The 95,729-nt window shown below is 39.2% G+C and carries 84 protein-coding genes, 1 tRNA gene, 1 pseudogene and 1 riboswitch (1 of these 87 only partly in view); of the genes and pseudogenes, 56 read left to right on the top strand and 30 right to left on the bottom strand.

Features of this window, described 5'->3' with window-relative positions; genetic code table 11:
* Positions 1 to 389, top strand: the 3' end of a protein-coding gene (locus CBW18_RS05445; protein WP_088300306.1) for a YihY/virulence factor BrkB family protein. 634 nt of this gene lie to the left of the window's left edge; the window shows 389 of its 1,023 coding nt (coding positions 635–1,023); its start codon lies beyond the left edge, outside the window; it ends in the stop codon at positions 387 to 389.
* A 36-nt stretch (positions 390 to 425) separates the two neighbouring features.
* Here the strand turns inward: CBW18_RS05445 and CBW18_RS05450 are convergent, their stop codons facing one another.
* Together CBW18_RS05450 and CBW18_RS05455 are read right to left on the bottom strand one after the other, a co-directional pair.
* Positions 426 to 2,420 (bottom strand): ATP-binding protein, encoded by a 1,995-nt coding sequence (locus CBW18_RS05450; RefSeq protein WP_088300307.1) that lies wholly within the window; start codon positions 2,418 to 2,420, stop codon positions 426 to 428.
* A gap of 39 nt (positions 2,421 to 2,459) precedes the next feature.
* Positions 2,460 to 4,328, bottom strand: a complete 1,869-nt coding sequence (locus tag CBW18_RS05455) for a DNA topoisomerase IV subunit B (protein ID WP_088300308.1) — start codon at positions 4,326 to 4,328, stop codon at positions 2,460 to 2,462.
* A gap of 381 nt (positions 4,329 to 4,709) precedes the next feature.
* Here CBW18_RS05455 and CBW18_RS05460 point away from each other — a divergent pair, with 381 nt between their 5' ends.
* Positions 4,710 to 6,068, top strand: a complete 1,359-nt coding sequence (locus CBW18_RS05460; RefSeq protein ID WP_088300309.1) for an APC family permease — start codon at positions 4,710 to 4,712, stop codon at positions 6,066 to 6,068.
* Positions 6,069 to 6,178: 110 nt separating this feature from the next.
* Entirely contained in the window at positions 6,179 to 7,513 is a 1,335-nt protein-coding gene (locus CBW18_RS05465; RefSeq protein WP_088300389.1) for an MFS transporter, read from the top strand.
* Between the two features lie 73 nt (positions 7,514 to 7,586).
* Here the strand turns inward: CBW18_RS05465 and CBW18_RS05470 are convergent, their stop codons facing one another.
* A complete protein-coding gene (locus CBW18_RS05470; protein ID WP_088300310.1) occupies positions 7,587 to 9,302 on the bottom strand; it encodes a RagB/SusD family nutrient uptake outer membrane protein in 1,716 nt (571 codons plus the stop codon).
* Positions 9,303 to 9,317: 15 nt separating this feature from the next.
* Complete coding sequence (locus CBW18_RS05475; RefSeq protein WP_088300311.1) at positions 9,318 to 12,548, bottom strand: TonB-dependent receptor; 3,231 nt, start codon at positions 12,546 to 12,548, stop codon at positions 9,318 to 9,320.
* A gap of 541 nt (positions 12,549 to 13,089) precedes the next feature.
* Here CBW18_RS05475 and CBW18_RS05480 point away from each other — a divergent pair.
* Entirely contained in the window at positions 13,090 to 14,391 is a 1,302-nt protein-coding gene (locus tag CBW18_RS05480; RefSeq protein ID WP_088300312.1) for a DEAD/DEAH box helicase, read from the top strand.
* 190 nt (positions 14,392 to 14,581) lie between these two features.
* On the opposite strand, the gene leuS is transcribed toward CBW18_RS05480, so the two are convergent.
* Positions 14,582 to 17,407 carry a leucine--tRNA ligase gene (leuS, locus tag CBW18_RS05485; protein WP_088300313.1) on the bottom strand — a complete coding sequence of 942 codons (2,826 nt, stop codon included), beginning with the start codon at positions 17,405 to 17,407 and terminating at the stop codon, positions 14,582 to 14,584.
* 176 nt (positions 17,408 to 17,583) lie between these two features.
* Positions 17,584 to 17,988, bottom strand: coding sequence for a lipocalin family protein (locus CBW18_RS05490; RefSeq protein ID WP_088300314.1), 405 nt, complete (start codon positions 17,986 to 17,988; stop codon positions 17,584 to 17,586).
* Positions 17,989 to 18,190: 202 nt separating this feature from the next.
* Here CBW18_RS05490 and CBW18_RS05495 point away from each other — a divergent pair, with 202 nt between their 5' ends.
* The 12 genes from CBW18_RS05495 to CBW18_RS05550 all read left to right on the top strand — a co-directional run bounded on the left by CBW18_RS05495 (position 18,191) and on the right by CBW18_RS05550 (position 28,369).
* Positions 18,191 to 19,069: an ABC transporter permease gene (locus CBW18_RS05495; RefSeq protein WP_088300315.1), complete on the top strand. Its 879-nt coding sequence runs from the start codon at positions 18,191 to 18,193 to the stop codon at positions 19,067 to 19,069.
* Positions 19,069 to 19,299 carry a DUF3098 domain-containing protein gene (locus CBW18_RS05500; protein ID WP_088300316.1) on the top strand — a complete coding sequence of 77 codons (231 nt, stop codon included), beginning with the start codon at positions 19,069 to 19,071 and terminating at the stop codon, positions 19,297 to 19,299. Before CBW18_RS05495 ends, CBW18_RS05500 begins: the two co-directional genes overlap by 1 nt.
* A 35-nt stretch (positions 19,300 to 19,334) precedes the next feature.
* Positions 19,335 to 19,538 (top strand): DUF2281 domain-containing protein, encoded by a 204-nt coding sequence (locus tag CBW18_RS05505; RefSeq protein ID WP_088300317.1) that lies wholly within the window; start codon positions 19,335 to 19,337, stop codon positions 19,536 to 19,538.
* Positions 19,539 to 19,546: 8 nt separating this feature from the next.
* Complete coding sequence (locus tag CBW18_RS05510; protein ID WP_172406450.1) at positions 19,547 to 19,924, top strand: type II toxin-antitoxin system VapC family toxin; 378 nt, start codon at positions 19,547 to 19,549, stop codon at positions 19,922 to 19,924.
* Positions 19,925 to 19,940: 16 nt separating this feature from the next.
* On the top strand, positions 19,941 to 20,735 hold the full coding sequence (locus CBW18_RS05515) for an undecaprenyl-diphosphate phosphatase (RefSeq protein ID WP_088300319.1): 795 nt from the start codon (positions 19,941 to 19,943) through the stop codon (positions 20,733 to 20,735).
* A gap of 26 nt (positions 20,736 to 20,761) precedes the next feature.
* A complete protein-coding gene (gene truB / locus CBW18_RS05520) occupies positions 20,762 to 21,487 on the top strand; it encodes a tRNA pseudouridine(55) synthase TruB (RefSeq protein ID WP_088300320.1) in 726 nt (241 codons plus the stop codon).
* 3 nt (positions 21,488 to 21,490) lie between these two features.
* Positions 21,491 to 22,351, top strand: coding sequence for a YitT family protein (locus CBW18_RS05525; protein WP_088300321.1), 861 nt, complete (start codon positions 21,491 to 21,493; stop codon positions 22,349 to 22,351).
* A gap of 163 nt (positions 22,352 to 22,514) precedes the next feature.
* Positions 22,515 to 23,513 (top strand): bifunctional riboflavin kinase/FAD synthetase, encoded by a 999-nt coding sequence (locus CBW18_RS05530; RefSeq protein ID WP_088300322.1) that lies wholly within the window; start codon positions 22,515 to 22,517, stop codon positions 23,511 to 23,513.
* 58 nt (positions 23,514 to 23,571) lie between these two features.
* Positions 23,572 to 23,913 carry a hypothetical protein gene (locus tag CBW18_RS05535; RefSeq protein WP_088300323.1) on the top strand — a complete coding sequence of 114 codons (342 nt, stop codon included), beginning with the start codon at positions 23,572 to 23,574 and terminating at the stop codon, positions 23,911 to 23,913.
* Positions 23,914 to 23,995: 82 nt separating this feature from the next.
* Positions 23,996 to 26,209 (top strand): cation:proton antiporter, encoded by a 2,214-nt coding sequence (locus CBW18_RS05540; RefSeq protein WP_088300324.1) that lies wholly within the window; start codon positions 23,996 to 23,998, stop codon positions 26,207 to 26,209.
* Positions 26,210 to 26,299: 90 nt separating this feature from the next.
* Entirely contained in the window at positions 26,300 to 27,334 is a 1,035-nt protein-coding gene (locus CBW18_RS05545) for a DUF2157 domain-containing protein (protein ID WP_088300325.1), read from the top strand.
* A gap of 45 nt (positions 27,335 to 27,379) precedes the next feature.
* Positions 27,380 to 28,369 carry a YhcG family protein gene (locus tag CBW18_RS05550; RefSeq protein WP_088300326.1) on the top strand — a complete coding sequence of 330 codons (990 nt, stop codon included), beginning with the start codon at positions 27,380 to 27,382 and terminating at the stop codon, positions 28,367 to 28,369.
* Between the two features lie 32 nt (positions 28,370 to 28,401).
* On the opposite strand, the gene CBW18_RS05555 is transcribed toward CBW18_RS05550, so the two are convergent.
* Both CBW18_RS05555 and uvrA (CBW18_RS05560) read right to left on the bottom strand, forming a co-directional pair.
* Positions 28,402 to 29,055 (bottom strand): LysE family transporter, encoded by a 654-nt coding sequence (locus CBW18_RS05555; protein WP_088300327.1) that lies wholly within the window; start codon positions 29,053 to 29,055, stop codon positions 28,402 to 28,404.
* 8 nt (positions 29,056 to 29,063) lie between these two features.
* On the bottom strand, positions 29,064 to 31,877 hold the full coding sequence (gene uvrA, locus CBW18_RS05560; RefSeq protein ID WP_088300328.1) for an excinuclease ABC subunit UvrA: 2,814 nt from the start codon (positions 31,875 to 31,877) through the stop codon (positions 29,064 to 29,066).
* Between the two features lie 260 nt (positions 31,878 to 32,137).
* Between uvrA (CBW18_RS05560) and CBW18_RS05565 the strand changes: the two genes are divergently transcribed.
* From CBW18_RS05565 to recA, 4 genes are all read left to right on the top strand, one after another.
* Positions 32,138 to 32,722, top strand: coding sequence for an RNA polymerase sigma factor (locus CBW18_RS05565; protein WP_088300329.1), 585 nt, complete (start codon positions 32,138 to 32,140; stop codon positions 32,720 to 32,722).
* 469 nt (positions 32,723 to 33,191) lie between these two features.
* The gene (locus tag CBW18_RS05575) at positions 33,192 to 34,379 is read left to right on the top strand and encodes an MFS transporter (RefSeq protein ID WP_088300331.1); all 1,188 of its coding nucleotides are present in this window, start codon (positions 33,192 to 33,194) and stop codon (positions 34,377 to 34,379) included.
* Positions 34,380 to 34,439: 60 nt separating this feature from the next.
* On the top strand, positions 34,440 to 35,114 hold the full coding sequence (nth, locus tag CBW18_RS05580) for an endonuclease III (RefSeq protein ID WP_088300332.1): 675 nt from the start codon (positions 34,440 to 34,442) through the stop codon (positions 35,112 to 35,114).
* A gap of 123 nt (positions 35,115 to 35,237) precedes the next feature.
* On the top strand, positions 35,238 to 36,251 hold the full coding sequence (gene recA, locus CBW18_RS05585; protein ID WP_088300333.1) for a recombinase RecA: 1,014 nt from the start codon (positions 35,238 to 35,240) through the stop codon (positions 36,249 to 36,251).
* Between the two features lie 76 nt (positions 36,252 to 36,327).
* Here the strand turns inward: recA and CBW18_RS05590 are convergent, their stop codons facing one another.
* The 3 genes from CBW18_RS05590 to tsaD all read right to left on the bottom strand — a co-directional run bounded on the left by CBW18_RS05590 (position 36,328) and on the right by tsaD (position 40,032).
* Positions 36,328 to 38,682 (bottom strand): TonB-dependent receptor, encoded by a 2,355-nt coding sequence (locus CBW18_RS05590; protein ID WP_088300334.1) that lies wholly within the window; start codon positions 38,680 to 38,682, stop codon positions 36,328 to 36,330.
* A 78-nt stretch (positions 38,683 to 38,760) separates the two neighbouring features.
* A complete protein-coding gene (locus CBW18_RS05595) occupies positions 38,761 to 38,958 on the bottom strand; it encodes a hypothetical protein (RefSeq protein WP_088300335.1) in 198 nt (65 codons plus the stop codon).
* A gap of 72 nt (positions 38,959 to 39,030) precedes the next feature.
* Positions 39,031 to 40,032: a tRNA (adenosine(37)-N6)-threonylcarbamoyltransferase complex transferase subunit TsaD gene (gene tsaD, locus CBW18_RS05600; protein WP_088300336.1), complete on the bottom strand. Its 1,002-nt coding sequence runs from the start codon at positions 40,030 to 40,032 to the stop codon at positions 39,031 to 39,033.
* Between the two features lie 75 nt (positions 40,033 to 40,107).
* On the opposite strand from tsaD, the gene CBW18_RS05605 reads away from it, so the two are divergent.
* Entirely contained in the window at positions 40,108 to 44,538 is a 4,431-nt protein-coding gene (locus tag CBW18_RS05605; RefSeq protein ID WP_088300337.1) for a translocation/assembly module TamB domain-containing protein, read from the top strand.
* Between the two features lie 314 nt (positions 44,539 to 44,852).
* On the opposite strand, the gene CBW18_RS05610 is transcribed toward CBW18_RS05605, so the two are convergent.
* The 3 genes from CBW18_RS05610 to CBW18_RS05620 form a co-directional block, all read right to left on the bottom strand.
* Positions 44,853 to 46,064 carry a bifunctional 3,4-dihydroxy-2-butanone-4-phosphate synthase/GTP cyclohydrolase II gene (locus CBW18_RS05610; RefSeq protein WP_088300338.1) on the bottom strand — a complete coding sequence of 404 codons (1,212 nt, stop codon included), beginning with the start codon at positions 46,062 to 46,064 and terminating at the stop codon, positions 44,853 to 44,855.
* Between the two features lie 140 nt (positions 46,065 to 46,204).
* Positions 46,205 to 47,632: an LptF/LptG family permease gene (locus CBW18_RS05615; protein ID WP_088300339.1), complete on the bottom strand. Its 1,428-nt coding sequence runs from the start codon at positions 47,630 to 47,632 to the stop codon at positions 46,205 to 46,207.
* Positions 47,633 to 47,661: 29 nt separating this feature from the next.
* Positions 47,662 to 48,042, bottom strand: coding sequence for an START-like domain-containing protein (locus CBW18_RS05620; RefSeq protein ID WP_029284154.1), 381 nt, complete (start codon positions 48,040 to 48,042; stop codon positions 47,662 to 47,664).
* Between the two features lie 136 nt (positions 48,043 to 48,178).
* Between CBW18_RS05620 and CBW18_RS05625 the strand changes: the two genes are divergently transcribed.
* A tRNA-Met gene (locus tag CBW18_RS05625) sits at positions 48,179 to 48,252 on the top strand.
* Positions 48,253 to 49,033: 781 nt separating this feature from the next.
* Here the strand turns inward: CBW18_RS05625 and CBW18_RS05630 are convergent.
* Positions 49,034 to 49,270 carry a four-helix bundle copper-binding protein gene (locus CBW18_RS05630; protein ID WP_231459955.1) on the bottom strand — a complete coding sequence of 79 codons (237 nt, stop codon included), beginning with the start codon at positions 49,268 to 49,270 and terminating at the stop codon, positions 49,034 to 49,036.
* Between the two features lie 329 nt (positions 49,271 to 49,599).
* Positions 49,600 to 49,668: riboswitch (Fluoride riboswitch) on the top strand.
* Between the two features lie 42 nt (positions 49,669 to 49,710).
* On the opposite strand from CBW18_RS05630, the gene CBW18_RS05635 reads away from it, so the two are divergent.
* From CBW18_RS05635 to CBW18_RS05650, 4 genes are read left to right on the top strand one after another with little or no spacing between them, the layout of a single operon-like run.
* Positions 49,711 to 50,265 carry a hypothetical protein gene (locus tag CBW18_RS05635; RefSeq protein ID WP_124910972.1) on the top strand — a complete coding sequence of 185 codons (555 nt, stop codon included), beginning with the start codon at positions 49,711 to 49,713 and terminating at the stop codon, positions 50,263 to 50,265.
* Positions 50,266 to 50,269: 4 nt separating this feature from the next.
* A complete protein-coding gene (locus tag CBW18_RS05640) occupies positions 50,270 to 50,683 on the top strand; it encodes an EamA family transporter (protein ID WP_008245453.1) in 414 nt (137 codons plus the stop codon).
* Between the two features lie 58 nt (positions 50,684 to 50,741).
* The gene (gene eno / locus CBW18_RS05645; RefSeq protein ID WP_008245454.1) at positions 50,742 to 52,022 is read left to right on the top strand and encodes a phosphopyruvate hydratase; all 1,281 of its coding nucleotides are present in this window, start codon (positions 50,742 to 50,744) and stop codon (positions 52,020 to 52,022) included.
* Positions 52,023 to 52,040: 18 nt separating this feature from the next.
* Positions 52,041 to 53,333 carry a voltage-gated chloride channel family protein gene (locus tag CBW18_RS05650; protein ID WP_008245455.1) on the top strand — a complete coding sequence of 431 codons (1,293 nt, stop codon included), beginning with the start codon at positions 52,041 to 52,043 and terminating at the stop codon, positions 53,331 to 53,333.
* Between the two features lie 160 nt (positions 53,334 to 53,493).
* On the opposite strand, the gene CBW18_RS05655 is transcribed toward CBW18_RS05650, so the two are convergent.
* The 3 genes from CBW18_RS05655 to CBW18_RS05665 are packed head-to-tail and all read right to left on the bottom strand — an operon-like array spanning position 53,494 to position 55,322.
* Complete coding sequence (locus tag CBW18_RS05655) at positions 53,494 to 53,883, bottom strand: YidH family protein (RefSeq protein ID WP_008245456.1); 390 nt, start codon at positions 53,881 to 53,883, stop codon at positions 53,494 to 53,496.
* Between the two features lie 40 nt (positions 53,884 to 53,923).
* The gene (locus CBW18_RS05660; protein ID WP_056095394.1) at positions 53,924 to 54,430 is read right to left on the bottom strand and encodes a hypothetical protein; all 507 of its coding nucleotides are present in this window, start codon (positions 54,428 to 54,430) and stop codon (positions 53,924 to 53,926) included.
* Positions 54,423 to 55,322, bottom strand: coding sequence for a LysR family transcriptional regulator (locus tag CBW18_RS05665; RefSeq protein WP_056095397.1), 900 nt, complete (start codon positions 55,320 to 55,322; stop codon positions 54,423 to 54,425). Before CBW18_RS05665 ends, CBW18_RS05660 begins: the two co-directional genes overlap by 8 nt.
* A 144-nt stretch (positions 55,323 to 55,466) precedes the next feature.
* On the opposite strand from CBW18_RS05665, the gene CBW18_RS05670 reads away from it, so the two are divergent.
* From CBW18_RS05670 to CBW18_RS05690, 5 genes are all read left to right on the top strand, one after another.
* Entirely contained in the window at positions 55,467 to 56,552 is a 1,086-nt protein-coding gene (locus tag CBW18_RS05670) for a c-type cytochrome (protein ID WP_082491480.1), read from the top strand.
* Positions 56,553 to 56,571: 19 nt separating this feature from the next.
* Entirely contained in the window at positions 56,572 to 57,027 is a 456-nt protein-coding gene (locus CBW18_RS05675; RefSeq protein ID WP_008245470.1) for a DsrE family protein, read from the top strand.
* Positions 57,028 to 57,046: 19 nt separating this feature from the next.
* Positions 57,047 to 57,967, top strand: coding sequence for a substrate-binding domain-containing protein (locus CBW18_RS05680; RefSeq protein ID WP_056870676.1), 921 nt, complete (start codon positions 57,047 to 57,049; stop codon positions 57,965 to 57,967).
* Between the two features lie 11 nt (positions 57,968 to 57,978).
* On the top strand, positions 57,979 to 58,728 hold the full coding sequence (locus tag CBW18_RS05685) for a substrate-binding domain-containing protein (protein WP_008245473.1): 750 nt from the start codon (positions 57,979 to 57,981) through the stop codon (positions 58,726 to 58,728).
* A gap of 117 nt (positions 58,729 to 58,845) precedes the next feature.
* On the top strand, positions 58,846 to 59,832 hold the full coding sequence (locus tag CBW18_RS05690; RefSeq protein ID WP_008245480.1) for a YeiH family protein: 987 nt from the start codon (positions 58,846 to 58,848) through the stop codon (positions 59,830 to 59,832).
* Positions 59,833 to 59,838: 6 nt separating this feature from the next.
* Here CBW18_RS05690 and CBW18_RS05695 read toward each other — a convergent pair whose 3' ends face one another.
* The 4 genes from CBW18_RS05695 to CBW18_RS05710 all read right to left on the bottom strand — a co-directional run bounded on the left by CBW18_RS05695 (position 59,839) and on the right by CBW18_RS05710 (position 64,953).
* On the bottom strand, positions 59,839 to 61,230 hold the full coding sequence (locus CBW18_RS05695; RefSeq protein ID WP_056095402.1) for a beta-propeller fold lactonase family protein: 1,392 nt from the start codon (positions 61,228 to 61,230) through the stop codon (positions 59,839 to 59,841).
* Positions 61,231 to 61,233: 3 nt separating this feature from the next.
* Positions 61,234 to 61,830: a DUF305 domain-containing protein gene (locus CBW18_RS05700; RefSeq protein WP_082489588.1), complete on the bottom strand. Its 597-nt coding sequence runs from the start codon at positions 61,828 to 61,830 to the stop codon at positions 61,234 to 61,236.
* 92 nt (positions 61,831 to 61,922) lie between these two features.
* Positions 61,923 to 63,119 (bottom strand): sulfite oxidase, encoded by a 1,197-nt coding sequence (locus tag CBW18_RS05705; protein ID WP_008245487.1) that lies wholly within the window; start codon positions 63,117 to 63,119, stop codon positions 61,923 to 61,925.
* 295 nt (positions 63,120 to 63,414) lie between these two features.
* Positions 63,415 to 64,953: a SulP family inorganic anion transporter gene (locus CBW18_RS05710; protein ID WP_088300340.1), complete on the bottom strand. Its 1,539-nt coding sequence runs from the start codon at positions 64,951 to 64,953 to the stop codon at positions 63,415 to 63,417.
* A gap of 264 nt (positions 64,954 to 65,217) precedes the next feature.
* On the opposite strand from CBW18_RS05710, the pseudogene nhaA reads away from it, so the two are divergent.
* The 7 genes and pseudogenes from nhaA to CBW18_RS21820 all read left to right on the top strand — a co-directional run bounded on the left by nhaA (position 65,218) and on the right by CBW18_RS21820 (position 70,241).
* Positions 65,218 to 66,397: pseudogene (nhaA, locus tag CBW18_RS05715) on the top strand (Na+/H+ antiporter NhaA).
* 58 nt (positions 66,398 to 66,455) lie between these two features.
* Entirely contained in the window at positions 66,456 to 66,785 is a 330-nt protein-coding gene (locus CBW18_RS05720; protein ID WP_088300341.1) for a helix-turn-helix transcriptional regulator, read from the top strand.
* Between the two features lie 58 nt (positions 66,786 to 66,843).
* Positions 66,844 to 67,314 (top strand): DUF6428 family protein, encoded by a 471-nt coding sequence (locus CBW18_RS05725; RefSeq protein ID WP_088300342.1) that lies wholly within the window; start codon positions 66,844 to 66,846, stop codon positions 67,312 to 67,314.
* A 17-nt stretch (positions 67,315 to 67,331) separates the two neighbouring features.
* Positions 67,332 to 68,417 carry an ACR3 family arsenite efflux transporter gene (arsB, locus tag CBW18_RS05730; protein ID WP_088300343.1) on the top strand — a complete coding sequence of 362 codons (1,086 nt, stop codon included), beginning with the start codon at positions 67,332 to 67,334 and terminating at the stop codon, positions 68,415 to 68,417.
* Complete coding sequence (locus tag CBW18_RS05735) at positions 68,417 to 69,187, top strand: metallophosphoesterase (RefSeq protein WP_088300344.1); 771 nt, start codon at positions 68,417 to 68,419, stop codon at positions 69,185 to 69,187. The genes arsB and CBW18_RS05735 overlap by 1 nt, the downstream gene beginning before the upstream one ends.
* 3 nt (positions 69,188 to 69,190) lie before the next feature.
* Positions 69,191 to 69,928, top strand: coding sequence for a metallophosphoesterase (locus tag CBW18_RS05740; protein WP_088300345.1), 738 nt, complete (start codon positions 69,191 to 69,193; stop codon positions 69,926 to 69,928).
* A gap of 64 nt (positions 69,929 to 69,992) precedes the next feature.
* Positions 69,993 to 70,241 carry an ArsR/SmtB family transcription factor gene (locus CBW18_RS21820; RefSeq protein ID WP_371566363.1) on the top strand — a complete coding sequence of 83 codons (249 nt, stop codon included), beginning with the start codon at positions 69,993 to 69,995 and terminating at the stop codon, positions 70,239 to 70,241.
* Between the two features lie 471 nt (positions 70,242 to 70,712).
* On the opposite strand, the gene CBW18_RS21540 is transcribed toward CBW18_RS21820, so the two are convergent.
* From CBW18_RS21540 to CBW18_RS05765, 3 genes are all read right to left on the bottom strand, one after another.
* A complete protein-coding gene (locus tag CBW18_RS21540; protein WP_187593135.1) occupies positions 70,713 to 70,934 on the bottom strand; it encodes a PTS sugar transporter subunit IIBC in 222 nt (73 codons plus the stop codon).
* Between the two features lie 5 nt (positions 70,935 to 70,939).
* The gene (locus CBW18_RS05760; protein WP_088300348.1) at positions 70,940 to 72,403 is read right to left on the bottom strand and encodes a recombinase family protein; all 1,464 of its coding nucleotides are present in this window, start codon (positions 72,401 to 72,403) and stop codon (positions 70,940 to 70,942) included.
* Positions 72,404 to 73,032: 629 nt separating this feature from the next.
* Entirely contained in the window at positions 73,033 to 73,779 is a 747-nt protein-coding gene (locus CBW18_RS05765) for an SDR family oxidoreductase (RefSeq protein WP_088300349.1), read from the bottom strand.
* Positions 73,780 to 73,884: 105 nt separating this feature from the next.
* Here CBW18_RS05765 and CBW18_RS05770 point away from each other — a divergent pair, with 105 nt between their 5' ends.
* The 5 genes from CBW18_RS05770 to CBW18_RS05790 all read left to right on the top strand — a co-directional run bounded on the left by CBW18_RS05770 (position 73,885) and on the right by CBW18_RS05790 (position 79,491).
* Positions 73,885 to 74,244 carry a helix-turn-helix domain-containing protein gene (locus CBW18_RS05770; protein ID WP_088300350.1) on the top strand — a complete coding sequence of 120 codons (360 nt, stop codon included), beginning with the start codon at positions 73,885 to 73,887 and terminating at the stop codon, positions 74,242 to 74,244.
* Between the two features lie 299 nt (positions 74,245 to 74,543).
* The gene (locus CBW18_RS05775) at positions 74,544 to 74,837 is read left to right on the top strand and encodes a putative quinol monooxygenase (RefSeq protein WP_088300351.1); all 294 of its coding nucleotides are present in this window, start codon (positions 74,544 to 74,546) and stop codon (positions 74,835 to 74,837) included.
* Positions 74,838 to 74,970: 133 nt separating this feature from the next.
* Positions 74,971 to 77,514 (top strand): excinuclease ABC subunit UvrA, encoded by a 2,544-nt coding sequence (gene uvrA / locus CBW18_RS05780; RefSeq protein WP_088300352.1) that lies wholly within the window; start codon positions 74,971 to 74,973, stop codon positions 77,512 to 77,514.
* A gap of 816 nt (positions 77,515 to 78,330) precedes the next feature.
* Positions 78,331 to 78,696 (top strand): hypothetical protein, encoded by a 366-nt coding sequence (locus CBW18_RS05785; RefSeq protein WP_140418633.1) that lies wholly within the window; start codon positions 78,331 to 78,333, stop codon positions 78,694 to 78,696.
* A 534-nt stretch (positions 78,697 to 79,230) separates the two neighbouring features.
* Positions 79,231 to 79,491, top strand: coding sequence for a hypothetical protein (locus CBW18_RS05790; protein WP_088300354.1), 261 nt, complete (start codon positions 79,231 to 79,233; stop codon positions 79,489 to 79,491).
* A 283-nt stretch (positions 79,492 to 79,774) separates the two neighbouring features.
* Here CBW18_RS05790 and CBW18_RS05795 read toward each other — a convergent pair whose 3' ends face one another.
* Positions 79,775 to 80,035 (bottom strand): hypothetical protein, encoded by a 261-nt coding sequence (locus CBW18_RS05795; protein ID WP_088300355.1) that lies wholly within the window; start codon positions 80,033 to 80,035, stop codon positions 79,775 to 79,777.
* A 597-nt stretch (positions 80,036 to 80,632) separates the two neighbouring features.
* On the opposite strand from CBW18_RS05795, the gene CBW18_RS05800 reads away from it, so the two are divergent.
* The 6 genes from CBW18_RS05800 to CBW18_RS05825 all read left to right on the top strand — a co-directional run bounded on the left by CBW18_RS05800 (position 80,633) and on the right by CBW18_RS05825 (position 84,562).
* Positions 80,633 to 80,851, top strand: a complete 219-nt coding sequence (locus CBW18_RS05800) for a hypothetical protein (RefSeq protein WP_140418634.1) — start codon at positions 80,633 to 80,635, stop codon at positions 80,849 to 80,851.
* A 697-nt stretch (positions 80,852 to 81,548) separates the two neighbouring features.
* Positions 81,549 to 82,184: a DUF5343 domain-containing protein gene (locus CBW18_RS05805; RefSeq protein ID WP_088300357.1), complete on the top strand. Its 636-nt coding sequence runs from the start codon at positions 81,549 to 81,551 to the stop codon at positions 82,182 to 82,184.
* On the top strand, positions 82,177 to 82,767 hold the full coding sequence (locus CBW18_RS05810) for a Swt1 family HEPN domain-containing protein (protein ID WP_088300358.1): 591 nt from the start codon (positions 82,177 to 82,179) through the stop codon (positions 82,765 to 82,767). The genes CBW18_RS05805 and CBW18_RS05810 overlap by 8 nt, the downstream gene beginning before the upstream one ends.
* A gap of 69 nt (positions 82,768 to 82,836) precedes the next feature.
* Positions 82,837 to 83,343: an ATP-binding protein gene (locus CBW18_RS05815; protein WP_088300359.1), complete on the top strand. Its 507-nt coding sequence runs from the start codon at positions 82,837 to 82,839 to the stop codon at positions 83,341 to 83,343.
* Complete coding sequence (locus CBW18_RS05820) at positions 83,304 to 84,035, top strand: aminotransferase class I/II-fold pyridoxal phosphate-dependent enzyme (protein ID WP_088300360.1); 732 nt, start codon at positions 83,304 to 83,306, stop codon at positions 84,033 to 84,035. Before CBW18_RS05815 ends, CBW18_RS05820 begins: the two co-directional genes overlap by 40 nt.
* A 26-nt stretch (positions 84,036 to 84,061) precedes the next feature.
* Complete coding sequence (locus CBW18_RS05825) at positions 84,062 to 84,562, top strand: histidine phosphatase family protein (RefSeq protein WP_172406451.1); 501 nt, start codon at positions 84,062 to 84,064, stop codon at positions 84,560 to 84,562.
* A gap of 89 nt (positions 84,563 to 84,651) precedes the next feature.
* Here the strand turns inward: CBW18_RS05825 and CBW18_RS05830 are convergent, their stop codons facing one another.
* The 4 genes from CBW18_RS05830 to CBW18_RS05845 form a co-directional block, all read right to left on the bottom strand.
* Complete coding sequence (locus CBW18_RS05830; protein ID WP_088300362.1) at positions 84,652 to 85,329, bottom strand: M15 family metallopeptidase; 678 nt, start codon at positions 85,327 to 85,329, stop codon at positions 84,652 to 84,654.
* Between the two features lie 95 nt (positions 85,330 to 85,424).
* Positions 85,425 to 86,651: an alanine dehydrogenase gene (locus tag CBW18_RS05835; protein ID WP_088300363.1), complete on the bottom strand. Its 1,227-nt coding sequence runs from the start codon at positions 86,649 to 86,651 to the stop codon at positions 85,425 to 85,427.
* Positions 86,652 to 86,727: 76 nt separating this feature from the next.
* Positions 86,728 to 87,144, bottom strand: coding sequence for a tRNA (adenosine(37)-N6)-threonylcarbamoyltransferase complex ATPase subunit type 1 TsaE (tsaE, locus tag CBW18_RS05840; protein ID WP_172406452.1), 417 nt, complete (start codon positions 87,142 to 87,144; stop codon positions 86,728 to 86,730).
* A gap of 95 nt (positions 87,145 to 87,239) precedes the next feature.
* Positions 87,240 to 88,793, bottom strand: a complete 1,554-nt coding sequence (locus tag CBW18_RS05845; protein ID WP_088300365.1) for a PglZ domain-containing protein — start codon at positions 88,791 to 88,793, stop codon at positions 87,240 to 87,242.
* Positions 88,794 to 88,904: 111 nt separating this feature from the next.
* Here CBW18_RS05845 and CBW18_RS05850 point away from each other — a divergent pair, with 111 nt between their 5' ends.
* The 7 genes from CBW18_RS05850 to efp form a co-directional block, all read left to right on the top strand.
* A complete protein-coding gene (locus CBW18_RS05850; RefSeq protein WP_172406453.1) occupies positions 88,905 to 90,128 on the top strand; it encodes an HD domain-containing protein in 1,224 nt (407 codons plus the stop codon).
* 122 nt (positions 90,129 to 90,250) lie between these two features.
* The gene (gene lpxD / locus CBW18_RS05855) at positions 90,251 to 91,327 is read left to right on the top strand and encodes a UDP-3-O-(3-hydroxymyristoyl)glucosamine N-acyltransferase (RefSeq protein ID WP_088300366.1); all 1,077 of its coding nucleotides are present in this window, start codon (positions 90,251 to 90,253) and stop codon (positions 91,325 to 91,327) included.
* Positions 91,317 to 92,732, top strand: coding sequence for a bifunctional UDP-3-O-[3-hydroxymyristoyl] N-acetylglucosamine deacetylase/3-hydroxyacyl-ACP dehydratase (locus CBW18_RS05860; protein WP_088300367.1), 1,416 nt, complete (start codon positions 91,317 to 91,319; stop codon positions 92,730 to 92,732). The genes lpxD and CBW18_RS05860 overlap by 11 nt, the downstream gene beginning before the upstream one ends.
* The gene (gene lpxA / locus CBW18_RS05865) at positions 92,729 to 93,514 is read left to right on the top strand and encodes an acyl-ACP--UDP-N-acetylglucosamine O-acyltransferase (RefSeq protein ID WP_010599175.1); all 786 of its coding nucleotides are present in this window, start codon (positions 92,729 to 92,731) and stop codon (positions 93,512 to 93,514) included. The genes CBW18_RS05860 and lpxA overlap by 4 nt, the downstream gene beginning before the upstream one ends.
* Before the next feature lie 204 nt (positions 93,515 to 93,718).
* Positions 93,719 to 94,198 carry a GNAT family N-acetyltransferase gene (locus tag CBW18_RS05870; protein ID WP_088300368.1) on the top strand — a complete coding sequence of 160 codons (480 nt, stop codon included), beginning with the start codon at positions 93,719 to 93,721 and terminating at the stop codon, positions 94,196 to 94,198.
* Entirely contained in the window at positions 94,198 to 94,812 is a 615-nt protein-coding gene (locus CBW18_RS05875) for an ABC transporter ATP-binding protein (RefSeq protein ID WP_088300369.1), read from the top strand. The genes CBW18_RS05870 and CBW18_RS05875 overlap by 1 nt, the downstream gene beginning before the upstream one ends.
* 388 nt (positions 94,813 to 95,200) lie before the next feature.
* A partial coding sequence (gene efp / locus CBW18_RS05880; protein WP_088300370.1) for an elongation factor P occupies positions 95,201 to 95,729 on the top strand: 529 nt, incomplete at its 3' end.

The following is a 95,729-nucleotide window of genomic DNA, read 5'->3' on the forward strand; positions in this document are numbered from 1 at the left end:
TCGCAGCAGTAACAGCTGTTTTTACAGTCATCTTTAAAGTGCTGCCCGACGTTGTTATTAAATGGAAATCAGCCATTATTGGTGCTTTATTCACCGCTGTACTTTTTAGTTTAGGTAAGTATTTAATCGGAATTTATATTGAGAAAGGCAATCCGGGTTCTGCATTTGGTGCGGCAAGTTCTATCATTGTAATCCTGCTGTGGATTTATTATACTTCAATAATTCTTTATTTCGGTGCTGAGTTTACACAAGCTTATGCAGAAAAGTACGATGGCGGAATTGCACCAAGTAAATATGCCGTATTTACGAAAATTACCATTGTAGAGAAAAACGTGGACGTTCTTCCTCCTCAACATCCGGAAGAAACCGTTCATGCACCAGTCAACTAACTGAAGCAAATCCTTATTTTAGGAGATCGTTTCCCGCTATCGGATATATTTTAAAATTTTCTCCAGTAGCTCATGTTCCAGGAACGGTTTCAGTACTAATTCATCCATTCCGGAGGCCAGGTATTTCAGCCGGTCTTCTAGTAAAACATTGGCAGTGATCCCCAATATCGGGGTGCTTCGCTTTTTAGCATCGTTTTCATTTCTAATCTTACCAGCAAGTTCTATCCCGCCCATTTTGAGCATTTGTATATCAGTTAAGATAAGATCATATTCATTTTCGCAAAATAATTTATAGGCTTCTTCTCCGTTATATACCGCATCATAAGAAATTTTATATTTTTTGAGAATGGTACCAGCCAGCATAATATTCAACTTGTTATCATCAGCCATTAAAATTCTTTTTCCTTCCAGTAATGTGGCTTTATCATATAATTCTGTGTTTCCCCTTTCTGTAAAAGTATGGTGAGTAATTTGATAAGGTATTTCGAAAGAAAACACAGCGCCCTCCCCTTCCTCACTCCTTACATAAATGGTTCCGCCTTGAAATTCAACTATTTTTTTACAAATGGCCAGGCCCAGGCCTGTACCATGTTGTCTTTCTTTTGTTGAAGTACCATAAACCTGGGCAAATTCTTCGAAAATAATTTCCTGATCAGCAAGCTTAATGCCTATACCTGTATCAATAATATTTACTTTAAGTTTTGCCTGGTTTCTATTAGTTAAAGTGAGCAATGCTTCCAATGTGACGCTTCCACTTGACGTAAATTTGATGGCATTGCCTAACAAATTCATCAGCACCTGCTTTAGCCTCAAAGGATCACCAAGAAAATAGATATCCTCGTTTACAGACATATCCAGATAGAAACCAATTTCCTTTTGTAAAGCCTGAATACGCATGCTTTCAAAAACATTTTTAATGGTAGTATAAGGTAAGAAAGGAACTTGAGCTAAAGTCACCTTACCTGTTTCATATTTTGAAAAATCAAGAATATCATTGACAACATTCAGAAGCATCATGGATGATTCGCTGATGGCGGCAACCTGTTCCTTTTGTACAGGCGTAAAGTCAATCTGAATCAACTGTTCCGAGAATCCGATAATGGAGCTTAGAGGTGTGCGAATTTCATGACTCATGTTTGCCAGGAAGCAGCTTTTGGTGCGCGCATAAGATACCAGTTCATTGCTGTAATCAATTAAAGCTTTTTCATCCTTATAACAATGGTAGATCATGTAAAAGATAAAAGCCAATAAACCAACAGTGAGCGTAAGCAATACTTTGGTAAATTTATCTAAATTAATAACCGCATTCAAGGTGCTTTTATGAGTGATTTGCGATAAGTTGTAATAGTATTCTTTTTCAATGGATTGATATCTTTTTAATCCTTGAATGATGCCAGAAATTAATTGATAATCAATGTTAAACAATTGTTTTTCTTCATTGATAAGATCAAGTCTTAAATAATCATTAATGGCTTTAAGCTGCAACTCATTACGGGCTAAGCGGACAGAATCAGTTGTTTGAACCAGTGCGGATGTAGTAATACCATTCTGGTCTTTAATTTTAAAAAGATTAGTTTCCGGAAGAGATTGCCGTTCAAGTACCTGATCAAGCTTTATTGAAAAACTGATCAGACTGTCACACAAAATTTTCAGCCTGATAAACTCGTTTATAGCCGGTTGGTTTTGACTGATTAAAGCAGGTTGACCTTTAGATATAAAATCATTTTGCTTTTTCCGGCTGATGGCATTAAGAATGAAGGAGATTTCCTTAATCTCCTTCATAAATTCGTGGTGATAACAATGCTTTCTATTCACCATGAACATTCTGCAGTTGTTTTCTGCATGATATAACTTTAAAATACAACTATCAAGTTTAGCGTAATCATATTCTACCTGAGCAATTTTATCAACCGATTGGAGAAGCGGCAGGTTTGAAAAATTCACAAAAATAACGGCTGTTATTCCGAAAATGATCAAAATTGAAGAGACAATGATCAGGTATTTGTTTGCTAAACTTTTAGTGGATTTCAAATGCGTCGATTTAATTTTGTGATTATATCAACGCCGAATTTATGCTACTTCATCAATTATCTTAGGTTCTTCCTCCACCTCGTCTTTCTCCACACGAAGATTTCTGATGATATGTTGTTGCCTATCAGGGGTATTTTTTCCCATATAATATTCTAACAGGCTTTTAATGGTCTGATCTTTTAAAATAACAGGATCAAGCCTGATATCTTTACCAATAAACAAACCAAACTCATCAGGAGAAATCTCTCCCAATCCTTTAAAACGGGTGATTTCGGGCTTGCTACCTAATTTTGCAATAGCATTTCGACGCTCTTCATCACTATAACAATAAATGGTTTCTTTCTTATTTCTAACCCTAAACAAGGGTGTCTGTAATATATAAACATGGCCTGCTTTTACTAAATCAGGAAAAAACTGAAGAAAAAAGGTCATCATGAGTAAACGGATGTGCATGCCGTCCACATCTGCATCAGTCGCAATTACGATATTGTTGTAATGCAAACCATCCAGGCCATCTTCAATATTAAGCGCATGTTGCAGTAAATTAAACTCTTCATTTTCATAAACCACTTTTTTAGTCAGCTCATAGCAGTTAAGTGGTTTACCTTTTAAGCTGAAAACGGCCTGGCAATCCACATCCCTTGATTTTGTAATGGACCCTGATGCAGAATCACCTTCAGTAATAAACAAGGTCGTTTCATAGCGTTTTTCATGTGTACTGTTAAAATGAACCTTACAGTCACGCAGTTTTTTATTGTGTAGCGAAGCTTTTTTAGCCCTGTCGTTTGCTAACTTTTTAATTCCTGCAATGTCTTTACGTTCCCGTTCAGATTGATTAATACGCTTCAAAAGGGCATCTGCCACATCCGGATTTTTGTGCAGATAATCATCCAGTTCTTTTTTAACAAAGTCGTTAATAAATGTAGCTACAGATGGTCCTTCAGGCCCCATATTCTGAGAACCCAGCTTCGTTTTGGTCTGCGATTCGAAAACAGGTTCCTGTACCCGGATGGAAATGGCCGCTATAATAGATGAACGGACATCAGCTGCATCAAATTCCTTCTTGAAAAATTCACGAACGGTTTTTACTACTGCCGCGCGAAAGGCCGCCTGGTGTGTTCCGCCTTGTGTGGTGTGCTGCCCGTTGACAAAAGAATGGTAATCCTCACCATATTGCTGTCCGTGGGTCATGGCAATTTCGATATCATGCCCTACCATATGTATAATCGGATAGCGAATTTCTTCAGGCTTATTGAATTTGGAAAGCAAATCATACAAGCCCCTTTCTGAAAAATATTTCTGATTATTGAAATTGATGGTCAAACCCGTGTTCAGAAACACGTAATTCCATACCATACTTTCTACAAAATCAGGGATATAATGGTAATTTCTGAAAATGGTTTCATCAGGATAAAAGGTAATGGCCGTTCCATTGCGCTGGGTAGTATCAATTACGGGTTGTTCATTTACCATTTCCCCTTTAGAAAACTCTACTTTTTTGGTTTTACCATCACGGTATGATTGTACGGTAAATATGGTAGATAAGGCATTTACAGCCTTGGTACCAACGCCATTTAACCCAACAGATTTCTGAAAGGCATTGCTGTCATATTTCCCCCCCGTATTGATCTTACTTACACAATCAATCACTTTTCCTAATGGGATACCACGACCATAATCACGAACATTTATTTTCTGCTCAGAAACAGTGATTTCAATGGTTTTTCCGGTTCCCATCACAAACTCATCAATAGAATTATCTACAATTTCTTTCAACAAAACATAAATTCCATCATCTTGTGCAGAACCATCACCCAGTTTACCAATGTACATACCGGGCCGTAATCGAATGTGTTCTTTCCAATCTAATGAGCGAATGCTGTCGTCGTTATAAATTACTTCTGCCATAAATTTTTTAATTGTTATCAGGTTGGTTGAACTTTACGATTACACAAAGGAGCCTTACCGAGGGATGTTCGGAACAAGCCTTAACACTCAACATGACAATAAGTTTGGGATGATTTGATATCGCTTAAATGAGCCATCATCTGTGATGACGGTTCAAAAGCCGGATAGCAAAATTATTATACAATAATAGTTTTAATCTTTGAAGCTCGCAAATGAAAATTTCAACAATTGTTTTGGGGATTGAGGAGCACGGAAAATGAGAGATGGAAAAGTGGGAATTGTTGAAATGTTTAATGGTCAAATTACCAGCTGAAAGCGGCCAACCGGAAACTTCTTCCATAATTTCCCTATCTTCGTTCTCTTTTATTTAAACCTGATTTAATGCAACCTAAAAAGCAGCTCTCACTCTTTGATTTATCCATGATCGTAGTGAGTTTGGTGATTGGAATGGGAATTTTTCGTACGCCGGTAAATGTGGCTGCAAAAGCTCAGATACCTGAACTTTTCTATTTGGCATGGTTTATTGGTGGCTTTGTGGCATTTTGCGGGGCACTTACGTATGCAGAAATTGGTTCCAGATACCCTGTAACAGGAGGATACTATAAAATCTTTTCTGCCGCTTATCATCCTTCAATTGCTTTTGCAATCAATTGCATCGTCATCATTTCAAGCGCGGCATCTGTAGCAGCTATTTCTATTATTGGGGCAGAATATTTAGGCAAAATTGTTTTACCAGCCCATATGCAAACTGATGTTTACCGGGTAGCCATTGCCATTACCACCATTTTAGTCTTTTATTTCATCAATTTACTCGGTTTAAAAGCAAGTTCAAAAACGCAAAATATATTAACCATAGTGAAAATCGGCTTGATTTTACTGCTCATCTCGGCGGTATTTTTTGGTTCACAAACCGAAACCATCATGCCTGTATTTAAAACGCATACGGGCACACGACCAGGGTGGACAGATTATGGAAAAGCTTTGGGATTATGTTTAATTGCCGTGTCTTTTTCTTACGCCGGATACGCACAAACCATTAATTTCGGGGGTGAAGTGAAAGAAGCCAAAAAAGTGATTCCACGTTCAATCATCATTGGCCTATCCATTATTGTTGCACTTTACCTGATTATCAACTACGTTTATGTTCGGGTAATCGGTTTCGAAGAACTTAAATCTGCCGAAAGTATCGCAGCCATTTTAGCTTCCAGGATATTTGGACCTGCTGGTTTTAAGATGCTTTCAGTCATTATTTTTGTTTCTGTAATGGGTTATGTAAATGTGAATTTATTGAGCAATCCAAGGGCCATGTTTGCCATGGGTGAAGAAGGGGCACTTCCAAAGATTTTCAGCAAAATGAATCAGAAAACGGAAGTGATTACCATCAGTTTAACCGTTTTCACTTTAATTGCTGTGGTCATTATCTTTTATGCCAAAACTTTCGACAAAATTTTAAACTACACCATTTTTCTGGAAAGCATCAGTATGGCCAGTTCTGCCGCCACCATCTTTATTTTAAGAAAGCGGACAGCACATCTTGATCAGAAAAGCATTTATACCGTCCCTTTATATCCTATATTGCCCATTATATTCATTGCGGCTTATACTTTTGTTGCGTTTAGCATTTATGCAGACGATCCTGGCGCAGCGCTCAATGGTTTATTTATTTTTACAGGTTTTCTGGTTATTTATTTTGCGACCAAATTATTTCAAAAGAAACGTAATTTTTCTAATAAAAACTAATCAAAAGCATATAGTTTTCAACCACTTTCTGCAAATAAAGTTGTTACTTGAAACTAATTAGAAGCGCACAGGTTCGTTACCAAAAGAATAAATCAAATGGAAAAAATTTAATGAATAAAACGCTCACTTTAAAACAAGAAATTACTTATGCAGCAGGCATGATTGGCTGGAGTACAATGACAAATATTATCATTGTAATGCTGCCTTTTTTTTATTTGCCTCCAAATCATTCCGGCTTACCTGCTTTGGTTCCGCAACTTGTTTTTTTAGGCGCGTTCAATATTTTATCCATTATTGCCGCATCTGGAAGATTGGTTGATGCCTTGTTTGATCCCTTCATTGCAGGCAGAAGCGATGCCAGTAAAAATCCGAATGGCCGGAGGATGCCATTTATGAAATGGGCGATTGTACCGGCCATACTGTTTTGCGGATTGGTGTTTTATCCTCTTCAAAAAACAGAGAGCTTACAAAATGCCTGGTGGCTGACCATCACCCTGTGCTTGTTTTTTATATCTGTAACCACTTATATTATCCCCTATAATGCCTTATTGGCAGAAGTAACCAACACCCCGCAGCAAAAAGTTAAATTATCCAGTTATCAGCAGGTTGGATTTGTAATTGGCATTATCTTTTCAGCTTGCACCAATAATTTCGCCGATCTCGTTCAGGACTACTGTACAGTGGCAAACCGGAGTGAAGCCATACAAATCGCCATTTGGGCTTTGTGTTTATTATCAGGCTTGATGATGGTGATGCCCATATTCACCATTAAGGAAAAAGACTTTTCTGTAGCCAGGCCAACACATGTACCCCTATGGCCCGCCATAAAAAACACCTTTAAAAACAAAAACTTTAAGTATTACCTGATTTCAGATTTTGCCTTTTATACCGCGTTAAGTATCATTTCAAGCGGATTATTATTTTTCTGCACCGTTTTACTGGGTTTACCGGAATCAGAGGGCGGGAAATTTATGGGTACCATGGTAATCGCTTCTTTATTATTTTATCCGCTGATTACTTTCGGATCGGCTAAAATTGGCAAGAAGCCTTTTGTATTACTGGGATTCGGCATCCTGTGCCTGATATTTGTAACCATTTATTTCTTGGGCAAACTCCCGTTCGGTCCTTACACACAAATTTATCTTCTGGTACTCTCAGCCTCTTTTCCTTTGGCGGCCCTGGGTATTTTGCCCACAGCGATCTTAGCAGATATAGCTCAAAAGGATACTTTAGAAACCGGTGAAAACCACGAAGGAATGTTTTTTGCAGTGAAATACCTTTTTGTAAAATTAGGGCAGACTTTAGGCATCGCTATTTTTGCCATGCTCACGATTTACGGGAAAGATCCGGGAAATGATTTTGGCCTCCGCCTGAATGGAATTGTAGGATTCGGACTTTGTTTACTGGCACTTTTATTTTTTAGCAGGTTTAAGGAAGAAAAATAAATCCATTAAACGGGCTGGCATAAAAAAAACGCATGAAACAGTTCGCTTCATGCGTTTTTTAAAATTAAGGCTATTAGTACCCTGGACTTTGTTTCAAGGTTCCGTTACTTCTGTCAATCTGATCCTGAGGTAATGGAAAATATTCGTCTCTTGATTCAATCGTTATACCATTCAGATAGTTGAAGTATTTTCCTTCAAAAGTAAAATAACTCTCCAGTGTCTGCTTGGCAATCCCCCAGCGCACCAGGTCAAAAAAGCGGTGTCCTTCCATCGCCAATTCCAGTCTGCGCTCAAAACGAACCGCATTCCTGGCATAAGTAGCATTTGGAAATGATGGATATGGGCTAACTTTGTAAGCTGCCGCCGGCGTACCGTTAATTGTTGTCGGGGTTATTTTAGCTGCCCGAAGTCGAACAGCGTTCACTAATGTTAATGCTGTAGAAAGGTCATTTGTTTCAACAGCACATTCTGCAGCCATTAGATAAACATCACTTAAACGGATAAGATTAACATTCAAACCGGTGACGTTAGTCATACCCGGACCAGTACCCGACGCAATCTGAGAAGACTCAATTGAATTTTTTACCGCTACAAACGGGCCACCATTACTGGCATCCCTGATCCAGCTATCGCCAGCCATAATTCCCCAATCACGATAAGGTACACCGCGGCGTCCGATGGTGGATTCTATTCTTGGATCAAATGCTATTGAACGATCTAACTGATAACTCGCTTTCTCAGCAGCTGATAAATTTAAATCAGAAGTATAAGCATTGGTTCGGTAGCTACCATCTAACAGTGGTAAGCCTGAAGCATCTACTTTAAAGGCATTTGCTAAATCAATAGTTGGCTGAAAAAATCCGCAGCAGTTAATTGGTGTTACCCCTCCATAAGGGAAATTTAACATATCACCCACATTGCCATTATCACCACCTGTTCCGTCTGTACCTACCGAATGCTGTACAGCTACGATAGATTCTGGTCCGTCTTCTTTGGTAATATCAAAATTATCACCATAAGGCATATCTACCAAACTTCCTTTTGCCGTAATGACGGCATTAAGTTGAGCATAAGCTTCAGCATAGCGTTTTTGGTACAATAAAACCTTTCCAAGGTAAGCCTGAGCAGCATATTTATCCATACGACCCTTTTGACCTTTAGGTTTAGTGGTTCCAAGGTTGGCTACTGCAGCCTGAAGATCCTCAATGATATTCGGGTAGATATCCTTGTCGTTGGGAATAATGGCTCCGTTTGAGGCTTCGGTAACATAAGGCACCATTTTAAAAACCCTCACGAGAAAGAAATAATAATGTGCCCTGAGCAGCCTGGCTTCGCCCTGGATTTCTTTCGCCCTGCTATCTGAAAACTTTGTAGCCCCACTTCCAGATTGTAGCGTTGCAAGTACCTTTAAAGTATTGTTACAACGTTGAACACCTTCAAAGCATCTATCGTACAAGTTAGCGAGGTTATCATTTGTGCTGGTAGGCGAGTGTTGCTCTATGGCATTCATATTAGGCTGATCTCCATTACTACTGCCTTTGTGCGCATTATCAGAAGCTACTTCACCAAATAACCATTGGCTCGGTGCTGCACCATAATTACCCCATGTGCCATTAATATTACCATTGAGCAGACCGTATGCACCTACAAGTAAACCCTCTACCCCATCCTGTGTGGTCAATTGCTCTGCTGTAAGCTCAGCCTGCGGGTTTAGCGAAAGAAAGTCCTTTTTGCACGATACGCTACTTAAAATGAATATGGATAAGAAAATATATTTTATATGTTTCATCTTGAAATCTTTTAATTAAAATCCAACATTTATACCTAATAAAAACTGTCGAGGTGATGGATATACCCCCTGATCAACCCCCGGAGCAGTGAAGCCATCCGTAATCTGACTAACTTCCGGATCTACGCCTGTATATTTGGTGATGGTAAATAAGTTACTCGCTGCAACATATACCCTGAATTTGCTGATACCTGCTTTAGATCCAAAAACTTTATCAGTAGGGATGGAATATCCGATCTGAAGATTTTTAAGCCTTAGAAAACTACCATTCTGAATATAGTAACTGGAAGAAGCAAATTCTACATCAGATGCACCTGTATAGGCAGAAGGGATAGTACTGGTAGGGTTGCTTGGACTCCAGGCATTTAGCAAACGGGTACTTTTGGCCCCATCAAATGATGGGAAATCGGTAAAGTAACGGGTAGCTTCGAAGATATCATTACCTTGTACACCATATAAGAATGCTGTAATATCAAAATTATGATAAGAGGCGTTCAGATTAATACCATAAGTAAAATCAGGATTTGGATTTCCAATAATGGTACGGTCTTTCGGGTCAATCACACCATCTCCGTTAATATCCATGTATTTTAAGCCACCTACACGGGCACCAGTATAAGATGGGCTGTTCTGGATATCTGCTGCACTCTGGTAAATTCCATTGGTTTTATATCCATAGAAAGATCCGAATGGGGCACCTTGCTGTAGAACACTGGTTTGCAAACTTCTGTAATTACCATACACCTGGTTGAAAATTCCGGGAGCAAGCTGATCGATTTTATTTACGTTTCTTGAAAAGTTAACACCAATATCAAACTTAAATGGATTATCGGCTTTTCTGCCATAGTGATAGGCTACATTAAATTCGATCCCTTTATTGCTCATGTCACCAATATTCACAAATGGAGAACTTCCGCCTCCAACTGCACTTGAAGGTAAAGGCAGGTTATAAAGCATATCAGTAGTTTTCTTATTGTACCAGTCTACTGATCCATCAAAAGCCCCCTCAAATAAGGTAAAATCTATACCCACATTCAGGGCTTTTAATGATTCCCATTTCACATCGGAATTTAGATAAGCATTTTGCCATACACCAGTGGTGAGCGTATTTCCACCTCCAACGGCATAAGCTGCATTCGTGATCGAACTTTGGTACCTGTTGATATACTGATATGGCGGAATCCGCTGGTTACCCGTTTGACCGTAACCTACACGAAGTTTTAAGTCACTTACCCATTTAACACTCTTCAAAAACTCCTCTTCCGATAATCTCCAGGCTATACTCCCTGCGGGATAAACACCGTATTTGTTTGCCGGACCGAAGTTAGATGATCCATCCCTCCGAACGGTTACGCTGGCCAGGTAGCGGTCATTAAATGAATAATCTACTTTTCCAAATATGGAGAATAGGGAACCGATAGCGCCTGTGCTGGAATTACTGATATTGGAAGATCCGGTGTTGAGGTAATAATAATCCAGATCGCCTAGTAAAAAGAAATCATTTCTTGATCCATTTAATTGTCTGGATCTTGAACGTATGGCTTCAGTACCAACCAATACATTTAATTTATGCTTTTCATTAAAGGTAGCACTATAATTTAAAGTATTAGACCAGGTCCATTCTGTATTATAACCCTGGTATTCGCTTAAATTATTAGAGTTATTTCCTTCCGAGAATTCGAGGTTTGGATAACGCATAGACATCCCGTTATAATTTTCATAACGGATACCGAAATTGGTTCTCAATACCAAACCTTTCAGAATATCGCCTTCGGCAAACATATTACCGAAAAAGAAATTGCTTTTGTTTAAGTTATCCTTTGCCCTGTAAAGAAAAGCAACAGGATTTTCAGCATTTCCGAGCTGACTTCCACGGCTTCCGGCAAAATTTCCGTTAATGTCATAAACCGGAATAATTGTCGGAATCCTGTAGGCCCAGCTTAATGCACTACCCTGATCCTGGTAACCACCTGGCGTATTTGGATTTACACCAAAACCATATCCTTCAGAATAACTGTATTGCGCGTTTTCACCAAAACGAACGTGTTTGTTGAATGCACTAACGGTTGTATTTGATCGAAGGTTATAACGTTTAAAACCTGTATATTCAATTGTTCCCTTCTGATTAAGATAGCCTGCAGACAAGGCATAGGTTGAATTTTCAGAACCGCCTGTTGCGCCCAGCTGATAATTTTGTACCGGAGCCGAACGGGTAATCTCATCAAACCAGTTTGTTCCTTGTTTGTTGGCCTTGGTTATCTGGTAAAAAAGCGAAGGATCCCGGCTGTAATTGTATCTTGACGGATCAGCATCTGCCGAAGTAACATCCTGCCCTAAAACAGATCCTGCGACCAAATATTCTGGTAGTACCGGCGTTGTTCCAGAACCATAATTTCTACCTGCAGCAATTGCTTTCCCGGCATTGGTATAGCTGTCAAATACATATTGCGCATATTGTTGCGGATTCATCATTTCTGGAAAACTGCCTTTCCGGGGTACCTGCGTGCCATAATAAGAATCGACGGTGATTTTTGGTTTGCCGGAGGTTCCTTTCCTGGTAGTGATAATTACAACCCCGTTATTTGCCCTGGAGCCATAAATTGATGCTGATGATGCATCCTTCAGCACCTGCATACTTTCGATATCATTCTGATTAAGCCAGGAGAGTTTACCTTCAAACGGCACACCATCAATAACATATAGCGGCTCATTATTATTAATGGTACTTGTTCCCCTGATTCGGATCTGCGGTGTTGAACCTGGTGCACCATCATTAATAATCTGTACACCAGTAGCCTTTCCCTGCAATGCTTCCACCGCACTTGCTGCAGGCTGAGCTTTTAAAACACCCATATCCACTACGGCTACGGCACCGGTTAAATCTTTTTTACGTTGCGAAGAATAACCGGTTACCACCACCTCGGTTAAATTGTTATTCTCCGCCTGTAGTATTATTGAAATATTGGTCTGGTTGCCAACTGTTACTTCTTTATTTGTAAATCCGATAAATGAAATTACCAATACATCTGATGGCTTTGCACTGATTGAAAATGCGCCATTAGCATCAGTTGTTGTACCTCCTGCCGCATTTTTAAGTTTGATTGTTGCACCTATAATAGGAAGTTGATCATCACTGGCAATAACCTTACCAGTAACTTTAGTTTGGGCAGTTGCGCCAACGGCATACAACAAACCCAAGCACAGAAGAAGGAATCCCCTCCTGAAAAAGGATAGATTTTGTTTCATAATTTATATTTTGGTTAGTATTCGTTTTTAGATCCGACTCACCTACTTATAAAGGAGTTCGAAGCTATTGGCCCTATCATAGATCTGTTAGTAACGGAGAATGGTTGTTCGCCCGATGTGAGGATTTAAAGGTGTTACGAGATAGGTTAAGGAACCAATTTGTGGATAAAGTACAGGTAATGCCATACGTAGAATTTTATTTGGTTAGTTAATAAGTTTATTCGTAGTTTAAATCATACTTTACAAACAAATTGTGTATATTTCTGATTATAAACTGATTACAAATTAATCATAAAATCATTACAAGCCAAATAATATTTTTTTTAATCGGATTAATACAGCCGTTTATAATGGGGAGCATTATTTTCATCCCTGATCTTTTGTAAAAATAATTTTTCTCGTCTCTCCGATTATTTCCCTATCTTTGTTGCCGAAGCAGGAATAAGGGCTTGCCATTCTGAATGGCATATTCTCTCCGCAAGTTAGTCCTTCAACAAATGATTGTTCTAGCTTCTTCAATAAATATTACAAAAATTCATACATGTTATTCAAAGAATTAAACCTCATAGCGCCTATTTTACAGGCACTGGAGAAAGAAGGTTATACACAACCTACCCCTATTCAGGAGCAATCCATCCCAACCATATTAAAAGGAAAAGATTTATTAGGCTGTGCGCAAACCGGAACCGGAAAAACTGCTGCCTTTGCCATCCCGATGTTGCAGCTATTACACGAAAAACACATCAATACCAAGGCAAATAAAAATATTAAGGCCCTGGTTTTAACACCAACCCGCGAGCTTGCTATTCAAATTGAAGAAAGCTTTAAGGCTTATGGCAGTAACCTTAACTTGCGCAGGCTGGTTATTTTTGGTGGCGTAAACCAACACTCACAGGTAGAAGCACTTAGAAAAGGTGTTGATATTTTAGTGGCAACTCCCGGCCGTTTACTGGATTTAATGAACCAGGGATTCATTAGCCTAAGTACCATTGAACTTTTTGTGCTGGATGAAGCCGACCGGATGCTGGATATGGGTTTCATTCACGATGTAAAGAAGGTGGTGGCCAAATTACCGGCAAAACGCCAGACTTTATTTTTCTCGGCCACGATGCCTGATGAAATTCAGAAATTGGCCAATACCATTTTATCCAGTCCGACAAAAGTAGAAGTTACACCAATTTCTTCTACAGCTGAAACCATTGTGCAATCTGTTTATTTTGTGGATAAGCCTGATAAAAAGAAATTATTAATCCATCTGCTGGAAGATAAAAAAATCGAGACCGCTTTAGTGTTTACACGTACCAAGCATGGCGCTGACCGGATTGTGAAAGATTTAGCTCATGCCGGAATCAAAGCAGCCGCCATTCATGGCAATAAATCGCAAAATGCCAGACAAAGGGCTTTAACTGATTTTAAAGATCGGAAAATTCGTGTGTTGGTGGCAACAGATATTGCAGCCCGTGGTATTGATATCGACCAGTTATCTCACGTTTTTAACTATGAGTTACCTAACATACCTGAATCATATGTACACAGAATTGGTCGTACAGGTCGTGCAGGTGCAAATGGTATTGCCATTTCTTTTTGCGATGCAGAAGAAAATGAATATTTGTTAGATATTCAGAAACTAATTAAAATCACACTACCTGTTGTTGACGATCATCCTTATCCGCTTAGCTGGGAAAGCATGCTGGCTAAAAACCAGGTTAAACGTAAACCTCAGGCACAATCCAAAGGTGGTGGTGGCGGTAAAAGAAGCGGTGATGGAAATATGAGTGGCAAACCGCGTAACGCCAGCAATAATAGAAGATCAGGTGGAAATAGAAATAAGGCGAAAGCTTAAACCCTGTCCGTCGTTCTGAACTTGATTCAGTATCCAATATGATTTAGATGCTGAATAACGATTCCCCATAAAATTGGGAATGAGGATAGCCTAAAGAAGCAAATCCCGAATTGATTGCTCAATCCGGGATTTGCTTTTTATTAAAGAATAGAAAGAAAGACCCTATGCCTTAAACTTTCCATCCTCAACCTTAAACAACTACATTAATAATCTTTCCCTTAACAAAAATGATTTTTTTCGGTGTTTTGCCATCCAAAAATTTCTGGAATTGTTCATTCGCAAATAGAATGGCTTCTACTTCTGGTTGTGCCAGGGTTAAACTCAAATTCAGGTTCATTTTCATTTTACCGTTCACTGAAACGGGATAAGCAAACTCATCCTCCACTAGGTGATCCGGATTAAAGGTTGGGAAAGCTGTATAAGATAAACTTCCTGCTTCATTCCCCAACTGTACCCAAAGTTCTTCACAAATGTGCGGTGCATATGGCGATAAGATCACCACCAGATCCTGCAAAACAGCACGTTTGTTACATTTTAAATCGGTCAGCTCATTTACCGCAATCATAAAACTGGATACAGAAGTATTGAAAGAGAAACGCTCAATGTCGTCCTGCACTTTTTTAATGATTTTGTGTAAAGCTTTCAGTTCTGCCTTGGTTGGCTCCGCATCAGAAACCGTAAATTCCCAGGCTTCATTGTGGAATAATCTCCAGAATTTCCGCAGGAACTTAAATACGCCTTCAATCCCATTGGTATTCCAGGGTTTACTTTGCTCCAACGGACCTAAGAACATTTCATACATCCGCAAGGTATCAGCGCCATAACGTTCAATCAAATCATCCGGATTCACCACATTGAATTTTGATTTCGACATTTTTTCGACTTCAACACCGCAAATGTATTTGCCGTTTTCCAGAATGAATTCGGCATTGGCATATTCTTCTCTCCACGACTTAAATTTATTCAAATCTAAGGTATCGTTCTCCACAATGTTAACATCAACATGCAATGCTGAAGTTTTGTATTCCCTCCTTAATCCTGCGGAAACAAAAGTACTAGTTGGCTTTCCATTCTCGTCATTGATGCGGTAAACAAAATTACTCCTACCCTGAATCATCCCCTGGTTAATCAGTTTTTTGAAAGGCTCTTCTTCCTTGGTATAACCTAAATCTTTCAAAAATTTATTCCAGAAACGACTGTATAGTAAGTGGCCCGTTGCATGTTCAGAACCGCCGATGTATAAATCAACAGCCTGCCAGTAGTCAATCGCTTCTTTAGCTGCAAAATCAGTATCATTATTGGCATCCATATAGCGGTACCAGTACCAGCTGCTTCCAGCCCAGCCTGGCATGGTGCTTAGCTCGTAATGATCACCGGCAGAAGGCGTCCAGTTGCTTGCCCTCGCCAAAGGTGGCTCACCCGTTTCAGTAGGCAAATATTTATTAATTTCTGGTAATATGAGGGGTAATTCCTCTTCTTTTATTAAATATGGTAATCCATCCTTAAAATAAACCGGAATCGGCTCACCCCAATAACGCTGACGGCCAAAAATAGCATCACGTTGACGGAAATTTACTTTTGCTTTTCCAACATTTTCTTCTTCTAACCAGTTATTTAAAAGTGGAACCGCTTCTCTATAGGTTAATCCATTGATGAAAGCTGAATTAATATATTTCCCCTCTTTGGTTGGGTCGGCCTGCACATCAATGTCTTTCTGTGCGTCTAAAATTTGAATAACCGGCAGATTAAAATGCGTCGCAAATAACCAGTCACGCTGATCGCCGCTCGGCACACCCATCACCGCGCCTGTTCCATAACCTGCAAGTACATAATCTGCAATGTATAATGGAACACGTTCACCACTCACCGGATTAATGACATAGGTACCGGTAAAAGCACCTGAAACTGTTTTAGTGTCCGCCATGCGGTCTAATTCAGATTTCTTTTTGGTTTGGGCTATATAATTTTCTACTTCAGCTTTTTGCTCAGGTCTAGTTAATTCAGCAACCCATTCGTGTTCAGGCGCTAAAACCAGGTAAGAAACCCCGAAAATGGTATCTACGCGGGTGGTGAAAACCTCAATGTAGTCTGAAGTACGGAGTACAGCATCAGAAGTCTGATTTGTAGATCGTAAATCTTCAATCTTAAATTTAACTGATGCGCCTACACTCTTTCCAATCCAGTTGCGTTGCATTTCCTTCACGGGTTCCGGCCAGTCGATGGTATCTAAACCTTGTAAAAGTCTGTCAGCATAAGCAGTGATTCTCATGCTCCATTGCATCATTTTTTTCTGTTCCACCGGAAAACCGCCACGTTCAGAGAAACCATCTTTAACTTCATCATTGGCCAGAACTGTTCCTAAAGCCGGGCACCAGTTCACTGTACTTTCCCGTAAATAGGTTAAGCGGTATTTCAACAATTCAGTTTGCTTTTCTTCTTCCGTAAAGGTTGCCCAATCACTTGGCAGGAATATTTTTACGTCTTCGTCGCAAGCGGCTTTTACATCAGCCGACCCTGAAGCATTAAATTTCTCAATTAAAGTGGTGATGTCTTCTGCACGATCATTTTCAAGGTTGTACCAGGAATTGAACAATTGCATAAAAATCCACTGTGTCCATTTATAGTATGATGGCTCGCTGGTACGCACTTCTCTGCTCCAGTCAAAAGAAAAACCAATCTGATCTAACTGGCGACGGTAAGTGGCAATGTTTGCCTCAGTGGTAATGGCCGGATGCTGACCAGTTTGTATGGCATACTGTTCTGCAGGCAAACCGAAAGAATCATAGCCCATTGGATGCAAAACATTAAACCCTTTAAGGCGTTTGTATCTTGAAAAAATATCAGATGCAATGTAACCCAGTGGGTGACCAACGTGTAAACCTGCTCCTGATGGATAAGGAAACATATCTAGCACATAATATTTTGGTTTTTCAGAATTGCTTTCGGCTTTAAAGGTTTCATGATCTGCCCAAAATTTCTGCCACTTTTGTTCTATTTCTTTGAATTGGTAATCCATTGCAAGTTTTAAATTTTTAAAGGAGCGAAAATACGGAAATAAAAAGCTTAAAAAAACAGAATAGATGACTATTCAAAATCCTTTAGGTTTTTAAAAACCCATAAGGATTGAAATATAAAAAAGCGCCATTGGCTATCAATAACCAATGGCGCAAGCAAACACTAGGGAATTAGATTTTATCTGGTGAGGTAATATACCTTTACAATGTTGGTTTTATCTATTTTAGCAGTAAACTGAAATTGCGACTGTGTCAGGCTTTTAACGGTTGCATTTGAAACACCTTCGGGAAAAGACATCACGAAATCGTCTCCAAGGGAGGTTGTGTACGTACCTATGGTACGCTGATTATTTAAACTCAATTCCACCTGGTCATCATTATCAGCTTTGAAATCCAGATAATCATTAATGGTATAATTAAATGTTCCGTTAAGAGATGGGTTTGTATTCCCGGAAACTTCGATTTTATTGACGGTCCATTTCCCCATGATCCGGGCTTTTAAAGAAACAGTATCTTTTTTACAGGATAATAATGCTGTTGTTGCAATAAATAATAAGCCAATTACGGTAATTTGTTTTTTCATTCAGAATAGATTTTAGGTTTTTACTAGCATTATAAACGCCTGATCTCCGGATTTCGTACCGGTTTCAAAAATTTGGGTACTGCGCTGCAATATTTTCAAGTGAACTAAATCACGGGCAGGGCCGTTATATTCATTTAGAATAGCTTTATATTGGTGTTTATCAGGTATAATTTATATTTTCGCAAAAACAAAATTGAAATACATGGAAGAATTCGAAGTAAGTGACGCATCTAAGAAAACCAAAACCGTATATATCTCTACCATTATTAGTATTGCGCTGGTTTTATTGATGCTGGGCCTGCTTGGGTTGGTACTTGTACACGCCAAAAACCTGTCCAATTACGTTAAGGAAAATATTGTTTTAAATATTATTGTTGATGAAGGTGCAAAAGAAACGGATGTGCTGGCTTTTCAAAAAGAATTAAATGCCAACCGTGCCGTAAAGCAAACACAATATGTAAATAAAGAACTGGCAGCGAGAAACCTGACCCAGGATTTAGGTGAAGATTTTGTTAATTTTCTAGGCTACAACCCGCTTACTTCTACTTTTGATGTTTATCTGAAAGCGGAATATGCCAATAATAAAAGTATTGAAACTTTAAAAGCCAACATTGCTAAAAACCCTGTTGTGAAAGAAGTGGTATATCAGAGTTCTTTAATTGATATGGTGAATAAAAATATCAATACCATTGGCTTAATTATCCTGGCATTTGCGGCATTGCTTTTAATTATTGCCATTGCACTAATTAACAACACCATACGCTTAGCCATCTACTCACAAAGATTTTTAATTAAAAGTATGCAGCTCGTTGGTGCAACGAAAAATTTTATCCGACGTCCTTTTCTATTATACGCAGCCTTACATGGTTTAATCGCAGCTTTCATCGCGATTATTATCTTACTGGCTACATTAATATATGCACGGAAAGAAGTTCCTGAAATTATTATTTTAAACAACTATAAAGAGTTTGGCTTTGTATTCGTTGGCTTAATTATTATGGGCATTTTTATTACGGGCATTAGCACCTGGTTTGCGGTAAGCAGGTATTTACGTTTAAAATCTTACAATCTTTATAGATAATGGCATTAGAAAAAAAGACAAGTCCGGTAACGAAGGACGTAAAAAGTGAATTGGTTTTTACCAAAAAAAATTATCAGCTATTGTTAATCAGCATGGGTATTGTAGCACTGGGCTTCATATTAATGATGGGCACCACTGGGGATATTTATGATTTTAGAAGGACCTTACTCGCACCCCTCGTTGTGCTTTTTGGCTTTGTCTTCGGCATTTATGCAATTCTTAAAAAATAACTTTGCTTTAAATAAAGTCTTTTTTAACTTATGATATGACGACTACAAATCTGCAAATAGAAATAAATTCTTTGCCCTTGGATCTGAGACAGGAGGTGGCAGATTTTGTAGAATTCTTAAAAACGAAAAAAGCAAATAAACCAAAATTAAAGTCACGAGAATTTGGTTACGCAAAAGGTAAAATCAAGTTAGCTGATGACTTTGATGAACCATTGGAAATGTTTTCAGATTACATTTAATGGCTTTTTTGTTAGATACACATACTTTCTTTTGGTTTGTTGCCGGCGATAATCAATTGTCTGAATTGATAAGAAAAAAAATATTAAACCTTAATGAATCTTGTTTCCTAAGCATTGCATCACTTTGGGAGATTGCCATCAAAAAGCAGATTGGAAAATTAGTATTAAATGTAGGTTTTGATGAATTATTTAGATTTGCAGAAAGAAATCAAATTGAAATCGTTTCAATTAATGAAACCCATCTAACAACTTTACTAACTATTGCCTTGATCACCCATGACCCGTTCGATAGAATTATTGTATCTCAAGCACTATCAGAAGATTTAACTCTCATTTCAAGAGACAAAAAACTCAAAAATTATAAGATAAAATTACTTTGGGACTAACCCACATTTACGTACTATGAACTATTTCCAAGCCATTATCCTTGCCATTATTGAAGGACTGACGGAGTTTTTGCCTGTATCAAGCACCGGTCACATGATTATTGCGTCATCATTTATGGGCATTGCTAGCGACCCCTTCGTAAAGCTCTTTACAATTGCCATTCAACTGGGGGCCATACTCTCCGTGATTGTATTGTATTTCAAAAGGTTTTTCAAATCGATCAACTTTTATATTAAACTTTTGGTAGCTTTTATCCCGGCAGCGGTTTTCGGATTGCTTTTAAGTAAAAAAATTGATGAGCTTTTAGAAAGCCCGATGGCAGTTGGCATCTCTTTACTCGTTGGCGGAGTAATCCTTTTATTTGTAGATAAATGGTTTAATCAACCTACCATTCATGAAGAAGAAGAAATAAATTATTTAACGGCCCTGAAAATTGGTTTTTTTCAATGTATTGCCATGATTCCAGGTGTTTCACGCTCCGGAGCCACGATTGTTGGTGGCATGAGCCAAAAATTAAGCCGAAAATTAGCGGCAGAATTTTCATTCTTTTTAGCCGTGCCAACCATGTTTGCGGCAACAGGCAAAAAACTATTTGATTTTTATAAAGAAGGAAATACCATTACGCATGATCAGGCTAATCTTTTAATTATTGGAAATGTAATCGCTTTCATTGTCGCACTTTTAGCCATTAAAAGCTTTATCGGTTTTTTGAATAAGCATGGCTTCAGGGTATTTGGCTGGTATCGTATTATTGCAGGTTTAATCCTCATTATTCTATTGTACACCGGACATAACTTGCAAGTGATATAATCCGTATCTTTGCGGAAAAAAGATTTGTGAGTACAGAAAATTCTAAGTTTAAAGATTTCAATTTTGCCGAGGGCGAACTGCTTTTAATTAACAAACCTTACAAATGGACTTCATTTGATGTGGTGGGCAAAATCCGTAACGCTCTAAAACCATTAAAACTAAAGGTTGGTCATGCGGGCACATTAGATCCGCTCGCTACCGGCTTATTGATCATTTGTACAGGGAAACTCACCAAGCAAATAGATACTTTTCAGGCAGAAGAAAAGGAGTATACCGGAACCATGATGCTTGGTGCCACTACCCCATCATTTGATATGGAGACAGAAGTTGATCAGACCTTCGACATTTCAACCATCACTCCTGAACAGATATACAATGCTACAGCACCATTTATTGGTGATATTGAGCAATATCCGCCTGCACATTCAGCTGTAAAAATCAACGGCGAACGTTTATATGTCAAAGCCCGTTTGGGTGAGGCCGTAGAATTACGTAAACGTTTCGTAAGTGTCCCGGAATTTGAAATTACCAGAGTTGAACTGCCCGAAATAGACTTCCGCATTGTTTGCAGTAAAGGCACTTATATTCGTTCTTTAGTGTCTGATTTTGGGAAAGCATTAAATAATGGTGCCTATCTATCTAAACTCACCCGAACAAGAAGTGGAAACTTTTTGCTTTCAAATTCGTTTGAGGTTCTGGAGCTCGTTAATTATATTCGTAGCAGGAAAGAGGAAACTAAAATCCAGGAGTAAAAAATGAACCGAATAAAAAACAAGAATGCCCGGTTTGCAAAAGAAATTCTCTTAATTGTGGCGGGCGTTACTTCAGCTTGTTTTGGTTTAAAGAGTTTCCTGATGCCCAGTCATTTCATTGATGGTGGCGTGACGGGTATATCCCTGCTTTTAAGCACATTAACCGGATGGAACCTCTCCTACCTGATCGTCATTATCAATATACCTTTCGTTATCCTCGGTTTCAGGCAAATTGGAAAGGGCTTTGCCATTAAAACGGCAATAGCCATAGCAGCCTTATCCATGGCCTTAATTTTTTTGCCGTTTCAACCCATTACCCATGACAAACTCCTTATCGCCTTCTTCGGTGGTTTGTTTTTGGGAGGAGGAATTGGCATGGCCATGCGCGGCGGTTGTGTGATTGATGGAACAGAAGTACTGGCACTTTATATCAGTAAAAACAGTATCCTTACAGTGGGCAATATTATCCTGATATTAAACATCATCATCTTTGCCTTTGCAGCATACTTTTTAAATATCGAAACGGCACTTTACGCCATATTAACCTACCTCTCAGCCTCGTATACCATAGATTTTATTATCAACGGTATAGAGCAATACACCGGCGTAACCGTTATTTCAGAACATCAGGAAGAAATAAAAGATTATATTATTACAGAGATGAAACGTGGTGTAACCATTTATAAAGGAGAGGGTGGTTATGGAGAAAGAAAAGATATTGACATCCTTTTTACAGTAGTCACCAAGTTAGAAATGAGCAAATTGCAAACAGCCATCAGAAACATAGATGCTGATGCATTTGTGATACAACAACAAATTGCAGACTTAAAGGGTGGTGTTGTAAAACGCCATGCTTTGCATTAATAAATATAATTATAGAAATTTGGGCGTGCCCCCAAGCTATGCAAGGGGTCGGGCTGTACGCAATATACTTTTCGTTTTTATGTACTGATATTATCCGTTAGAACGAAAAGGTATACCGCTTCCATCCCTCACGCAAACCCCATAGTTTAAAAAGATTATCCCATTGAAAATATACCATAACCTATCCGAATTTACCAGGCTTAGCAACGCAATCGTAACCATAGGTACTTTTGATGGTGTTCATTACGGACACCAGAAAATCATCAAACAGTTAGTTGCAAAAGCAAAAGCAGATCATGGTGAAAGTGTTATTTTAACTTTCTTCCCTCATCCACGGCTGATCATTGATCCTGAAAATCAGGACCTTAAAATGATCAATACCATCAACGAAAAAGCTGAAATCTTAAAAAGCCTTGGTGTTGATCATTTAATCATCACCCCCTTTACCCGCGATTTTTCAAACCAGCTTCCGGATGATTATATCAAGAATACATTGGTTAATAACATCGGGACCAAACATATCATTATTGGATACGACCATCGTTTTGGAAAAGACCGTACCGGAAACCTTGCTGATTTAAAGGCAGCAGGTATTCATTTTGGTTTTACCGTTGAAGAAATTATGGAGCAGGATATCCACGATGTTGCGGTGAGTTCAACTAAAATCCGGCAGGCACTTCTAGCTGGTGATGTCGGCCTTGCATCAGATTATTTAGGCTATGCCTTTTCTATTTTCGGGCGCGTAATTAAGGGTGATAAAATCGGCAGAACCATTGGTTTCCCAACGGCCAACATTTTTGTAGAAGAAACCTATAAACTGATTCCAGGCGATGGCATTTATGCGGTAACGGTTGAAATGAATGTCAGGAGTCAGAAGTCAGAAGTCGAGAGTCAGAAGTCGGGAGTTAATGCCTCAGCTCCTCAACCCTCAACCTTTAAAGGTATGGCTTATATCGGTCAAAGGCCAACCATCAATGGCATGACGAGAAACATTGAAGTAAATATCTTCGATTTTAATCAGGAAATTTATGGGCAAGATATCAAAATGAATTTCTTAAAATTTCTACGCCATGATGTAAAATTCACTGGTTTAGAAGCTTTAAAAGTTCAACTTCAAAAAGATAAAGAAGATACACTGGCTTTCTTTTCATCTCTTAAATAGTTAATCTTAATCGAAATTTAACTTTCAAAAAAGCCTCATTTTCGCTATATTAGCAGCAATGAGGCTTTTTTATATCCTATTTTTTTTTAGTACGCTGGTGAGTTTCGCAAACTTTGCTGCTCCAAAAAAAGATAATGCCTTAAAAATTCAATTGGTGCAGTGCGCTCCTACCTTAAAAAAAAGCATTTTTAAATTACACTTTGGTAATAATCAGGAAAGTCTTCAAAAAGACCTGATCGATCATACCTTAGCTAAAATCCGTTTAGATCTACTTATTGTTGTACTGATTGCTTTGCCTTTCTTTTTCTATTTGAAGATAGATGAGTTGGTATTAAGTCGACCTAGATATAAATATTGGTTTCTACTTAAAATGCTTTACCCGAAACACGTTTTCTGGTAATTTACAAAGCCCACCACCATCAGGTGGAATACAACAACCGGTTTAGCCGGAAATCATTTTACCATTATACCGATTACCACCAATGCACTTACCAGATTTAATTGCCGATTTAGGATTAATCCTCGCCGCAGCGGGAATTACCACACTCATATTTAAAAAAATTAAACAGCCACTTGTTTTAGGTTATATTTTAGCAGGCTTATTGGTTGGCCCGCATTTAGATTTTTTTCCCTCCGTTACCGACACCAAAAATATTAATATCTGGGGCGAAATTGGTGTGATCTTCCTCCTATTCAGTTTAGGATTGGAATTTAGTTTTAAAAAACTGGTTAAGGTTGGCGGTTCCGCTTCGGTGACGGCCATTGTCGAAGTTGTTTTTATGCTTTTAATCGGTTTCTCAGCAGGTAAACTAATGGGCTGGAAAACCATGGACAGTATTTTTCTTGGTGGAATTTTATCTGTTTCTTCTACCACTATTATTATCAGGGCTTTTGAAGAACTTGGCGTAAAACATAAAAAATTCGCAGGTCTGGTTTTTGGTGTGCTCATTGTAGAAGATTTAGTGGCCATCTTGCTACTCGTTCTCCTCTCTACCCTTGCGGTGAGTCAGCAGTTTGCCGGTAGCGAAATGCTGATATCAATCTTAAAACTGGCATTTTTTTTAGTACTCTGGTTTTTAGGTGGAATATTTCTGATTCCGTCTTTCCTGAAAGCTACCAGAAAGCTGATGAATGACGAAACCATGCTCGTGGTTTCTCTGGCCTTATGCCTGTTAATGGTGCTCCTGGCTGTAAAGGTTGGATTTTCTCCTGCATTAGGTGCCTTTATTATGGGCTCCATCCTTGCCGAAACTACACAGGCCGAAAAAATAGAACATTTAACCAAATCTGTAAAAGATTTATTTGCAGCAGTATTTTTTGTTTCAGTAGGCATGCTCATTGATCCAAAAATACTGATAGATTACAGCATCCCGATTGTAATTGTAACACTAGCCACTATTTTTGGAAAGTTTTTGAGTTCAAGTCTAGGCGCACTCCTTTCCGGCCAGCCGCTCAAAACTTCTGTTCAATCTGGAATGAGCCTGGCACAAATTGGTGAATTTTCGTTCATTATTGCCACATTAGGATTAACCTTAAAGGTAACCAGTGATTTTCTCTACCCGATTGCCGTGGCGGCATCAGCCATCACTACTTTCACTACTCCCTACCTCATAAAACATTCTGAGGCATTTTATAATTTCCTTAACCGGATTCTGCCTAAAAAATGGCTGGATGGGATTTCAAGATACAGTTCCAGTACGGCAGGAATGACCACCTTGAGCGACTGGAAAATTCTTTTGCGGAGTTATGCCTTTAATACAGTTATCCATTCCGTTATTATTGTGGCAGTTATTTTTCTGGCATCGCGCTATATTCAGCCTTTCATTGCCAAAAATTTTGTAAATGGAATTAAATCGACCATAATCAGCCTGGTGGTTTCATTTATTATCATGGCGCCTTTTTTATGGGCATTATCCATCAGAAGGATTCAAAAAACGGCTTATTCACACTTGTGGCTGAATAAAAAATATACCCGAGGACCATTAATCGCGATAGAAGTATTCAGAATCGCACTAGGCATCTTTTTCGTTGGATTTTTAATGTACGAATTTTTTGATACCTGGATTGCCGCCGGAATTGCTTTAGCTTTGATTGTGCTGATGATGTTTATTTTCTCCAGGAAACTCCAGGCTTTTTACAACCAGCTGGAAAAACGTTTCATTTTAAACCTGAACGCACGAGAAAATCAGAAACCAGATATTTTACCCTGGGATACCCACCTGACAGAATTAACGGTTTCGCCAGAATCTGAGGTGGTAGGACAAACACTCGCAAGCCTGATGATCCGTGAAAAATTTGGTGTAAACATTGCCATGATTGAACGTGGCAGAAACAGCATCCCCACACCTGGAAGAGATGAAAGACTTTACCCCAATGACAAATTGCTGCTCATCGGTGCAGACGATCAATTGGCAGCAGTAAAGGCGATTTTAGAGGTGGATATACCGGAAACAGAAAGTGAGAAAAACTTCCCTGATAAGGAAATGACCTTACAGAAAGTGGTGGTAAATATGGAATCTCCGGTTTATGGACTGAGCATCCGGAATGCAGGAATAAGAGAAAAAGCACAGGCATTAATTGTTGGCATTGAACGCGGATCAGAACGCATTTTAAACCCCTCATCAGACTTCACATTTGATAATGGGGATATCATCTGGATTGTAGGGAATAATAAGAAAATTAAAGAGGTGATATAGGTAGTCCAGAGTTTTTAGTCAGTAGTCTGAAGTCTATATAACCTCCTGACTTCAGACTTATTTTTATATCTTCGTGATAGAACCTAACCTATGAAAGTTGATATAGAAAAAAGTGAGTTTCTTAATGAAATGATTGAGCAATGGCAAAACGATGGCTTAATTAACGAAGAAACAGGCTACAAACTTCGACAAAGCTATGAAGCTAAAAATTTCGACTGGTTAAGACTTGCCCAGTATGCCTTTTGGGTAGCATTGGCCTGTGGTTTTATCGCTTTAGGATCGCTCTTAATTGATAACGCTATACTCAATTATCTTAAACGCGTTTACAATACTCCAAATATTGTTATTGCACTGGTATCTGCCGGGATTGCCGGATGGCTTTATATATTGGGTTTCCGAAGGAAGAAAAAATTGCCTAATCTCAGATTTAGCAATGAGGCCATTGTATTTTCAGCCATTTTACTTACGGCGAATGCCATTGCCTATTTTGGCAAATCACTGGATAACGGTTCTGGAAATTTCACCATTCTGATATTAATTTCTGTATTTATTTACGGCGGACTTGGTTACTTCTTCAACTCAAGATTGATCTGGATATTTGCATTAATATCTTTAGGTGCATGGTTTGGTACGGAGACAGGTTATCTCAGCCGCTGGAATTATTATTTCCTGGGTATGAATTACCCGCTCCGGTTTGTCGTTTTTGGAGCCGTTTTAACCGCTGGTTCCTTTATCATGAAGGCCTTACCTAAAACCAGGCAATTTTTTCAAGTCACCTACATTGCAGGAATGGTTTATCTATTCATCTCATTATGGGCCTTATCGGTTTTTGGCAATTTCGCCAGTTTAGAAAAATGGTATGCAGTGCGACAGTTAAGTTTATTTTACTGGGCTCTAATTTCTGCGGCGGTCTGCGTACTCAGTACCTTATTTGGGTTAAAATACCGTGATGACATCGCAAGGGAATTTGGGATTACATTTTTGTTTATCAACCTCTATACCCGTTATTTTGAATATTTTTGGGATAGCTGGCACAAGGCGCTTTTCTTTTCGGTATTGGCCGCTTCATTTTGGCTGATCGGCAGAAAAGCAGAGAAAATATGGAATGTAGAATTTTTAAAGTAAGTCTTTCTTTGTATTAATTTATTGAAAGATTTAGCCAGCTGTATTATGAAAATCGACAATCAAAATTTGTACAAAAAGGTAATTGAACTACTCAACCAAGCCAGACAAAGCATAGTACAAACTATTAACAATACAATGGCCATGACCTACTTCGAAATTGGTAAAATGATTGTAGAAGAAGAGCAGCATGGTAAAGAAAAATCTGAATATGGAAAACAAGTTTTAAAGGAACTTTCAGAAAAGTTAGTCAATGAATTTGGCAAGGGCTTTTCGGAAACTAATTTAAAGCAAATGCGGCAATTTTATATCAATTATTCAATTCGTCAGACGGTGTCTGACCAATTCAAACTTACCTGGTCTCACTATCTTAAACTCATGAGGATAGCTGATTTGAATGAGCGTAATTTTTACGAAATAGAAGCCATAAAAAATAATTGGAGCTTACGAGAATTACAACGCCAATATGATTCTGCATTATATACGCGTTTAGCCTTAAGTAAGAATAAGAAAGAAGTGATTTCTCTTGGACAAAAAGGTCAGATCATTGAGAAAAACAAAGATTTAATAAAAGACCCTTATATTTTAGAATTTTTAGGCCTGCCAGATAAAAGTTTCTACTCTGAAAGCGATTTAGAGCAAAAACTGATTGATAAATTAGAACACTTTCTATTAGAGTTAGGTAATGGTTTTACCTTTGTAGCCCGCCAAAAAAGAATAACCTTTGGTGAACGTCACTTCAAAGTAGATTTGGTTTTTTATAATAGGATACTTAAGTGCTTCGTATTAATAGACTTAAAAATTGGCGAATTGAAGCATCAGGATATAGGCCAGATGCAGATGTATGTAAACTATTTTGATAGGGAAGTAAAACTTGATGATGAAAACAAAACTATTGGAATTATTCTTTGCCAGGATAAAAGCGAATCTGTAGTCAGATATACGTTACCAGAGAATAATGAGCAAATTTTTGCCAGTAAATACCTTACCGTATTGCCTAGTGAAAAAGATTTTATCCAAATCATAGAAAACCAATAAAAGTAACAACTAGCTTAATAGCATTATAATGCCTACAATAAAATAATCAATTGCTTCACTACTAAATAAGCTGCCAGCACATACAAAAATATGGCAATAGATTTATTGATAATCAGGCTGCTCAACGCAAATTTCTCCTGAATAAAAGTGGCAAAATGAGCATATACATATAAAGCTCCCGCAGAGCCAAAGCCTGATCCGATAGCAAAGACAATTAATGATAAATAATCCGTTTTAATCCATTCATGCAGGATGACATAATTACCAAAAAATAGCCAAAAAGGGATCTGAACCGGATTTAATACCCCTAATATTAAGCCATACAGTACACTCCCACTTCGCTTATCATCTTTTTTACTACTGGTTTTCGGAACTTTTTTACGATTTACCCAAGTGATGGTTCCCATGACAATAAACATGAGAATCATGAAACAATCAACCAGTGTTCCCAACCGCACTTCACTTACCGCCTCATTGGGATTGATATCACTCATCGCCCAACGGGCAAAACGCATCATCCCGAAAGTAAAAAATACTTCTACACAGGAAAATGAGAAGATAAAGTACCATACCTGCCGCATGCCTTTATTAATAGTCAGCTGTGCAACCGTCAAATTAATGTTACCAGGGGGAATATAACCCATGGCGTTGAGGAGGATGCCTATAATAAAGGTTAGAAAAAGCATTGCCGAAATTATGGATTTAAATTTAAATGCGATGCTAAATATTTACCTGTGTAAGAACTTTTCTCTTTTACCAAGTCTTCAGGTATACCTTCGAATACTAATTTTCCACCGCCATCACCACCTTCCGGACCAATATCAATCACCCAATCAGCACATTTGATCATATCCATATTGTGCTCAATAACCAATATTGTATTACCTTGTTCTATTAATGTATTCAGTGCCTTCAATAATTTTTTGATATCGTGAAAATGCAATCCGGTAGTTGGCTCATCAAAAATAAATAATGTTTTATTGGCATTATTCCCCTTAATTAAAAATGAGGCCAGCTTAATCCGCTGCGCTTCTCCACCTGATAAGGTGTTTGAAGACTGCCCTAAATGCACATAGCCTAAACCCACATCTACCAGTGGATTTAATTTATTTAATATCTTCTGTTCATCTTTAAAGAAATCAACGGCCTCATCAATGGTCATATCCAGGATTTCAGAAACATTTTTTTCTTTATAGGTTACATCTAAAACTTGTTGCTTAAACCGCTTTCCGCCGCAAGCCTCGCAAGGCAAATAAATATCCGCCATGAACTGCATTTCGATTTTAACTTCACCCTCACCCTGACAAACATCACAACGGCCACCTTCTACATTAAAAGAAAATGCAGCCGGTTTTAGTCCTGCCGCTTTGGCTGCAGCCTGTCCTGAAAATAACGCACGAACATCATCCCAGGCCTTCACGTAAGTAACCGGATTGGAACGGCTTGATCGACCTATTGGATTTTGATCTACCATTTCTACAGCACTGACCAAATCTACGTTCCCAAAAATCCCATCGTATGCACCTGTTTGCTCACCTGCATAATTACCGATGGCCTTTTGTAAGGCCGGATAAAGTATTTTTTTCACCAAACTGGTTTTACCAGATCCTGAAACACCACTTACGGCAGTGAAAACACCAAGCGGGAATTTAACATCAATGTTCTGTAGATTATTTTCTCTGGCACCTTTAATCAGGATGTGATCCTTCCACTTACGACGCTTCTGCGGAATGGCAATTTTTTCAATTCCTGCCAGGTAGCGGCCGGTTAAACTGTTCTGATCTTTTAGAATTTCTTCATAATTGCCACTGAAAACCAGGTTCCCCCCATGCGTACCAGCTTCAGGACCAATATCAATGATGTAATCGGCAGCACGCATCATCTCCTCTTCATGCTCTACAACAATTACGGTATTCCCAACATTTCTTAGTGAAATTAAAACTTCAATAAGTTTGTTGGTATCTCGCGGATGCAGACCGATACTGGGTTCATCCAGAACGTAAATCGAGCCTACCAAACTGCTTCCTAAAGAAGTTGCCAGGTTAATCCTTTGCGACTCACCACCAGATAAGGTATTTGATAAACGATTAAGCGTCAGATAACCTAAACCTACATTATTTAAATAGAGGAAACGATTATCAATCTCTGCCAGTAAACGTTTGGCAATTTTCGCATCATTTGCACTTAACTTCAGGTCATTGAAAAATACCAGTGCTTTTGACAAGGGCATCAGCACGATATCGATAATGGACTTTTCAGCAATTTTTACATAAGAAGCATCTTTACGCAAACGCGATCCTTTACAATCCGGACAGGTGGTTTTGCCACGGTAACGGGATAACATTACCCGATATTGGATTTTATACGTTTGCTCTTCCAGTTCCTTAAAAAAAGCATCAAGTCCTGAAAAGTGTTTATTTCCCGTCCACAACAAGCGTTGTTCTTTGGCCGTTAACTGGCTGTAAGCCCGGTGAATCGGAAATTCAAATTTTGGTGCAGCCTTAATGAAATTCTGCAGCCAGATACTCATTTTTTCACCACGCCATGGCGCAATGGCATTATCATAAATACTTTTACTCTTATCAGGTATCACTAAATCTTCATCAATACCAATTACATTTCCATAGCCTTCGCAACGTTTGCAAGCACCATATGGATTATTGAAAGAGAAAAAGTTTGGCGTTGGTTCTTCAAAGCGAATTCCATCCAGTTCAAAACGATCGCTAAAATGTTTGGTTTTTCCTTCAGCCTCTACATAACAATCGCCTTTACCTTCAAAGAAAGCCGTTTGTACGGAATCAGCCAGCCGGCTTAAAGTTTCTTCTTCCTGATTGGTAACCAGGCGATCAATCAGGATCTGTACCGTTTTATCGTCAGTCAATTCTGCATCCTTAAAGTCTGGATCATCCAGCACCGATTCAATTTTTAATATTTTATGATTAATCAATACCCTTAAAAATCCCTTTTGCAATAAAATGGCAAGTTCTTCTTTAATGGTCCTGTTGTTATGTGGATAAAGCGGACAAAATATAGTAACGGTAGTATCCTCGGGCAGCGCACCCACATAATCAACAACCGTACTTACAGAATCTTTTTTTACCTCCTTCCCGGATACCGGGGAGATGGTTTTTCCGATACGGGAAAACAATAACTTCAAATAATCATAAATTTCGGTAGATGTGCCTACCGTTGAACGGGGATTAGAGGTTATTACCTTTTGTTCGATGGCAATGGCAGGCGCAATTCCTTTAATGTAATCTACATCAGGTTTATTCATCCTACCCATAAACTGACGGGCGTAAGAAGACAGACTTTCGACGTAGCGACGTTGTCCTTCAGCATATAAAGTATCAAATGCAAGCGAAGATTTTCCCGAACCCGACATTCCCGTAACCACCACCAATTTATTTTTCGGAATAGCAACATCGATATTTTTAAGGTTGTGCACACGGGCACCTTTTATGATTATATTTTTATGCGGATCTTTTTCGGCCTCTTTTTTGCTCATGTATGGTTAAGAATATATAATGAAAACCCCAGAAAGTAATTAGGGTTTTAAGATGATACAAAAATAGGGTACTGAGATGGTTAATTTATTTTTTAACATTTTATTTTTTGCATTTTGGTAAAAAATAACTTTCTTTGAACATTAACGACCTCAGAACCAAACTAACTCAATCAAAAAAAACATAGGAGATCAGCTATAGAAATTAAACATCTACAAATTAATTTTTAGCAAACAGTACGGGATTTAGTGTAGGTAAACCTATGAATTTACAATCATATAACGATCAGGACCTTGTAAAGGTATATATTGCCGGAGACGAGAATGGATTGCAGGAACTTTTACGAAGACATAAAAGCAAGATTTATACATCCATTTATTTATTGGTTAAAGACCAATATCTGGCGGAAGATATTTTTCAGGATGCTTTTATTAAGGTGATCAATACCCTTCGATCAGGAAGATATAACGAAGAAGGTAAGTTTTTACCATGGGTAATGCGTATTGCGCATAACCTTGTCATTGATTATTTCAGAAAAGAAAAACGAACACCCATTATCACCAGTGCTGATGGAATGGATGTATTCAATATGCTACACTTTTATGATGAGAGTGCAGAAGAAAAAATGCTTCGCGATCAAACCCATAAAGATTTAAAAGCCATGATTCATTTGTTGCCTGATGAACAGAAAGAAGTATTGTTAATGCGCCATTACGCCGATTTAAGTTTCAAGGAAATTGCTGATTTGACTGACGTGAGCATTAATACCGCTTTAGGCCGTATGCGCTATGCACTAAGCAATCTTCGGAAAATGCTTAAAACAAAGGAAATGACATACAAGGGGTAGCATAAAAGTTACAGAAATTATTCCGGGGTTTAAAATAAAGTATCTGAAGTACCGTTAAGTTTATAAACTTATCACATTCAGTGCTTATGACAAAAACCTCTACATCAAACTCAAGTGTAAATTCACCAATTCAAAACATGTTTCAGCCAAAAACTGACATAGAATCTGACACAGAGATCGACTTATTTTATGATCAAATAAAAGGTAAGTTAGATCGGTTAGCTAAAGATCCTCAGGATGAAACCATCAGGAAGATTTTAGCCTACAGCAGAAAAAAATAAGAATTTACAAGAGCTAAGGAAGGCTGTTCTACAGGTGTAGGGCAGCCTTTTTTTTGCTTTTTGGTTGAGCTAACATTTTAATTATAGAAAATTCTCAACCCATCTTCCTTTTTAAGATGTCCCGATTTTTACAATTGGAAAAACAAAAACCCATACCTTTGCATAGTGTAATTTTAACACTAAGAGCAATGAATAAAAATCTTCTTCCGCTTACTTTGGGTGGTTTAGGCATCGGAATTACAGAATTTGTAATGATGGGATTACTCCCTGATATAGCTAAGGGTTTAACGGTATCAATTCCAAAAGCCGGACACCTGATTTCTGCTTACGCATTGGGTGTGGTAATTGGTGCACCTTTGTTAATCATCATTGCCGGGAAATATCCACCTAAAAAGATACTAATCGCCTTGATGGTCATGTTTACAGCATTTAATGCTTTTTCTGCGTTTGCACCTACATTTAATACCTTATTTATTGCCAGGTTACTTTCTGGCTTACCGCATGGTGCCTTTTTTGGTGTAGGTTCAGTAGTCGCCAGCCGCATTGCACAAAAAGGAAAAGAAGCACAAGCCGTTTCGATGATGTTTATGGGTTTAACCATTGCGAATATAATTGGCGTTCCGCTAGGTACATATATTGGGCATAATTTCTCCTGGAGGATCTCTTTTGCGGTAGTGGTAGCTGTTGGATTAATTACTTTGTTGAGTCTTAAATTATGGTTACCTGCTTTAGAGGCGGCTAAAAACCGTGATCTGAAAGCTGAACTTGGCTTCTTCAAAAAGAAAGAAGCCTGGATTATTATTTTAATGATCTCCATCGGTACCGGTGGTTTGTTTACCTGGTACAGTTACATTGCACCACTAATGACAGAGGTTGCCGGTTTTTCGCCAGGAGCAGTTACCTATATCCTGATGCTGGCAGGCTTAGGCATGATGGCCGGAAATTTTATTGGTGGCTTACTGGCGGATAAATACTCACCAGCCAAAGCATCGGCCGTATTGTTGCTGGCCATGATGGTTGCCCTAACCATTGTACATTTTGTTTCTGCAAACCAGGTGCTGGCGCTGGTGATGACCTTTATTACAGGTGCCGTGGCTTTTTCCCTGGCCGCCCCCATTCAAATGCTCATGATCCAGTCGGCCAAAGGCTCAGAAATGCTGGCAGCATCTGCCAGCCAGGCCAGTTTTAATATTGGCAATGCATTAGGCGCATTTTTCGGCGGACTTCCGCTGGTTTATGGTTTCGACTACACCTCACCTGCTTATGTTGGTGCAGCGATGGCTTTAATTGGCGCTTTCTTTGCCTTCTGGTTGATTAAAAGCAAATCAAATAATAACATTGCCGAACCCAAACAAAAATATGCCGTGATGCATTAATTATTGTAATGGATAGCCAACATTAATGGCTTATCAGCAATTTGCTTATTATATTTGTCCATGCTTAAAAAAGAACGTTATAAACTTTTTGTAGAACATTTTTCGGCTAAGCAGCCTGATGCGGAAACAGAGTTACATTATCATAATCCTTATCAGCTGCTGGTTGCAGTAATTCTTTCGGCACAATGTACTGATAAACGGGTGAACATGGTTACGCCAGCCCTATTTCAGCGTTTTCCGAATGCAAAGGCCTTAGCTGAAGTCACTCCGGATATTGTGTTTGATTATATTAAAAGTATCAGCTATCCGAATAACAAGGCTAAACACCTGGTCGGAATGGCGAATATCCTGGTGAATGAATTTAATGATGTTGTTCCTTCAGGAATTGATGATTTACAAAAAATGCCGGGTGTGGGTCGGAAAACGGCAAACGTCATTGCTTCAGTGATTTATAATGCACCAGCGATGGCTGTGGATACACATGTATTTCGTGTAGCAAACCGTTTAGGTTTAACCAATGGCAAAACACCATTGGCAGTTGAAAAAGATTTGGTTAAAAATCTGCCTGAACAGGATATTCACATTGCGCATCATTGGCTGATTTTACATGGCCGATATGTTTGTTTAGCTAGAAATCCGAAATGCAAAGTGTGTGAGATTACATATATGTGCCGCTATTTTGAAAGATTAACCGCACAAACAGAACGTGATCAACTAAAAATGAAAATAATTTAATTTTACTATTGACATTAGCTAAAAAACAATTAACTTAGCTAAATATTTTAGCATTACAAATTATTAACATCAGTATATTTAGCCGACAATTCAATTATATTTACGGAATCAAATCTTAAAAAAATGGCAAGCGCAAATCCAGATAAATTAAAAGCATTACAGTTAACCCTAGATAAATTAGAAAAATCTTACGGTAAAGGAACCATCATGAAACTTGGCGATACCGCTATTGAACCTATTGATTTTATTTCTACAGGTTCCATTAGTTTAGATATTGCTCTGGGCATTGGTGGTATTCCAAAAGGAAGGGTTATTGAAATTTATGGACCGGAATCTTCTGGTAAGACAACTCTGGCTACACACATTATTGCAGAAGCACAAAAAAAAGGTGGTATCGCTGCATTTATTGATGCGGAACATGCCTTTGATCAGTTTTATGCCAAAAAATTGGGTGTTGATACTGATAACCTGTTAATTTCTCAACCGGATAACGGTGAACAGGCATTGGAAATTGCTGATAACTTAATCCGCTCCGGTGCCATTGATGTTATTGTGATTGACTCTGTTGCAGCATTGGTTCCTAAAAGTGAGATTGAAGGCGAAATGGGCGACAGTAAAATGGGTTTACATGCCCGTTTAATGAGTCAGGCACTTCGTAAATTAACCGGAACCATTTCGAAAACCGGATGCTGCTGTATTTTCATCAACCAGTTACGAGATAAAATTGGGGTGATGTTCGGTAATCCGGAAACGACAACGGGTGGTAACGCATTAAAATTCTATGCTTCGGTACGTTTAGATATTCGTAGGATCTCTCAAATTAAAGATTCTGATGAGGTTTCCGGTAACCGTGTTAAGGTTAAGATTGTTAAAAATAAAGTGGCTCCGCCGTTCCGGATTGCAGAATTCGATGTAATGTTTGGGGAAGGAATTTCTAAAAATGGTGAGATTGTAGATTTAGGTGTTGATTTCGGCATTATCAAAAAGGCAGGCTCATGGTATTCTTACGGAGATACCAAATTGGGTCAGGGTAGAGATGCCGTAAAACAATTATTAAGCGATAATCCTGAACTGGCTGAAGAACTGGAAGTAAAAATTAAAGCTGAAGTAACAGGTGAACACTTGCAAGAGAAATAATTAAAGTACTTTCATACATAAAAAAGCGTCCCGATGTAAAACCCGGGACGCTTTTTTGCTTTCATTAACCTGGCATTTAATAGCTTACTGAAATACCAAAATTGACAGAAGTACCTCTACCCTTCGAATAGAAACCTGGCTGCATAAACCACTGTGCCCTGGCAGGAAAATAATCCTGGTTAAAAATATTATCCACACCCAGTGAAAGTTTTGTATTCTTTTTAACCTGATAAATTCCGGCAAAGCTAAATAAGTTATATGCCCTTACTTCACCTTCGTTTCCATTGTATACACCATTGCTGTTTTTCTCAAATCTGTTACGGGAACCGATTCCGGTAAAATTCATGGTTAAATCCAATACCTTTAACGGGCTATAGGTTAGGGAAGCGGTAACTTTTGGTGCAGCAATACGGCGGCCATTAAGGTAAAGGTCTGCAGCATCGTTATATTGACCGTTTTTGTCGATATCGCGTTTGCCTTCTGTATAACTATAACTTGCTGATAAACCAAGACTCTCAAACAAACGGTAATTTACAGCGAGTTCAAAACCGTATATTTTTTCCGGACTTCTCGCTGTATTAAACAAACCAGTAGCCGGATCATAAACGACTTCAATGCCCAATTTGGAAGTACTGATGTGAGCAGAAGCAGAGAAGATCAAGCCTCCTATTCTACTTTCAAAACCTGCTTCATAATTGTTAACCTTTACGGCATCAGTATTGATTTTATCTATGCTGTTTACTTTTGCATCACGCAGGGCAAGACCAATATCCATTACCGAAAACCCTTGTGAAAACCCAACAAAAGGGCTGAAGATATTGAACTTATTATACCTTAACCCTGCATTAAAAAGATATGTACTGTACTTTAGATTCCCTCCTTTTACATCAAAAGATGGCGTAATGGTGGTATTGTTGGCACCAGTAGTTCTTAAAGTACGGTAATCATCAACAGCTATAGCAACATTTTCATAACGCAGGCCGGTTTTAAATACAAGATTATGCAGGATATTAAAATCTACTTGTGCAAAAGGGGCTACATTGGTCATGTCCATTGTCGGCACCCATATCCTGCCATCTACCAATGGCTGTGCTGTCTTATCTTTCATAAAATCAGCACCATAGGCAATACTGGCTTTTAAAAAGTTAAAGTTGAGTAATGGTGTTTCCAGAAATAAACGCGCACCTTTTTTATCATTTCTTGCCAGAGACTGTCCATCTCCCCCATCAAAACGACCTAAAGAAACGTAGAACACATCTTTTCTTGTTTCATAATATACATCTGCATTTAAACTGGACTGAAGAAAAATGCTGTCAATCTTATATGATAAGTGCAGGTTGTGGTTATAATCTACACCAGTTGGAATACCCAAGGGTTTACCCAGCACACCCGTTGCTTTCTGCCCGGTTGCCAGATTACCATTAACAAGGGTAAAATTGCTGTTTTGCAAACTGCTGTAAGTGTTATAGGTAAACTGGATACGCTGGTTCATTGCCGGCACATAGCCGATTTTTGCAAAAGCATTATAGCTATCTGTTTCACCTAAACTGTAATTTGGCCCTACCACATCGCCTTTAGCATCTTTATATTCACCGGTTTGTTCATACATCCCACTCACCACATAATCGAACTTGCCCAGTTTTCCGTAAAACATCTGGTTGATCCTCCCACCTGCTGAATTTTTAACTTTCACCATTGATCCGTTGAGGTTGACCTGAGTTTTACCTGCAAATTTTACAGCCGTATCCGGAACCATAGTGATGTAATTAACCAAACCTCCGGCAGCACCATTGCCATAAATTGCCGTTGCCCCTTTTACTACCTCAATTCGTTCGAGCACTGACGGATCAATAGACCTTAAATCTACTTCCGCATTCCTGAGCGGCGAAGATTGTGAAACACCATCAATCATCACCAACATGGGGCGGCCACGCAGATTCTGCCCCACATTATTACCGGTTTGTGCGGTTGGTGCAAAACCAGGTACCTGATTGGCCAATATGGTGCTTAAATCCGGGTTGATCGCCATCTCCCTCGCGAGTTTTTCCTTATTTACGATACTGACTGAAGTAGTAATGTTTTTGACATCCTCTGGCTTTCTGGAAGTAGAAATCACAACGTCATCCAGTTTGTTAGGAACTGGATCTAAACCAATATTAATAACGGTATCACCGCTAATGGATAAAACGTTTTTGGTAAATGCTTTGTAACCTACTGCCTGTGCACTCAGTATAAATGGAATACCACTTTTAATATACACAGCATAATAGCCCTTGCTATCAGCCTGAACTTTTTGCCCTGAAAAAGAAATGGTTACATAAGGGATTTCGCTTTTATTATCTTTAACATATCCCTCAACCTTTACATTTTGTGCATGTAAACGAAGAATATTTAGCGAGATGAGTACAATGATGAGTAGGCTTTTTTTCATCTATATTTGAATTTTTTCGCCAAATATAGTGAATCATACCTATCTAGATTAGATCTAAATAAAAATTAAGTCAGTAATTTAATTCTGACTGAATACAGCATTGAAATCTTTCGTGACATAGACAATCACCAAAAGTGCTGCGATAACCAAAGCACCTAAAATAATTACTCCCCAGCTTCCTTTCAGTTTATTTTTATCCTTCCGGATCAGGTAATATAAAATTCCGACAAGTGGTATTGCACAAACAATCCAAAATACCAATGATGCTCCAGTCATATATAAGATTTTACTATTTCTTTTTTGTAATTACTCTTTCTTCAGCCAACTCAATACCTAACCAACTTTAACCTAAAACTCCATCCGTGCCATTGGCGACACTTCCTGTCCGGCAAAATCTTTCGCCAAAAACTTTTGATAACCTGCAATGGCAATCATTCCGGCATTATCTGTACAATACTGAAAAGCAGGAATATAAATTTTCCAGCCCAGTTCATCAGCAGCTTCCTGCAATCCCTTTCTTAAGCCCGAGTTGGCCGATACGCCACCTGCAATGGCTATTTCCTTAATATGATATTGCTTAGCCGCCTTTTTAAACTTGTTTAATAAAATTTGAACGATACTATGCTGTACAGATGCACAAATATCATTTAAATTTTCGGCAATAAAGTTTGGATTCTCTTTTTCCTGTTTCCTGATGAAATAAAGGATAGAGGTTTTAAATCCGCTGAAGCTAAAATTAAGTTCAGCAATCTGTGGTTCGGCAAATTTAAATGCTTTAGGATTACCCATTTGAGCATGTTTGTCAATTAATGGACCACCGGGATAAGGCAGCTGCAATATTTTAGCCGTTTTATCAAAGGCTTCTCCCGCGGCATCATCAAGGGTTTCACCAACAATTTCCATGTCAAAATAATCTTTCACCAAAACAATCTGGGTATGCCCGCCTGAAACGGTCAGGCATAAAAAAGGAAAGTTGGGTTTAGGATCATCAATAAAATGCGCCAATATGTGCGCATGCATGTGATTGACAGAAATTAAAGGTATATTTAAGGCGAGTGCAAAAGATTTTGCGAAGGAAACACCCACTAAAAGAGAGCCAAGTAAACCTGGGCCCCGGGTAAAAGCCACGGCATTAATGTCCTGTTTTGTAACCTTCGCGTTCTTTAATGCCTGCTCAACAGTTGGGACTATATTTTGCTGATGTACCCTGGATGCCAATTCAGGGATTACACCACCATAATTTTCATGAATTGTTTGGTTCGCAATAACATTGGCCGTAATTTTGCCGTTGTTACATATGGCGACTGAAGTATCATCGCAAGAGGACTCGATAGCAAGTATAACAGACAAATTATTTAAATTTTAAGCTGCAAAATTATTAAAAAACTATTTAAAATACTCCTTTGGGTAATTGCATCAATAATTTTGCTGCTTGCGCTTATTATTTTCTCACTACAATTTAAACCAGTTCAGACTTATGTTGCTCAAAAAGCCGCGGCATATTTATCTAAAGAGCTGAACACCACTATATCCATTAAAAGCCTTTATATCAAGCCTTTCAAATCAGTCGTACTGGAAGATCTGCTGGTTCTTGACTTACAAAAAGATACTTTACTGCGCACGCCACAGTTTATGGTAGATATCAATTACCTCTCACTGGAGAAAAAAATAATTGATATCAGTACCGTTCAAATCAATAACGGACAATTTTTCCTAAAGGAATTCAAAGATAAGTCATCTAACCTCGATTTCATCATAGACTACTTCGATTCCGGTAAACCTACTGTAAAGAAAAAGAAAACAAAGCCTTTTGATGTGAAGCTGTGCCGGCTCATTTTAAACGAATTTGCCTTCCGCTATACTAATTTTGCGGCAAAAGATCTTAAACAAGGCACAAGTGTAAACTTTGATAATGTTGATGTGAAAGCTTTAAGTGGCATTTTTGAAGGCTTAGATACTAAAAACCACTTATTTAAAACACAGATTAAAAACCTGACTCTAAAAGAAAAGAGTGGCTTTTACCTTAAAAATCTGACTGCCCAAACAACCGTTGACAGCAATGCCATAGAGCTAAGAAACCTTTTATTGGTGACTGATCATAGCCGGCTGACGAATTATTACCAAATGAAGTTTAAATCTTTTAAGGATTTTAACCATTACATCGATAACATCAGGATGAAGGCCGTTTTTAAAGACAGCCACATGTCATCCAGAGATGTGGCATTTTTTGCCCCGGAATTAAATGATATGAAACTGGACCTGGATATCGATGGGCAAATTACAGGCCTGGTGAATAACCTCAGGGCTAAAAAATTATCCATCAAAGCGGGTAAGGCCACTTATATTAAAGGAGATTTCGTACTTCGCGGACTTCCTAAATGGCGGGAAACTTTTATGGACCTTAAAATTGAAATGGCCGGAACCAATAAAACAGATCTGGACCAAGTTCTGGCGGGCATTACCAACAGCAAAAAGAAAATTATCCCTGTCATTGTAAATAAGTTTGGGAATATCAATTTTAATGGCAGCTTTACTGGTTTTCAAAATGATTTTATCGCATACGGTGAGTTTAAGACTAAATTAGGCAGAATCGTTTCGGATGTAAATATGAAGATTGACAAAAATGATGTCCCTTCTTATACCGGCAACGTAAAAACCTATGATTTTAACCTGGGGAACCTGATCGATGAAAAATCTTTAGGCAAAATCACTTCTTCATTATACGTGAAAGGCCGCGGCACTGAACTTAAAAACCTGACCGAGAAAATTAACGGGGATGTTGATTATATCGATTTCAATAAATATAGATACCGCAACGTTAAAATTGATGGTACATTTGATAAAAAATATTTCGACGGAAAACTCAGTATTAATGACCGGAATGTTAAGCTTGTTTTTGATGGCGGTGTAAACCTGAATCCAAAACTTCCTGTATTTAACTTTAATGCAACCATTTCAAAAGCCAGGTTAAAGACTTTAAAATTAATGAAAGACTCTTTAACGGTTGATGCCAAATTCAGCACCAATTTTTCAGGAACCAATCTGAATAATATTGAAGGCAGTTTACTGGTTGAAGCAATCAGGCTTCAGAACCCCAAAGGCATTTACCATATTGACTCGGTACAGTTAATGGCAGAAGGAACGGGCATTAACAGGAACCTGAACATCAAATCAGATATTTTAGATGCCAGCATCAGCGGACAATATGATCTCAATTCTATTGTTTCCTATTATAAGGCCATAGCCAAAACTTACATCCCATCGCTTAAGGCGGATATCATCAAATACAATAATCAGATCTTCAAGTTTAATCTGGTGGTTAAAAAGTTTGAACCACTGGCACAATTTATCTCTCCGGGTCTTGAAATGGAAGAAGGCGCCACCATAATTGGCGATTTTGATTCCAGGAACAATACGGCAACACTGTCTGGCTTTGTCAAGAAAATGAAGTACAATGGCATTGTGGTGAACAATATTATACTGGATGAAAACACCACAAAAGAGCAGCTTCAGCTAATTGTTACTTCAGATCGGGTACAGCTAAATGACAGCTTATTCATTAAGGATGTGAACATTTCCAATATTCTCCGAAATGACAGTCTCGCTTTTAACATTAAAATGTCTAACGCTGATGAAGCCAACCAACTGGATTTAAACGGATTGGTGGAATTTACCAAAAATCAGGATACCACAGCCCGGCTAAGCCTTTTACCTTCCATTTTAAAAATTAACAGTGAAGAATGGAGAATACAGGAAAAGGTAAGAATTATCCTGAATAATGGTAAAACACTCATCAGCAATTTTGATTTAACCAACGGGAACCAGCAGCTTACCGTTGATGGCTTATTATCTGCTGATCCAAAAGATTTGCTTCAGGTGGGTTTTAAAGATTTCAGTCTGAAAACGCTTAATCCATTTACAAAAGGCTTTGGGGTAAAATTAAGTGGAAATGTAAATGGCGATACCAAACTGTACGGCATATTAAAATCACCAAGAGCAACTGATAACCTGAAGGTAGACTCGCTTAATTTTAATGACATCTACATCGGAACACTTCAGGATACCTCTTCATTTAATGGCGAAAACAGTAAAGTGAATATTTTCACCAGAATAACAGCCGATGATACGGAAACTTTTAAACTCACAGGTAACCTGGATTTAAATGAGAAATTCATCGACATGAATGTTAAAATGAATGAAAGTAAACTAACCATTTTAGAGCCATTTGTAAAACAACTGGTCTCCAACCTGAAAGGAAATATATCGGCTGATTTAAGCGTAAAAGGAAGTTTAGATAAACCTGCCATTAATGGAGACCTGTCATTAGATGAGGGACAGTTAATGGTAAATTACCTCAAAACAACCTATGTAATTACGGATAAGGTAAATATTGAAAACAGTATCATTAATCTGGATAAATTCAAAATCCACGATTTAGAAAATAATGAAGCAGTTGCAGATGGATCCATTGATTTGAATAAACTTGATGATCCTACGCTAAATATCCTGGTTAAGGCAAATAACTTCATTTCCTTAAATACGACGGCTAAAGATAATGCTGTTTATTTCGGAAAGGCTTATGGTACAGGCGAATTTAAGTTTAGCGGGCCAACCAGCAGGATGAAGATTGATATTAAGGCCAAAACCGAAAAAGGAACAGTGTTCAATCTTCCTTTAAACAGTTCTGAAACCGTTTCAGATAAAGACTTCATCAACTTTATCAGCCGCGATTCGAGTAAGGTGGTGAAAAAAACCACCAGTTTTGATGGTCTTACACTAACCTTCAAACTCACCATCGATCCCAACACCACCGCTAATATTTTCACTACGCTGGGTAATCTGAGTGGAAAAGGAAACGCCGAGCTGAACCTGAATATCAACAGCCTGGGCGATTTTGAAATGTCCGGCGATTATATCATCGAAACCGGTAGCTTCGATTTTACGGCACAAGAGGTGATCAATAAAAAATTCGAGATCAGGCAGGGTGGAACCATCAGGTGGACAGGTAATCCGACGGCTGCTCAGATCAACCTGAAAGCCGTTTATGCCTTACGTGCAAATTTAAATGAACTGTTTAAGGCCGCCAACAGGGATGCCAGCAGTAATGCCAACCAGCGGGTAGATACCGAAGTTGAAATGGGATTAACAGGATTACTGCTCCAGCCGGAAATTAAACTGGACATCAACTTTCCCTCACAACCTTCCATCAAAGAGCAACTGCAAACTTATCTGAGCGACCAGAATAACCTAAATTTACAAGCTTTCAGTTTAATCATCAGAAGGAGTTTTGCTTCAGGAAACGGCGGGGAATCAATCGGGAATCAATTGAGTTCTACCGCAACGAGTACGGCTACGGAGCTTGTATTCAACCAGTTTAACAATGTACTCTCTTCACTAAACCTGAACTTTGTGGATCTGAACGTACGTTCATTGAACGAAGCCAATGCTTCATTTAAATTCTTTAACAACAGGTTGATCATTAATGCCGGTATTGTTGACCGAAACAGTGTGAACGATTTTAATGTCATTAATTTCAACAATGATAATGTTGGCCGGGAGGTTGAAGCCCTCTTTTTAATCCGGAAAGATGGTAGCCTGACAGTAAAGGCTGCCAACAAGCCGCCTACGCAACAGAGTATCTTCCTGAATAGCGGAATCAGTCCGACTGCAAACGTAACTTCATTTGGATTGGTATACACCCAGCAGTTTGATACTTTTAAGGAGTTTATTCAAAAAATTTCGGGTTCTTACCGCAGAAACCTGAAACGCAGACAAAGTGAGGCGCCGGTTAAAGTTAATAAATCAATCAGTAAAGAGGCGATTATCAATCAAAGCAAGGGAAATCAGCGGAAGTAAATTTTAGTTATCTGTTGATAGCTGGAGCCCGCTCTTTTTAAGGAAGAGCGCCTTACCAACAAATTCGTCATTAAGAGAAGGCTTTTTTACAAATGAGATTACTACCATTTATACAGCCCCTATCCACCTATCGGCACGGTTACCGATATAAAATCGGCATGTACCCCAGAAGGGAAAGGGCTCTTGGAAAAAAGCAATCTCTATTTGATCGACACTTCTCTAATCATAAATACAGTAAATAAAAAAACCAGTGGTTAAACCACTGGTCTTAATTATTCTGAACGCCTGATTGCGGATTGAATCATAAACAGCATCTATCCTTTCATAATGGAATGCCCCATTTTATCGCGTTTGGTTCTCAGGTAACGCTCATTATGTACGTTGCTTTCAATTTCAATGGGAATATTTTCGATAACCTCTAAACCATAGCCAATCAAACCGGCTCTTTTAGTTGGATTATTGCTCATTAAACGCATCTTGGTAATACCTTCTGACCTGAGTATCTGTGCGCCCACGCCATAATCGCGTTCATCTCCTTTAAAACCCAGTTTAATATTGGCTTCAACGGTATCAAAACCCGCATCCTGAAGATTATATGAGCGCAGTTTATTAATCAGTCCGATGCCCCTGCCCTCCTGGTTCATGTACACCACAATGCCTTTGCCTTCTTTCTGAATCATTTCTAATGATTTATGCAACTGCGGACCGCAATCGCAGCGGCAGGAGCCAAAAATATCACCAGTAACACATGAGCTGTGTACCCTGGTCAGTACAGGTTCATCCTCTTTCCATTCCCCTTTCGAAATGGCTAGGTGTGTGGCATTGTTATCCAGCTGTGTGTAAGCTGTCATTTTAAAATCGCCCCATTCTGTCGGCAAATCAATGGTTACTTCCCTTTTAATTAAACTGTCTATGTTTAAGCGGTAAGCAATCAGGTCTTCAATAGAAATGATCTTTAACTGGTGTTGTTCTGCAATTTTAAACAGATCCGGGAGCCTGGCCATTTCGCCATCCTCTTTCAAGATTTCCACCAAAAGGCCAGCAGGTTTCATCCCCGCCAAACGGGCCAAATCTACCCCGGCCTCAGTATGACCAGCACGACGAATCACGCCGCCATCCTTCGCAATTAAAGGAAAAATATGCCCTGGTCTTCCCAGTTCTTCCGGTTTGGTTTGAGGATTGACCAGCGCTAGCATGGTTTTTGACCTGTCGCTTGCCGAAATCCCCGTGGTACAACCATGGCCTACTAAATCAACTGAAACCGTAAAATTGGTTTCGTAGGCTGCTGTGTTTTTCCCCACCATTAAATCCAGATTTAATTCCTTACAACGCTCTTCAGTAAGTGGTGCGCAAATCAAACCCCGCCCATAGGTGGCCATAAAGTTAATGACTTCGGGCGTTGCATTTTCTGCGGCGGTAAGAAAATCGCCCTCATTCTCCCTGTTTTCGTCATCAACAACAATAATTACTTTACCTGCTTTAATATCAGCAATGGCTTCCTCTATGGTGTTTAATTTTGTTTGCATTTGTTCAAGGCATATTTATCTAGACTGATCAGGTTATTTACAAGGTGCTAAATAACATACAACTAATTTGCCGATACAAAGGTACAACCTTAACAGACAAAAAAATCTTTAAAATATCATTTATAAGTAAAGGAAAACGGCTATTGTTTTTGCTTAATCCGGAATAGTTTAATGAAGAACTGCTTATAATAATTGACATCAAACAAGGCCGAATCAACCGTAGCTTTATAAGTTAAAAATGCTGCCAGCGGAGACAATACAATCACGGCAATCCACATGGCTACGATTGGATTGGTTGAACCTTCACGGGCTGATTTTTCAGCAACTGTGGTGATGATGTGGTACACCAGGAAAAACGAGATGGCAATCACCACCGGCAGGCCCATACCCCCTTTGCGGATAATGGCACCCAGAGGCGCACCAATAAAAAACAATAGGATACAGGAAGCTGCCAGGGTAAATTTTCGCTGGTATTCTATCCGGGTAAAGATAAATTCGCCTACTAAATCGGCATGTCGCGGTGCCGTGTTAGATAAATTCTGCATCATTCCGGCCACGATGTTCACGGCATTGTCAAGGCTTGCCTGTTTTGACCCGTTCGGAATATCTTTAATAATGTTATCGCTGATTTTTTTCGGCGTAACCTTTAAACTGGAGTATCCCTTGGTGGTGGTATATTGTTTCAGGTTACCAGAGGCCATTCTTACGGAGTATCGCCCCAAGGTATCCAGTACCCTGGTTAATGAATCGCCTTTTTTAGCTATCCCCCTTAAATTCAGCATCGGTGTACTGTTTCCGAAAGCATTAGGGTCTGTTCTGTTCATATCAAATGATTCGAGGCTAAACCTCGGCTCTGTTTCTTTAAAGCGGGTGCGGTTTAAAATCTGCCGTGGATTGTACGCCCCACTGGTACTGGCCTGCTCCTCATATTGTACGCCGTCTTTTAACTTAAGCAGCAGGTATTTACCATCAGAAGTTTTATTCATTTCACCTTCTTTGGCCATGATCACTTTCGGAATCCCATTGTTGCCCCTGTGGTCGTATATGAGGATGCCGCTTAATTTTCCATTTTCATCTTTGGCATCTACCCGGATGGAGAAATTCGGAATACTATTATTGAATACGCCGGGTTTGATCAGAAAAGATAGTTTTTTATTGCGGATGTCGTAAAGCAATGAACTGAATTTCAGGTTCGCCTTAGGTAGCATGTAATTGGAAAAAAGAAAGGAACTGATGGTGAGCATGATGATCACCACGAACAAAGGTCTCATGGCTTTCTGCAATGAAATACCGGCAGATTTGATGGCTACCAGTTCATAATTTTCACCCAGCGTACCAAATGTCATGATGGAAGAAAGCAAGACAGACAGCGGTAATGCCATGGCTACGTTAGCGGCCGAGGCATAATACATCAGCTCTAAAATGGTATACCACTCAAAGCCTTTGCCGATTAAATCATCAATCCACTTAAACAGGAAAAACATCAAAAGGATAAACATTACCACAAAAAAAGTGGCAAGGAATGGCTTGATGAATGCTTTAATAAGAAGAAGGTGTATTTTTTTCACCCTACAAAGGTAAGCAATACGGTATTAAACTAGGCACCTAAAACGCTAATCAAATAATCAATTTGATTATCCCAGATCAATTTTTTCTCTGCCAGTAAGTCATCGGTGGTAAAATCGGTAATGGCCAGTGCTACATCATTGGTGAGTTCGTCCTGCACAATTTCCATTTCAAAATAGCATTGTGGTTCGTCATCCAACCACTTAAACTTAACCAGTTTGTTTTCTTTGATCGAAACCAGTTTGGCTTTCAGTTGCTCATCATCCCAGGTAAAGGTATAAACCTGATCGCGAAAATTTACATCGTCGGCAAACCATTGTGATAAGCCATTTGGCTCACTGATAAAGCTATACAAAATTCGTGGTGACGATTTAACCTCGTACTCAAGCGTAAATTTTTTCTTTTCTGCCATGTTCATTCATTACCAGAATAAATCTGGATGTATTTTTTTTATTTTATTTTTCTAAAGAAAGGTAAATTATTCTATATTTGCAACTCCAAAAAATAACCAGCTAAATATTTGATATTATACACAAATATTTATACCCGGCGGGGTAGCTCAGATGGTTAGAGCGCAGGATTCATAACCCTGAGGTCGGCAGTTCGATCCTGCTCCCCGCTACTAAGTGGCAATATGAGGCATCTAAAAAGTATGCCTCTTATTTTTTAAACATTAAGAACTTGAAAATAAGTCACTTACAATAGATTAAATTGAATTTTTCGGTTCGAACTTTTTAGAATTTTCCCTAAAATTAAGATATACCGCAACTATTTATAAAACACCAATTGTCTAGACATCAGTGTTGAACTCCATAAACTGCTATCTAATTAGCCAAATAAGCATGTGGATTAGTTTCAATTGCGAACATCGATCAGCTTGAATATTATTCAATTATAGGATAAACGGGGGGAAATCCGTTTGGTCTAAATTTTTTTACAATTATGCGCAAATGCCATGTAGCTTGCATTTAATTTAGAAGGTACATACCCTCGGTTTAACAACGTGATTGATTTAACACCGCCATTGAAATGAAATTTGTATTTTTTGTTTTTTGAAATAATTTGATGAAGCGGGAATTGAAAGTTCATGCATTATTTAATGCATTCCTCAACTCGCATCTAGCCTTCATTTTCATAGAATTCGAATTATCAAGTACTCATCATCAAAAACTGAAATTCTTATTTGAATAATGGAATGAGTTTATGAGAATCATATCCTAAAAAACCCATTTTTTTAAGGCTAGAGAAAGGACATACCAAGAACAACCTCAAACCTTGGTAAATATCAAATAATGAGGGAATAATGAAAATAAAATGAATGGAATAAATTTGCCTATTTATAAAAATGAAAGGGCAACTAGAATGCTGCCCTTAATCAATTAATGCTCACGGTGATTGGCATCTTAAGCAGCTACTCCTGTCATTCTTCTGCATTCTTCCGCACAAGCCTTACAAGCATCTGCACATTCCTGACAATGCTGGGTATGATGATTACTACACTCATCTCCGCATTGCTGGCAAATATCTGCGCAAATACGGCAAATGTCTTGAGCAAAAGAGCTACCCATACTCATCAATTGAGCGGCAGAGTAGCAGATGGCTGCACATTGCATATCAAGCTCAATACACCGCGCCATCATTTTCACGTCTTCTTCCTGAGTGCATGAACTTGCACAATGATTGCAAATTGAAGCACACTTTAAGCATGCATCAATACAGTTTTTCCATTCATGGTATCCCATAACTTTAATTTTTTAGGGTTATAAAAAAAATTCCTATATAGATAACATGGTTATTTCCAGGCGGTTTCATTTTGTTTAAGAAAAGCTTTAATCCCGTGATATGATGCTTGTTTAAACGGTAGAAGAATAAGAAACTGGTTCTCGTATTCAAATAAGGAGGAATAGTGATAAATTAAATTCTCAACACCTACTTTAAGATTTTGCACATCATTTTATTAGTATTATATTTGCAATACGGAAATGGTGTCCTTCCGATTCAACCGCTTTTTTCAAAAGCTGATGGCGCCTACAATAGAAATTCCAGCAGGTAATAAAATCTGCCGGTCAAAGTATTGTAGGTGAAAAAATTAAAAATAAATTCTCAACTCTTATTGCTGGCAGCTATCTTAATTGCGCTTGTCTTACTTTGTCTGTCTGCCAAAGTGAGATCAGTGTTAGCAATGGTCCTGCCGGTTGAAACTGAATGGTTCTTGTGGATAAATCAGCACCATAATGCATTCTGGGATACGATCATGTACTGGGCCAGTGATAAGCGTTTTTGGCTTCCTTTTTATGCCTTCATTATTTATTGCCTCTTCCAGAATTTCTGCAAAAAAATTTGGCAGGTTCTTATTACCATTGCGCTACTAGTTGCTAGTGCAGATCAGATTGCTTCAGGACTGATTAAAAACACCGTTAAGCGTCTACGCCCTTCCCATGAACCGAATCTAACTACGATCATTCATTTAAGTAAAGCAGGTGCGGGTGGGATGTATGGATGGCCATCCGCTCTTTCATCACCTATCTTCAAAAGCATTCTTTCCGCTGGTTCGGCATTTACCGGATCATTGCCGGAGCAACGGTTCTTGTACTCATTTACTTTGGAATTATTCAATAACGGAAAATTAACATAAAACTATGTGGTGGATCTACGCGCTATTATCAGCTTTCTTTGCTTCCCTTACGGCCATCTTTGCAAAAGTCGGCGTAACCAATGTCAATTCTGATTTGGCTACTGCCATACGAACGGTGGTAATACTGATTGTAGCCTGGGGGATCGTAATGGCCAGAGGCGAACTTAAAGGAATTACGGAACTGTCAAAGCATAACCTGCTATTTCTTTTTTTATCTGGCCTTGCCACCGGCTTGTCCTGGATATTCTACTACAAGGCTTTGCAGATCGGGAAAGTGTCCCAGGTCGCCCCTGTTGATAAGTTGAGTGTTGCCCTAACTATTATACTTGCAATGGTGTTCCTGAAAGAAGCTCTTACCCTGAAAGTATTCTTTGGTGCCCTGCTGATCATTGGGGGAACACTGGTTTTGATCTTTTGAGAAACTCAATTATTTGTAAGCAACCGAAATACTAAAAATCAATATAAAACAAAAAACTATGAAATTAACTAAAATTCATGCCCGTGAAATTTTGGATTCCAGGGGCAATCCGACAGTAGAAGTAGAAGTCACTCTTAACGGAACAACAGCAAGGGGTATTTCTCCATCCGGGGCAAGTACGGGTGAAAAAGAAGCCGTAGAGCTTAGAGATGGTGATCCAGAGCGCTATAATGGTAAAGGCGTGGAAAAAGCAGTAAAAGGGATTAACGTCGAAGTCGGCAAATCAGTCACCGGCTTATCCTTTGAGGGTCAGCAGGCCTTCGATGATCATATAATTGGTCTGGATGGAACCGAGAATAAATCAAGGCTCGGCGCAAATGCGATGCTTGCGGCCTCAATCGCCTTCGCCCGGGCTTCGGCCGTTGCAAAAGGGATTCCCTTGTATAGGCAGCTAGTGGAAAGGGAAGGTTACGTAATGCCCGTACCGTGCATGAATGTCATTAATGGGGGAAGGCATTCTGATAACAACATCGATTTTCAGGAATTTATGATTGCCCCTCATAACGCCCCCTCGTTTAAGGAAAGTATCCGTATGGGCGAAGCTGTTTTTCATTCCCTGAGAAGTCTGCTAAAAGCGAAAGGCTATTATACCGGAGTTGGTGACGAAGGTGGGTTTGCGCCAAATCTGAGTTCTAATGAGGAAGCCGTCCAAATCATCATGGAAGCGATACATATTGCCGGTTTTGCTCCAGGCAAGGATATTTCCCTTTGTCTTGACCCAGCGACCAGCGAAATGTGGAATAATGGAAAATATGAATTTTATAAAAGTTCTAAAGAACGGATCACAACAGATGAAATGATTGGCTTTTGGGAAGGATGGTTAAAAGAGTACCCAATTATCCTGTTGGAAGACGGGTTGGGCGAAAACGATTGGGAGGGATGGAAAAAGCTGACCAGCCTTTTGGGAGACAAAGTGGAATTGGTTGGAGATGATATATTCTGCACCAACCCGAGTATTATCCAGCAGGGAATCGACCAGGGCATTGCAAACAGCGTACTGATTAAATTGAACCAGATCGGTACAGTTTCCGAAACGCTAAAGGCCGTAGAACTAGCCCAAAAAAACGGTTACAATTGCTTTATTTCTCACCGCAGTGGTGAAACTGAAGACACGACAATTGCGGATCTGGTTGTCGCTACCGGTGCGGGGCACATCAAAACAGGAAGTGGCTGCCGCTCTGAAAGGGTATCTAAATTTAACCAGTTGCTTCGGATAGAAGAAGAACTTGGTGATAGGGCATCATTTGCAGGAATCAATACTTTTTATAAAAAATTATAAATCAGCCGCTAACCTACAATGAAACATAATAAATTTTTATTTGAACACCTTTCGGTTTTTAAATATGCGGTTCGATGGACGCTGCTTATACTTCCTGTTGCCATTGCAATAGGAAGTATGGTTGCCTTGTTCCTTTGGCTGCTAGGCTGGGCCATTCACTTTCGCTTTCAGCATACCTGTCTCATTTTTCTGCTACCTTTAGCAGGTATTGTGATCCACCTGATTTATCAGTCAGTTGGTAGGTCCTCAGAAAAAGGAAATAACCTGATCATGGATGAAATCCATAGGCCGGGTGGTGGAGTGCCCAGGCAGATGGCGCCAGTAATCTTAATAACTACAGTGATTACCCATTTGTTTGGCGGATCGGCTGGAAGAGAGGGAACCGCGGTACAAATCGGAGGAAGCATCGCAGGAATGTTTAGCCGCTGGTTTAAGCTAAATGAGGTAGACACCAAGATGCTCCTTACCGCGGGAATTGCAGCCGGGTTTGGGGCGGTGTTCGGAACACCGCTCACCGGTGCCATATTTGCAATGGAAGTTCTGGCCATTGGAAGAATAGAGTACAAGGCTTTACTTCCCGCATTAATTGCCAGCGTGCTTGGTGATCTTACTGTCTCTGCCTGGGGCATCCATCATACCGCTTATCACATCGATCTCATAGAGAAAAGTGCCTACTTTCTATCTGAATACCTGCCGGTAAACCTACTCCTGCTTAGTAAGGTTATTCTAGCATCCACATTGTTTGGTCTGGCCAGCTACCTGTTTGCTGTAATGGTGCATGAGATCAAGGCCTTTTTTTCTAAAGTATGTAAGATCCAGTGGCTTATTCCTGTTATCGGTGGTCTGATTATTATAGGCTTGACTTACGCCATCGGGAAACCGGATTACTTAAGTTTGGGCGTGGATAGCGAATACCAAGGAGCCGTTACAATTCCCTCTGCTTTTCAGCCTGGTGGAGCAGATACTTGGAGCTGGTTATGGAAGACCATTTACACAACTTTAACATTAGGAACTGGATTTAAAGGTGGTGAGGTAACGCCTTTGTTTTATATTGGCGCAACATTAGGCAATGCACTTTCGACCTTATTAAATGCTCCAGTTAGTTTGTTTGCTGCCCTTGGATTTATTGCTGTTTTTGCTGGTGCAACGAATACACCCCTTGCCTGTACGATTATGGGTATAGAACTTTTTGGTAGTGAATACACCATGTTTTTTGCGGTAGCCTGTTTTACAGCCTATTTTTTCAGTGGCCATTCAGGTATATATTCTTCACAGCGTATTGCGGTACCCAAAATATTTACGGGAACATAAAATATTGACTTATCCTGTTCCTGTGGATTATCATAAAGAGGTGAAATTTTTATAAGATCCTTGACCAATGCAATCAGCAATTTATATCAAAAAACAACGCTATATCGACCGCTTTCCTTCCTCTCTTTTCTAAAGCATCAAGTACAGATGATTTAACTGCCTATGTTGTTTTAATAAGGTAGAGCAGTAAAAGTATACTGGCGATGAAAACTAAAGCGGTTAAAACTTTAACAAAAAGTGTTGAATGGTAATACACCCCCTGATTCAGTTGTTCTTTCGTTGAATTATATCTTAAGTAAGAACAAATGATAGTAATTGCTCCCAGGGCAACTAGAAAAATCCCGATAATGCGGGAATCTCCGGTTTGGTGCAGGGGCACTTTACTCCCCAGTGCGGCACTGATCTGCTTGATAAATAGCGAGAATTTCATCACCACGAAGCCAAATCCCATGATACCAATACTGGTTCTGATCCAGGCCAAAAATGTTCTTTCATTAGCCAAATGGTCTCCTGCATGCTGTTTGGTGTTTTCCTGATCTTGAATTTTCATCTTGTTCTGTATCGGTATATTACAGCAATATATTTGCATGTTATGTCAATATCGATGCCAGTTTGGAGATGATAACCCTGGTATCCCGGATGCAAGTAAGCCTGTTTGATTCAGTGCCGGCAGGATAGCAGGTAACTGCAATTTCTTCGATAAACGATAAGCCTGATAGGTCAATAGATTCTTTAACCTCTTGTTCAATGCTTTTCATTAGGATCATGATTAATCGGGGTTGATATGTTCTGATTTTATGAGCTAATTGCTCTATTCCCCCCTGCCTCTGGTTTTTTCTGATTTTAACTGACGATTTATCAATAGGTGTACAAGTTAGATGTTCCAAAAAGCATCCCGTGCCTTTAAAGAACTGCAAAAAATCTTCTACAGATTTAAAATCGCCAAATACCTCACTAAATGCAAGATAAATTGTTCGAAACAGATTAGTATTTCCCAGGTAAAAATGTTTATCGTCACCTCCAGGAGCTTCAGAAACAAAGAGCAGCAGCACTTTAGCTGGCTGATATTGCCTCGAAATTTCGGTAACACTATACATTATAGTTGTAGCTTTTAGCGAAGCGCATAAATAGTTCCGCCAGAGCGTCCTGCTGACCATGAAGCTGAATGAAATGAAACGGCCTTTCGATAACCATATCCTTGATATCTATGATGCGGCATTCATTATTCTTGAGCTCTTTCAATATGGAGTGGATAGATAAAAAAGCCAGGCATTTGCTGTGAATCAAATAGGATTTAATGCTTTCGGTACTACCTAACTGCATTTCTATATTTAAGTCCCCCACCTTTATCTGGTGTGCTTTTAAAGCATATGCAATAACATCTAGTGTACCAGAACCAGGTTCACGAAGTAATAAATCATAATCCTTCAACTCATTCGGTTTGATCATTTCCTTTTTCATGGCATAATTGTGACCAGAACACACCAGCACCAGCTCGTCTTTTAGATATTGTTCGTATTTAATCTGTGGGTTCCGGGAGATGCCTTCAATGATTCCAAAATCTATTTCCTTAGCAATCAAACGCTGCTCTACATCTTCTGTGTTTCCGGTAACCAGTTGAATTTGTATATCCTTAAACTTATTGTGAAACTGTGCCAATACAGGTGGAATGATATATTGTGCCACAGTACTGCTGGCACCAATCCTCAATATTCCTTTATGCTGTTTAGTAAGTAGATTCATATCATATTCCAGTTCCCGGTAAGTTCCAAAAATCTGTTCTGCGTAATGCAACAATAATTCGCCGGCTGGGGTGAGGCTGATTTTTTTGTTTCCACTGCGTTCAAATAATGACATTTTGAACTCCTGCTCTAATTCTTTAATGTGTTTGGTTACAGCAGGCTGACTGATAAATAACTCTGCCGAGGCCTTTGTAAAATTCAGCCTTTTAGCGACAGCATAAAATACTTGCAAACGGAAATCTATCATACACGGTTTTAGTAGATAACCTAAGATACAAACAATTTGTTTCAACGGGTACTGACATCATAACCTTACGTTATCATCAATAACTTTTTATGCTTTTTCTGATGAGTAGAATAAATGCACATTTGTAACAGAAAAATATTGGTTATGAATAAGGAATCAACAGAAAAAGAAATCAGACAAGCACTTATATATACAGCCAGGACAACGGCTATCATTGCGTTTCTATTTGTTGCTTGTGGAACCATTTTCATCTGCACTTTATTTTTTAATGGGCAGCCAGATGTAGTGACAGCAAAAACCAAACAGGATGTGGAAACCGGTATAGCTGCTGTTAACGTCAAAAGCCAGGTTGTACCTGCTGATGCCTGGAAAGCGCCTGATGAAAATACGATTCCGGCGGACACCAAGTACGGCCAGATGATCAGGTATGGCAAAGAATTAATAGCACATACGAGCAAATATTTTGGGCCAAATGGATCCATAGCCCGTATTACAAATGGTATGAATTGTCAGAATTGTCACCTCGAGGGTGGAACCAAACTGTTCGGAAATAATTATGCTGGTTTTATTTCCAGTTTTCCTAAAATGAGTGGCAGATCAGGAAAGGTTGAACCTGCATCGGCACGTATTGCAGAGTGCTTCAATCGAAGTCTTGCAGGCAAAGTACCAGACGAATCTAGTAAAGAGATACAGGCAATGCTGGCTTATATGAAATGGCTTGGAACAGGTGTAAAAAAAGGGGAGAAAGTGTTTGGAACGGGAACCGAAAAATTAAAATTCCTGGATAGGGCAGCGAATGTCAAACATGGAGCGATTTTATATACCAGTAAATGTCAAAGTTGTCATGGTGCAAATGGTGAGGGAATACTCGATGAAGACAAACTAACTTATGTTTATCCGCCATTATGGGGCAAACACAGCTACAATGATGGCGCAGGGATGTATAGACTCAGTAACTTTGCGGGGTTCGTAAAGAACAATATGCCATATGGTGCCAGATATGGAGATGCGCAGTTAAGTGATGAGGAGGCCTGGGATCTCGCTGCTTTTGTGAACTCACAGCCAAGACCACATAAAGATCAGGGAAAAGATTACCCTGATTTGTTAAAAAAACCTTTTGATGCGCCATACGGACCATATGCCGACAAATTTTCTGAAAATCAACATAAGTATGGTCCATTTGCACCAATTGTAACCTCCGAAAAACAAGTAAAACTAACAACTAAATAAATCATCAAAATCTAAAATCATGAAAAAAATAACCTTAATCTGTACATTATTTTTGCTGATCGCAGCAACCTCGGCCACTTTTGCCCAAGCTACACCTGCTAATTTTACAGGGGCAAAAGCCACCCTGAAAAATTATAAGGCACTGTATGTAATCAATAACGGTGATGAGAAAAAGATTGCAGGAACACTTCGAAACCTAAAAAATGCACTCGACGATCCCAGGTTAAAAGGGAAAATCAATGCAGAACTTATTGCCTTTGGAGATGGCGTAGCTGTTTACCAGAAGAACGGATCTTTTGAAAAAACATTGTTAGAACTGCAATCCAGAGGAGTAATTCTTGCACAATGTGAAAATACCGTCAGAGAAAGGAAAATCGAAAAAAATACCTTATTTGATTTTATCAGTTATGTACCCAGCGGCAATGGTGAAATCATCATCCGTCAATATCAGGGATGGGCAGTTGTACATCCTTAAACCAAATAATTAGAAAATCATGAAATATATAAATCACACCTTTTTAGCCACAGTTGCATTTTTATTGCTTTGTGGAAATGTTAAGGCCCAGGATCATCGCTTTGATCCGCCCTGGAATACTCCACCTGAAAGTAAAGTTCAGTTCACAGTACCTGGAGTAGACAATGTGCCTGATCTTTTTGGAGACATTAATGATCCCCAACTGGTGGTTTTCTTTGCCGGTAACCAGTTTATGTGCATTGACGAATTAATTGCAGCCTTTAAAAAGTCATATCCACATTATCAGCGGGTATTTGCCGAAACGCTTCCCCCAGGCATTTTAGCCCAACAAATAAAAACCGGTAGCATTGTGGTGGGCAACATGAGAATTACCTTAAAGCCGGATGTTTATACAGCTGGTAAGAACCGGATAGACATGACCCCTGAATGGTTTAGCAAAACGACTTTATATGCTAGAAACAGGTTGGCAATCATGGTCCAAAAGGGAAATCCGAAGGCATTGAAGTCACTCAAAGATTTAGCAAATAAAGAGCTGAGGATCAGTATGCCCAATCCAGAGAATGAAGGGATCGGTAAACGTATTGAAGAAGCCTATGTGAAAGCTGGAGGGGAAACATTAAAATCTACCATCATGGAAGATAAAGTTAAAGATAAGACTACTTATCTTACCATGATCCATCATCGCCAATCACCAATGAGGATCCTATACAACGAAAGTGACGCCGCTCCAGTATGGTATACTGAGGCCTACTATCAGAAAATGATTGGCCATCCTGTTGAGCTCATTGAAATTCCTGAAAAAGAGAATATCCATGCGCAATATATAGCGGGACAGTTAAAAGATGCGCCACATCCGGCCGCTGCAAAAGATTTTATGGATTTTTTGATCAGTCCGCAGGCTGCTGCCATCTACAAAAAGTTTGGTTTTGATTTACCTTAAACATAAACACAATGAAAAATATATTTTTAACCATATTGTCAGTCGTTGCTGTAGTGACCATTGGGAATGCACAAATCCCAAACGATACTTTATATGTCTATGGTCCCGGTGGGCCGCTCGGACCGATCAATGAATGTGCGAAGGTTTTTGGAAAGCAGCATGATATCGTAATTAAAGTCACTGCCGGGCCAGATAATGAATGGATGCCGGATGCAATGAAACATGCAGATCTGTTCTTTGGAGGAGCAGAATACATGCTTTCAAAATTCATGTCTGACCACCCAAACATGATAGTGGCGAACTCTCGGACAGAGTTATATAAACGTGCGGCAGCGATCCTGGTACGGCCCGGCAATCCTAAAAACATCAAAAATCTGGGCGATCTCTGTAAACCAGGTGTGAAAATTCTTGATGTGAATGGGGCTGGGCAAATGGGGCTTTGGGAAGATTTGGCAGGTCGACAAGATCTGATTGCAAACATACAGCAGCGTATAGCAGGTACATTTGCAAATTCGGCATTGGGTATTGCTGCATGGAAAAATGATCCTCAATATGATGCCTGGATAACATTTGGCTCCTGGCATAACCGTTTACCAGACCTCACCTCAATGGTTAGGATTCCTGTTACACAAACAGTCTATAGAGGTACACCTGTAGTGAGGGGTAGCACTGGTACGCATAAGTCGGAAACTGAGGATTTTATCAAGTTTATGCAATCCGATAAAGGACATCTCATTTTCAAAAAATGGGGTTGGGAATAAATAATGTCTAAAAACTTATCTTCTATAACATGAAGTTATGGAAGATAAGTTTTAATGATTTGATCGGGGTTTATTAGTTATGGATCTTTGAATTAGAAAATAAAGACAATCAAAATTATGACACAAATCAAAGACAATTCAAATTCTTCTAAAATAAAGGCGGGTAACCTGCTAAACTTAAATTTAAACACCCGTAAAATTATCTTCATCCTGGCAGTTTTGCTGTGCCTCTTTCCATTTATGTCGCCTCCTTTAGCCTTATTGCTAGGATTAGTATTGGCGCAACTAATGGAACATCCCTATCTGCATTTAAATCACAAGGCCACAAACCTGCTGCTAAAAATTTCTGTTGTCGGGCTAGGATTTGGAATGAATGTATTCAGTGCAATGAAAGCAGGAAAAGAAGGCGTACTGTTTACCGTAGTTTCTATTTTCGGAGTGCTTATCATTGGTTTTATCCTGGGAAAAGTATTTAAAATAGAACGTAAAACATCTTTTTTGATATCAGCTGGAACGGCGATCTGTGGTGGAAGTGCTATTGCTGCATTGTCGCCTGTAATGAACGCAGAAGAAAAACAGATCTCCGTTGCAATGGGTACTGTTTTTATACTCAACTCGGTGGCCTTATTTCTTTTCCCCGCTATCGGACATGCGCTTAACTTGTCACAGTCACAATTTGGTATGTGGTGTGCCATTGCTATTCACGATACCAGTTCTGTTGTTGGGGCAGCCAGTAAATATGGTGAACAAGCACTACAGATAGCCACAACTGTTAAGTTAGCCAGAGCACTATGGATTGTTCCCGTAGCGTTTGGTACATCTTTCCTGTTCAAAAGCAACAATAGCAAAGTTAGTATACCCTATTTTATAGGGCTATTTATCCTGGCAATGATCGCCAACACCTACTTACCTTTTATTAAGCCTTTTGCGCCCTACTTTGTAGCATTAGCAAAAGCAGGCTTAACTTTAACCTTGTTCCTGATAGGAAGCGGACTCTCATTTACTATCTTGAAAGCAGTGGGGATAATGCCACTGTTACAAGGCGTAATTTTATGGATAGTAATTTCAAGTGCTGCATTATGGGCAGTTATATCTTTGGTTTAAAATACATTAGTTACTGATCATCACCAGCTTTTTTGAAAGATCATCAATAAGAACCACATGTTTATAATCGGCGCCACCTGTTCCTACACTCTTAATTATCCCCGAGGATTGACCGCTAAAAGCTCCTTTTTCATCGGTCTTAAAAGAATTGATGACATAATCTGCGTTAAACGTATCATTTGAGGAGTTGGTTAACGCTAAAGTATACGAAGTATTTGGCTCGAGTTTTTTAAAGTCCTGTTGGACAAGATCAGTCAAGCCTACGCTTCTTACGTTTAGCATGCCTGATGACATTGAATTATCCTTATTCATCAATTTAATCACCTGACTTTTGTCTGCAAGATTAAGCGGGGTTAAATTTTCTTTTGAGGCATTTGCAGGGCTGGCATTAGCGGCGTACAACAATGCTTGCGGACATTGTCCAATAGCAATGGTTTTTACAACGGCCATTTTTACCAGATCAACCACTTGTACCTGGTCATCATTTTCTAATCCGACATATGCAAATTTACCATCTGCCGAAGTCCAGACGCCATGTGGCAATGATCCTGTCGCAACGCTATCAGTAAGCTTGAAATCTTGTGAAACACTAAATACTTTTAAGCTGTTTTCTCCGCCAATGGTTGCCAGCATCACAGGTGAATCATTAACTAAAGTAAAAGTGACATGGTTGGTAATTGGACCTGTATTTAGTACTGTATGTATCGTATTTGTCTCCGTGCTGATGACAGTGATCTTCCCTACATCCTTATGTGTCAATGCAATCCATTTCCCATCAGGACTACAGAATATATTTGGAGAAAATGGACTAACTACTGGAATACGCTTTACAATAGCATAAGAAGTTGCATTCACTACATCCACTTCTGCAGTAAAGCTGGAACAAATATAAGCCCATTTTCCATCTGGAGTAAAAGCAACCATTCCCGGGCCGTCGGCTACTGGAATTTGCTTGATTTCAATCAGTTTATTTGCATCAATTACGCTGATATACGATTCTCCTCTTACCGATATCCATGCCTGTGATCCTGAAGGGTTAAAGGTTGCCTCATGCGGTGAACGTCCGATATAAACAGTTTTTAAAACTTTATTTTTTGCTGTTGAAATAAAGGTTACTGAATTTGATCCAATGGAAACCGCTGCTAGTAATTGCCTTTTAGGGGAATAACCCAGGCCATGAACCAGGGCCTGTCCCTTATATAGAGGACTTAAGATATCAGGTTGGGGTTTACCAAGAACAATATTTCCTAATAGCGTTTGTGTTGAGGGATCTAAGACAGAAACCGTATTAGATATCTGATTGCCTGTATAAACCCTGTCTTGGGCATAGATTGATTGTGCTTTTGATTGTAGGGCAAAACTGAATATTAATAGCGTAAACAAGGATATCTTTTTCATATGTTAATGGGAGTTTGTAAATGTCTTCATTTGTTGGATTTCTATCTGTTCATCTGAGATAATATTCTCGGCCAGTCTTTTTACATTTTTATTTTTTCCATACCGCAACTCAACTTTAGCCATGTCGATGGCAGCCTGATGGTGAGGAAGCATTATCCTTGCAAAGGACAGATCAGTATCAGACAATTGTTTTTCTTCAGGCATTTGTTCCATCATCACTTTCATCATCTTCTGGTTGGCGTTTTGATGTTGGTTGCCTGTAGCGATAAATCCTTCAGGATGGCTGAGCAGGAGTCGCATTTGCTGAATCTGGGTTTGTTGCTCAGCTTTGATACTTTTAGCTAGCTGAATCATTTCTTTATTTTTTCCGGTCTTAATCTCTTCTTCTGCCATATCAATAGCACCCTGGTGATGTGGGATCATCATTTGTATGAAATCTCTGTCTGCAGATGTGGTAGCTGATATTTCATCCATCTTCATCATCATATGAGCCATTTGCCCAAGGAAGACATTTTTTTTAGTTGCCATTTGCATGTGTTCATGTTGTGCTCGTGCAGAGAAACTAGCAAATAGTAGAAGTATAGACGTGAATCTGATCATGGTTTGATGTAGAATATTAATTGTGATAAACTGTTTATGCCAAACAAGCCTTATGCGATAACCGCAAGATCCTGAAATTTGTTCTTATTGAGCTATATTACATCTACATCAATTGGCGAGATAAAATTAACCATGTAAGTTCTTCTGTCTAAATCATGCTCCATGGGTTGCGTTTTGCCATTTTGATCTGTCGCTCTAGCCATTAAACTATATCTTCCAGTCTTAGCAGGAACCACCCATTCAAATTCAAATAGCTGCCAGGCGAAAGGGATAGCAGGACCAATTAATTTTGCTGGTTGCCATGAATTTCCTTTATCCGTGCTTATTTCTACTTTCGATAGGTTACTATCACCTGACCATCCTGCACCCCTTACTTGATAAGGTTTTCCAGCCGGCACCGCTTCAAACAATACCGGCCTTGATATTTCAGACTTAACCAATGTAGTGGTTACGGGCGTCAAGGTAGGTAGTCCTTCAACACGCTTCCAGTAAGCATATTCAATCGTCTGCCAATAGCCATCAAACGGCTTTTCAGATGCAGTAATTTTCATCAGCCATTTCACAGATGCCATACCATACCATCCTGGAATAATTGCCCTTGCCGGGAAACCATGTTCAGCACTCAATGGTTTTCCATTCATTTCATAGGCGATGATGATGTGATCCTGCATTGCTATATTTAACGGAATGCTTCGGGCGAATTTGATTTTTCCTGGTGATTTCGGCTCTTCTGTAATCATCCCCTCATCATTCCCTTCCAAAATAATGTCTACCGTACCCACCTTTATGCCAGCCTTCTTTAACAATACGGATAAAGGTACTCCTGTCCATTCAGCATTGCTGATCCCACCTTGTTCCCATCCTAAACCCTTCACTTTTGGGGCGAGGTTAGCACGTCCGTTTCCGGCACATTCTATAGTAGCCATTACCTTTTTTGCAGGAAGCTTTTTAAGTTCGCTCAGATTGATCTTTATGACATGATTGGTGTTGCCGCCAATCTCTAATTCCCAATTTGTAGCATCAATATTGGGAATATTAAAATGACTCCTGATGAAGAACTGGTTATTTGGAGTAATCCTGTTTTTTAACGTAGGAAATGGAAACTCCATATTTAATGGCTTTTTCTCTCGCGTAATAAGTCCTGGAAAGTCATTGTCTTCTCTGGTTTGTTGAATCTCCTTCGCCGAAGCCCAGGATGGTATTGTTGCGCCAGCTATCACCGGGATAATTCCAGTAACAAAATTACGTCTGTTTAACGTGTAGTTTTGTGATGTTTTGTCGTTTTTCATTTCAATAAATGTAGGTGATTACAATATAGCCAAAAATCTCTCATAGGATAACTTGTATTCTTCCTTTTTCTTGATGGTTGAAAGGAAACAACTGTAGACTTTACTTCATCGCTGGCCTGCTAGAAAAGACACAATAGTTCTATAACTGTTTATCAAATACTCATCTCAATTTCTATCAAAAAACGGTGGAATAGTGATAGGACTAGCAGTCATCTTTCAAAAAACGAGGGAATAATGATAACGGAAATACTGGAGGAGCTATATAAAAAGCTCCATCCAAATTTCTAATTTATACTTAAGATTTGTCAATAGCGACACGATATGTCGGATCTTCATATATATTAACATCAATAACACTTTCAGCGTTTTTAAGTAGTAGCCTACAATCTTCGCTTAAATGTTTTAAATGAAGTTTTTTACCCGCGAGATGGTATCGTTCTGTTAACTTGTTTAATGCTTCAATAGCAGACATATCCGACACTCGACTGTCCTTAAAATCAACAATTACTTCAGATGGGTCTTCATTAACATCGAACTTTTCAGTGAACGCTGTAACTGAACCAAAAAACAATGGCCCATAAATTTCGTAGTGCTTGGTGCCACTTCCATCCACGAATTTTCTTGCACGAATCCTTTTTGCACTCTCCCAGGCAAAAACAAGTGCCGATATAATTACACCAATTAAAACTGCAAGGGCGAGGTTATGAAGCCAAATGGTGATCGCAGCCACCAGTATGCCAATAAATATATCTTGTTTTGGCATTTTATTGATGATCCGTAAACTGATCCACTCAAAGGTTCCTACGGCCACCATGATCATCACGCCTGTAAGGGCAGCCATTGGAACTAAACCAATTATCGGTGCGCCAAACAGAATGATAAGCAAAATAGTGAGTGCTGCCACTATGCCCGACAGGCGGGCTCTCGCCCCTGCTGAAAGATTTACCAAAGTCTGAGCAATCATTGGACATCCTCCCATACCATAGAAAAAGCCATTCAGAATATTGGCAATACCCTGAGCTATTGATTCACGGTTACCATTCCCCCTGGTTGCAGTAATTTCGTCTACTAGGTTAAGTGTTAACAGCCCCTCGGTAAGCCCAACTCCTGCCATGATCGCGGCATAGGGCAATATAATTTGAAAGGTTTCAAATGTCAATGGAATCTGAGGAATGTGAAATGGTGGAAACCCTCCGCTGACAGAGGCAATATCGCTTACTGTTTTAGTATCGATACCGAACCCGAGGACGACAAGAAAAACAACAATAATAGCAACCAGGGATGGTGGTACCGCCTTTGTTATCTTTGGAAAGAATAGTACGATAGCAATGGTAAGCGCAACCAACCCGGCCATGATTAAAAGTGGGCTACCGGTCAACCAGGCCTCTTTTCCATTGATGATGGTTTTGAACTGTTCAATCTGGGCCATGAATATAATAACTGCCAGTCCATTAACAAAGCCATACATTACCGGTTGGGGAACAAGTCTGATAAATTTCCCAAGCTTGAAAAGACCTACCAGGATCTGAAAGGCGCCGGCGAGGGCTACAGCGGCGAATACATATTCAATTCCATGCGCCTGCATCAAAGCAATCAGCACAACTACGACTGCTCCTGCACCGCCTGAGATCAGACCTGGACGACCGCCCAGAACTGAGGTTACAAGCCCCATAATAAAAGCTGCATAAAGACCGACCAAGGGGGGGAAACCCGCAAGGATAGCGAAGGAGAGCGATTCAGGCATCATGGTCATGGCCACAGTGATGCCAGCCAAAATTTCGGTTTTGTAGTTGACTTTTTGAGATAAGTCAAAAAAACGTGTACGTAAGAACATACCAATAAAATTAAAGGTCAAAAATTATAAAATAAGGGGCATTGCCCTAGCAAGGGATTATGCTAAGGGAGAAAAGAGTCACTGAAAGAATTCAGGGCTTTGTCACAGGGTTATATGAAACTTGTTTAACTTTTCTCATTTCGATTGATGCAAAAATAGAAAAATATTTTTAAAATCTGTCATTACCTATGGTTTTGCTCTGGTGTCTGAATTAACAGGAGGCAGATTTAGACCGTAAAAATGAAAATGTTATATTTGAAAAATATGCCAATGTCGATCAACAAAAAGGTTTTTAAAGACTTTTTCAACTCTACAACATCAAGTGGGATTATCTTATTTTCCTGTTTAATTTTGTCTTTAATAATAGCAAACTCGCCACTGGGTGAAGGCTTTGATAACTTTTTAGCGAATCAAATTGGATATGAAACCACCAGTTTACATTTAAAGTATTCTGTTGCGCTATGGATCAATGATGGCCTGATGGCCATTTTCTTTCTTTTGGTGGGACTTGAAATTAAAAGGGAAATTGTGGAAGGTGAACTTTCCTCACCTAAAAAGGCAATACTTCCGATTATATGTGCGATTGGTGGTGCCATTGTGCCGGCAATAATCTATACCATATTTAACCGTGATACGCCAACTGCTAGCGGATGGGGTATACCAATGGCTACAGACATTGCTTTTGCACTAGCCATTCTATCGCTCCTGAGTAAAGGTTCCACTTTCCCTAAAGATCTTTCTAGCTGCCCTGGCTATTGTTGATGATCTGCTTGCAATATTAGTAATCGCGGTATTTTACTCTTCGGATCTCCACTATATGAATATGGTTTATTCCGGGGCTATATTGATACTACTGTTCCTCTTTAATCGCTTCGGGTTAAAGAACCTTGCCTTTTACCTAATTCCAGGTATTTTTATCTGGTACTTTGTTCATCACTCAGGCATTCATGCAACTATTGCAGGAGTTTTGATAGCGCTTACACTACCCACAACAGCAGATCATAAAGAGTCTCCACTGGAAAAACTAGAGCATGCACTTACTAAACCCGTTAATTTTCTGATCATTCCAATATTTGCACTGGCCAACACCAACATCCGTTTTGAAAACGGCATGGTAGAAGGGCTTTTTACAGGTCTGGGAATGGGCATTGTGCTAGGTCTGGTTATTGGTAAATCTTTGGGTATATTATTTATATCATGGCTCAGCGTAAAGCTTAAGCTAAGTGAGCTACCTGAAAATGCAAAATGGGTTCATATCCTTGGTGTTGGCCTACTTGCAGGTATCGGGTTTACCATGTCCATATTTATATCAATCTTATCCTTCGCTGACCCGCTGCTTGTTCAGGAAGCAAAGTTTTCAATTCTTGTCGGCTCCGTAATATCAGGACTATTAGGTTATTTGATTTTAAACCTTAGCAGCAAAAAGAGAGATCAGAAGAATTAAAATTAATATTCTGATAAATTTGTTGTTTCATTAATAAATCGTAATATTGCAATATTATATGGGACTTACAAAAACCGAAATGTTTACCTCCGAGCAGAACCAGCTTGCTCAGCTATTAAAAGCAATGGCTCACCCTGCACGTATTGCTATTCTGCAAAGAATACTAGTTTTCAATACTTGTATTTGTGGAGATCTTGTAGAGGAGCTGGGTCTTGCCCAAGCTACAATCTCCCAGCATTTAAGGGAATTAAAGTCTGTCGGGATTATCCAGGGTACCATCGAAGGGGTTAGCGTTTGCTATTGCATAAACCCTGAAACATGGAAATTACTGGAAGCCCAAATCGGTGCCTTCCTTGGATCATATAAGCTAGAAGCTAGCTGCTGCTAGCTTTTTTTAATCAAATCAATCGTTTAATTGCAATATAAAAATACTTAAATCTTTAATTATGAAACTATCAGAAATAAAAGCCCACTTGGCGCAGGCTGAAAGCGTAAACTTTCAATTAGAAAACGGTACACCAGTTCCTGAACATTTCCATGTGACCGAAGTTGGTGTTGTTACTAAAGATTTTATTGATTGTGGCGGTACGGTACGTCATGAAAAAGTAGCCAACTTCCAACTTTGGGATGCCAACGATTTTGAGCATCGTTTGAAAGCAGGCAAGTTGCTAAACATCATATCTCTTTCTGAAGAAGTATTGGCGATGGAAGATCTGGAAATTGAGGTAGAATACCAGGCTCAAACTATTGGTAAATACGACCTTGGTTACGATGGTAAAAACTTCCTGCTTATTGCTAAGACAACAGCGTGCCTTGCTCCGGAACTATGTGGTGTTCCTGAAGTAAAACAAAAAGTACAATTTCAGAATCTTGCTGCTTCAGGATCAGCGTGTACACCAGGTGGCGGTTGCTGCTAAATAATCAATCATAAACTATGTCTGCAAACAACTGTGCACCTGCTGCCGAAAGAAGAAAATTAAGCTTTTTAGACCGGTACCTTACACTATGGATTTTTCTAGCGATGGGTATCGGTGTAGCTACCGGCTATTTTCTACCATCTTCCTCCGGATTTATAAACTCGTTTTCCAGTGGAACCACAAACATCCCATTAGCTATCGGACTGATCTTAATGATGTATCCGCCACTTGCTAAGGTGAAATATGAAAAGATGGGAGAAGTTTTTAAAGACACTAAAGTCTTAAGCGTATCCCTGGTTCTGAATTGGGTAATTGGTCCACTTCTAATGTTTTTTTTAGCAATCACTTTTTTAAGAGATTATCCGGAATATATGGTTGGGCTGATCCTTATTGGCCTGGCAAGGTGTATTGCTATGGTGGTGGTCTGGAACGAGCTTGCAGAGGGTAACAGGGAATATGCAGCAGGCTTGATTGCACTGAACAGCATTTTTCAGGTATTGCTCTACAGTGTGTTTGCTTATATCTTTATTACCGTTTTGCCACCTTTTTTTGGTCTGGAGAGCCTTGAAGTAAACATCACCATTTCCGAGATTGCTAAAAGCGTAGGAATCTACCTGGGGCTTCCCTTTGCAATGGGTATAATCAGTCGGTACGGCCTTATTAAACTGAAAGGTGAAGACTGGTTTCAAAACAAGTTTATCCCGCTGATTTCCCCAATTACTTTGATAGCGCTACTTTTTACTATCGTAATTATGTTTAGCCTGAAGGGCGAACTGATTGTACAAATTCCAATGGATGTAGTGAGAATTGCTATACCCCTTGTTATTTATTTTTCTATCATGTTTGTGATCAGCTTTTTTGCTGGCCGTTACTTCGGTGCAGACTATTCAAGAAGTACATCAATTGCTTTTACGGCCACAGGAAATAATTTCGAACTGGCCATAGCAGTTGCTATTGGTGTTTTTGGAATCAATTCGGGACAAGCATTTGCGGGCGTTATTGGCCCTTTGGTTGAAGTCCCGGCACTGATTGCCCTGGTCAACCTTGCTTTTTACTTCCGCAAGAAATACTATCCGTCAAAAAAATTAAACACCATACATTAATGAGAATTGCACTTTTTTCAGATATCCATGCTAATCTTCCTGCCCTGGAAGCCTTTTTTAAACACGTTGAAACCAGAAACACTGATGCAATTTATTGCCTTGGAGATTTAGTTGGATATAACATCTGGCCAAACGAAGTAATAGATGAAATTCGCAAACGAGGCATACCAACTATCGCAGGAAATTATGACTGGGGCATTGGCAGGTCTAGTGATGATTGCGGTTGTGCCTATAAAACAGAAGAAGAAAAAGCATTAGGTAAGGTTTCTATCTCCTACACAAACGAAGTGGTAAGGGACGAACAGCGTGCTTATCTAAGAACCCTTCCTGCTCACATTAGACTAGAATACCAGTTGAACCACGATAAACGCAATATTCTGTTTGTACATGGTAGCCCCCGTAAGGTCAATGAATACCTTTTTGAAGACCGTGATGAAAAAAGCATGCTTCGGATCATGGAACAGGCAGATGCAGATATTATGTGTTTTGGCCATACCCACAAGCCTTATCATAGAATTTTAAACTCAGGGAATGAAGGTGCGGATCATTTCAGGCATGCCATTAATATTGGCTCAGTAGGTAAACCAAAAGACAGCGACCCAAGGGGTGGTTATGTTATTTTAACCATCAACCCTGATAGTACAGTAAACAATAAGGACAGTGTTAAAGTCGAATTTATTCGCTTTGAGTATGATATAGAAAAGGCAGCTAAAGCCGTAGAGGATAGTCCTCTTCCGAATGAATATGCAGACATGTTGCGTAGAGGATAAGGTATGAGAATAGCACTATTTTCAGATATTCATGCCAATCTACCTGCATTTAAATCAATGTTAGACGATATGGATGACCAAAAACCCGATGCCGTTTATTGTCTCGGTGATCTGGTGGGATACCACATCTATCCAAACGAAATTATCCAGGAGATCCGTAAGCGTGGAATCGGAACTTTGAAAGGTAATCATGACCAGAAGGTTGAAAAATTAATTACAACCCCGAATAGTCTCCAGGAGCCAGGGAAGAATTATGCGTATCATTTAATCAGCCAGGATAATAGAGATTACCTGAAGACACTGCCTGCGCACATTAAATTGGAATACAAACTACAATCCGAAACACTCAATCTTGTTTTTGCCCACGGCAGCACCAGAAGTATAGATGAATATATTTTAATAGATACGGATGAAAAGTATGTTTTAGATATGATGCAGGAAGCAGGTGCAGACATGCTCTTTGTTGGTCATTCTCACAAGCCTTACCATCGTATTTTAGAGGATAATGATAATAAGTTTAAGCACGTAGTTAACCTCGGGTCGGTAGGAAAGCCTAAAGACGGAGATCCCAGGGGCTGCTATGTGATACTTACCATTGCTGCAGACAGCTCCCTATCAGATAAAAACAGCATACAGGTAGAGTTTATAAGGTTTGAATATGACGTAGAAGCCTCAGCAAGAGCTATTGAAAATAGTTTGTTGCAAAGTGAATTTGCAGATGCATTGCGACTAGCCAAATAACACTAACCAAATGGAGGTCAACACCAGAGACTATGCGCCAATAGAAAAGCAGCTTGCAAAGTTCATGCGGGTCTTGGCACACCCAGCCCGGATGGCTATAATGATCCGGCTTGCAAGGAAAGAAAGTTGTACTGAAGGAGTAATAAACGATCTGCCAATTGAAGAATCTTCAGTTGCAAAGCATCTTAAAGCCTTAGAAGTTGCTGGACTTATAAAAGGGAATACCTCAAATTTACGATCACGTTATTGCATTAACTGGTACGCCTTTTGGATTTCTCTGAACAATTTAATTTGCTATTTAACAGTTTTTTAGAGCAAGCACCAATTCAAAGCTGCAAGACCAAGGTTTAAGCTATCTATGATAGTTCAGCTAGGGGTTCTAATACACGGCAGAGCAAGAGAAATATTGCGATCATTATTTCTCTTCTTCCAATTATCAAAAAACGGTCGTTTCTTGATAATACAAAAATGGGCGAAACAATTCATTGAAGAGGCTATTGGAATAGATTTCAAAATGATAAATTCCTTGGTAAAACTTATAGTAATTTCTTTTTACGATACTGCCTTTCCACCTTATTGTTTAACAAATTCTCAAAATCAACTATCGCTTCGCAATGCTCATAAAAGTTCGAACTTCCGCGGATTGACCTACATAAGGAAACACCACATTATGGTTGTTTCCTTTTTTTTTGACAATAAAATTCTACTAGTCAAAACTTTACGCTTAAACCAGTATCAGTTCGAAAATTACTTTTTAAGTCCTTAGACTTAAAACAAGAATAGTCTAAAAAACATCATTGGAAGATTTTGATGCAGATTTTGACTTGTTCGAAGTCTCTTTCGGGATATTATAGGTTCTTCCATCTTGATTTCCTGAATAATTCTTAGAAATTAGATATAAGAAATCCAAAATAATACCAGCTTCACTATCATCCACATAGATGCCATTCTTGGCTAAAACAACAATAGCCCGTTTAACAGAGATCTTACGCTCGGTGAAATTCATTTGTATCAGCTTTTGAGTTCAGAAATCAATATTTTTGATAATGCACTGTCCAGTTTAAGAGAAATATCCCCAGTTTGAAAGTTAACGGTATTTAATGGCAGAAAATTTAGCAAGTGTCTCCTATCAGCTATATCAAAAGTGTCATACTTTCTAAAAACCCTTACAATTTCTCCGTGATCCAACTTCCTCTGGAAGTCAATATTATTCAGTTTGTCAATATTATCCCCTAATTCTTTTTTAAGGCAAGAAGTCCTTATCAGGAACTCATTTTTAAATTCGCTATAATCATCGAACTTAAGCATATCATCTACAAACAAATTGCGTGCCTTAGAGAGTGTATTCTGATGATGGGCCAACTGCCTTAACAACTCTCTTCTCTCTCTTATATATTCTGCTTTATTTGTCCTTAAATTAGAATCGTCCAAAACAAGATCAAAAAGTTCTATCGCTCCAGGAGAAAGTAAAAGCTTTTGTAATTCTCTCTCATAATTAAAGTTTAACAACACTGCACTTATTCGATTATTACATCCCTTATAGCAATGATAATATGGGTATTTACTTTTTGAGCCACGCGAAAAACTGCCTGTAAGCTTTTTATCACACAATGGACATTTTAAAAAACCTCTGAGAAAGAATGTGGATCTAAGCAGTTCTCTCCTGGTTGAAACCTTTCTCTTTGTATTAATAATATTTTGCACCTCGTAAAAAACAGACGGGGAGACTAATGCATTATGGCTGCCTTTGACAACCTGCCAATCAGAAGAGTCAAGTTTCACCGGAATTAAACCACAATAAACTGGATTACGAATGAGCTTTGAAAAGTTCGATTTTGAACACAGCAAACCCTTGTCCAAAGCCATTCTCCAAACATCTGACATCCGATAAATATTTTTGAGCAGCTGATGAAATATCCACTTTATGATGCGTGCTTCGGGTTGCTTTGGCTCTATACTTTTTTTGCCATCCGAATCGGTTAAATTTACGAAACCTATCGGAGCCTTATTTGGATGCCTACCCATCTGTCTTGCACGGCGCATACCATTTGCAGTATTTAGGGCTCGACGGGTATTTTCAGCTTCTGGTACAGAAAGATAAACGGCGAGCATAATCACACTTTCAGGCACATCAAGGTCAATTGGCTGATCTATTGCTATAGCATATGCATTATTTTTCCTAAGAATGCCAATCATCTCATAGGCATTATGTATGTTTCGGCTAAATCTATCCCATTTAATAAATAGAATATTTTTTTCTTCTTTCTTAGGCTTTTTTTTTATAACAGTAACAAGTTTTTTCCATTCTGGCCGATTGAAGTTTTTAGCTGAATAGTCCTCTCGATAAATATCTTCCACGATAATATCATTCGACGCACAATACTTCAACAATCTATCTTCTTGGTCGGGCAATGAATAGCCCTTTCTTTTTTGCTCGTCGGTGCTGACACGGACGTACAGATAAGCTGATTTCATAGATTTAACTATTTAAATTTCAGTATCTAACGAAAAAGATCGATTGGGGGTATTCAAAAATCGCAAAACATCAATGCTTTATGCAGGTGTAAATCTTCGATGAATTAATTAGTTATATCAGTTGTTTTTTCAAGACTTCTGAGATTATGCACGAAATAAAAATTATAGCATTAGGTTGCCGTACTGAATTTATTGACAACATACATTCTAAAAACTTAACCTTGTCAGCAATAGTTCTGCTTTTGTTTGGTTTGCATAGTTTTCATCAAGCATACATAGTACTTTTAGACTCATCCTCACTCTTGGTGATCGGCTAATATTCACAAAACTTCAAACCGTCCGTAAATGAATAACGTCTAAACGTTTTGTTTGCGTATTCAGCCGGGTGGAGCTCCGGATTCCAATTGGTACTACAAAGAGGCGTATCCCTATGGCTAGAAACTGCTAAAACGGCTTGAGATTTATAAATGGAGAACTGGTGTTTTCAGTATTGAAGTCACAGGCAAAAACTACCCCTGGAGAATCTAATTATTAAAGTCGGTGCGGCCGTTTTGCTCCGAAATAAGCCTGACCGTTCTAAGATTAACCCAGAGTAGCTTTTGTTGAAGATATTTATTTAAAGATTGGTTTTATTTCAGTGCATATCCGATGTACCCGCCATCAGCCAATAGCTCAGCGCCTGTAATAAAACTTGCATCCTGAGAAGCTAGAAATAAAACGGCTTTGGCAATTTCCGAAGGTTTACCCATTCTTTGCAGGGCTGTTGTTGAAGCAAACTGTTTTTTTACGGTCTCATCTGGCACAGCCTTGTCGAAACCTTCCGTCTGTGTGGGACCAGGACTGATCATGTTTACCCTGATGTTTCTTCCGGCAAGTTCATTTGCTGCAATTTGGGCAATCTTGTTGAGGGCTCCTTTGGTTGCGGAATAGACACTACCGTACATTTGGGCGGCGGTTGCCACCGTAGATGAATTGAAGACTACTGCACCACCGTCATTCATATATGGAAGCAGTTTCTGTAAGGTGAAATAAGGTCCTTTTACGTTTGTATTGAACTGTGCGTCGAAATCGGCTTCAGTAGCCTCTGCAATGGGTGCAAAAGTAGCTATTCCTGCATTTAAGAATACTACGTCTAATTTTTGACCGCTTTCTGCTATAGCTGTGGCCAAAGTTTCAATGCCAGCGAGGTTTGAGGTATCTGATTTAACGGTCTTAAGGTGATCGCTTTTGAGTAAAGCGGCGGCTTTGTCGAGGTTTTCGATGTTTCTTCCTGTAATCCATACATTTGCGCCCGCTTCGATGAAGGCAGTTGCGGTTGCAAATCCTATTCCTGTTGTTCCTCCGGTAATTACTATGTTTTTTCCTGTAAAATTCATTTTTAATAGATTTAATTTATGATGCAAATTTAGAATAGCTTTATATATTATTGTAACTTTGTAACTAAAAGTAACAGTAACATTTGGGTAACTAGGTAACTAATTATGGAAAATATTTGTTGTCCGGCGGATAATGAGCACAATAAAAAACAGATCCTGGCTGTCCATGATGCTATGGATGTATTAAGTGGAAAATGGAAAATATCTATAATTTCCTCTGTCTGTTATTTCAACCAACGTAGATTTTCGGACATTTTAAATGACGTGAGTGGCATTTCCAACAAGATGCTAAGTAAGGAACTTAAGGATCTTGAAGTAAATAAATTGATTAAAAGAACTGTTTTAAGTACCCAACCGGTAACCGTTTTGTATCAACTTACCGAATATGGACTTACTTTAAAAACTATCATAGATAATCTTGCCGATTGGGGCAGGCAGCACCGGAAAGAAATCACGGGCAAATAAAGTATGATCATGTTGCTTTTCTTTTAGCTGGTTGTAGGCTTCTGGGCAAGAATGTCCGGTTTGGCGCGGGGATATGTGGCCGCTTTTGGGAGCATCTCATCTCTGCTTGGGTATCTGGTGTGAAATTAAATGTTTATTTTCTTTAAAGGTTTAACCCTTTCAGCTTTCCTAGGGCACTTTATTATTTTAATCTTTAATAATCTGATTATTTGGTAGTTAATATTATAACGTGGCACTATTCGTGGGGCTTTCTTGGCGGTGGAATTTTTGCCGCCGATAATCCTTAAATTATAAACGAAATGGAAAAATTAGCATTACTGGCCCGCCTGGAGGCCAAAGCTGGTAAAGAGCAACAAGTTGCAGATTTTATCAAAAGTGCCCTGCCTTTGGCCGAAGCTGAACCCGGAACTATCCGTTGGTATGCGCTGCAGATCTCGCCGTCTACCTTCGGTATATTCGATACCTTTGCGGATGAAGCTGGGCGGGATGCTCATCTGGGTGGAGAAATTGCCAAGGCTTTGATGGCCCATGCGGATGAACTGCTGGCTACGCCGCCGGTAATCGAAAAGGTTGCCTTGCTGGCAGTTAAATAAGTGAAAAATAAAAAGGCTAGATCCCCTATGGATAACATCAGGGGATCTTGTCTCAGTTAAATTTATGTTTACGTTTCTGCCCTTAGATGAAATCGAAAAAAACTAGCATCCCCTTTGCTTTGTTTAACAAGATATGCCTTCACAAAAAAAATTACCCAGCATCGTTATCAGAGGTGCCAGGGAACATAACCTAAAGAATATCGATTTGGAAATACCAAGGGACCAGTTGGTAGTATTCACCGGAGTCTCTGGATCTGGAAAATCTTCGCTAGCCTTTGGTACCCTCTACGCAGAGGCACAGCGCAGGTATCTGGAATCCGTATCTCCTTATGCGAGGCGGCTATTTAATCAGATGTCGATCCCTGAGGTAGACAGCATCACCGGACTTCCACCGGCGGTTGCGCTGCAGCAGCAGCGCGGAGGAGCCTCGACGCGCTCTACAGTGGGGAGCGTGACGACCCTTTCCAACTTGCTGCGAATGCTCTATTCCAGGGCAGGGGATTATCCAGGCGGACAGGGTATCATCTATGCAGAAGGCTTTTCGCCCAATACACCGGAAGGTGCTTGTGGGCACTGCCATGGACTGGGTAAAGTATATGAGGTGAGCGAAAGGAGCATGGTTCCCGACGAAACAAAAACTATCCGCGAGCGCGCGGTTGCCAGTTGGCCCACTGCGTGGCAGGGCCAGAACCTGCGGGATATCTTAACCTCTATGGGTATTGATGTTGACATTCCCTGGAAACAGCTTTCTAAAAAAAACCGTGACTTTATCTTGTATACTGAAGAATCGCCTTCGGTTCCTGTCTACCCAGGGTATACCCTGCAAGAGGTGAAAAGGGCAATCATGGCAAAAAAACAGTTCGATTATATGGGTACCTTTATTGGCGCACGGCGGTATGTACTGCAGACCTTTGCGACCAGTCAGAGCCAGTTGATGAAAAAACGCGCGCTTTCGTTTATGACCGGAAGGGAATGCCCGGTCTGCGGGGGAAAGAGGCTGAAAAAACAGGCGCTTTCGGTAAAATTCGAGGGATTGGATATTGCCCAGATGAGCCGACAACCGCTCCAGGTGCTGCAAGATCTTTTCGGTCCTTATGCACGGCAATCAACGAAGGGGGATAATTCAAATAGGCATCACCTGGAAAAACAACTGGTTACCCAGCGGATCGCAGCTGACCTATATTCACGCATAGCGGTGATGCTGGAACTAGGTCTGGGTTATCTCAGTCTGGAACGGAGTACGCCGACGCTGTCTCCGGGAGAGCTGCAGCGGCTTAGGCTTGCTACGCAGGTACACTCTAATCTTTTCGGGGTTGTCTACGTATTGGACGAACCATCAGCAGGACTACATCCTGCGGATACCCGGGCGCTCCTCAATATCCTTGACCGGCTAAAACAGGATGGCAACTCGATCTTTGTTGTCGAGCATGAGATTGAGGTCATCCGCCATGCCGACTGGATCGTGGACATTGGTCCCGGTGCGGGCGAAAATGGTGGCAGGGTGATCTATAACGGCCCGGCGGCAAAGATCAAGGACTGCAAAGCGTCCATCACGGCGGGTTATCTCTATCCTAAAACACCATCTGCTAAAGCCAATGCACAGGCAGAAAGGAAACCGGAACAGTGGCTGGAACTAGAAGGGGTACACAAGAATAACCTAAAGGATTTAGATGTTGCCATCCCGATTGGGATAATGACCAGCGTAACGGGCATTTCGGGATCGGGTAAGAGTAGTCTGATCTCCCAGGTTTTGGTTGAACTGGTGGGGGCTGCGCTGGGGCAAAAGCCAGAAGCAGCTGAAGCGGAAAGCGGAACGGACCTTTTGGAGCAGCAGCCTGAAGACATGGTAAAGGGCGCGATTGCCGGAGGGCTCAAGGGGATCCGCCGTTTGGTGGTGGTAGACCAGAAACCCATCGGCCGAACGCCGAGGAGCAATCTGGCCACTTATACAGGTCTTTTCGATCCGGTGAGGAAGCTGTTCGCCAGCACGCCTGGGGCCAGGAAAAAGCGCTATGATGCCGGGCAGTTCTCTTTTAACGTGGCCAAGGGAAGGTGCGCCAACTGCCAGGGCGAAGGACAGGTAATGGTAGAGCTCCTGTTCCTGCCCAGCGTGTATACCCCCTGCCCTGTCTGCATGGGAACACGCTACAACGCGGATACCCTGAAGATCTTCTATAAGGATAAAAATATTGCCGATGTGCTGCAGCTCACCGTGGATGAGGCCGCCGATTTCTTTGATGAAGAACCTGGCATTTCAAGGGCGCTTGAAACGGTAAGGGAGGTCGGCCTTGGCTACCTTAGGCTTGGGCAATCTGCCACAGAACTCTCTGGGGGCGAGGCGCAGCGGATTAAACTGGCCACTGAACTCCAGCGCGCGCAGAACGGAAGCACGCTTTATATCCTCGATGAGCCAACGACGGGCCTTCACCCGAGCGATGTTGAGCGGCTGATGGCCCAACTTAATCGCCTGGTTGATGCCGGCAATACGGTTGTGCTGGTAGAGCACGATATGCACGTGGTGGCAGGAAGCGATCATATCATCGATATCGGCCCGGGCGCGGGATCCCAGGGAGGAAAGATTGTAGCAACCGGGAGCCCTGCCGAGGTAAGCAGAAATGCTACAAGCCGAACTGCCCCCTATCTGAAAGCCTATCTTTCGGGGAAAATTTGCCCCTAGCGACCTGGGCATGCAGTTTGATTGCTTATTTTGGAGTCTAGCCTTGTTTATGCGGAAATACGCAAGCAAGCTTATCTCTGCTGGCTGAGGATGGATTTAGACTATAGACAGCTATTGCGGGGAAAGGTAAATTTTAGCAGTGGGCTTGGAAGGGCATTTTTTTAGCCAAGACTGAGCTGGGACAAAGTTGGATGCGTTTAGTAAAGCTAGGCAATTTAGCCCTGGTTACTATTTATGGGTTTGATGATATGCACTGAGAGGGAACTCTGATCCCCAATTGTCAAATGCTTGTTGGATATCATGATAATTCACCCAGGTTTTTTATCTTGACTATACCTAAAATCATCCTTTCTAAGGAAAAACGTTACCAAAGAGTGGGGATTTCGCTAAAACTGTGCAGTGATTCTCATTCCAAACTGTACACCCCGTTTTTACCATCTGGTTTTGATGGTATCCCAAAGACTGACCCAAATATATTCAATCCGGCCAATCTGACTTGGTCATTTTTCAAACAGTATTCGTAATTGTTGGTCCACTGACACTCCTCCTGATTCCTTAGAAGGTAATATTCAGCCTCTAAAAGGACATTTTAGACTTGGACTAACAGAAAATTACCGTCGATAAAAAATACTCCAACAAAAGATTTATAAGTTTCGTTTTTAAGGTCTTTAGCGCATCGACAATTTAATTTCTCCATGCAAAACAATCAATGAGTCCGGTCGGACTTCCGGAAAGCTTAAAACCGCTTAAAATGAGCTGGGTGGCCATTTTTAAGCGAAATAGAGTGAACAATACAGACCGAAAAAGCTGGCCACTATGCGCGAAAACAGGTGGATACTAATGCCGAGATCCCCAGATTATAGAGTAAAGAGGTATTTTCCTGCAGAAAAATTGGATTCTTATAAAAGCTACTATCAGCGCTACTATGCAGAACATAATGAGCACATTCAATTTATTATAGAGTTGTTTCGGGAAAAAAAAACCGATGAAACTGAACTTGCAGCAACTGTTTTGGCATGCAGTATTGAGCTAACCAAAAACAATAGCCTTGATAAGACTAATCTTTTGAAAACTTTTTATGAATGGCATGACAAGAAAAAACGTTTCACCCAAAGCCAAATTTTTAGATCCTTTGAGTTCCTAAAAGCAAATAACCTATTATCGGCAAATTTTACGTTATAGTTATTTTAGGATTACAGCAATGTGCTTTTAAGCAAAATCTAACTTTTTTTGGCGAATTTAATCAACAGGAAATAAATAAGAAATCACACCTATGGTTCGTTAGAACAGACAATTTCTTTTCGAATCCAGATACCATTGTTGCCAATTTTGCACCTAATACAAATTTTACGATAATTTCTTTTTCCTATACTGTCCCTCCATCTTGTTATTGACCACTTTTTCAAAATTTACTATGGCCTCACAATGTTCATAAAAGTTCGATTTTCCGCCGATTGACTCTACTTATTAAAAGCTCATCGAAAGATGGGCTTTTTTTGTTTAAAGGGTTATTGAGTGTGATTTCGCAGATAATACTACAAGTAATCGCTTATCCAAATATAACTTTCAAACACTAAAATATCAAGCTCCAACAATCGAAATCTTGATTCTTTTGGCGCGTTAGTTGGCGCATGCCAAATGAATATTAGAATAACTTCAATATCTTTAAGGCGGAGTAGCAATAAAGCTATTACGCTAAATTTTGACAATAAATAAATGGAAGTAAAAGAGATTAGATTTGATGATGGCTCATTGGTTTTTTATGATGAGACTGGACATGATATATACTTTATTCGTGAGGATTTATTAGATGAAGTAATGGATGATGGAGATTCCGAATGGATTAACCAATTATCTAGTAAGAGTTGGGCAACTAAAGCGATACTGCAACAAGTTGCTGATATTATAACTGAGAAGTTTCCAGATAATAAGATTAATTGGGGAACAACTAATAAATTGATACAAACACAAGAGTAAACACGAAAGCCCACGTGAGTGGGCTTTGTTATTCTAAAACGTATTGAAAGTAAATTAATTAATCTGCTTGCATTAAGCTAATTATTGGTTTAAATGCGATAACATCAGATTTGGGTGCTCGCTTGTTTCCAATTGAAGTAGTGGTTACTACATCATAAATATAGTAAAGAAATCATCTTCACAGTAACGTTTTAACCTTCCAACGTGAGTTGGCATATTTAAACCTCTACGTATGTCTCCAATAATTTTAATAATATCGTCCGAAGTATATTCTACATCAATCTCAAAAAGCTTGATTTATAGCATTATGATAAACTCTACCTTGAGAGTCTGCATTAGCAACTATGCTCAGTTTTTCATTTAATTGAGTCCAACTATTTTGGCCACGAGGTTTAATATTCTTTACTATATTGATTACAGTAGCTTCATCTTCAAATATTGAAGATAGGTAATTAAACCTTGTTTTTTGTCCGAATGATAACTCACTCAAGAACTTGCTCACGGTAGTTGCTGAACTACCTGTTGATAAAATGCGCTTTGCCATTTTAATAATAATATTAAGTAATTGATGTCTTAAGCCTTACTATTAACAGCTATCTTGTAAGTGAGACGCATCAAATTAATTTTTAACTTAAACTATGGCTCTGTTTAGCCATGTTTTACTTTCAATATGTCAAAGAATAAAGCAGATAGTTTCCCATTTGCATAAAACAAAGATACATTATTAACAATAATTGGTTTAAATTAACTAGAAGCAATGCTGTTTAATTAATTGATTATCAATAAAGTTATTAACATTCGCTTTTTTTTCTTATCGATTGTAATACTTCAATCGAAGTTTATTATCAAGATATTCAATGGGATTTAAATTAGCAGACCGATCAAACAGGTTTGCTTTTTTAATGTTTGCAGTTTCCCAAAAGTTCCAAGTTTCTTAAAAGTTCGAGATTATTCGAGTGCAAGAAAATAGTAACACTCTTAAGAGATAAGACTTCAGAGAAAAAAGCAATTTGGAACAAGACTAGTGGTCAAGATGAATATAAACTTCAGATTGGTGAAGGAAGTTCCATTGTAGTTTCTTTTGACTATGGTAACTATGATAGCGAATATAACTATCAGTATATTCAATAAGAATGGAGATATGGTAGAAAGATATGACACTGAAAATGAACAAGATGATGATAGTTCCAAATTACTGTGGTCATTCCATAAAGCCGCACGGGATTCTTACTATAAAGTAGAGGAGAAAATGGAGCATCTTCTCAATGAAATATCAAAACAGGATGTGGTAGGCATTAATGAAGAAAAGAAAATTATTCCTCCTGCAGTGCTTAGTGAAGATGATGATTTGCCATTTTAATCCTAATACCATTCCTCTCTCCCAAAGGTGGCTTAAGCGGAGAAAGGAATGGTTTAGTCTTTATTTAGTAGTGCTAAGGCAATTTATAGCTATTTACAACGGTTTGCAAAGTTACTTTCATTGCAGTAGTACTTCGGTAGCTGCATAGCAAACCCGATAAGGGAGATCGGTATTCGGCAAGTCTAACACCACTTAAAACACACGCCATCCACTATGTTTCTGTCATGGTTTTAATTTTGGTGAAGCGGTTGCCTCGTGAATGCTTTCTCTATCTTTATCTAGGATTTGCTTCGCTTCATCCTGGATAAATCTAAGCGCATTCTTAGTTTGGCGAACCTGCGTGGTTTCTCTGGCATCAGCTTGTCACTATCGTTGCGAATCTTCGCTCAGGCCAAATTAGGCAACAATACCGCCAAGCCTCGCGTTTTATTACATAAAACATATCGTTACATCGTTCTATGAACTTCTTTGTAACGACCCTCGAAACATTCGCATTTCGGTTCGCATTAAAATTACTAAATCCAAATTTACATTTTGTGAATTACAATTATCTGCATACATTAGTAAAAATTAACCTCATCATGCTTCTTTAAGTTAGTATTGTTGTTCTTCTCATTTTTAATAATAAGTGAATTACTTCTTTGCTTTCAAAGCCCAATAGCACTGGATAGGTTTGGTAAAAAACAAACTTTAAGATATGGCTTCAGAAATCCCATACATGGCCGCACCCGGTGCTATCGCCAAAATTTTAGATAAAATTAAAAATGCTGCAACACCTGAGACATTTAGCGGCGATTTTCTAAGTACAAAGTTAGGATTTAAAGGAGGTAATTACCTAACATTTATTTCATGGTCCAAAAAATGCGGATTGTTAAATAGCGATGGCTCTCCAACAATGCTTTATAAGCAATTTCGAAATCCTTCAACGTCTGGTGCAAGTTTGGCTTCCGCTTTAAAAGTTGGATATTCTGAATTATATGCTCGCAATGAATATTGTCATGAATTAGATAAGAAAAACTTTAAGGGGTTGGTTATGGAGGCAACTGGAGAGGCTCATGATTCAGCAAAAGTTGATAGAATAGTATCCACTTTTTTCAATGCTAAAGAACTAGCAGACTTCGAAAGTCAATCAACTCCTTTGAAAACAGAAGCATCAGATAGCGTAGTTAGTAGTGGTATTGAAAAAAACATAGATAAGAGAGAAAAAAAAGTAAGTAGTGATATAAAGTTAGGATTAAACTATACTATCAATCTTGTTTTACCAAAAACAGATGATCCATCTATATATAATGCGATTTTCAAATCCTTAAAAGAAAATCTTTTAAATGACTAGTTTAAATACTGAATCCAAGATTAAATTATTTGCGTTGGCTAATTCGCTTGCAGAAAATCAGCTTGATAAAGTTGAAAGAGATTTCCAAGTCGACCTAGGACGTAAAGCCCCCTTACAAGCTAAACGTCGTGAATATTATTTGCAATTTGATTCAAGGTTCAGACTTGAAGCGCAATTAATGGCTGAGCATTACGAGGTATTCTACTGTCTTGAACGTTCAATAAGAAGTTTAGTTGTTCAATTAATGCTTGAAAAATATGGGGATAATTGGTGGCTTGAGAAAGTTGATGAAGAAATTAGAAAAAATGTGGAAAAAAATATTCATAGAGAAGAAGATTCAGGTTTTACGATTCGTTCAGAAGAAAAAATCGATTACACCACATTCGGTGAATTAACTCAAATTGTAACAAAAAATTGGACTGCCTTCGAAACATTATTTAAACGTGGTCAAAGAGCTTTTCAAAGAATCACAAATAATCTTAATCAACTTAGAGGTCCAATTGCTCATTGTTGTGCATTGGCTGATGATGAAGTTGTAAGACTTGAATTAACTGTAAAAGATTGGTTCCGATTAATGGAATAATTTAGAATAATAATATAGTACAAATGTTTCCAATTAAATACAATATAATCCATTTAGATTACTACTCAGATGAACAAAATACAAAATGTTGTAATTACAAAATTTTGGGGAGATAAAACTGTCAAAATTGACTTTGATGAAGACGTTAATTTCTTAGTTGGCGTCAACGGTTCAGGTAAGACTACAATTATTAATTTAATAGCCGCAACACTCACGGCTAATTTTAAAGCGTTGGACAGCATTCAGTTTGGCAAAATTGAGGTTGAGCTTGTTCCAAAATTGAATTCAAAAAAAAAGCTTGAAAACGCTATAATAAAAGTTGAGAAAATAGAACGAGATTTCTCGCCCTACCCAAAAATAGAGTTTTCACTCAAAAGCTATGAATCATCAAAGTTTAAAAATTTTAATTTAGAGGACCTTGAAGAAGATAATTTCTATAGATATCAAAAAGATTTTCTTATTAGTAGAAGTTTATTTGATCAAAATAGATATTCAAATGATATCGGTCTTGAATTGGAAAAACTAGTAAACGTTAGTTGGCTATCAATTCCAATACCCATCCTTCAATTTGGATAGATGAACAACCCGAAGCTAACGGTACTTTCAAAAACTGGAGCAAAGAAACCCTGCAGTTAATCAATACTTCAACAGAAAAAAACTGGATATTGATCAGTAATGCGATGAACAACCTGGTTCCTGAAGTTTATGATTTCAGCTTCCTGAATAATATTGAACCGGATAAAAACATCACTTTAATTGTAGATGATTCTCATGGGATCGGAATAAACAATCAGGGTTTAAGTGCATTCTCCTCCTTACCTGAAAGAGAAAACATCAGTCATGTGGTGGTGGCTTCAATGGCCAAAGCCCTTGGCGTAGACGCCGGATTGATATTGGGTTCAGAAAAAATAATTATGCAGCTCAAATCTACCAGTACCTTTGTTGGCGCATCTCCTCCTGCCGCAGCTGGTATTTATGCTTTTATGCATGCAGAAAGTATATATAAAAAACAGTGGCTAAAACTTCAGGACAACATAAACTTATTAACCAGGAACCTGAATCAATCATGGAAATATGCACCTGGTTTCCCCGCATTTTTAATTGATGATGCTACAATTGACCAGCAATTATGGAAACACAACATTTTAATTTCATCTTTTCCTTACCCTACGCCCGCAAGCAAACCCATTAATCGGGTTATTTTATGCAGCTGGCACGAACATTCTGATATTAACCGATTATGCAATACCATTGGCTTGTTTTCTTAACCGATAAATTTTTCAATCTTTATAAAATGAAAAAGATCATTCTATTCTGCTCCTTAAGTTTACTTTTTTCTATCGCTACCTTTGCTCAAACAACAGAAATATGGATTGTAAGACATGCTGAAAAAGATAAAACCAATCCTGAAGATAAGGACCCTAACCTATCCGATGAAGGTAAAATCAGGGCAGGTGATTTAGCCACCTTTCTCCAAAAGACAAACTTTGATGTTGCCTTTTCTACACCCTACAAAAGAACGCATCAAACTTTAGATTCACTGATCATCCCAAAGGTGATTAACTATAATGACCCAAAATCACTGGTTGATTCTGTTAAAAAAAATTATGCAGGCAAGAAAGTTATCATAGCGGGTCATTCCAATACCCTGCTGGAAATTATTGAAGCTTTTGGTGCCAAAAGACCTATGGAAATGCTTACGGAGGATGATTATGACTATATTTTTCACCTAACCCTGAAAGATGAGAAGGCTAAGGTGAAAATGGATCAGTTTGGCAGGCCACATCACCTTTAGTTCGGAGTGATCAGTTTGGAGTTATCATGCTTCTCGCTTGTTTAACTGCCCAAACAAATGAACTATTGACCAATGACTATTCAACCAACTTAAAGTTTTTCAAAAGGAATATTCATTAGCGGATAGTTTTGCCATCCGCTAAAATCATAGTGCCACCATTCATTTTTAAGTACATTGAGTCCGTACTTTTTCATGATCCTGATTAAAAAGTTGCGGTTCTTTCTTACCTCTTGGTTCACCGGCTCATAGTTTGCTGCAGCAGCAGCGGAGAAACTATCATAAGGCGTAGCCATTGCAATTTCTTTACCGGTTTTCAGGTTAATCAATGTTAAATCAACAGCACATCCCCGGTTATGTTTTGATCCCTTTGCAGGATCAGCCACGAAGTTTTTATCACTTGCCTTTTTATAAAACTCAACTGTAGTGGCATAAGGGCGATAGCCATCAAAAATTTTCAATCCGTAGCCTTTTTTATTTAATTCCCGCTGGATTTTCTTCAATGAAGCGACAACTGGTTTACGGGCAAATGCCCTCGCCTGCCTATACATCACCTGCTTCATGAAGTTATTCTTCGTGGCATAGCGAATATCCAGCGTAATGTTCGGAATAGCTTTCTTAATCTCCACTAACTCATTATCCGGATTGGTTTTAACAGAAGCTAAATATTGATTGTAAGAGTTAACGACAACTAACTTTGGCCTCTTGCCGTTTTGAGCAGAAGCAGAGAAAGAAACAAATAGGAATAAGATGAGGAGTTTAGTTTTCATAGTGTCGTTTCTATAAACAGGTCACCATTTCAAAGTACAAAGCAACTCATTCATGAAAATAATTATTTCGTACCTCAGCATAGCGAAAAATAAATTTACTGATTAGATACCACCAACAATTCCAGGTCTTTAAAAGGCAGGTTAAACATATCTGACAAATCCTTATTGGTACAATTTCCCTGATACATGTAAAGTGCCTCCCGAATACCGGGATTATTCCAAACCATATTCATTAAACCACCAAATTCACCAATATCCAATAAAATAGGTGCGAAAATATTGGTAAGCGCATAAGATGCCGTACGCGGAACCCGGGATGCGATATTGGGCACGCAATAATGAATCACATCATATTTTCTAAAAATGGGGTTGGTATGATTGGTTACTTCTGATGTTTCAAAACAACCACCCTGATCAATGCTGACATCAATCACCACTGAATGGGGTTTCATTCTCGCCACCGTTTCTTCCATTACAATGCAAGGACTACGCCCGTGGCTTGCCCTGATGGCACCAATCACGACATCGCAGGTAACAATTGCTTTATTTAGCACAATCGGCTGCATTACAGAAGTAAAAACCCGGCTTCCCAAATTATTTTGTAATCTGCGTAAGCGGTAAATAGAGCTATCAAAAACCTTTACTTCAGCTCCAAGAGCCAATGCTGTTCTGGCCGCATATTCGCCAACTGTTCCGGCACCTAAAATTACAATCTCGGTAGGTGGCACACCAGTAAAACCACCAAGCATTAACCCTTTTCCGCCGGTTACATTGCTTAAATACTCTGCAGCAATTAATATGGAAGTAGAACCTACAATTTCACTCATTGCTCTTACTACACTTAGTACATTCCCTTCATCACGGAGGTTTTCAAAGCACAAAGCATTAATCTTTTTATGCATCAAAGCTTTCAGGTAGTCCTGCTTCAGCGTGCCGGTTTGTAAAGAAGAAATTAAAGTCTGCCCCTTATGCATCATGGCAATTTCTTCCAGCATGGGCGGGGCAATTTTCACAATGATATCAGCATCAAAAACTTCTTTTTTATCGTAAACAATTTTGGCTCCCTGCTCTGCATATTCCGAATCAGAAAAGTTGGCGGCAATACCCGCACCGCTTTCTAAAATAACATGGTGGCCATTGTTAACCAATAAGGCAACAGATAATGGTGTTAAAGCGATCCTGTTTTCCTGAAACGAAATTTCTTTTGGTATCCCAATGTTCAGGCTGTTCTTCCTGTTTCTGGTTTCCAGTGTTGCCTCCTGGGTTTGCAATAAACCCTGACGGGCGATATCGGCCATTCCTTCGCGTATTCCTGTAGCCATGCTGCTTTTAAAAAAATTGTTTCTGTTTAAGGTTGTTCAAGGTACGGAAATTCTGGTAATTAATTCAGATCAAATGTTATACCTTACTGAAATTGAACACCCTCCGGTTTTCATCCATAATGGTAATTTCTGTTTTAATGAAATGATCAGGCAATAATTCAGCTACCTTTTCCGGCCACTCAATTAAACACATTCCACCACCGTAAAAATACTCTTCATAGCCTAAGTCAAATGCTTCCTGAATATCCTTGATGCGGTAAAAATCGAAATGATATACTTGGCCTGTGGGACTATCATATTCATTTACAATGGAATAAGTTGGACTTGATACCACATCATGAACACCTAAAACCTGACAAAAAGTTTTGATAAAAGTGGTTTTACCAGCACCCATATCACCATCAAAAATTAAAATCTTTTCGTTGCCTGCAAATTTTAAAAGTTGCTGCGCTACAAGAGGTAAATCTGATAAATTGTTAACGGCTATTTCCATCTTAAATAAATAAAGGCAAAAGTAATACATAATTGCATCGCTTTTGCCTTTTAGTCGTTTTCATGTCTCAAATCTGGTATCTCAGCGCGCTCAAACTACCGCGGTGAATAGGTCACCACCGGAATGATCATTTCTTCCAGAGAAATCCCTCCGTGCTGGAAGGTTTCATTATAATAATTTACAAACTGGTTGTAGTTATTCGGGTAAACAAAATAGCTATCCTCACGTGCAAAAATATAACTGCTGCTGATGTTGATCTTAGGCAATAAAGCATCATGAGGGTTTTTAATTAAAAAGACCTCTTTTGCATTGAAGTTTAAATTCCGGCCTTGCTTGTATCTGAGATTTGTATTGGTAGCGCGATCACCGATTACTTTTACTGGTTTTTTAACGCGAATGGTTCCATGATCGGTTGTGATCACCACTTTTACTTGTTTTTGAGAAATTTTCTTTAATAAATCCCACAGTGGTGAATGTTCAAACCAAGATAATGTTAGTGAGCGATAAGCTGCATCATCATTTGCCAGTTCACGAATCATTTGCATATCCGTACGGGCATGGCTCAGCATATCAACAAAGTTGAATACAATGGAATTGAAATCATTTTGTAATAGGTTATTGGTTTGATCAACCAGATCTTTACCCTGCTCAAAAGTTAAAATTTTATTGTAGCTAAACTTACAATCCTTGCGAAGATTCCGCTTAATGTTATCCGCTAAAAAAGCCTCTTCATGCATGTTTTTTCCACCCTCATCATCATCATTCTGCCACAACTGTGGGAAGCGTTTTTCCATTTCCAATGGCATCAGGCCGGAGAAGATGGCATTTCTTGCATATTGCGTTGCCGTTGGAAGAATACTGGTATACATATCTTCTTCATCAATCCTGAAATATTCAGAAATTAACGGATTTATAATTTTCCACTGATCATAACGCAGGTTATCAATTAAAATGAAAAATACAGGAGTGGTATCATTAATATGCGGGAAGGCTTTTTTCTTCAGCAGTTCATTCGATAACAATGGTGCTGTATCTTTGTTTTTGATCCAGTCCAGGTAGTTTTCCTCAATAAATTTGGTAAATTGTGTATTGGCTTCCTGCTTTTGCATGGTTAAAATCTCATGCATCTGTGGGTCATCAAGTTTTTCGAGCTCTAATTCCCAGAAAACAATTTTCTTATAGACATCAATCCATTCCTCATAATTCAGGCGATCGCCCAGGGTCATGCCCAAACGACGGAAATCCTGCTGATAAGCCATGGAAGTTTTTTCACTCACCAGCCTTTTGTTATCAATCAGCTTTTTAATGGTGAGCAACACCTGTTTTGGATTAACAGGTTTAATCAGATAGTCATCAATTTTACTGCCGATGGCATCCTCCATCAGGTTTTCTTCTTCACTTTTGGTAATTAATACAACAGGGACATCGGGATTTAAATTTTTAATGGCCGAGAGGGTTTCAATGCCGCTCATTCCGGGCATGTTTTCATCAAGGAAAACCAGATCAAAATGTGCCTTTCCAAAAGCTTCCAACGCATCATTTCCATTGGTAAAAGTGGTTACATCATAACCCTTATCATTGAGTAATAAAATATGGGGTTTTAGTAAGTCGATTTCATCATCGGCCCACAATATTTTCGTTTCTTGCATGTTTTTGTAAAAATAGATATGTATTGCCTTTTAATTTCGGCGGGTAAATCAAACTACAAATAAAAATAGCAATTTTTGTACCGTATCTATCTATTTAACTATTTTTAACGATTGAATAAGAAGAAAATCATAAATGATCCCGTTTACGGCTTCATTAGTATTCCATCCGAATTGGTATATGATGTCATTTCGCATCCGTATTTCCAGCGGCTGCGTTACATTAAGCAACTTGGGATGACCCATCTGGTTTATCCGGGTGCTTTACACACGCGTTTTCACCATGCCCTGGGTGCCATGCATTTAATGGGGCTGGCCATTGAAGTTTTAAGAAGTAAGGATCATATCATTACCGAAGGTGAAGAAGAAGCTGCTATGCTGGCTATTTTACTACACGATATTGGTCATGGTCCTTTCTCACATGCCTTAGAGCATTCTTTGGTAACCGGTATCAGGCATGAAGATATATCGGCAAAGCTGATGGATGACCTGAACCATCATTTCGATGGAAAATTAACGCACGCCATTGAAATTTTTAACGGCACCTACCCTAAAAAATTCCTTTATCAGCTCATTTCTGGTCAGCTGGATTTAGACAGGATGGATTATTTAAACCGCGACAGCTTTTTCACAGGCGTAAGCGAGGGCGTAATCAGTTTCGATCGCATCATTAAAATGTTCAACATTTTTGATGATAACCTGGTGATTGAAGAGAAAGGCATTTATTCAATTGAAAAATTCCTGATTGCCAGAAGGTTGATGTACTGGCAAGTTTACCTGCATAAAACCGTGATTTCGGGTGAAATGATCCTGGTAAAATTACTGGAAAGGGCTAAAGAACTTTCTGCAGCCGGAGAAAGCCTTTTTGCATCGCCATCCTTAAGCTACTTCCTAAGCAATAACATCAGCGAACTTAATTTCTTTTCCAACCATATCAATCTGGAACACTTTACCAATCTGGATGATCAGGATATTTATGCTGCGGTAAAAGTGTGGGTAAAACATCCCGATAAAATATTATCAACACTTTGCCGGATGCTAACCTCAAGAAACCTGTATAAGGTAGAGATGGGTAATGCAATGGCAGAAACCGATCGGGTTGCCTTTTTAAAAGACGCAGCCATTCATTTGCTGGACATCAGTCCGGAAGAGGCCCGGTACTTTGTATTCACCAGCGCCATTCAAAACAGGGCCTATAATGCTGGCGTTGGAAACATCAAAATTCTAATGAAAAATAACGATATTGTTGATATTGCAAAAGCTTCAGATTTATCCAATCTGGAATCACTACAAAAAACTGTAGAGAAGTACATTCTCTGCTACCCACGAGGGATTTAAGATTAATTAACAAAATATTTGACTTTTGCTGCCGTTTTAAGTCTTACTATTGTGTAAAATATACGCGGCTTAACCCTTACAGGTTTTTTTGTTCATATCAATTTAACATATACCTTTGTACGATGCAATTTACTGCAAAGCAGATAAGCGAGTTTTTAGAAGGTTCCATTGATGGCAACCCTGATGTAGCCATTACTGAACTTTCCAAAATAGAAGACGGGAAAGAAGGCTCATTGTCTTTTCTTTCAAACCCTAAGTACGAGAACTTTTTGTATTCCACGCAGGCATCAGTCGTGATCGTTTCAAAAGATTTTACGCCTAGCCAACCCTTTACAAGTACCCTCATCCGGGTAGATAATCCATATAGTTCATTTACCGTTTTACTGGATAAATATAACGAGGCGATGAATGCACAAGCGGCATCGTCTGGAATAGATAAACTCGCATTTGTACATCCTACAGCAAAAATCGGATCGAATGTTTTTATTGACGCTTTTGCCTATGTTGCTGAAAATGCGGTGATTGGTAATGGTTGCAGGCTCAATGCCCAGACTTTCGTAGGTGCGAATACGAACATAGGTGAAAATAGTATTATTTTTCCCGGCGTAAAGATTTATCACAATGCGGTGATCGGAAACCGCGTAATCATACATGCCAATACTGTAATTGGCAGTGATGGCTTTGGCTTTGCCCCACAAAAAGACGGGACCTATAATAAGATTCCTCAAATAGGAAATGTAGTAATTGAAGATGATGTGGAAATTGGCGCAAATACTACGGTAGACCGCGCAACAATGGGTTCTACGGTCATTAAAAAAGGTGCCAAAATTGATAACCTTATCCAAATTGCACACAATGTTGAAATTGGTGAAAACACCGTTTTGGCGGCACAATCCGGCATTTCTGGGAGCACAAAAATCGGCCCGAACAGTGTTGTTGGCGGACAGGTAGGTATTGCCGGTCATTTAACTTTGGCAAAAGGCACCCAGATCGGCGCACAGGCCGGAATCAACTTTAACATCAATGAAGAAAACAAACAATGGCATGGTAGTCCGGCGCAACCTTTGCGTAACTGGATGCGGGCATCCGTAATTTTCAAACACCTGCCAGATGTGGAGAAAAGAATAAATATACTTGAAGACGAATTGAAAAAGCTTACGGCTGAACTGGAAAAGAATACAATACACAATGAACGTTAGACAAAGAACGATTAGACAAGAAGTATCGGCATCTGGTGTTGGTTTACACACAGGTGCTAATGTGACTTTAACATTTTGCCCCGCCCCTGAAAATCACGGGTTTAAATTTCAACGTATTGATTTAGATGGCCTTCCCATCATTGATGCTGATGCAGATAATGTAACTGATACTTCCCGCGGCACTACTATCACACAGAACGGGGCGAGTGTCAGTACGGTTGAGCATGTAATGGCTGCCCTGGTAGGAATGGATTTAGATAATATCCTGATTAAACTTGATGGCCCTGAAACACCAATCATGGATGGAAGTTCGATCCAGTTCATTGATCTATTGGAAGAAGTTGGAACAATAGAACAAAATGCTGACCGGGAGTATTTTACTATTCCGCACAACATTACTTATACTGAAGAAGACAGGAAGGTAGAAATTGTAGCGATGCCGCTTGATGATTACCGTTTTACCTGTATGATTGACTATAATTCTCCGGTTTTAGGCAGTCAACACGCAGGTATTAATACCATTGCAGAGTTTAAAAAAGAAATCGCATCCTGCCGCACTTTCTGCTTTTTACATGAACTGGAATACCAATTATCACACAACTTAATTAAAGGTGGCGATTTAAATAATGCAATCGTTATTGTAGATAAGGAAGTCACGAAAGATGAGTTAAGTCATCTTGCCAAACTCTTTAACCGTGCCGATATCGATGTGGCTCCTCAGGGAATTTTAAACAACATGGAGCTGCGTTACCAGAATGAGCCTGCCCGTCATAAATTATTAGATATGATTGGCGATTTAGCTTTGGTAGGCATGCACTTAAAAGGCCATATTATGGCAGCACGCCCTGGTCATGCGGCAAATGTGGCCTTTGCAAAGAAAATCAAAGCTGCCATCAAAAAAGAAAAAAACAAAAAAATACAGAAGGTGTACGATCCAAGTTCAAAACCATTGTATGATATCAATCAGGTAATGGACATTTTGCCGCACCGTCAGCCATTTTTATTTGTAGATAAAATTTTAGAACTTTCTAAAAACCATGTGGTTGGCGTGAAAAACGTCACCATGAATGAAGAATTTTTCAAGGGCCACTTCCCTGGTGCACCTGTTTTTCCCGGGGTTATTCAGATTGAAGCCATGGCTCAGGTAGGCGGTATTTTAGTGCTGAGCACGGTACCAGACCCCAGAAACTACCTTACTTATTTTTTAAAAATAGATAACGTTCGCTTTAGGGCTCAGGTTCTTCCCGGCGATACGATTGTTTTCCGTTGCGACTTGCTTGAACCGATCAGAAGGGGTATTGCCCAAATGAAAGGCGTAGGCATGGTAGGCGAGAAAATTGTTGTCGAAGCCGAAATGATGGCACAAATTTCAAAAATTAAACAAGCAGAACCAGCCGAATCATGATACAACCTTTAGCATATATACACCCGCAGGCTAAAATTGCCGAAAACGTAGTGATCGAACCCTTTGTCGTGATACATAAAGATGTTGTGATTGGCGAAGGAACTTGGATTGGTTCTAATGTAACCATTATGGATGGTGCGCGGATCGGTAAAAACTGTCGCATTTTTCCAGGAGCAGTCATTTCAGGTGAGCCTCAGGATTTAAAATTTGCCGGTGAAGTGACTACAGCGGAAATTGGCGATAACACCACAATTCGTGAATGCGTAACCATTAACCGTGGCACCAAAGATAAATGGAAAACTGTGATCGGGAGTAATTGCTTAATTCAGGCTTATTCTCACATCGCACATGATTGTGAGGTGGGCAATAACTGTATCTTTTCAAACAGTACGACATTAGCGGGCCACATTACTATTGGAAACAATGTGGTGCTGGCTGGATTAGTGGCCATCCATCAATTCGTTAAAGTAGGTTCTTATGCATTTGTAACCGGTGGATCATTGGTTCGTAAAGATGTACCTCCATACGTTAAGGCTGCACGCGAACCCCTTTCTTATGCCGGAATCAATTCTGTAGGTTTGCGCAGAAGAGGTTTTACCAATGAACAGATTGACGAAATCCAGGAAATTTACCGGGTACTTTTTGTAAAGCACAATAACGTAACCAAAGCTTTAGACATGATTGAAGCAGAGTTCAAACCTACGGAGATCCGTGATGAGATTGTTGATTTCATCCGTAATTCTAATCGTGGGGTAATGAAGGGATTCGGTATGGGCAGCTAGGTTTAGGGTTTAGGGTTTAGGGTTTAGGGTTTAGGGTTTAGGGTTTAGGGTTTAGGGTTTAGGGTTTAGGGTTTAGGATAAATTTATTCCATAAAGCACTGTTTTAGTGTATTTTAAAAAAAATACCGGTATCTACATTATCCCTAAACCATTTATTTCTTCTTTAATCTTGGGTTGCTAAGGTGGTGAATACATTTCAGAGTTATGAATAATTTAACGTTAATCAAAACCAATTCAGAAAATACCGATTTCAGGCAGCTGGTTACTTTGTTGGATAATGACCTGGCCGTTAGAGATGGAGATGATCATGCTTTTTATTCACAGTTTAATAAAATAGACATGATTAAAGAAGTCGTGGTAGCTTACCAAAATGACATCCCCGCAGGCTGTGGTGCCATAAAACCATTTTCAGGTAACGCTGCCGAAATTAAACGCATGTTTGTTCATCCTGATTTCAGGAGACAAGGTATTTCAGCGAAGATATTAACGGAACTGGAGCATTGGGCCGAAGAACTTGGCTTTAAAGAATGTATACTGGAAACCGGCAAAAAGCAACCTGAAGCAATTGCACTTTACCAAAAGGTGGGTTATCAGATTACGCCAAATTATGGCCAGTACATTGGTGTAGATAACAGCGTTTGCATGACAAAACCGCTCAACATTAATCCAACGCACAACGATTAATGAAGATCACTTTAAATAATGTTGGCAGAAGGTTTAACAAAGAATGGATTTTCAGAGGCTTAACTACTGAACTTTCCTCCGGAAACAGCTATGCTGTACTGGGCCCTAATGGTTCAGGAAAATCGACTTTGTTAAGCGTATTAACCGGAAGTTTATCCCCATCTGAAGGGCAGATATCTTTTTCAGATTCCAAAGATATTCCGGTTGAAGATATCTACCGGTACATCAGTTTCGCAGCTCCTTATTTGGAGCTGGTGGAAACTTTTACCTTAACAGAAATTATTGATTTTCATTTTAAGTTTAAAAATTTTGCTCCCGGACTTAACCGCAAATTACTCATCGCTATTCTTGGCTTAGAGAAGTCTGCCCATAAGGAAATTAAGTATTTCTCTTCTGGCATGAAACAAAGAACCAAGCTGGCCCTGGCCTGCTGTGCCGATTCTCCTATCCTTTTTTTAGATGAACCCACCAGTAATTTAGATATTCAGGGTGAAGATTGGTATCGTGAGTTAATTAAAAACTTCGCTCAAGACAGGCTGACTATTGTTGGCTCTAATCAATTTCGCGAATATGAATTTTGCAATACTCAGATTCAAATCGCTGATTACAAGTAATATAATCCAAATTTTACTCCTATTTAACTGACCTCTTTTGTCATCCATTTGTATTATAAAAATATTTTCAATAAAATATTTTGCAATTAAGAAATAGTTAGTACCTTTGCACCACCAAAAAGAGAAACAAATATTAATTATTCTCTTCCTGGAAATGAAGCGATTTCTGTTTTAACAGCATTAAAAATATAGCCGTAAAAAGGCAAAAGAGTTTTTCATAGTTTAGTTTGAGGTTTAGGTTGATTATGCCTTTGGAGTGGTTCCCAAAGGCATTTCTTTTATATGTATATTTTGCCGCCTTAACCCATATTCAAAAGACGATAGGCTTCCGAATCATCATCCATTTTTTTAACTTTGGTTTTTAGTCAAAACAACATTTCATTATAAAATGGCAAAAGCATCAGAAATATGGTCGGGAGCTGTTCTCCGCATCAACGGCGAACTGGTAGCAGTAGAAGAGTTCATCCATCGCACCCCAGGAAATTTAAGGGCTTTTTATCAGGCCCGCATGCGCAACATCAAAACAGGAAAAATTGTAGAGTACCGTTTCCGCCCGGATGAGGAGGTTACCTTTGCCCGCGTAGAAACCAACGACTACCAATATCTTTATGAAGATGGCGACTATTTAGTCGTGATGGACAATGAAACTTTCGAACAGCACAACATCCCGAAATTCCTTTTTGGCGATTCCATCAGATTTTTAAAGGAAAGTATGACTTTAACCGTGGCTTTCGAAAGCGATGAGCCCATTATTGCGCGCCTCCCGAACAGTGTTGAGCTGGAGGTAACCTATTCCGAACCTGCAGTTAAAGGTGATACTGCAACCAATGCTTTAAAACTGGCCATAGTAGAAACCGGCGCCGAAGTGAGGGTTCCATTATTTGTGAATCAGGGTGATAAAATCAAGATTGATACAC

It is taken from the genome of Pedobacter sp. AJM, assembly GCF_002197755.1.
Classification (GTDB): Bacteria; Bacteroidota; Bacteroidia; order Sphingobacteriales; family Sphingobacteriaceae; genus Pedobacter.

Excerpts from the sequence above, each read along its gene's own strand:
- CBW18_RS05455 (WP_088300308.1), bottom strand. The coding sequence starts at position 4,328 with ATGGCAGAAGTAATTTATAACGACGACAGCATTCGCTCATTAGATTGG.
- CBW18_RS05460 (WP_088300309.1), top strand. The coding sequence starts at position 4,710 with ATGCAACCTAAAAAGCAGCTCTCACTCTTTGATTTATCCATGATCGTA.
- CBW18_RS05465 (WP_088300389.1), top strand. The coding sequence starts at position 6,179 with ATGAATAAAACGCTCACTTTAAAACAAGAAATTACTTATGCAGCAGGC.
- CBW18_RS05470 (WP_088300310.1), bottom strand. The coding sequence starts at position 9,302 with ATGAAACATATAAAATATATTTTCTTATCCATATTCATTTTAAGTAGC.
- CBW18_RS05475 (WP_088300311.1), bottom strand. The coding sequence starts at position 12,548 with ATGAAACAAAATCTATCCTTTTTCAGGAGGGGATTCCTTCTTCTGTGC.
- CBW18_RS05480 (WP_088300312.1), top strand. The coding sequence starts at position 13,090 with ATGTTATTCAAAGAATTAAACCTCATAGCGCCTATTTTACAGGCACTG.
- leuS (WP_088300313.1), bottom strand. The coding sequence starts at position 17,407 with ATGGATTACCAATTCAAAGAAATAGAACAAAAGTGGCAGAAATTTTGG.
- CBW18_RS05490 (WP_088300314.1), bottom strand. The coding sequence starts at position 17,988 with ATGAAAAAACAAATTACCGTAATTGGCTTATTATTTATTGCAACAACA.
- CBW18_RS05495 (WP_088300315.1), top strand. The coding sequence starts at position 18,191 with ATGGAAGAATTCGAAGTAAGTGACGCATCTAAGAAAACCAAAACCGTA.
- CBW18_RS05500 (WP_088300316.1), top strand. The coding sequence starts at position 19,069 with ATGGCATTAGAAAAAAAGACAAGTCCGGTAACGAAGGACGTAAAAAGT.
- CBW18_RS05505 (WP_088300317.1), top strand. The coding sequence starts at position 19,335 with ATGACGACTACAAATCTGCAAATAGAAATAAATTCTTTGCCCTTGGAT.
- CBW18_RS05515 (WP_088300319.1), top strand. The coding sequence starts at position 19,941 with ATGAACTATTTCCAAGCCATTATCCTTGCCATTATTGAAGGACTGACG.
- CBW18_RS05525 (WP_088300321.1), top strand. The coding sequence starts at position 21,491 with ATGAACCGAATAAAAAACAAGAATGCCCGGTTTGCAAAAGAAATTCTC.
- CBW18_RS05535 (WP_088300323.1), top strand. The coding sequence starts at position 23,572 with ATGAGGCTTTTTTATATCCTATTTTTTTTTAGTACGCTGGTGAGTTTC.
- CBW18_RS05540 (WP_088300324.1), top strand. The coding sequence starts at position 23,996 with ATGCACTTACCAGATTTAATTGCCGATTTAGGATTAATCCTCGCCGCA.
- CBW18_RS05545 (WP_088300325.1), top strand. The coding sequence starts at position 26,300 with ATGAAAGTTGATATAGAAAAAAGTGAGTTTCTTAATGAAATGATTGAG.
- CBW18_RS05550 (WP_088300326.1), top strand. The coding sequence starts at position 27,380 with ATGAAAATCGACAATCAAAATTTGTACAAAAAGGTAATTGAACTACTC.
- CBW18_RS05555 (WP_088300327.1), bottom strand. The coding sequence starts at position 29,055 with ATGCTTTTTCTAACCTTTATTATAGGCATCCTCCTCAACGCCATGGGT.
- uvrA (WP_088300328.1), bottom strand. The coding sequence starts at position 31,877 with ATGAGCAAAAAAGAGGCCGAAAAAGATCCGCATAAAAATATAATCATA.
- CBW18_RS05565 (WP_088300329.1), top strand. The coding sequence starts at position 32,138 with ATGAATTTACAATCATATAACGATCAGGACCTTGTAAAGGTATATATT.
- CBW18_RS05575 (WP_088300331.1), top strand. The coding sequence starts at position 33,192 with ATGAATAAAAATCTTCTTCCGCTTACTTTGGGTGGTTTAGGCATCGGA.
- nth (WP_088300332.1), top strand. The coding sequence starts at position 34,440 with ATGCTTAAAAAAGAACGTTATAAACTTTTTGTAGAACATTTTTCGGCT.
- recA (WP_088300333.1), top strand. The coding sequence starts at position 35,238 with ATGGCAAGCGCAAATCCAGATAAATTAAAAGCATTACAGTTAACCCTA.
- CBW18_RS05590 (WP_088300334.1), bottom strand. The coding sequence starts at position 38,682 with ATGAAAAAAAGCCTACTCATCATTGTACTCATCTCGCTAAATATTCTT.
- CBW18_RS05595 (WP_088300335.1), bottom strand. The coding sequence starts at position 38,958 with ATGACTGGAGCATCATTGGTATTTTGGATTGTTTGTGCAATACCACTT.
- CBW18_RS05610 (WP_088300338.1), bottom strand. The coding sequence starts at position 46,064 with ATGCAAACAAAATTAAACACCATAGAGGAAGCCATTGCTGATATTAAA.
- CBW18_RS05620 (WP_029284154.1), bottom strand. The coding sequence starts at position 48,042 with ATGGCAGAAAAGAAAAAATTTACGCTTGAGTACGAGGTTAAATCGTCA.
- CBW18_RS05630 (WP_231459955.1), bottom strand. The coding sequence starts at position 49,270 with ATGATGGCGCGGTGTATTGAGCTTGATATGCAATGTGCAGCCATCTGC.
- CBW18_RS05640 (WP_008245453.1), top strand. The coding sequence starts at position 50,270 with ATGTGGTGGATCTACGCGCTATTATCAGCTTTCTTTGCTTCCCTTACG.
- eno (WP_008245454.1), top strand. The coding sequence starts at position 50,742 with ATGAAATTAACTAAAATTCATGCCCGTGAAATTTTGGATTCCAGGGGC.
- CBW18_RS05650 (WP_008245455.1), top strand. The coding sequence starts at position 52,041 with ATGAAACATAATAAATTTTTATTTGAACACCTTTCGGTTTTTAAATAT.
- CBW18_RS05655 (WP_008245456.1), bottom strand. The coding sequence starts at position 53,883 with ATGAAAATTCAAGATCAGGAAAACACCAAACAGCATGCAGGAGACCAT.
- CBW18_RS05660 (WP_056095394.1), bottom strand. The coding sequence starts at position 54,430 with ATGTATAGTGTTACCGAAATTTCGAGGCAATATCAGCCAGCTAAAGTG.
- CBW18_RS05665 (WP_056095397.1), bottom strand. The coding sequence starts at position 55,322 with ATGATAGATTTCCGTTTGCAAGTATTTTATGCTGTCGCTAAAAGGCTG.
- CBW18_RS05670 (WP_082491480.1), top strand. The coding sequence starts at position 55,467 with ATGAATAAGGAATCAACAGAAAAAGAAATCAGACAAGCACTTATATAT.
- CBW18_RS05675 (WP_008245470.1), top strand. The coding sequence starts at position 56,572 with ATGAAAAAAATAACCTTAATCTGTACATTATTTTTGCTGATCGCAGCA.
- CBW18_RS05680 (WP_056870676.1), top strand. The coding sequence starts at position 57,047 with ATGAAATATATAAATCACACCTTTTTAGCCACAGTTGCATTTTTATTG.
- CBW18_RS05685 (WP_008245473.1), top strand. The coding sequence starts at position 57,979 with ATGAAAAATATATTTTTAACCATATTGTCAGTCGTTGCTGTAGTGACC.
- CBW18_RS05690 (WP_008245480.1), top strand. The coding sequence starts at position 58,846 with ATGACACAAATCAAAGACAATTCAAATTCTTCTAAAATAAAGGCGGGT.
- CBW18_RS05695 (WP_056095402.1), bottom strand. The coding sequence starts at position 61,230 with ATGAAAAAGATATCCTTGTTTACGCTATTAATATTCAGTTTTGCCCTA.
- CBW18_RS05700 (WP_082489588.1), bottom strand. The coding sequence starts at position 61,830 with ATGATCAGATTCACGTCTATACTTCTACTATTTGCTAGTTTCTCTGCA.
- CBW18_RS05705 (WP_008245487.1), bottom strand. The coding sequence starts at position 63,119 with ATGAAAAACGACAAAACATCACAAAACTACACGTTAAACAGACGTAAT.
- CBW18_RS05710 (WP_088300340.1), bottom strand. The coding sequence starts at position 64,953 with ATGTTCTTACGTACACGTTTTTTTGACTTATCTCAAAAAGTCAACTAC.
- CBW18_RS05720 (WP_088300341.1), top strand. The coding sequence starts at position 66,456 with ATGGGACTTACAAAAACCGAAATGTTTACCTCCGAGCAGAACCAGCTT.
- CBW18_RS05725 (WP_088300342.1), top strand. The coding sequence starts at position 66,844 with ATGAAACTATCAGAAATAAAAGCCCACTTGGCGCAGGCTGAAAGCGTA.
- arsB (WP_088300343.1), top strand. The coding sequence starts at position 67,332 with ATGTCTGCAAACAACTGTGCACCTGCTGCCGAAAGAAGAAAATTAAGC.
- CBW18_RS05735 (WP_088300344.1), top strand. The coding sequence starts at position 68,417 with ATGAGAATTGCACTTTTTTCAGATATCCATGCTAATCTTCCTGCCCTG.
- CBW18_RS05740 (WP_088300345.1), top strand. The coding sequence starts at position 69,191 with ATGAGAATAGCACTATTTTCAGATATTCATGCCAATCTACCTGCATTT.
- CBW18_RS21820 (WP_371566363.1), top strand. The coding sequence starts at position 69,993 with ATGCGGGTCTTGGCACACCCAGCCCGGATGGCTATAATGATCCGGCTT.
- CBW18_RS21540 (WP_187593135.1), bottom strand. The coding sequence starts at position 70,934 with ATGAATTTCACCGAGCGTAAGATCTCTGTTAAACGGGCTATTGTTGTT.
- CBW18_RS05760 (WP_088300348.1), bottom strand. The coding sequence starts at position 72,403 with ATGAAATCAGCTTATCTGTACGTCCGTGTCAGCACCGACGAGCAAAAA.
- CBW18_RS05765 (WP_088300349.1), bottom strand. The coding sequence starts at position 73,779 with ATGAATTTTACAGGAAAAAACATAGTAATTACCGGAGGAACAACAGGA.
- CBW18_RS05770 (WP_088300350.1), top strand. The coding sequence starts at position 73,885 with ATGGAAAATATTTGTTGTCCGGCGGATAATGAGCACAATAAAAAACAG.
- CBW18_RS05775 (WP_088300351.1), top strand. The coding sequence starts at position 74,544 with ATGGAAAAATTAGCATTACTGGCCCGCCTGGAGGCCAAAGCTGGTAAA.
- uvrA (WP_088300352.1), top strand. The coding sequence starts at position 74,971 with ATGCCTTCACAAAAAAAATTACCCAGCATCGTTATCAGAGGTGCCAGG.
- CBW18_RS05785 (WP_140418633.1), top strand. The coding sequence starts at position 78,331 with ATGCGCGAAAACAGGTGGATACTAATGCCGAGATCCCCAGATTATAGA.
- CBW18_RS05790 (WP_088300354.1), top strand. The coding sequence starts at position 79,231 with ATGGAAGTAAAAGAGATTAGATTTGATGATGGCTCATTGGTTTTTTAT.
- CBW18_RS05795 (WP_088300355.1), bottom strand. The coding sequence starts at position 80,035 with ATGGCAAAGCGCATTTTATCAACAGGTAGTTCAGCAACTACCGTGAGC.
- CBW18_RS05800 (WP_140418634.1), top strand. The coding sequence starts at position 80,633 with ATGGTAGAAAGATATGACACTGAAAATGAACAAGATGATGATAGTTCC.
- CBW18_RS05805 (WP_088300357.1), top strand. The coding sequence starts at position 81,549 with ATGGCTTCAGAAATCCCATACATGGCCGCACCCGGTGCTATCGCCAAA.
- CBW18_RS05810 (WP_088300358.1), top strand. The coding sequence starts at position 82,177 with ATGACTAGTTTAAATACTGAATCCAAGATTAAATTATTTGCGTTGGCT.
- CBW18_RS05815 (WP_088300359.1), top strand. The coding sequence starts at position 82,837 with ATGAACAAAATACAAAATGTTGTAATTACAAAATTTTGGGGAGATAAA.
- CBW18_RS05825 (WP_172406451.1), top strand. The coding sequence starts at position 84,062 with ATGAAAAAGATCATTCTATTCTGCTCCTTAAGTTTACTTTTTTCTATC.
- CBW18_RS05830 (WP_088300362.1), bottom strand. The coding sequence starts at position 85,329 with ATGAAAACTAAACTCCTCATCTTATTCCTATTTGTTTCTTTCTCTGCT.
- CBW18_RS05835 (WP_088300363.1), bottom strand. The coding sequence starts at position 86,651 with ATGGCTACAGGAATACGCGAAGGAATGGCCGATATCGCCCGTCAGGGT.
- tsaE (WP_172406452.1), bottom strand. The coding sequence starts at position 87,144 with ATGGAAATAGCCGTTAACAATTTATCAGATTTACCTCTTGTAGCGCAG.
- CBW18_RS05845 (WP_088300365.1), bottom strand. The coding sequence starts at position 88,793 with ATGCAAGAAACGAAAATATTGTGGGCCGATGATGAAATCGACTTACTA.
- lpxD (WP_088300366.1), top strand. The coding sequence starts at position 90,251 with ATGCAATTTACTGCAAAGCAGATAAGCGAGTTTTTAGAAGGTTCCATT.
- CBW18_RS05860 (WP_088300367.1), top strand. The coding sequence starts at position 91,317 with ATGAACGTTAGACAAAGAACGATTAGACAAGAAGTATCGGCATCTGGT.
- lpxA (WP_010599175.1), top strand. The coding sequence starts at position 92,729 with ATGATACAACCTTTAGCATATATACACCCGCAGGCTAAAATTGCCGAA.
- CBW18_RS05870 (WP_088300368.1), top strand. The coding sequence starts at position 93,719 with ATGAATAATTTAACGTTAATCAAAACCAATTCAGAAAATACCGATTTC.
- CBW18_RS05875 (WP_088300369.1), top strand. The coding sequence starts at position 94,198 with ATGAAGATCACTTTAAATAATGTTGGCAGAAGGTTTAACAAAGAATGG.